The organism is Pseudomonas sp. HS6, from assembly GCF_023375815.1.
Classification (GTDB): Bacteria; Pseudomonadota; Gammaproteobacteria; order Pseudomonadales; family Pseudomonadaceae; genus Aquipseudomonas.
Genome location: NZ_CP067412.1, coordinates 1138146 through 1253488, shown reverse-complemented (window position 1 = coordinate 1253488; position 115343 = coordinate 1138146). Strand labels below are relative to the sequence as shown.

The 115343-nt window shown below is 58.5% G+C and carries 92 protein-coding genes and 1 pseudogene (2 of these 93 cut by a window edge); 40 read left to right on the top strand and 53 right to left on the bottom strand.

The genetic code is table 11. The features are described 5' to 3' along the window. Window positions 1–39, bottom strand: partial view of an OprD family porin gene (locus tag JJN09_RS05745; RefSeq protein WP_249486206.1) — the start only. Its footprint begins 1227 nt before the window's first position; only the first 39 of its 1266 coding nucleotides appear in the window; it begins with the start codon at window positions 37–39; its stop codon lies off the left edge, out of view. A 200-nt stretch (window positions 40–239) separates the two neighbouring features. On the opposite strand from JJN09_RS05745, the gene JJN09_RS05740 reads away from it, so the two are divergent. After that, entirely contained in the window at window positions 240–3743 is a 3504-nt protein-coding gene (locus tag JJN09_RS05740; RefSeq protein ID WP_249486205.1) for an AAA domain-containing protein, read from the top strand. 20 nt (window positions 3744–3763) lie between these two features. Here the strand turns inward: JJN09_RS05740 and JJN09_RS05735 are convergent, their stop codons facing one another. Continuing rightward, window positions 3764–5098 (bottom strand): ATP-binding protein, encoded by a 1335-nt coding sequence (locus JJN09_RS05735; RefSeq protein ID WP_249486204.1) that lies wholly within the window; start codon window positions 5096–5098, stop codon window positions 3764–3766. Beyond that, entirely contained in the window at window positions 5095–5820 is a 726-nt protein-coding gene (locus tag JJN09_RS05730) for a response regulator (protein WP_249486201.1), read from the bottom strand. Before JJN09_RS05730 ends, JJN09_RS05735 begins: the two co-directional genes overlap by 4 nt. A gap of 146 nt (window positions 5821–5966) precedes the next feature. Here JJN09_RS05730 and JJN09_RS05725 point away from each other — a divergent pair, with 146 nt between their 5' ends. Together JJN09_RS05725 and JJN09_RS05720 are read left to right on the top strand one after the other, a co-directional pair. Continuing rightward, window positions 5967–6293, top strand: a complete 327-nt coding sequence (locus JJN09_RS05725; RefSeq protein ID WP_249486199.1) for a hypothetical protein — start codon at window positions 5967–5969, stop codon at window positions 6291–6293. After that, window positions 6293–6973: a DUF3313 domain-containing protein gene (locus JJN09_RS05720; protein ID WP_249486197.1), complete on the top strand. Its 681-nt coding sequence runs from the start codon at window positions 6293–6295 to the stop codon at window positions 6971–6973. The genes JJN09_RS05725 and JJN09_RS05720 overlap by 1 nt, the downstream gene beginning before the upstream one ends. 11 nt (window positions 6974–6984) lie before the next feature. Here the strand turns inward: JJN09_RS05720 and JJN09_RS05715 are convergent, their stop codons facing one another. Further along, window positions 6985–8283 (bottom strand): carbohydrate porin, encoded by a 1299-nt coding sequence (locus tag JJN09_RS05715; RefSeq protein WP_249486195.1) that lies wholly within the window; start codon window positions 8281–8283, stop codon window positions 6985–6987. An 84-nt stretch (window positions 8284–8367) separates the two neighbouring features. Then, window positions 8368–10773 carry a glucose/quinate/shikimate family membrane-bound PQQ-dependent dehydrogenase gene (locus tag JJN09_RS05710; protein WP_249486193.1) on the bottom strand — a complete coding sequence of 802 codons (2406 nt, stop codon included), beginning with the start codon at window positions 10771–10773 and terminating at the stop codon, window positions 8368–8370. Window positions 10774–11147: 374 nt separating this feature from the next. Between JJN09_RS05710 and JJN09_RS05705 the strand changes: the two genes are divergently transcribed. Then, complete coding sequence (locus tag JJN09_RS05705; protein WP_249486191.1) at window positions 11148–12119, top strand: 5'-nucleotidase; 972 nt, start codon at window positions 11148–11150, stop codon at window positions 12117–12119. On the opposite strand, the gene JJN09_RS05700 is transcribed toward JJN09_RS05705, so the two are convergent. Beyond that, window positions 12116–13249, bottom strand: coding sequence for an aminotransferase class V-fold PLP-dependent enzyme (locus JJN09_RS05700; protein WP_249486189.1), 1134 nt, complete (start codon window positions 13247–13249; stop codon window positions 12116–12118). The genes JJN09_RS05705 and JJN09_RS05700 overlap by 4 nt on opposite strands. A gap of 149 nt (window positions 13250–13398) precedes the next feature. On the opposite strand from JJN09_RS05700, the gene JJN09_RS05695 reads away from it, so the two are divergent. Beyond that, on the top strand, window positions 13399–14010 hold the full coding sequence (locus JJN09_RS05695; protein WP_249486187.1) for a dTMP kinase: 612 nt from the start codon (window positions 13399–13401) through the stop codon (window positions 14008–14010). A gap of 215 nt (window positions 14011–14225) precedes the next feature. Here the strand turns inward: JJN09_RS05695 and JJN09_RS05690 are convergent, their stop codons facing one another. Further along, window positions 14226–15077: a hypothetical protein gene (locus JJN09_RS05690; protein WP_126570270.1), complete on the bottom strand. Its 852-nt coding sequence runs from the start codon at window positions 15075–15077 to the stop codon at window positions 14226–14228. An 852-nt stretch (window positions 15078–15929) separates the two neighbouring features. Here JJN09_RS05690 and JJN09_RS05685 point away from each other — a divergent pair. Then, window positions 15930–16085 carry a hypothetical protein gene (locus JJN09_RS05685; protein WP_158628947.1) on the top strand — a complete coding sequence of 52 codons (156 nt, stop codon included), beginning with the start codon at window positions 15930–15932 and terminating at the stop codon, window positions 16083–16085. 37 nt (window positions 16086–16122) lie between these two features. After that, entirely contained in the window at window positions 16123–21180 is a 5058-nt protein-coding gene (locus JJN09_RS05680) for an ATP-binding protein (RefSeq protein WP_249486185.1), read from the top strand. A gap of 461 nt (window positions 21181–21641) precedes the next feature. Here JJN09_RS05680 and JJN09_RS05675 read toward each other — a convergent pair whose 3' ends face one another. Next, entirely contained in the window at window positions 21642–22343 is a 702-nt protein-coding gene (locus JJN09_RS05675; protein WP_126570272.1) for a hypothetical protein, read from the bottom strand. A 278-nt stretch (window positions 22344–22621) separates the two neighbouring features. Between JJN09_RS05675 and JJN09_RS05670 the strand changes: the two genes are divergently transcribed. From JJN09_RS05670 to JJN09_RS05645, 6 genes are all read left to right on the top strand, one after another. Then, a complete protein-coding gene (locus JJN09_RS05670; RefSeq protein WP_126570273.1) occupies window positions 22622–23605 on the top strand; it encodes a hypothetical protein in 984 nt (327 codons plus the stop codon). Then, the gene (locus JJN09_RS05665; RefSeq protein ID WP_249486183.1) at window positions 23602–24702 is read left to right on the top strand and encodes a hypothetical protein; all 1101 of its coding nucleotides are present in this window, start codon (window positions 23602–23604) and stop codon (window positions 24700–24702) included. Before JJN09_RS05670 ends, JJN09_RS05665 begins: the two co-directional genes overlap by 4 nt. 333 nt (window positions 24703–25035) lie before the next feature. Continuing rightward, on the top strand, window positions 25036–27348 hold the full coding sequence (locus JJN09_RS05660) for an AAA family ATPase (RefSeq protein WP_249486181.1): 2313 nt from the start codon (window positions 25036–25038) through the stop codon (window positions 27346–27348). 490 nt (window positions 27349–27838) lie between these two features. Next, window positions 27839–32233: an ATP-binding protein gene (locus JJN09_RS05655; RefSeq protein WP_249486180.1), complete on the top strand. Its 4395-nt coding sequence runs from the start codon at window positions 27839–27841 to the stop codon at window positions 32231–32233. Continuing rightward, window positions 32230–33678, top strand: coding sequence for a hypothetical protein (locus tag JJN09_RS05650; RefSeq protein ID WP_249486178.1), 1449 nt, complete (start codon window positions 32230–32232; stop codon window positions 33676–33678). The genes JJN09_RS05655 and JJN09_RS05650 overlap by 4 nt, the downstream gene beginning before the upstream one ends. A 429-nt stretch (window positions 33679–34107) precedes the next feature. Next, window positions 34108–36243, top strand: a complete 2136-nt coding sequence (locus JJN09_RS05645; RefSeq protein ID WP_126570278.1) for a hypothetical protein — start codon at window positions 34108–34110, stop codon at window positions 36241–36243. 168 nt (window positions 36244–36411) lie between these two features. On the opposite strand, the gene JJN09_RS05640 is transcribed toward JJN09_RS05645, so the two are convergent. Both JJN09_RS05640 and JJN09_RS05635 read right to left on the bottom strand, forming a co-directional pair. Continuing rightward, window positions 36412–36612 (bottom strand): hypothetical protein, encoded by a 201-nt coding sequence (locus JJN09_RS05640; RefSeq protein ID WP_126570279.1) that lies wholly within the window; start codon window positions 36610–36612, stop codon window positions 36412–36414. A gap of 106 nt (window positions 36613–36718) precedes the next feature. After that, complete coding sequence (locus tag JJN09_RS05635) at window positions 36719–37000, bottom strand: helix-turn-helix domain-containing protein (RefSeq protein WP_249486177.1); 282 nt, start codon at window positions 36998–37000, stop codon at window positions 36719–36721. A gap of 85 nt (window positions 37001–37085) precedes the next feature. Here JJN09_RS05635 and JJN09_RS05630 point away from each other — a divergent pair, with 85 nt between their 5' ends. After that, window positions 37086–37529 (top strand): hypothetical protein, encoded by a 444-nt coding sequence (locus JJN09_RS05630; protein WP_249486175.1) that lies wholly within the window; start codon window positions 37086–37088, stop codon window positions 37527–37529. Between the two features lie 110 nt (window positions 37530–37639). Here the strand turns inward: JJN09_RS05630 and JJN09_RS05625 are convergent, their stop codons facing one another. The 22 genes and pseudogenes from JJN09_RS05625 to JJN09_RS05520 all read right to left on the bottom strand — a co-directional run bounded on the left by JJN09_RS05625 (window position 37640) and on the right by JJN09_RS05520 (window position 59632). Then, on the bottom strand, window positions 37640–38035 hold the full coding sequence (locus JJN09_RS05625; protein WP_126570281.1) for a hypothetical protein: 396 nt from the start codon (window positions 38033–38035) through the stop codon (window positions 37640–37642). Window positions 38036–38043: 8 nt separating this feature from the next. Next, window positions 38044–39336: a hypothetical protein gene (locus JJN09_RS05620; RefSeq protein ID WP_249486174.1), complete on the bottom strand. Its 1293-nt coding sequence runs from the start codon at window positions 39334–39336 to the stop codon at window positions 38044–38046. Window positions 39337–39347: 11 nt separating this feature from the next. Beyond that, window positions 39348–40545 (bottom strand): annotated as a pseudogene (locus tag JJN09_RS05615) (tyrosine-type recombinase/integrase). 269 nt (window positions 40546–40814) lie between these two features. Next, the gene (locus JJN09_RS05610; protein ID WP_249486170.1) at window positions 40815–41330 is read right to left on the bottom strand and encodes a cupin domain-containing protein; all 516 of its coding nucleotides are present in this window, start codon (window positions 41328–41330) and stop codon (window positions 40815–40817) included. A gap of 131 nt (window positions 41331–41461) precedes the next feature. Next, the gene (locus JJN09_RS05605; RefSeq protein ID WP_249486169.1) at window positions 41462–43072 is read right to left on the bottom strand and encodes a gamma-glutamyltransferase family protein; all 1611 of its coding nucleotides are present in this window, start codon (window positions 43070–43072) and stop codon (window positions 41462–41464) included. A gap of 53 nt (window positions 43073–43125) precedes the next feature. Continuing rightward, window positions 43126–43905: an amino acid ABC transporter ATP-binding protein gene (locus JJN09_RS05600; RefSeq protein ID WP_114883095.1), complete on the bottom strand. Its 780-nt coding sequence runs from the start codon at window positions 43903–43905 to the stop codon at window positions 43126–43128. A gap of 2 nt (window positions 43906–43907) precedes the next feature. Beyond that, window positions 43908–44684, bottom strand: coding sequence for an amino acid ABC transporter permease (locus tag JJN09_RS05595; protein ID WP_102620000.1), 777 nt, complete (start codon window positions 44682–44684; stop codon window positions 43908–43910). Between the two features lie 11 nt (window positions 44685–44695). Beyond that, window positions 44696–45502: an ABC transporter substrate-binding protein gene (locus JJN09_RS05590; protein WP_249486168.1), complete on the bottom strand. Its 807-nt coding sequence runs from the start codon at window positions 45500–45502 to the stop codon at window positions 44696–44698. A 79-nt stretch (window positions 45503–45581) separates the two neighbouring features. After that, on the bottom strand, window positions 45582–46250 hold the full coding sequence (locus JJN09_RS05585) for a GntR family transcriptional regulator (protein WP_249486166.1): 669 nt from the start codon (window positions 46248–46250) through the stop codon (window positions 45582–45584). A gap of 259 nt (window positions 46251–46509) precedes the next feature. Next, window positions 46510–47115 carry a hypothetical protein gene (locus JJN09_RS05580; protein WP_249486164.1) on the bottom strand — a complete coding sequence of 202 codons (606 nt, stop codon included), beginning with the start codon at window positions 47113–47115 and terminating at the stop codon, window positions 46510–46512. Next, window positions 47105–47980 (bottom strand): SDR family oxidoreductase, encoded by an 876-nt coding sequence (locus JJN09_RS05575; RefSeq protein WP_249486163.1) that lies wholly within the window; start codon window positions 47978–47980, stop codon window positions 47105–47107. The genes JJN09_RS05580 and JJN09_RS05575 overlap by 11 nt, the downstream gene beginning before the upstream one ends. A 25-nt stretch (window positions 47981–48005) precedes the next feature. Next, entirely contained in the window at window positions 48006–49154 is a 1149-nt protein-coding gene (locus tag JJN09_RS05570; RefSeq protein ID WP_249486161.1) for an acetyl-CoA C-acetyltransferase, read from the bottom strand. A gap of 141 nt (window positions 49155–49295) precedes the next feature. Next, window positions 49296–50351: an acyl-CoA dehydrogenase family protein gene (locus JJN09_RS05565; RefSeq protein ID WP_249486160.1), complete on the bottom strand. Its 1056-nt coding sequence runs from the start codon at window positions 50349–50351 to the stop codon at window positions 49296–49298. A 10-nt stretch (window positions 50352–50361) separates the two neighbouring features. Next, entirely contained in the window at window positions 50362–51528 is a 1167-nt protein-coding gene (locus JJN09_RS05560; protein WP_249486158.1) for an acyl-CoA dehydrogenase family protein, read from the bottom strand. Between the two features lie 10 nt (window positions 51529–51538). Next, on the bottom strand, window positions 51539–52294 hold the full coding sequence (locus JJN09_RS05555; RefSeq protein WP_249486157.1) for an enoyl-CoA hydratase family protein: 756 nt from the start codon (window positions 52292–52294) through the stop codon (window positions 51539–51541). Window positions 52295–52305: 11 nt separating this feature from the next. Next, complete coding sequence (locus JJN09_RS05550) at window positions 52306–53373, bottom strand: nitronate monooxygenase family protein (protein ID WP_249486155.1); 1068 nt, start codon at window positions 53371–53373, stop codon at window positions 52306–52308. Window positions 53374–53375: 2 nt separating this feature from the next. After that, window positions 53376–54248 carry an enoyl-CoA hydratase gene (locus JJN09_RS05545; RefSeq protein WP_249486153.1) on the bottom strand — a complete coding sequence of 291 codons (873 nt, stop codon included), beginning with the start codon at window positions 54246–54248 and terminating at the stop codon, window positions 53376–53378. A 24-nt stretch (window positions 54249–54272) separates the two neighbouring features. Then, entirely contained in the window at window positions 54273–55067 is a 795-nt protein-coding gene (locus JJN09_RS05540; RefSeq protein WP_249486151.1) for a CoA-transferase subunit beta, read from the bottom strand. Between the two features lie 12 nt (window positions 55068–55079). Further along, on the bottom strand, window positions 55080–55961 hold the full coding sequence (locus JJN09_RS05535; protein ID WP_249486149.1) for a CoA transferase subunit A: 882 nt from the start codon (window positions 55959–55961) through the stop codon (window positions 55080–55082). A gap of 11 nt (window positions 55962–55972) precedes the next feature. Further along, window positions 55973–56869: a VOC family protein gene (locus JJN09_RS05530; RefSeq protein ID WP_249486148.1), complete on the bottom strand. Its 897-nt coding sequence runs from the start codon at window positions 56867–56869 to the stop codon at window positions 55973–55975. Between the two features lie 332 nt (window positions 56870–57201). Further along, entirely contained in the window at window positions 57202–58323 is a 1122-nt protein-coding gene (locus JJN09_RS05525) for an LLM class flavin-dependent oxidoreductase (protein WP_249486146.1), read from the bottom strand. A 124-nt stretch (window positions 58324–58447) separates the two neighbouring features. After that, window positions 58448–59632: an acyl-CoA dehydrogenase family protein gene (locus JJN09_RS05520; protein ID WP_249486144.1), complete on the bottom strand. Its 1185-nt coding sequence runs from the start codon at window positions 59630–59632 to the stop codon at window positions 58448–58450. Between the two features lie 257 nt (window positions 59633–59889). Between JJN09_RS05520 and JJN09_RS05515 the strand changes: the two genes are divergently transcribed. From JJN09_RS05515 to JJN09_RS05490, 6 genes are all read left to right on the top strand, one after another. Beyond that, window positions 59890–60405 carry a flavin reductase family protein gene (locus tag JJN09_RS05515; protein ID WP_249486143.1) on the top strand — a complete coding sequence of 172 codons (516 nt, stop codon included), beginning with the start codon at window positions 59890–59892 and terminating at the stop codon, window positions 60403–60405. A gap of 9 nt (window positions 60406–60414) precedes the next feature. Further along, on the top strand, window positions 60415–62094 hold the full coding sequence (locus JJN09_RS05510; protein ID WP_249486141.1) for an FAD-binding protein: 1680 nt from the start codon (window positions 60415–60417) through the stop codon (window positions 62092–62094). Beyond that, on the top strand, window positions 62082–62837 hold the full coding sequence (locus JJN09_RS05505; protein ID WP_249486139.1) for a glucose 1-dehydrogenase: 756 nt from the start codon (window positions 62082–62084) through the stop codon (window positions 62835–62837). Before JJN09_RS05510 ends, JJN09_RS05505 begins: the two co-directional genes overlap by 13 nt. Before the next feature lie 13 nt (window positions 62838–62850). After that, window positions 62851–63936: a ferredoxin--NADP reductase gene (locus tag JJN09_RS05500; RefSeq protein ID WP_249486137.1), complete on the top strand. Its 1086-nt coding sequence runs from the start codon at window positions 62851–62853 to the stop codon at window positions 63934–63936. Window positions 63937–64036: 100 nt separating this feature from the next. Next, the gene (locus JJN09_RS05495) at window positions 64037–64783 is read left to right on the top strand and encodes an SDR family NAD(P)-dependent oxidoreductase (RefSeq protein WP_249486135.1); all 747 of its coding nucleotides are present in this window, start codon (window positions 64037–64039) and stop codon (window positions 64781–64783) included. Between the two features lie 69 nt (window positions 64784–64852). Further along, a complete protein-coding gene (locus JJN09_RS05490) occupies window positions 64853–66424 on the top strand; it encodes a FadD3 family acyl-CoA ligase (protein WP_249486133.1) in 1572 nt (523 codons plus the stop codon). Window positions 66425–66463: 39 nt separating this feature from the next. On the opposite strand, the gene JJN09_RS05485 is transcribed toward JJN09_RS05490, so the two are convergent. Together JJN09_RS05485 and JJN09_RS05480 are read right to left on the bottom strand one after the other, a co-directional pair. Next, a complete protein-coding gene (locus JJN09_RS05485) occupies window positions 66464–67333 on the bottom strand; it encodes an SDR family NAD(P)-dependent oxidoreductase (protein ID WP_249486131.1) in 870 nt (289 codons plus the stop codon). Further along, window positions 67330–69075 carry an FAD-dependent oxidoreductase gene (locus JJN09_RS05480; protein ID WP_249486129.1) on the bottom strand — a complete coding sequence of 582 codons (1746 nt, stop codon included), beginning with the start codon at window positions 69073–69075 and terminating at the stop codon, window positions 67330–67332. Before JJN09_RS05480 ends, JJN09_RS05485 begins: the two co-directional genes overlap by 4 nt. A gap of 261 nt (window positions 69076–69336) precedes the next feature. On the opposite strand from JJN09_RS05480, the gene JJN09_RS05475 reads away from it, so the two are divergent. The 3 genes from JJN09_RS05475 (at window position 69337) to surE (ending at window position 73344) form a co-directional block, all read left to right on the top strand. Next, window positions 69337–70914 (top strand): DUF1302 domain-containing protein, encoded by a 1578-nt coding sequence (locus JJN09_RS05475; protein ID WP_249486127.1) that lies wholly within the window; start codon window positions 69337–69339, stop codon window positions 70912–70914. Between the two features lie 23 nt (window positions 70915–70937). Further along, window positions 70938–72317, top strand: coding sequence for a DUF1329 domain-containing protein (locus JJN09_RS05470; RefSeq protein WP_249486125.1), 1380 nt, complete (start codon window positions 70938–70940; stop codon window positions 72315–72317). A gap of 76 nt (window positions 72318–72393) precedes the next feature. Further along, complete coding sequence (gene surE, locus JJN09_RS05465; protein ID WP_249486123.1) at window positions 72394–73344, top strand: 5'/3'-nucleotidase SurE; 951 nt, start codon at window positions 72394–72396, stop codon at window positions 73342–73344. 44 nt (window positions 73345–73388) lie between these two features. Here the strand turns inward: surE and JJN09_RS05460 are convergent, their stop codons facing one another. After that, window positions 73389–74315 (bottom strand): alpha/beta hydrolase, encoded by a 927-nt coding sequence (locus JJN09_RS05460; RefSeq protein ID WP_249486121.1) that lies wholly within the window; start codon window positions 74313–74315, stop codon window positions 73389–73391. Then, window positions 74302–75141, bottom strand: coding sequence for an SDR family NAD(P)-dependent oxidoreductase (locus JJN09_RS05455; protein ID WP_249486119.1), 840 nt, complete (start codon window positions 75139–75141; stop codon window positions 74302–74304). Before JJN09_RS05455 ends, JJN09_RS05460 begins: the two co-directional genes overlap by 14 nt. A 143-nt stretch (window positions 75142–75284) precedes the next feature. Here JJN09_RS05455 and JJN09_RS05450 point away from each other — a divergent pair, with 143 nt between their 5' ends. The 3 genes from JJN09_RS05450 (at window position 75285) to JJN09_RS05440 (ending at window position 77888) form a co-directional block, all read left to right on the top strand. Next, a complete protein-coding gene (locus JJN09_RS05450) occupies window positions 75285–76328 on the top strand; it encodes a Rieske 2Fe-2S domain-containing protein (RefSeq protein WP_249486118.1) in 1044 nt (347 codons plus the stop codon). Between the two features lie 132 nt (window positions 76329–76460). After that, a complete protein-coding gene (locus JJN09_RS05445) occupies window positions 76461–77591 on the top strand; it encodes a helix-turn-helix transcriptional regulator (protein ID WP_007951349.1) in 1131 nt (376 codons plus the stop codon). Between the two features lie 129 nt (window positions 77592–77720). Then, window positions 77721–77888 (top strand): hypothetical protein, encoded by a 168-nt coding sequence (locus JJN09_RS05440; protein ID WP_167443775.1) that lies wholly within the window; start codon window positions 77721–77723, stop codon window positions 77886–77888. A 66-nt stretch (window positions 77889–77954) separates the two neighbouring features. Here JJN09_RS05440 and dmpG read toward each other — a convergent pair whose 3' ends face one another. Genes dmpG through JJN09_RS05420 form a run of 4 tightly spaced genes read right to left on the bottom strand, consistent with a single transcriptional unit; the run spans window position 77955 to window position 81560 of the window. Then, a complete protein-coding gene (dmpG, locus tag JJN09_RS05435) occupies window positions 77955–78989 on the bottom strand; it encodes a 4-hydroxy-2-oxovalerate aldolase (protein ID WP_249486116.1) in 1035 nt (344 codons plus the stop codon). Window positions 78990–79002: 13 nt separating this feature from the next. Further along, the gene (locus JJN09_RS05430; protein ID WP_007951345.1) at window positions 79003–79911 is read right to left on the bottom strand and encodes an acetaldehyde dehydrogenase (acetylating); all 909 of its coding nucleotides are present in this window, start codon (window positions 79909–79911) and stop codon (window positions 79003–79005) included. An 18-nt stretch (window positions 79912–79929) separates the two neighbouring features. Then, window positions 79930–80721: a fumarylacetoacetate hydrolase family protein gene (locus JJN09_RS05425; protein WP_249486114.1), complete on the bottom strand. Its 792-nt coding sequence runs from the start codon at window positions 80719–80721 to the stop codon at window positions 79930–79932. Further along, entirely contained in the window at window positions 80718–81560 is an 843-nt protein-coding gene (locus JJN09_RS05420; protein WP_249486112.1) for an alpha/beta fold hydrolase, read from the bottom strand. Before JJN09_RS05420 ends, JJN09_RS05425 begins: the two co-directional genes overlap by 4 nt. Window positions 81561–81722: 162 nt before the next feature. Between JJN09_RS05420 and JJN09_RS05415 the strand changes: the two genes are divergently transcribed. Further along, a complete protein-coding gene (locus JJN09_RS05415; protein ID WP_249486110.1) occupies window positions 81723–82496 on the top strand; it encodes an SDR family oxidoreductase in 774 nt (257 codons plus the stop codon). A gap of 24 nt (window positions 82497–82520) precedes the next feature. Next, window positions 82521–82976: an SRPBCC family protein gene (locus tag JJN09_RS05410; protein ID WP_249486108.1), complete on the top strand. Its 456-nt coding sequence runs from the start codon at window positions 82521–82523 to the stop codon at window positions 82974–82976. A gap of 42 nt (window positions 82977–83018) precedes the next feature. Here the strand turns inward: JJN09_RS05410 and JJN09_RS05405 are convergent, their stop codons facing one another. From JJN09_RS05405 to JJN09_RS05355, 11 genes are all read right to left on the bottom strand, one after another. Beyond that, window positions 83019–83402, bottom strand: a complete 384-nt coding sequence (locus tag JJN09_RS05405; RefSeq protein ID WP_249486107.1) for a steroid Delta-isomerase — start codon at window positions 83400–83402, stop codon at window positions 83019–83021. Beyond that, window positions 83403–84605, bottom strand: coding sequence for an acetyl-CoA C-acyltransferase (locus JJN09_RS05400; RefSeq protein WP_192558033.1), 1203 nt, complete (start codon window positions 84603–84605; stop codon window positions 83403–83405). Further along, window positions 84602–85090, bottom strand: coding sequence for a MaoC family dehydratase (locus tag JJN09_RS05395; RefSeq protein WP_249486106.1), 489 nt, complete (start codon window positions 85088–85090; stop codon window positions 84602–84604). The genes JJN09_RS05400 and JJN09_RS05395 overlap by 4 nt, the downstream gene beginning before the upstream one ends. A 1-nt stretch (window position 85091) precedes the next feature. Next, complete coding sequence (locus JJN09_RS05390; protein ID WP_192558035.1) at window positions 85092–85874, bottom strand: SDR family oxidoreductase; 783 nt, start codon at window positions 85872–85874, stop codon at window positions 85092–85094. A gap of 14 nt (window positions 85875–85888) precedes the next feature. Beyond that, window positions 85889–87082, bottom strand: coding sequence for an acyl-CoA dehydrogenase family protein (locus tag JJN09_RS05385; protein WP_249486104.1), 1194 nt, complete (start codon window positions 87080–87082; stop codon window positions 85889–85891). Further along, complete coding sequence (locus tag JJN09_RS05380) at window positions 87079–88251, bottom strand: acyl-CoA dehydrogenase family protein (protein ID WP_249486102.1); 1173 nt, start codon at window positions 88249–88251, stop codon at window positions 87079–87081. Before JJN09_RS05380 ends, JJN09_RS05385 begins: the two co-directional genes overlap by 4 nt. Before the next feature lie 213 nt (window positions 88252–88464). Next, window positions 88465–90417, bottom strand: a complete 1953-nt coding sequence (locus JJN09_RS05375; protein ID WP_249486100.1) for a patatin-like phospholipase family protein — start codon at window positions 90415–90417, stop codon at window positions 88465–88467. A gap of 15 nt (window positions 90418–90432) precedes the next feature. After that, complete coding sequence (locus JJN09_RS05370) at window positions 90433–92415, bottom strand: DNA/RNA non-specific endonuclease (protein WP_249486098.1); 1983 nt, start codon at window positions 92413–92415, stop codon at window positions 90433–90435. A gap of 16 nt (window positions 92416–92431) precedes the next feature. Then, window positions 92432–95500, bottom strand: a complete 3069-nt coding sequence (locus JJN09_RS05365; protein ID WP_249486096.1) for an ATP-binding protein — start codon at window positions 95498–95500, stop codon at window positions 92432–92434. Then, a complete protein-coding gene (locus tag JJN09_RS05360) occupies window positions 95497–97326 on the bottom strand; it encodes a trypsin-like peptidase domain-containing protein (RefSeq protein ID WP_249486094.1) in 1830 nt (609 codons plus the stop codon). The genes JJN09_RS05365 and JJN09_RS05360 overlap by 4 nt, the downstream gene beginning before the upstream one ends. A 232-nt stretch (window positions 97327–97558) precedes the next feature. Beyond that, window positions 97559–98488, bottom strand: a complete 930-nt coding sequence (locus JJN09_RS05355; RefSeq protein ID WP_249486092.1) for a hypothetical protein — start codon at window positions 98486–98488, stop codon at window positions 97559–97561. 556 nt (window positions 98489–99044) lie between these two features. Between JJN09_RS05355 and JJN09_RS05350 the strand changes: the two genes are divergently transcribed. From JJN09_RS05350 to JJN09_RS05295, 12 genes are all read left to right on the top strand, one after another. After that, window positions 99045–100919, top strand: coding sequence for a 3-dehydroquinate synthase (locus JJN09_RS05350; RefSeq protein ID WP_249486090.1), 1875 nt, complete (start codon window positions 99045–99047; stop codon window positions 100917–100919). Further along, complete coding sequence (locus tag JJN09_RS05345) at window positions 100916–101806, top strand: UbiA family prenyltransferase (RefSeq protein WP_249486088.1); 891 nt, start codon at window positions 100916–100918, stop codon at window positions 101804–101806. The genes JJN09_RS05350 and JJN09_RS05345 overlap by 4 nt, the downstream gene beginning before the upstream one ends. Next, window positions 101803–102558, top strand: coding sequence for an EboA domain-containing protein (locus JJN09_RS05340; RefSeq protein WP_249486086.1), 756 nt, complete (start codon window positions 101803–101805; stop codon window positions 102556–102558). The genes JJN09_RS05345 and JJN09_RS05340 overlap by 4 nt, the downstream gene beginning before the upstream one ends. A 36-nt stretch (window positions 102559–102594) precedes the next feature. After that, window positions 102595–103479, top strand: coding sequence for a TatD family hydrolase (locus tag JJN09_RS05335; protein ID WP_096821431.1), 885 nt, complete (start codon window positions 102595–102597; stop codon window positions 103477–103479). Next, window positions 103476–104708, top strand: coding sequence for a metabolite traffic protein EboE (eboE, locus tag JJN09_RS05330; protein ID WP_249486085.1), 1233 nt, complete (start codon window positions 103476–103478; stop codon window positions 104706–104708). Before JJN09_RS05335 ends, eboE begins: the two co-directional genes overlap by 4 nt. Beyond that, window positions 104698–106143 (top strand): alkaline phosphatase family protein, encoded by a 1446-nt coding sequence (locus JJN09_RS05325; RefSeq protein ID WP_249486083.1) that lies wholly within the window; start codon window positions 104698–104700, stop codon window positions 106141–106143. The genes eboE and JJN09_RS05325 overlap by 11 nt, the downstream gene beginning before the upstream one ends. Next, window positions 106122–107264, top strand: coding sequence for a hypothetical protein (locus tag JJN09_RS05320; protein WP_249486082.1), 1143 nt, complete (start codon window positions 106122–106124; stop codon window positions 107262–107264). Before JJN09_RS05325 ends, JJN09_RS05320 begins: the two co-directional genes overlap by 22 nt. 10 nt (window positions 107265–107274) lie before the next feature. Further along, window positions 107275–109644, top strand: a complete 2370-nt coding sequence (locus tag JJN09_RS05315; RefSeq protein ID WP_249486081.1) for a hypothetical protein — start codon at window positions 107275–107277, stop codon at window positions 109642–109644. Window positions 109645–109721: 77 nt separating this feature from the next. Continuing rightward, entirely contained in the window at window positions 109722–110642 is a 921-nt protein-coding gene (locus JJN09_RS05310; RefSeq protein WP_249486080.1) for a hypothetical protein, read from the top strand. A gap of 19 nt (window positions 110643–110661) precedes the next feature. Then, a complete protein-coding gene (locus JJN09_RS05305) occupies window positions 110662–111954 on the top strand; it encodes a hypothetical protein (RefSeq protein ID WP_249486079.1) in 1293 nt (430 codons plus the stop codon). A 3-nt stretch (window positions 111955–111957) separates the two neighbouring features. Continuing rightward, a complete protein-coding gene (locus JJN09_RS05300; protein ID WP_249486078.1) occupies window positions 111958–113766 on the top strand; it encodes a hypothetical protein in 1809 nt (602 codons plus the stop codon). 29 nt (window positions 113767–113795) lie between these two features. After that, complete coding sequence (locus JJN09_RS05295; protein WP_249486077.1) at window positions 113796–114845, top strand: hypothetical protein; 1050 nt, start codon at window positions 113796–113798, stop codon at window positions 114843–114845. 47 nt (window positions 114846–114892) lie between these two features. On the opposite strand, the gene JJN09_RS05290 is transcribed toward JJN09_RS05295, so the two are convergent. Together JJN09_RS05290 and JJN09_RS05285 are read right to left on the bottom strand one after the other, a co-directional pair. Continuing rightward, window positions 114893–115201 carry a cupredoxin family copper-binding protein gene (locus tag JJN09_RS05290; RefSeq protein ID WP_249486076.1) on the bottom strand — a complete coding sequence of 103 codons (309 nt, stop codon included), beginning with the start codon at window positions 115199–115201 and terminating at the stop codon, window positions 114893–114895. A 14-nt stretch (window positions 115202–115215) separates the two neighbouring features. Next, a protein-coding gene (locus JJN09_RS05285; protein ID WP_249486075.1) for a metallophosphoesterase crosses the window boundary here: on the bottom strand, window positions 115216–115343 show its 3' end. The gene runs 844 nt beyond the window's last position; the window shows 128 of its 972 coding nt (coding positions 845–972); its start codon lies off the right edge, out of view; its stop codon occupies window positions 115216–115218.

Here is a 115343-nt window from a genome sequence, read left to right as displayed (position 1 = left end):
AAGCGCGTTTTCTGTCAGTGCGCAAAGCACTAACGGCATGATTATCGCCTTCATGTTTCCGGGACCCCAGACGGTGTAAGGGGGGGATGATCTGGCGGGGGTGGTTTAATTGATTGAGCGAATGTGCTCAGTTGTAGAAAGGCGTTGATTGGCGTTCGCTCGCCAACACGCTAATCTCGCGCTCCATTCCCCATCCATAAGACGTCACAGTGAGTGACGGTGCGCAGTGAATCAGGACGATGAACGACTACTCCCTCAGACTCGCCAACTACTGGCGTAACTCCCTCGCAGATGCCGAAAACGGCAATGGCACTCTCTCTGCGCTTCAAGCCGACAAACTGACAGTCGTGGCCTTTGAAACCTTACTTGCAGGCTGTGTGCCGGCAGAGCAGACCAGTCTGCTGTTTGCTGACGAGCCCGCGAGGCTGTCATGTGTGGAAGTGACTTTGCGTCCCTTCGTTTACAAGTCGAGGCTGGAGCATCGCAAGGCCCGCAACGGTCTGCCGGTGTTCGTGACCCCGGTGGTTTGTCGCGTGCTCGTCACCCGTGATGGTCGTATTTATCCCACAGCGAACACGCTGATTCCTCGCGACATTCTCGAGCCGCTGGATCGCGACAATTTTGCTATCGGGGCACAGGCGGACCTGGACAGTTTCCTGTCCCGAGAGAAAGTCCCGCATATCGATCCACCTGCGCAAGGGGAGGAACTCGCCGCAGCGCAGTATCTCGAACGTTGGAATACCTATCTGCAGTTTTGCGCAAGAATGCTGGATCAGATATGTAATGGTTGGGATGGGGCGGAAGATGGCTTTGATCAGGCCAGTTTCGGCTACTTGTTCAAGGAAACCAAAGCAGACGGTTTCAGCCGTCATATCGTCGCGCTTTACGATCATCTGCGTGACAGCAAACCTGCGTCTGCGTTGTTTGAACGTTTCGCTCAGCGCGAGCCAAGTCAGGACCAGGCCTGTCTTCCCTCCAATGGTCAATTTGCCGGGCGACTGGGGCACGCAGGTGACCAATATGCCTTGGCGCCTGCTCAACGCGATGGCCTGGCGCATCTGCTGGTTGCCGAGCAAGGTGATGTATTGGCAATCAACGGACCGCCGGGGACGGGTAAAACCACACTGCTTCTGTCAGTCGTCGCTTCGCTCTGGGCCAAGGCAGCCATGGAAGGTGGTGAGCCGCCAGTCATCGTCGCAAGCTCCACCAACAACCAGGCTGTGACGAACATCATCAATGCATTCGGCAAAGACTTTGCCCACGGCAGTGGTCCCTTGGCAGGGCGTTGGCTTCCAGACATCAAAAGCTTCGGCGCCTATTTTCCCAAGGTTTCGGCCGAAGCAGAAATGGCCCGCACCTACCAGACCAAAGGCTTCTATACCGAACTTGAGTCGCAGGATTATCTGCAAAAGGCCCGGCAAACCTACATGGCCAAGGCTGCGATTGCCTTTGCAGACGAGCAGGAGCCAGACCTGCAACGCATCGTTGATCGGCTTCAGGATGAGATCCGGATACGCCAGCAACATCTCATCGACGTCGAGCAAGCATGGGCCAGACTGGTCGGTGTTCGTTTGGCAGTGCGGGAACAGCTCGGTGATGATCCCCAGGCGGCTGTCGATCGGACACAGGCACAGCAACTGGAGCAGGCTCAACAGACCGCAACTGCACAAGCCTGGCTGAAAACGTTCAGACGGTACCTGGCTCATGAACCGCTGATCTACACGCTGTTTGGCTGGTTCGGGCCGATCGCCAGCAAACGTCTGCGACTGGCGAAATTACAGCTCGAGGATGCCGGCATCGAAGTGGACAGTGTGCGCACTGTCAGCGAAATCGAAACACGCCTGGCGAGCGCTGTGGCTGAAGCCAACCAGGCCAACGCTGCGATCGTGGCGCGGTTGCATGAGATGCAGCTCTTGTTGGCGAGCGAGCAACGCGAGGTTATGAACTGGCAATCCGTAATCAGTGTTCTGCGGGTGCCGAATGACAAACCTGCTGGCGAAGTGACTCTGGACGATTGCGATAATTGGGCGGACACCTCGCTACGCTTCGAAATCTTTTTGCTGACGACCCACTATTGGGAGGGTCGGTGGCTGTTGGAAGTGACGCAAACATTGCCGGACATTCTGAAAAACCGCGCAAAAAAAGGGCGCAAGACGCTCGAGAAAAACTGGCGCCGATGGATGAAGCTCACGCCCTGTGTCGTGGCCACTTTCTACAGGCTACCCAGAGAAATGCATTGCTCGCGACATGATGGCAATGGGTTCGTTGACGATTACGCACTCAATTTCATTGATCTGTTGATCGTAGATGAAGCCGGGCAGGTACTGCCTGAAGTCGCTGCACCCTCATTTGCGCTGGCCAAGCGAGCCCTGGTGATTGGCGACACCCGGCAGATTGAACCTATCTGGTCGATTCCGGCAGCCGTCGATATCGGCAACCTGCTAAGTGCCGGCTTGCTTGCCCGAGATCAAGTCGATGACGACTATTCAGACTTCTGCGACGGTGGTCGCAGTGCGGCCAATGGCAGTGTCATGGCTATCGCCCAGTCGACCAGCCGCTATCACTATGATCGAGAACTTGACCGGGGCATCTACCTCTACGAACACCGACGCTGCTACGACTCGATCATCGAGTACTGCAACGCCCTTTGTTACAAGGGCAAGCTGCAACCACGACGAGGACCAAAACCGCACGGTGGCTTGCCGGCGCTGGGTTATCTGCATATTGACGGTTTGTGTCAGCAGCATCAGGGTGGCAGTCGTCGCAACCTGCTGGAGGCGCAGACGATCGCGAAATGGATTCAGGCCAACGCTGTTGAACTGACAACCCGCTACAACAAACCGTTGTGGGAAATACTCGGTGTGATCACACCTTTCGGAGCACAGACCCAGGCGATCATTCAGGCTTGCGCCGCGCTAGGCATCAAAACCGGTAAAGGCGAGGGCGAACTGACTGTAGGCACGGTGCACTCGTTTCAAGGCGCAGAGCGTGCAGTAGTCATTTTCTCGGCAGTTTATTCAAAACATGCCGATGGCGAGTTTATCGACCGAAGGGACAGCATGCTCAACGTTGCGGTTTCCCGTGCCAAAGACAGCTTTCTGGTCTTTGGCGACATGGACCTGTTCAGCCAGGTGCCGATCGGAAAACCGCGTGGTCGCCTGGCCCGGTTTCTGTTGGCGGATCCAGCGAATGAGCTCACGTTCATATACCAGCCCCGTGAAGATCTTCAGACCATGCGGACAGGTTTGAGCCACCTGCATGAAGTGGATGAGCACGACCGGTTTCTGATGCAGACACTGGAAACGGCCCGCCAGCAGGTGCAGATTGTGACGCCATGGGTAAGGTTGCGCTGGATGCAGGAAAGCGGAGCGCTGGATTTGATGGGCAGCGCTGTGGGGCGTGGCGTTCAGGTCGTGGTTTACACCGACCTGCGATTCAATACCGAAATCAGAAAAGCCACGCATCCAGGCGACCCGAACAAGATTGCGCAATTCAAAGAGGCGATCAGCGCGCTGCAAACCCAGGATGTTCAGGTGCGGGTAGTGAACAAGGTACACAGCAAGATCGTGATGGCTGACGAGGAGCTGCTTTGTGTCGGCTCGTTCAACTGGTTGAGCGCACAGCGCTATGGCGACTATGTTCATCATGAAACATCGATGGTCTATCGCGGCCCGGACGTAGGTGGTGAACTGACAATCAATCGTGCGAGTCTGGCGCGGCGAACGACTTCCGTCGAGCTGTAGATTCTGGGCCGTCAGCAGTCTCAATCGACCACGGGCAACACGACCCTCGCCACCAGCCCCAAGCCTTTGCGATTGCTCAACGTCAGTTCTCCGCCCTGTTCGCGAACGATTGCCCGGGCTGCCGAGAGGCCGAGCCCGACGCCGCCGGTTTCACGGTTGCGCGAGGTCTCAAGGCGAAAGAACGGATCGAACACCCGTTGCAGTGACTCCTCGGGGATGCCAGGCCCTTCGTCGCAGACGTCGATGCAGATCGAGCGAGCGTTGCGGCTCAGTGCGATGCGCGGGCGCTCGCCGTATTTCACGGCGTTTTCCAGCAGGTTGACGATCACTCGCTTGAGGCTCAGCGGCCGGCCGTCATAGACCAGGTGGGCCGGGCCGCTGAAGTCGATGAGTAGGTTCTGGTCGCGGTAATCGTCGAGGATGGTTTGCAGCAACTCCGATAGATCGAACGTAGTGGATTGCTCAAGCTGTGTGCCTTCACGGAAAAACGCCAGGGCGGCGTTGATCATCGATTGCATTTCTTCGATGTCGCGAATGAGTTTCTGCTGATGGTCGAGGTCTTCCATGAACTCGCTGCGCAGGCGCATCCGGGTCAGCGGCGCGCGCAAGTCATGGGAAATGGAGGCGAGCATGTGCGTGCGTTCGCCAATGAAATGCTGGATCTGCGCCTGCATGGTGTTGAAAGCGATGATGGCCTGGCGGATCTCGTGGGGGCCTTCGATAGCGATGGGTGGGGCGTTCAAATCACCGCCGAAACGCCTGGCGGCGCCGGCAAAACGCTGCAACGGATTGGCCAGTTGGCGGGTGGCGATCCACGCGACCAGCAGCGTGGCAATCAGTCCCAAAGCGATGATCACTGCGATTCGCGCATCCAGACTAAGTCCCCAGCTTCGTTCCGGTGGCGTGAAGGTCAGCCAGCTGCCATCGGCCAGCGGTACGAGGGCGACGTAGTGCGCCTGCGCACTGCCTGGCGGCCAGTTGTAGGGGTTGAATACTTCGATTTCCCGCTCATCGCCGAGCAATTGCCGCAACGCAGGAACCTTGCCGGTCTCGACCGGTTCGCCGTCCCCGGGCAGATTGAACTGGCTGCGCTGCGCATTCCACGACACTTCAAGCGTCGAACTGCTGGCCGCACTTGCCAGTTGCGGGCGCAATTGGGCGGGCGCTGCTTCGATCACGCGGGTACTCGCCGCGATTCGTTCCAGCAATCCGGTGCGCTCGATGGGCGGGCGGGCCCAGATGCCTGCAACCTGCACGAACAGGGCATTGAAAGCCAGCGAGGCGAGCATGGCCGCAACGATAGTCAGGGCAATCCGGCGACTGAGGGTGTCGCGCGGCAAGAGTCGGCCGATCATGAGCGGCTGACCTTGGCCGTGAACATGTAGCCGCCGTTGCGCACGGTGCGGATCAGGTCCGGGCGTTTGCTGTCCGGTTCGATCTTGCGCCGCAAGCGGCTGACCTGCACATCGATGCTGCGATCAAAGGCGTCGTGGCCCTGGCCGTGGGTCAGGTCGATCAGTTGCTCGCGGGTCAGGATGCGCTGGGGATGTTCGAGAAAGACCAGCAACAGATCAAATTCCCCGCCGGACATCGGGATCATCACGCCTTCGGGTGAGCGCAGCTCGCGGCAGGTAATGTCCAGGTGCCAACCGGCGAACGTCATGACCGGTCGCGTCGCTTCGCTGGTGCGCTGGCCTTGCTCGCTGGCGCGCCGTTGCAAGGCGCGCACACGGGCCAGCAACTCCTGGGGTGCGAAGGGTTTGGTCAGGTAATCGTCGGCCCCCAGTTCCAGGCCGACAATCCGGTCACTCAGTTCGGCCATGGCCGTGAGCATGATGATCGGGATCCCCATCTGCGCGCGGATTTTCTGGCACAGGCTCAAACCACCTTCACCCGGCAGCATCAGGTCGAGAATGATCGTGTCCGGCCGCGCCTGTTCGATGGCGGCCCACATGGCCTGGCCATCCGGTGCCACATCGACCTCGTAGGCGTGCTGAACGAAGAATTTCTTCAGCAGGGACAGAATTTCCACGTCGTCATCGACGATCAGCAGTCTGCTCACGTTTGCAGGATCCATGAATCAAAAGAGGGCATCTAAAACCATTTCGATCGCGGGGTCATTTATTTCAATCGAGCAACATTCCGTCATGGCGGACATCAGCCGGACATCCTCGGGCAAAAAACCTCGGGCACTCTGCCGGCATTCCATCCAAGGGGGTTCATATGAAGGATATGAAAAGCGCTTATTCCACTCAGGGGCATGGCGCGGTGCGCCCACTGATCCTGACCCAGCGCACCACAAGCAGCGTTCTCAATGCGCCGATCTTTTTCCAGGAAACCTGCCTGGGGATTGCTCAGGACCAGAGCCAACTCGTCATGCGCCGCTACTTCGAGCGCTTCAGCCCGGCCGACAGCCATTGGGTGGAATACATCCACTCCATTCCCACCGCCGAATTCATTCACTGGATCATGACCCACGGGCAGTTGCGCATCGAGTGCTCTGAAAACACCCCGTTCGGCCAGATTCAGACGGCAGGGGAGGCGCATTGATGAAAAACAGTCATTCGCTGGCGTTGGTTTTTGCCGCCAGCCTGAGCCTCACGGCTTGCAGTAACAAGAAGGTTGCGCCTGACATGTATTCCGGGTTTCTCAACGACTACAGCACGTTGAAGGAGCAGCAGACGCCTTCGGGGCAGACAATTTTGAGTTGGACCAGCCCCGCGTTGGCGACTAGCCGTTACACCCAGGTCTATCTGACGCCAAGCCAGTTCTATCCGCAGGTTCAGCCCACGGGGCGAATTCCGCAGAGCACATTGTCAGGTGTGACCCGCTACTACGATGCGGCCCTCAGGCAGGAACTGGGCAAAACGCTGCCGCTGGCATCCGGGCCCGGCCCGAACACACTGGTTGTGCGACCTGCCATTACGCAAGTCGCCACCAGCACCCAAGGCTTGCGGTACTACGAATGGCTGCCGATCACGCTGGTCGCGGCCGGCGTGAGCACCGCTGCGGGCATTCGTGATCAGGACAGTGAAGTCGCCACTGAAGTGTCCCTTGAGGATGGCTCGACCGGAGAGGTCGTGGCAAAGGTCGTCCGCAAGGGCACAGGTGTGCCGCTGGAAAACGACAAGCAGGTGATGACGGCCGATAACGTCAAGGGTGTGCTCGATGGTTGGGCCACGGACTTGAGTCAGTCTTATGTCGTGGCCCGCAAAGCATCGCTGCGCTGACAGCGGCGAGGTCAGAGGCTTGCTTTCACCTGGAGTCCAAACACCAGTGCATTGTCGATGTCCTGCCCGGAAAACGCGCCCGGCTCGATGATGTACTGCATGTTCGGGCGCAGGGTCAGCCATGGGGTGGCCTGGTAACCGTAACCGAGTTCGATCAGTTGCTCGGCACCGTCCAGATTCGACAGCGGCGTACCGTTGGCCAGCGCGGCATCCTGCTGCACGTCGCGGCTGCGCGGGTTCTGCACGGCACGGCCGTAACCCAGAGCGACGGTGTCACGCGGGCGGCCTTCAAACGGCTTGTACAAGACTACCCCGGTGCCGTACCACTTGCTGAACGGAGAAGCCGCTTCACTGGCCGCCGAGTATTGGCCGAAGGCGTGCAGGCTGCGGCCTTCTGACGATTGCGAACTCCACACGGCCTGATCGATCAGCAGGTAATGGCCGCCGCGACCGGACACTTCTTTATCGCTGCCGATGCGTTTCACGTCGGAGCTGTCGTAGTAATAACCGAGCTTGTACTCACCGGGCAGCGAGCCCGCGTGTTTGTAGACCAGTTCGACAGGCACCACGGTGCCGGTGGTGTGTTTCGGCCCCAGGTGCCAGGCACGGCTTGAGTTGCCGTTGCTTTCAGGGTCGACGTTGAACGCGGCGACGCGCAGTTGCCATTGCGGCGACAGGTCGTATTTCACCCGCACACCCAAGTGGGCGTTGGGGTAGTTGGTCCAGCCGCTGCCGCCGGACATGTTGAGCGGATGCCCGCAGAAACCGGCGTTCATGAAGTTGCAGAGGATGCCGCTGTCGAGGCCGCCGAGGTCGTTGCCCATGGCCATGTAGCCGAGTTTGACGTTCAGCGCCGGGGTGAGCAGGGTGCGCTCGTAACTCAGTTCGGTCAGGCGGGTGTAGAGGCCGCCGTAGTTTTCCTGGATCGGCAAGCGGTTGCCGACCAGATCTTCCGAGGCGCTGTTGCCGCGACGGTCGTTGATGGTCAGCTGGATCTTGCCAGCGTTGTCCACGCCATAGATTTTGCTCAGATCAAATTGCGCGCCGAGCTTGATGTTCTGCGAGTAACGGGCGGAACGGTGCAGGCCGCCGTCGGCGTTGTAGGCTGTTTCGCCGGTGTAATCACCGGTGAACTTGACGCCGTCTTCGTCGAGCTGGTGACGCAGGCCGCCCCAGTCGCCGGTCAGGGTGTTGCGGGTGAACACGTTCGAATCGGTATCGGCGAAAGCGGGCAGGGCAGTGCTGCAGGTGAGACCGAGCAGCACGCCGGTGAATACGCCAGAGTGGGAAAAGCGAACAGCGAATGACATTGCTGAAATCCAGAGCGAAGGACATGAAACAACGCGACACCCGAAGGTGTCGCGCACAAGTAAAGTGAAGGAGGGCGCAGCGGTTTACGGCAGGGCGTAAGCCATCACGTAGTCGCCGCGTTCGGTCGACTGACGGGCACCGCCAGCGGTGATGACCACGTATTGCTTGCCGGTTTTCGGCGACACGTAGGTCATCGGACCGCCCTGGCTGCCGACTGGCAGACGTGCTTTCCAGATTTCTTCACCGTTGTTGCTGTTGAACGCGCGCAGGTAGAAGTCCTGAGTGCCGGCGATGAAGATCAAACCACCTTGAGTCGACAGGGTGCCGCCCAGGGTTGGCAGACCGATCTTGATCGGCAGGTGCATACGAATGCCCAGCGGACCGGTGTCTTCAACGGTGCCGACCGGAACCTGCCACGCGACTTTCTGGGTCTTCATATCGATCGCGGTCAGGGTGCCGAACGGCGGCGCCTGGCAAGGGATGCCGGCCACCGACAGGAAGCGGTTCTTGTTGACCGCGTACGGCGTGCCTTTAAGCGGAACAGCGCCCATGCCGGTGTTCAGCGCTTCACCACCGGAGGTTGCCTTACCGGTGTTCTGCGACGGGATCATCTGAATCCACAGACCCAGGCGCATGTCGTTGACGAAGATGAAACCGTGCACCGGGTCAGTCGAGATGCTGCCCCAGTTCATGCCGCCCAGCGAGCCCGGGAAGCTCAGCGATTTGTCAGTGCCTGGCGCGGTGTAGAGACCGTCGTAACGCATCGACTTGAAATCGATCCGGCACAGCAGTTGGTCGTACGGCGTGGCGCCCCACATGTCCGACTCGGTCAGGTGCTGAGCACCGATCTGCGGCATGCCCACGGATTTCGGCTGGGTAGGCGAGTAGGGTTCGTTCGGAATGTTCGACGCCTTGACCGGTACTTCTTTAACGTCGGTCAGCGGTTTGCCGGTGGCGCGGTCGAGTACGTAGATCTGCCCGGCCTTGGTACCGATCACCAGCGCCGGCACGGTTTTGCCGTCCTTGGTGAAGTCGATCAGGCTTGGCTGCATCGGCAGGTCGAAGTCCCAGAGGTCGTTGTGCACGGTCTGGTACACCCACTTTTCTTCGCCGCTGTTGGCGTCCAGCGCCAGGATCGAAGCGCCGTAGGTGTGGTCGAGTTTGTTGCGTTCAACACCGTAGATGTCGGTGGACGAACTGCCCATCGGCAGGAAAACGGTGTTGGTTGCCGGGTCGTAGGACATTGGCGCCCAGCTGTTCGGCGTGCTGCGAACATAGGTTTTGCCATCGGCCGGGGCTTTTTTATCCTGCGGGTTGCCCGGGTCGAATGCCCAGCGCATGGCGCCAGTCATCACGTCGAAGCCTCGGATCACGCCGCCCGGCATGTCGGTCTGGACGTTGTCGGCCACGCGACCGCCAACGACGACGGTGGTGCCGGCCATCAGCGGCGCGGAGGAGAGTTGGTAATAGCTGTCCGGGACATCACCCAGACCGGCCTTCAGATCAACCTGGCCGTTGTTGCCGAAACCCTGACAGAACTCGCCGGTGTCGGCATCGACTGCGATCAGGCGCGCGTCGATGGTGTTGGTCAGCAGACGGCGTGTGCAGTTGGCAGCCGGGGCGGCTGGGGTCTCGGTTACCGGCGAACTGGCTGGTTTGGCGACCGCAGCGCTGGCGTCGAAGTAGGCCATGCCACGGCAGCGCTGCCAGACTTTTGACTGGGCGTTGATCGCGTTTTTCCAGAGTTCTTTACCGGTGTCGGCATCCAGCGCAATCAGGTTGTTGTGCGGGGTGCAGATGAACACCTTGTTGCCGATCTGCAGCGGGGTCAGCTGATCTTCAGCGCCATTGCCGTCGCTCTCGGCGATGTCGCCGGTGTGGTAGGTCCACGCGACTTTCAACTTGTCGACGTTGGTGCGGTTGATCTGGTCCAGCGCGGCGAAGCGGCTGCCGCCCTCGGTATTGCCGTAGTGGGCCCAATCTTTCTGCGCCTTTTCCGGTTCGACCGGGGTGAGGCCCGGGCCGGTGCCGGTTGGGGCGACAGTCGGGTGCGCAACGAACATGTTGCCGGCCGCCACGGCCAGGCCGACCGCCAGAACAGCGGCAACACCGTACGCGCCACGTCCCGCAACGCCGCCATTTGCGCGCTTGAGCATTGGATAAACCAGCGCAACCGCCAGGCCTACGGCGCTGAACATGAACAGGCGCGAGAACACCGGCCAGAACACCAGGCCGGAATCGCTCACGGCCCAGATCGCCGTCCCCACCAGAAACGCGGCGAACAGCCACGCACCGGCAGGCTTGCGACGGGCGATCAGCAGACCGGAAATGGTCATGACCAGACCACCCACCAGGAAGTACCAGGAGCCTCCCAGGCTGACCAATTTCACACCGCCAGCGGCCAGTGCCAGGCCGAGCAGGGCGATGATCACGCCCAACCCGACCAGAATGAATGTTGATATGCCCGAGAGGCGTTGACTCTGCTTCACGTTGAATGTCCCGTTGAAATGAGGCGGGCATTATATAGTTAGGTAACTACCTAGTTAAATCACTAATTCAGAATGAAAGGGGTTTTGGCGCTCAATGGTGCGACGGATCGACGCTGGCCTTGTCCTCGCGGATCCTCAGGGACTAATGGAACGGTGGAAAAGTCGGTTTTTTGTCAGCGGATATGGAATTTATGACAGGCTGATCACGACTTGGTGGTTCCCGCCGAACAGGATCGGCGGGAATGGATCGGAAGAGTTTCAGCTTGGCGTCGAAGAAACATACATCTCGACGCCTTCTTGAGTGGCGTTACGCAATCGTCGGAAATTCCGTATAAACGCGTAATTGGTGTCCAAAGGTATGGAGAGAGGTTCCAATGCCCTACGAGTTAGAAAATCGCCTGGTGATTGGAGTGGCTTCCAGTGCTGTGTTTGACCTGGTGGCATCGGACGCGGTGTTTCAGAGTCAGGGAGAGGAGGAGTACCGCAAGTTTCAGCAAGAAAACCTCCACGTCCCGTTACCCAAAGGGATCGCGTTCCCCTTCATAAAACGTCTGTTGTCAGTGAATGACCTTAGTGCCGATCCTGCGGATCCGCTGGTGGAAGTGATCCTTCTATCGCGAAATGACCCGGATACAGGGCTACGCGTATTGAAGACAATCGAGCACTACGGACTTGGGATGACCCGAGCGATTTTCATGCAGGGAAAATCCCCGTATGAGTACATCCCGGCACTGAACATCGCGCTGTTCTTATCGGGTGAAAAAAAGGACGTAGAAGGTGCGATCAAGGCGGGGTATCCAGCCGGACAGGTGCTCGACTCAAAATTCGAAGACGACGAAACTGACCAAACCCTGCGCATCGCATTCGACTTTGATGGCGTACTCGCCGGCGACGAATCTGAATCGATCATGCAATCGTCTGGGTTGACGGAGTTTCATGCCCATGAAGTGAAGAATGTCATGCAGCCTCATAACCCAGGACCGCTGAAGGAATTCATGGTGCGGATATCCAAAATTCAAACCGTTGAGGAGAAACACAAGAAACTCAATCCCGAGTACGAAAATCGGATTCGTGTTTCGATCGTCACAGCGCGTAATGCTCCATCTCATGAGCGCGCAATGAATACGCTCAAGAGTTGGGGCGTCATGGCCAACGACGCTTTCTTCCTGGGCGGCATCGATAAAGGCAAAATTTTGGGCGTATTGAAGCCGCATATCTTTTTCGATGACCAATCCGGGCTTCTCAAGTCGACCAGCGCAGTTGCTCCGTCAGTGCACATTCCTTTCGGCATCACCAATAATGTTGCAACGGACACGTCATCCGCTGCGGGCGAGATGAGGGTTTAGCTAACCATCACCTCATCCAGTGCCTGCTCGAGGGTGCTGACCGTACGCTCGATGTTGTGCAGTTTCTCGAGTCCGAACAGACCGATCCGGAAGGTCTGGAAGTCGGCCGGTTCGTCGCATTGCAATGGCACCCCAGCGGCGATCTGCAGGCCGTGGTTGGCAAATTTCTTACCGGTTTTGATATCGGCATCATCGGTGTAGCTGACCACGACGCCTGGGGCCTGAAAGCCGGCTGCGGCCACGCTTTTGAAGCCTTTAGCGGTCAACATTGCGCGCACCCGGTCGCCCAGAACCTGTTGTTCGCTGCGGACCTTTTCGAAACCGTAGGCTTGCGTCTCTTTCATTACGTCGTTGAACCGCGCGAGAGAATCACTGGGCATGGTTGCGTGGTAGGCATGTCCGCCCTGTTCGTAGGCCTGCATGATCTGCAGCCACTTTTTCAGGTCGCAGGCGAAGCTGCTGCTTTGCGTCTGCTCGATGCGCTCGAGGGCCAAAGAACTGAACATCACCAGGGCGCAGCAAGGGGAGGCGCTCCAGCCTTTCTGCGGTGCGCTGATCAGCAGATCGACGGCGCATTTGTGCATATCAACCCAAAGCGTGCCGGACGCGATGCAGTCCAGCACGAACAGGCCACCCACCGCATGCACGGCGTCGCCGACGGCCCGCAGGTACTCGTCGGGCAGGATAATCCCTGATGAGGTTTCAACGTGGGGAGCGAAGACAATCTTCGGCTTCTGCGCCGCAATGGCTGCCAGGACTTCGTCCAGAGGGGGCGGGGCGTAGGCGGCCTGGCGACCCGTTTCGACCGGTCGGGCTTTCAACACCGTCGTGGCCGCCGGGATGTTGCCCGTCTCAAGGATCTGGCTCCAGCGATAACTGAACCAGCCGTTGCGTATCACCAGACATTGCTGGCCGGTGGCGAACTGTCGCGCCACTGCTTCCATGCCAAAGGTGCCGCTGCCCGGAACCACCGCAACCGCCTCGGCGTTGTAGACCTCTTTCAGGGTCTGGGAAATGTTCCTCATAACGGCTTGAAAGGACCGCGACATGTGATTGAGCGAGCGGTCGGTGTAGACCACCGAGTACTCGACAAGCCCTTCAGGATCAATTCCGGGATATAGCTTTGACATGGGGTGACTCCTTATGTGATTCCCTGGCCAGTCAAAAGGTCTGGCGAACATCATTGGGAAGCAAGTCTAGGCAAAGGGCAGGGATGAGCTGATTGAATTGCAGAAATGAGGATAGAGTGCTCATCAATGTCTCAATTGTTGTGTGAAGAATGAATCGTCCGCTGTTTATTTCTCTGGATGGGCCAAAAGGAACCGGCAAAACCACATTATTGGAAGCCATTACGGCAGTTCTCAGGGCCGACAACAAGAAAGTCATCCGACTTTGCGAGAGAAAAAGCGATCCCTACCGAGGGGACACTATGGTCCTGGTTAACGAACTTGCCAGAAATCACTCCCGGGATCTGGAGTGGGCTGTATGTCAGCGCTTTGCTGATAGCCGTAGCTGGATCTCCCGGCACGTGCTGACTAAACAGCCGCTGGGCAGCATTATCCTGATCGATCGCTGGTATCCGTCTGACGCCGCGTTTCGCCATACCGTCCCGTTTGCAGAGATTCTCCGGTTGAATATCGAACGAAACGTGCGGGTGCCAGACCTGCATGTCGGCGTCGTCACCGCGCCGGATGTTTCATGGGCAAGGGCAACGGCACGATCCAGAGGACTGGGTGGCACTGTAATCCAGAAGCACGCTGAGCATGTCGCGTGTACGGAGATGTTCGAGCAAGCGGCTGCCGATCATGGTTGGGTGTTGTGCCGTAATGAAGGAACGATCGAGGATTCGACTATGCAGGTGGTTTCTGAGATCTATAAATTGCTTGGCTGATTGTCGAGGTTGATCAGCTGGGTTTAGGCAGGGGTTGGTAAAGTTCCGCCCATACACATCATTTAACAAGTGGGCGATGTTATTTGTTCATGACCGATCCTTACATCAATCACTACTGGGTTTAGCTACGATTTTTGGAGCCTAATGTTCACAGATTTATGTTCATGACGGGCCTCTGACTTGTCTGTTGAAGACTCCCAGTTTTGATTTTCAGATTAGAATTTTTTTCCCGCCAGACGAGTATGCTCGTGCAACAAGAATGTGATGAAGCTTCGTGACAGGTCGCAGAAAAGACGAGCCTCACCCACGGTTAGCTCCTCATGCTCGCTAAGTGAGGCCCCATGGCGGATCCCTCCACCATCTGGCGCGGACAAGTAACCATAAATGCTGTCCAGCCAGACGCTCACTCGATCTAAAGTTTTGCCCTTGTTGAGCCGACGTAAGTCGCCAATAATTTTTGAGAAGTACTTCCCCGTGACGTTGCCATCCGGAAACTCGGTTCCGCGAAAAGCGGTTGAAATCGTTTCGAGCAGCCAGAGTATTTCCTGCACTGCTGCCCGATTTTTCCCCGACGCCAACATATGTTCTGAGTCGCTGAGTGAGCGCTGGATTTTCTCGTTGGCCCTAGCGTCAAGCGACGGGACATTTTGCGGGACAGGAATTGGCTTGAATTCAGCCGTCGTTATCAGGTTTGGAGGGGCAATGGCAAACCCACAAGGGGCAAGGTACTTATTGACATAGAGCCACGGAGGAATAGCAGCGTTCACATCCATCGAGTCGATGTCCGCAAGCCCGTCATAAAGAGCCTCTGCGAACAGCGCTGCGTTCTGGCCTGCAGATTGAGCCATGAATGTTTCAAGATCTGATTCTGCCCAGCTTTCAGATGAGCTGGTGCCCGTTGTAGTGCCGATAGATTGAGCAAAGCGGCGTTTGAATGTTTCCAGTATATGCTTTCTGCTGCACGTGCCAGCCACCCGATTTATCACATGTTGGAGGATGTCGCTGACGACATTTGCACCCACGGTGCCAGGGGATTCAAACCGCCAATTTGGATCGAATTGCAGCATGGCTTTTTCCTTGGAGAAAATGGACGTCAGCGGGTTGTGGCATCCGAAGGCGCTGCTTCTTTAGTACTTGTGCAACGCCTTAATGGGCGATCGATCTACGCGGTGAAATCATACTCGAAACGAGTCAAAGCAGTGGAGCAGCAATAAAGTTGGTCAGTATTCTGAGGCAGGTATCGCGGATGAAATCCTACGCTCATGTAATTGACGACTTTTCGGGCTAGGGATACTAGATGACTGGGCTATGACATGGTGCTTGAGCATTTCACCCTTGTGCACTGAATTTTATTTATAGGATGCCCATCAGTAAGTTTAGGAGCTTTCCAACAGTGAAGTGGGCAAGAAGGCTAAAGATGCCTCTCCAGGCCTGAACGTCATCCTCTTTCACAAGGCCAGTGGCGTCGAGAAGACCGACGATCATGAAGCCCTTGAGCACGTGAATCTATGGGAGCCGGATGAGGATCAGCGGATCTTTTATCCGCAAATTTGGGAAGGCAGTCCATCGATGCAAGAACCAGCGACTCGCTATATGGGTTACGTACATGCGCCAGAGCCCAGTCTGAGGCTAAACCGGGGTGGCATCGCAATTCACAAAATTCAAGGCGTGAGTTTCACCTACAAATCCGATCCAGTTCGGCACGAGCTTTGGTCAGAAGGAGCCCGTCACTACGGGTTTCGATGACTACCAATGCTGTAGGCACTCCCGGGAACCGTAACGCACGCCGCCCGGGAGGGCAGGGTGGTAGCACACGGCGCAAGAGGGGATCGACAGGGCTAACACTTCGCCTATAGCATCGCGGGCAACTAGATTCGACTACAGACAAAACCGAATTTTTCGCCAAAGGAATGACGATCATGATCACTAGAATCCACATCCGTGGCTACCGCATTTACAAGGACTTCAACCTTCTCCCTAACGTGATGGCAGCACACAATCAGGCCGTCGCATCTATCGAGGCCCGAATAAACGGGTTGAAAACCGCGCGTGCCATGGCAGAAAGTGATTATTAACTCGAAAGATGCAATGGATTGGTAAGGGATTGAAACCATGGTGAGCAGTACAAAAGAGCAAAGTAATCCTTTTTCTACTGGTGGGGGTGGTGTTGTTTTTGAGAACAAAGTTCAAGCAATTTTCACTTTAGCGCTGCTTGCTGACGCTCCGATCCCAGGCTTGCCACATGCCGCAAGGGCTACATCTATCAAGCTTCAAGCAAAATACGAGGGTGTCAATACGGACGATTTCGTGATGGAGGCTGTTGACAGAGCAGGCTCTACTTGCAGGCTGTTCGGACAGGTTAAGCATGAGATTAAAATTGGAAGTTCGGAAGACTCTACATTCTCTGAGGTGATGACCAGCGCCTGGAAAGATTTCTCCGGAGGGAACTTCAATCCAAAAACGGATGCTATCGCTCTTGTCGTAGGCGTGCTGCCGAAAAATGATGTCAACAACACCTTGCCAGTGCTGGAATGGGCCAGGTATTCCAGCGACGCTGCAGAGTTTATTCGAAAAAGCCAAACGAAAGGCTTTACTAGTGATGCCAAGAAAAATCGCTTGCAGATGTTCAGGGATCAATTAAATTCCGCAAATGACGGGGTTACCCTGTCGGATCATGAACTGTGGAGTTTTCTCAAGGTTTTCTATGTGCTGTCTTATGATGTAGACGCCAAAGCCTCGGTTGTCAGCACTTTCGTCAATGCATTGATTTCTTGCTATACCGACCAGCCATCGCATGCCGTAATGGCTCGAATTGTCGAGCATGTGCAAAGCTTTAACCACAATGGTGGCACGATCACCCGAGAAAACTTGGGTGAGCTCGGTGAAATATTCAAGCCAGCAGTGTCCGCGAAGCTGGCTCAGGATATCCTCAAGCTGAGCGAACAGGGGGAGTATATTTACGAAGGTATCAGGGACAGCATTCAGAATGTGCACGTCAACCGTGACGTTGAAATGACCAACTTGGAGCAACTGTTTCTAGAAGATGGAATAATTCTGGTTTCTGGCGATCGTGGCGCTGGCAAATCAGCGCTGGTGAAACATTTCTTGAGTCAGCGATTGAAGGACTGTGTGCCTTTTTACCTTCGTGCTGAGGATCTAGACAAGCCGAGTCTCGGCCAGGTGTTTAGCTCGATAGGTCTGGAGAGTACAATTGGGCAAATTGCTGGTCACCTTGCGCTCATCAAAAATAAAGTATTAGTGATTGAGTCCATTGAGCGCATATTGGAGTTGAAGGATCCCACTGCGTTTCAACAGCTGCTGAGGTTTATTCAGAAGTCTGGTGGGTGGACGTTCATCGCGACCGGGCGAAGCTATGGCATGCAGCAGTTGAATTTCACGCATCTGCAGCCGGCCGATATAAAGTTCCAAACGGTTTCGATAGGTGGCTTCACGATTGAGCAGTTAGCGCACTTGTGCGTGGAACTGCCTGCCCTGGGACCGCTTATCAAAAACCCTTCACTCTCTGCGATCATGCGGGTGCCATTCTTTGTTGATTTGGCGGTTCGCGCATTGGCAAACAACCAAACGTTCACTGATACAGACACAGAATCTGAGTTTCGTAGCAGAATTTGGGAATCGGTGATTGCAAGGAGCGACAGGCGTGGAGACGGAATGCCTGATCGTAGGGAAAGAACTTTTGTAGAAATTTCGAAGAAACGTGCCAAGAGTATGGTGTTTGGTGTTCCAGCAAGGGATTTCGATGCTGGTGCTGTCGAGCAGCTTGAGGCTGACGATCTAATTCTCCGCGTCCAAAACTCATACGTTAGCCCGAGCCACGACGTTTTCGAAGATTGGGCGTTGGATAAGTTTATAGATCAGGAGTATGAGGATCACGCGGATTCTGCTTTTGAATTTTTGAATGCTATCGGCAGCGAACCTGCGATCAATCGTGGCTTTCGATTATGGTTGCTGCGCCGCCTTCGAGAAGATGCGACAGTAGTAGAGTTGGTGGAGCAGATACTTTCCAGTGAGTCAATTTCTGATTACTGGAAGGATGAGACGCTTGCGGCAGTGCTTCATAGTGACACCCCTAGGGAATTACTGAACTCCATCCAGTTGCTGATTGTTAAAAACGACTTCGCGTTATTTGAAAAGCTCCTGTTTATACTCAGAACAACTTGTCAGCGCCCGTGGGAAGGCCTAAAAGGGCTTCTCCCCAGCGAGGCGCTTGAACAGTTTCCGAACACTTTAATTCTGACCCCGTTTGGGCGAGGATGGAGTGCGTGCTTTGAGTTTGCCTATAACCACCGACAATCATTGCATGCCGAAATTCTCAGAAATGTTTTTGAGGCGTTGAGTGTTTGGGGGGATAGTTATCACTTAGACGGCTGGGCGGATGAAGCTCTCAGGGAGGCTGCATTATTAGCCTTGCATATTATTGATGTGAACAAAGACTCTTATTCGCGCGATGAGATGAGATCTAAGCTGATCTTAATTGTCCTGAGGCTAGCTTATGTGGTTAGAGAAGAGCTTGCTGCATTGTTTGAGCGTGATGTATTCATAGTCAAAAACGCGAATAGGCCGCGCTACGTCAGATCGCTCACCCAACTAGTGCTCAATCGAGAAAGTGCTGGTGTACTGTGTCAGCATATGCCAGATACTGTCATACGCCTAGCGCGTCACGAGTGGTTTAAGGTGGAAGACGACCATTATTACGCATATAGGAGAAATGATTCGTTCGGGCTTGAAAATGTCGACTTGTCTCCCGGCTCAAGTGGCCTAAAAGGGCCCTTCCATGCGCTATTGACCTATCATTCTGATAAAGCTATCAGCTTCATTCTCGAACTCTGTAATTGGTGTACGGATGCCTTGGTTGAAGCAGAGTCACCTCATCCCAAGGCTGCGCCGGAGTGGTCAGATCTATACGATGAATCGAAGCTTGCCCAAGTCACTCTAAGGCTGAACAATGGGTCGGACATCGTGCAGTGGGTGTCCCCACAGCTTTGGAAAGCATATCGCGGGCTATCTGTAGTACCTGGGATGCTGCACTGCGCACTCATGGCACTGGAAAACTGGTTTATCCGACAAGCCCAATCAGAAGGCAACGATGCCGAATTCAAAAGAGTTTTCACCTACCTTCTTGAGAATAGCGGTTCAGGATTGATTACAGGTTTGCTGGCTTCAATTGCAGTCGCGTTTCCAAAAAAGGTGGGGAGCGAAGCACTTCCAATTATTAGGTGTGAGCATTTCTACGGCCTTGAAATCAACAGGATTGTCAAAGAACGTACTCCAATGGGGTATCCACGAGTTCCCTTCGGTCGAGAACTCCTCGTGGAAGCCTATATTGATGAGCGCAATAGGTCTAATGCGCGTCCTTGGAGAGCCCGTTCACTAGAGGATCTGCTATTACAAATTCAGCTTGATCCCGAGCTTCAGCCCCACGCACTTGCTATTCTCGATAAATTCAAAAACCTCTCACCCGAAGAATCTGAGAGTATCCAGTACATGTTGCATCGTACAGATACAAGAGATATGACGGTAGTGCCAACACAGGAGAAGAATATATTCGAGCTTAGAGTGGCGAAGCCGCTTCCAACCGAGCTGGAGCAAAAAAGAGCTGCACACCACGCTCAACAAAGTTTCGATTACCGCATTTTCCGCTTGCACAGATGGTCTGATTCAGTCTTCAACAAGAATGCACTTAGTTCAGAACCGTACGAAACTTATCATCAAGCATTACAAGAGGCCATCGGACTGCTAGATGACGTTTCTAAGGGGGTGGTTCAGACAAAGCTTGGATTGATGGCTCTGGGTGCAGTCGTAACGACGGCGGCAATAGGGCTACGCGATCACTTGGACACGCTGTCTGATGAGGATCTTCAGTGGATCATCTACCGAATAGTGGAGGTTGTAAGGTTTGGGGCTAATGATTTCAATGGCTTTGCATCTACCGGCACGGGCGACCTGGGTGGTGAATCGGCTTGTGCTGTCATGATCCCAAAACTGTTTGAGGTCGTTCAGGAGGAGGACTTTGAAGAAGTTAAACATTTAATTGCAACTTGTCTGACCCATCCGAATGATTACGTCCGGCTAGCTGCCGCGAAGGGCGTGCGTCATTATCTGTGGGACATCGACAGGGACTTTGCATTGGTCTGCAGCACTTGGCTGATGCGGCTTTCGGAGATCGAGCAAGCTTGTTACGCACTGATTAGGTCTGGAAGAGGAGGGGTGAAGGGGGAAGAAGCTGTAGCACTTATGGAGGGCTACAGGGCAGAACTGGTGTCTGCTGAATTTTCAGCTGACGCAACGTTTTTTTTTAATAGTCAGCATGCTGGGGCGCTGCACTTGATATTGCTCATGCAACCTTTGGCAAGTGACAATGATCATGTTAAAGCTATCTTGAGCGGGATTGTAAACTATATCTGTGACGGTAGCGAAGATGACAGGGATTCTTGGGCTGGCCTGGAGGCCCAGGAAGCAATGCAGAAGTGCTTAGCGGAGCATGTAGTGGCTTCGGTACCTGCTAATTTCGAGCCTGTTCGTGATTGGGTGCTGCAAGGCTGCCGTAATGATCCACATTTCATGTATATGGTTAAGCTTTGCGCTGAAATCGAACTAGAGAAATCCATGTCTCTGGATGCTATCTGGGGCCTCTGGAGGCTGTTCGAACCAGAGATGCAGTACGCTGCAACTGCTGACCTTGGCCTATTACCGCACTCCAAGCGGGAGAGCGTCTTAAAGTTCCTAAGGGGAATGCTATTTCTTGATTATCCTATCAGGGGCAAGCCTAATGAGGCAGAGCGTGCACGCATGACGCATGGGGCTCGTTACCTGATCGATTTCACGAAACAGTTTGTCATGAATTCGATTGTTTTTGAGTCACTCACTACACATATGTATTACTATCCTGATCATTTCCTACGTCAGGGCATTCATACAGTGGCTGAAGCTCTACGCCGGGATCCAGATCTGGCCTCCAAAGAAGTTGGTGCATATTATTACCTGGAGATGGCTATTGCGCGGTTTTTAAACGTGGATGAGCGCGGTGAGTTAAGTAGGGCGCAGCACAAAGATTGCCTCACCATTTTGGATTGCACCGTGAAAAAAGGTTCTGCCCGGGCCTATTTCCTACGGGAAAATTTGGTCAGCTCGCGACGCATCTCCAAATAAACTAGGTGTGACGACCCTGGGCTGTTCGGCCCAGGGCTTGTCATCCTGAATTGAAGGATCGTTGTTTGAATGGCTCAACCCTGGCTCCTTACACACCCGTCGCCGGAGGTTAACCGGAGCAGCCGGTAAGACTATCTCCCTTGAGCAATACTTCGATCCACGCTCTTCAGCTTCGAGTTTCACGACCAATCACCATGATCCGGCGCTTTTCTTGCTGGTATGCCTACGATGTTCCCAGAAGGAACAACCCTGAAAGCTTGGCGTACTCAGGATCCTGTTCGCGGCTACGGTCGAACCAATGGAGGGAGAGGTGAGAAAGAATGTCACTGTAGATGAGAGTTAATGTCTGTTGTGCGGTATTCATCGCAAGCCATTGCTTAACAATACTTCCCACAAAATGGCCAAAAGTAGCCGTGCATTTGAGTTTTGCCTCTACGGGGGGGGTGTTAGTAGCCGAAAATCTAGACCTCGATCTCCGTTCGCAAATTCTTGATTAAGTCTTCGTCTGTTACGTCTGAATAGGCGAAATCACCAGCGAGAAAGAATTTGAGAAGCGGAATATATTCTATGTCTGTGCGTTTTATTAACTGTCGCAGTGACGCTTCTCCTTCAATTTCACCTTTAATCTCAATCCCCTCAGCATCACCAATCATTTCGAAAACCAAATAGTTGGGCCCCCAGTTGATCCATGGTGTTATTTGCGGCGTTGGATCATATATCGCGCATTGGAGCACCGTCTGCCGAAACACTCGGTGCGTTAGTTCGACAAAGAGGAGAGTTGTATCGACTGCTAACTCAGCCTGTTCTCGTGTCGGATTGACAAAGTCATGCTCAATCGTATTTCGCAGTTTGTTGATTTTTTCTAAAATACGCGGAGCCACCAGACCGATCGTTCGGATTGCAGCTAACCTAGACGGGAAGGTGTTGCCACCGCGAAGCCCAAGCGTCTCGATGACCGCTTCAATTTGGCAGTCAATTGCTCTCTTTGCATTTGCAACTGCCTCACGGTAACCGCCGGAGGTCAACCTCGATAATGATGCCTCTGCTTCGCTCAAATAGTTGTGAGGGGTTACTTCGTAGGGAAATACGAAGTCGCGAAACGCACTGCGCTCATACTCCGTCAGCAAAGGGTGGAATTCATTCAGGAAGCGTTGCAAATCCATGGTGTGCTACCTAAAGCTAGTTAATTTGCGCCTATGCGATGCACAGACGTATTGCGAATTTCAGTGCTCCCGCCTACGCGAAATGGGCTCTTGCCTAGCCCTTTGGCTCTTTGAGTTGGCACTTCAAAAAGCTGCGCTGTGCCCTGGTGAGCAAACCGTATGAAACCGGGGGATCCTTTCATAGTAATGCATGATGGCTCATGGCTATATCGCGCGGGCGAGATTTTCGCTAACGTCAGTCCGATACGAAGGTGGGCACTATCAGAGGGAGTACGACCGTGGAGCTGAGCAAGCTGGAACTCAAGGAATTGGTGCATCGGGTCGTCGTCGCCCAAGGAAATTCTTTCATCAAAGAGCTGCTACGCAACAGCGGCACCAAGATCGGAGTCACGAAGGAAGATTTCGCGAGCAACCTTGATTCTGCCATTGATGAAGAAGTTATCACCCAGGGGACGCTGGAAGCCTGGCTTGCAGAGGTAGAAGGCTGGGGCGATCAGCACCTCTACTTATTCCAACCTCCAGAGATCGATGCTGCCGCGCTTGCCAATGGCATAGCCGCCAGTCCGCATGCTGGCGTTCTGGGCTCTAGCGCTAGCCTTGATTTTCCCGATGGGCTTGAGCTCAAGCATATCGGTCTCGGAGATGTCGGATTATCGATGGAGTGGCACCAGAGCAAAGAAGGATGGAATCGCTGGAAGCCGAAGGATTTTATCGTGGAGGAGGAGCTCGAGCGGTTTCGGTTTGATGCCTATCGTCAACGCTTCGATCGTAGTGTTGTTCGATACGAATGGCGTTTCGGTGATGGTTATTGCGCGATCTTGATTCACCGAAACCCAGAGATTGACCACTATGCAGTTCTCGCCGATATCCATGCTGCATTAGTGGCCATCGGTTGCCCCAATGTTCCTTTCGCAAAGATAACGCTCAGCCAAGCGGTGAAGGTGGCCGCCAGGGATGATAGGGGCGTGCATTCGACCCGGTTCGAGCTCGACAGCGGCTATGTGGAGATGGCGTCAACTCTGGCTGAAGGAGGAATTGAATCCGTGGAAGCAGTTCGGGGCGTACTCCGTGCAGTGGATGCCAGCCAATTCGATAGAGCACAGGGCATGCTTCATTTTGTGGCTGAGGAACACGGGACGAGTCGTCGCATTGCAGTCCAAGTTTATGGTAGTGAAGGGAGACTCAGGATTTGGGCACAATGCAAGCGGGAGGATGTATTCAAAATTGTTGAGCTTCTCTGGGGGTACAACAACGAAGCATGAACACTTCAGAATCGCAGGCGAGTCGCTGGAGAGCGGAAATTAGTCGGCGCCTAGAGCTAGGTGACGGCCTGGAATTCACACTCGCGCATTTCGCGCAGGCGGTCGGTGTGCAGGCGAGCGACCAAGCACTACATGCCTTTATCGAAGAACTGGTGGCATCAGCTGCAGCACGAAGAATCGAGACCTATCGATGCCCGCTTTGCCCTTACGTGTTTGCGCCCGGCACAGCTAAAACGATCACGATGTGCCCGAATTGCCACGCTGATTATCAGTTGGAAGGCGAGGAGGTCATCGTTGAGTATTTCTATCGCCTCGTGGGTGAAACCAGCCGCGATATAAGGTGGGTCATTGTCATCCATGGCATGAACAGTCGCGCTCCCTGGCAGGAAGAGTTCAGTTGGCAGATCGCCAATCGACTTCGCTACTCAGCCCCAGTGCTCATTTATAAATATGGCTGGGCGACAGTAGACGTCCTGATAAAGCCACTCCATCGAAGGCTAGCAAGGCAGCTAGGTGAGAGAATCAGGATTGCGATCAATCAGGCGATGGATAGCCAACGCCCCTCAAGCCCCGACATCATTGCGCATAGCTTCGGCACCCGTCTCTTCTCGCTCATCCTGGAGGATCCTAAATTCATCGATCTTAAGTTCGGGCGCGTCATTACTGCCGGCAGCATCGTACGTCCCGATTTTGATTGGGAGCGCCCTATCGCAGAAGGTCGGGTGGAAGCCGTCTTAAATCACGTCGGAGCGAAGGACACGGCCGTACCGTTTTCGCAATACACCATTCCGGGGGCGGGCCCCGGCGGAACAGTAGGCTATGCCTCGAGGAGTGCTCTCAATGTTCGTAACAAGAATTTCGGCCACTCGGATTTCTTTGTGCCTGAAAATTTACGCGGACTGATTTCAAATGATGGTTTGTGGCATAGCTTCCTAACTCATCCGCTGGCTCATTTCAGGCCTGAAGGGGTCTTTGAACTCAATGTTAAATGGAAGCCTGCATGGTGGCCGGTGCGAGCATTTATGCGAACACTGCTCTATATCGTCTTCTGCATTTTTGGGCCATTGTCGTGGCTGCGTCGCAAGATCGACCCATAAATCAAATGTAGTTTCGTCACGCGTTTCAGGCTTTTTGAGTCGCACCGGGGTTCGTAGACACCTCCCTGCCATAGATGGACTGCCCCAGCGCAGTAGACATCTCCAGCTAATACAGGCTCGCCACCGACGGGCATGCGCGAAGGTACCGATACCGAGTTGGCCCGGTGTTACTTCGCACTGCTGCTCATCGGTCTTTGGATTAGCAAATGTCGTGTACATAAGCTCAAAGCGTCCGGCGGTTAGTTTACATTGCTCAGGCCGGCATTATGCCACTGATGCTTTAGCCATCGTGGAACGCTGAAAATAGGGACAGTCGTAGGGGATCGGATTCGCATGCTCGAGAAAATCGTCTGTATCGATAACATCGGTGTCATCAAAAAGGGGATCACAAAGCCTATAGATCTGGAAAAAGTCAGCCTTATTTACGCTGATAACGCCCGTGGAAAGTCGACACTGTCATCGATCCTGCTGGCGTGTTCTACCTTCGACGCTCAGGATCTGATCGACCGCAAAACAATTGGCGCACTGACCTCACAGAAAGTCCATTTCCGATTCCGTCCCGGGGCCGGATCACCTCCCTTCAGCACTGAATTCGATGGTGCCTCCTGGAAGGGGCAGCAACCGAACCTTCACGTGTTCAACCAGGCTTTCGTAGATCGCAATGTATACGCAACTGCTGGTGTTCTTCCCGAGCAACGGGAGGCGCTACTCAATCTGGCCCTTGGCGACGCGGCTGTAGCCCAACGGACGAAATTCGACACCGAGTCCGCGACAGTGCGGGACTGTACCGCGAAGGTCGCCGCCGCCGAGGGGGCATTGCAGGGGTATAGAGGTAATTTGTCGGTCAGCCAATTTACCAAGCTCAAGCCAATTAAAGATGTCGACACCCAGATTGTTGAGACCGACAGGCAACTGAACGAAGCTCGGGCATCCCAACAGATAATGAGCCGTCCAGCTTTCAAGATGGTGGATATACCAGCGTTTAATTTCGAAGGTCTGCCCAGCCTTCTGGAAGGCTCCTTCGAGAGTATTTCAGTCAACGCAGAACAAACAGCAAAAGCCCATTTTGCCAAACACAAAGGGCCAGCAACCGAGCGATGGGTTGCCGAGGGGCTCCAGCACCTTCCAGAAGATGAATGTCCGTTTTGCGGCCAGGAAACGAATGAGCTGAGTTTGCTCAAGGCTTACAAATTGTACTTCGACGGCTCCTACTCCGAATACCAGCGCCGCATTACCGCGCTTCGTCAGACTGTGCTGCAGAGGCTGGGTGATAAGAAGCTTGGAGGGTGGAGTGCTGCCAACGAATATAATCAGGGCCTTCGAAGCGTGTGGGCCGAAAGCCTGGGAGTCGCCGATATTCCTGTTCTCGACAATGTGGCTGCTTGGCAAGTGCTCGGCCAGGTTGAGGCAGACTTGCTTGCAATAGTCAGTCAAAAGGAAGGCGATCCGCTAACTGCACTCGATTCCGCGCCGTTCCTGAAAGTGGTAGAGCGGTTGAATGAACTTGCCCAGATTGCAACTGACTTCAACCAGCAAATCGTCAAGCTCAATGATGTGATTGCTGAATACAAGGCGAAGCTGGCTAAACCCGATATTTCGGGACTTGAGGCATCTCGATCCTCGCTCATGCTCGGCAAGACAAGGTTTGATGCTCCGGTTGTAGCTCTCGTTGCAGAGCTGGCCACTGCAAAGACGAAGCTGAAATCCGCAGAGGCCGCAAGAGATACTGCTCGTACTGAGCTAGACAGGTTGATGGGGCAAACGCTGAAGGATTTTCAAATATCCATTAACAATTGGCTCCGTAAATTCGCGGCCCCTTTCGAGATCCAGGCCTTGGCCCCCACCTATAGAGGTGGGGGCTTGCGCTCTGAATATGCGCTGAAGGTGAGAGGCGCCACTGTCATCGTTGGCCCCGGCGTAGGAGGGGACTTGTCATTCCATTCGGCTTTGAGCGAAGGGGACAAAAGGACGTTGGCGTTTGCTTTCTTCCTTGCCCGACTGTTCGCCGACGCCAATCGATCCGATGCTACGGTAGTACTTGACGACGTTTTCACCAGCTTGGATAAGCATCGCCGTCATAACACGGTTGAGGCAGTGCTACAGATGGTCTACCAATGCTCACAGGTCATCGCTTTGGGCCACGATGCCCACTTTCTACGTGAGGTCAAACGGCGTGTAGCGCGTAAAAAGCTTGGAAAGATAGGAGAGCTTTCCCTTCATCGGGATGCGGATGATTACAGTCGACTGGATGATTTCGATCTAGATGACTATTGCTCCTCGGAATACTACAAGCATTACCAACTCGTTGAGCGATTCATCGATGGAGATACTACCGTCAGCTTGCTCGAAGTGGCCAAAGCCTTGCGTTTACTGGTTGAGGGGCACCTGCATCGATGTTTTCCAAAAAAATTCACTGAAGGGCAGACGGTGGGCGACATGCTGGGCCAGGTCAAAGGGGCGGTCGCCCCAAATCCCCTGGCACTATTGCATCCGCTTCATGCTGAGCTGGTCAGCTTCAACGAGTTCGCTGCGGCATTTCATCATGACACCTCCGGGGGATACACCAGGGTAGAAATCAACGCTGCGGAGCTGCTGCCATTTGCCAAAGGCGCGCTGGGATTCATCCAGATGAGAAAATTCAGCTAATTGGAGTTTCTAAAGTTCTCTTCAGCGGCGAGCCCGAGAATTTGTTTCTTACTTGGCCACCGTAATGGTGTTTCCTAATACCAGGACAACCATTGAGTCCGGCTTTGCTAAAATCTACGATCCTAGCAATCACCCTCGATGCCGTTGGTGCATAAACCCATCCGAACGGGCAATTGCTTGCCACCATGGGGCGCGGGGGGAGGGTTGCACCAGGGTGGGCAACAGAGGGCCAAAACAAGCTCGGCGCCAAGCGAGGGGACAGTGGAAGCTGTGGAGTCGGTTGCCTACATATTCACTCTGACCACCTAGTGCCCCCCGGAACACGAAGCAATTTGCCAAGGTGATTGGATGCATATGAAGGGCCCCGTGCTACTGCTGTCGCGCGGCAGGCCGCCCTTTGGCGTACTATCCCCAGCACTTAGGGTTTGCCGGACACTGTAAGACAAGCGTCAAATTCCGCAGGAGCCATGGATAGGATGAGCTTTTCGACATGAGCGTGGGCATTAAACGTAGCGCTATACCCGCCAGCGGGTACATGTACCAGACACTGGTGGGGATCAAGCTACTGTGTGACTGGCTTGATACACCTTCACTTTATGACTGGGTCAAATTCGAGGCAGATGACGAGAAAGATGCTCAAGGTCTAGATGACATCGTGGCTCAACGAATCGACGGCAGGGTAGACCTAATCCAGGTTAAATTCACTGTTGATGTCTTTGACCCCAGCAATGCGCTGTCATGGAGCTGGCTGACCACCCGCAAAGGGCAGCGCGGTAGGTCATTGCTGGAGAAGTGGTCGAGTGCGTTCTTTCGCGTTGGCTTGGCGCGGTTGGGAGCGGTCCGCCTGATCACGAATAGGCGACCGGACGCGGCATTTACGCTTCATCTGGCCGACGTAAAAGTACGTTGGGAATCGTTACCCGAGGGGCTTCGTCAAGAACTCGAACCTCATTTGGGGGGCGCCGAGAGCGCCGCACTGTTCTTTGAGAACTTCGAGTTCTCCCATAGCTTCGCCGGCTATGAATCGCTGGGCGGTACGGTGTCATCGGCATTAGAAGGAAATCACACGGACCATCTCGGCTGGCTGACCCTCTTACGCCGCGCCACTGAGTGGAGTATTCACAAAAATGCTCCCGCCCCTGACGGGCGCATCACCTTAGAAGTGTTGCGCAGTACTATCTCCGAGCGGCAACCTCGACCGTTGGACCAGGAGTTCCGGGTACCGGCAGGCTATCTGCCGCCTGACCCCCAGTTTGCAAAGGAATTTATCGACGAGATTCAGTCTGGCGACTGGAATGAACGGGTGCTATGGGGCTCTCCAGGGCAGGGCAAAAGCACCTTTTTAAGCTACATCTGCGAACAGCTTCGTGCCTTGGGCATGCAAGTCGTCCGCCATCACTACTTTCTCGATCTGCAAGATTCCTCTGATCGTTTTAGCTTGAAGAGTGTTGCCCGCTCGATGATGAGCCAGCTGTTGAGCGACTTCCCTGCAGACGTCGCTCATTTGGAGGATAAGCCCGAGCAGTTACGCAACTGGATAGAGGCGTGCGGTCGGGCTTGCTTAGAGCAAGGACGGCGGTTGGTCGTGGTGGTTGATGGGCTCGATCACGTTTGGCGCGAGAATGACGAAGAAATCCGGCCGCTGAATGAACTCTTCAAGCAGTTACTCCCCGCGCCACAGGGAATCACACTCATCCTAGGCACTCAGCGCGTGAGTGAGGACCAGTTGCCTCGGCGGATGCATAGTGGTCTTGATCCGCACGCGTGGGTAGAGCTGCCTCGCATGCAAATGACCTCGATCATTGCATGGCTCCGGGGGCAGCATGAGGCCGGCGTCTTTCAATTACCGCCCGGTGATCCGACAGAGCGACAGCTGGCACTTTTGTCCGAAGCGTTCATGGCACTAAGCGAAGGTCATCCGCTAGTGCTCACTTATATGTTCATGAAAGTGGCCCATGACCGACGCGTCGTCTCATTGGCAACATTACAACAAGTGGACTTTGCTCCGCAGGGCGATGCACGAGTTTACTACCAGACGCTGTGGCAACGGTTGTCTTGGTCTGTGCGCGACGCCCTACACCTACTAGCAGAGGATCGCTTCATCTGGCCTACCGGAGCACTTGAGCATTGTCTTGAGTTAAGGGACGTCAACCTGGAGGCGGAAATCGGCCATCTCTTGGCTACGGTCGACGCCGGTTTGCAGGCGTTTCATGGCAGTTTATACGTGTTCATTGCGCAACAGCCTGATCACCAGCGCCGTTTGGAGATGCTGCGGCCAAAAGTGGAGGCATGGCTTGACAAGCTTGCACCCGAGTATTTGCGTTGGGCTTGGTTGTGGTTGTACGAGTCTCGTCGGGGCGATCAACACAACCTGTTGAGCGGTACGACCAGGGGGTGGGTGCTGGATGCTCTCAGGCGTGCCTGTGAAGTCGGGCAGATCGTTCGTATCCTGAAAGCCGCGGAGCTGGTGGCTTTCGATGCGGGTTATTTCGAAATCGCGATCCGCAAGAGAGCTCTCAAACACCGGGTTGAAAACGGACTTGCTTATCAGTTGGAGGACGCTGACGCCTTGCGCGAATGCGCGCTGCAACTGACTCCAGATCCCTACCCAGCACTGCTCTTAGCCTCACAAGTCAATCAGTCCAAACTGCTTGCCCTGCAGCAGTTGGCCACCCTGTACCTGTCATTAGATCAGGTCGAGCGGGCTAGTGAAGTGCAGGAGCGGATGCGCAGCAAAATCAATGATCGGCTTCGTGCCAAAACTCTCAAAGCGCGAGACTACGAAGAGGCTATCAGTCGCTACCTGCAAGTAGCGGCAGGCACCGGGCGATATGAGCCGGACAGCGTCCTGAAGCTACTGCGACGGCATCGAAATTCGGTAGAGCTTTTTGAGCGGTTCCTGACCAACGCAAGCAGGGCTGAAGACCTGGAAGGCATCATGGTTTTCGCCAATCTTCCGATGCCTGCGCGCTTACGGCGGGTGTTCGAAGTCCAAGCGGTGCGGGTCGCCGGTTGGGCCGGAGCCAAATTGCAAGATTGGCAACAATTTCTGGGTTTTAGGAAGCATCCGCTTTCGGCATGTTGGTCCCTGTTGTACCAGCCCAAGCAAGCTCGGCGCATCCCTCAAGTAAGCGCTCATGACGCTTTAGCCATTGGCTCCACGAGCAACGATGAGGATGACTTCGCCCGCTATTTGCATTTCTTGTTCTTCGCAGCCGTGGCCCAGGGCCTAGCGCAAAAAGGAGCGCCGACCCCGTCCTGGCTAGGCGTCCAGACAGAAAAGAAATGGCTTTCTGCAATCCTGCTAAGTCTGGGCAACGCGGCCAATGCCACAGCAGCGATATTAGCCCGTGGTGAAATCCCACCCGCTTCGGTGGCATACCGACTCGTTGTCAGCGAGCGGCCGGCTCACAGCGATCATGAAGCTTGGAGCGACCTACGAGCTGTCCGTAGAGCGCTGGTTCTGATCACCGCAGACATTTTTTTGCTTACGCGAACACGGTCTGGAGCACCCCATCTACCGGCAACAGAATGGGGCGCTTGCAAGGCTTCTGGATTCTTCGCGCTAGAGCATTGGCGAAGTGATTTCCTCATGTGCAACTACCGCTTGCTCGATGCTGTAACTGCGCATGCCTACATCGCTGAGCAGGTCCAAGCGGCCAGACATACCGTTGGCCCCTTCAATGAAAAAGCTACGGCGCTCGCGGACTTGTGTAGTTGGGCTACCGCGTATGGACTGAGGGAGCTAGCTCATGAGTTGCTTGAGCGGACGTACGAGTATGCGATCGGCTATGGTTGGCGCAAGGACCCCGGCTTGGCGGTGGTACTGGAAGTGGTGGGTGACATTGCGAAGAGAGACCCTGCAGCAGCCGTTCAAGCAGTCAGCCGGCTAGCGCCCATTTACGACCAGATCGATGTCATGACGGAAGATTCTGGATCAAGGCCTTGTGATCTTGCCGCCTTGCTCTGGCAGTTGCTGCCTGAGGTTTACGTACGCTGCTACCGACACTTTCTGTCGCAGGGCGAATGGTATTACGCCGACCATACCTTTGCGGTTTTTGCCGAACGCGTCGACCTGAGCGCGCCGGAGAGCGCTGTTGCGCTCAGTGTTGCCTTGGGGGAGCAAACGGTTCAGGCGCTCCAGACTCGCTCGCGAACGACTGAAGGGGCGGTGATACCATCACAGGTCCGCTTATGGGATCGTGATCTTACTACTAGTTTGAAAGCTGGGGAGACATTGAACGAGCAGGCGCAGACTCATGCATCCCTCGGTGGTGCCCCAGATCTCGTTCAGCCAGATGCGCCCAATTTTGAACATTTCCCTCCCGCTCGACTCGGGGATTTTCTAGCAGAGGTTGGCAAGAAGGTAGATTACCAGCTGCGTTCAACGCTGATCCAAAATTGGCTCATGCACTGGGATGGGAAGGGTAATGGTGCCGAGATTCTTCGCGCACTTGAGCAACTGCTACAGGACGGGGGCTCAACCTCACGCGGAACCGAGCTACTTGATCCGGCTTTTCATCTGGCTTTACGTCTGCAAGGCCCGAAGCCGGCGTTTGTCTGGCTAGTCCGAGCACACCAGTACCGCTACGGTTGGTCGGAGCGGCACTACGGCTACTCAGAGTCGATCAGGCGCCTGGAATTGGTTGGTAAGCACTACCCCAAGCGCTGGAAGGAATTTTTGGCGCGATCATCGCTGCCTGCTCCAAATTCTTATGTTCAGGAACGGGCCATTCCTGATGCGGGCATTGTGCGCCTGTTATTGGAGGTAAACGATTTAGAGCGAGCGAAGAGTGTTTTCGAAACCATGATTGACATTGTTGTTGAAGAGTTCAGTGCCCAGCCTCTAGAGCAGCCAGAATGGTGGCAGGAGCCAGGCGCATGAATGCTAAACAGATTGCCGACATCGCGGTTGCGCGCCTAGGACTTCCCGTTCCAACGGGTAAACTGGTCATCATTCATTCCCTCGCGCAAGCGCTGCTGAATCCGCAAACTCAAGCAGTGTTCGGAGACGCTATAGTGAGGTGGTTGGCATCCTGTGAACTGGAGTCGGAATGTTTAGAGGCACTCGCCATATTTGTACTCGCTCCGCCGCAACCTGAATTCATGGTCCAAATTCAACACGCAATCTTGAAACCGTCCATAGCGTCGGATGCGCTGATATCGATAGCAACAGGCAACCCAACCGCCCCCCGGTCTTGGGCAGAATGTCATTCAGGGGCGATGCCTGTACGTTGCAATTTAACCAAGGCTGAAGAAGCACTGGCTAGCGGTACTTTCATACCGCCTTTCTTTGTCCACCAGTTGGAGGAGCTTCAAGCATCATCTGGACATCCTTTCCTCAAGCAATGGGCATTTGAGTTCAGCTCCCTCGGCGATCGTGTTAGCAGCAACAACGATGGGCATTTCAGCTACTTCGTCGGAGGTGAGCGCGACAACGTCGGGCAATTTGTTGCTCGGCAGGGACATTTGGCCAGGTCTGCTTATCTACGAGTTCTCGCGTTCGCTGTGGAGCACTGGTCTATGCCCCCCGAGCTTGCTGCAGATTATGCGCAGGTAGCATTCCCCGCTGAGCCCCTGTTTCTGAAACTGCTACCTGGAAAGGCCCCACCATGGGTGAGTAGAGTGCACCGTACTATCTATTCCGCCGCTGAACTGCCCGAGTCGTTAGTTCGCGAGTGCGTGGAGCGGGTAGAAAAATCCACCGACAGCCGCGTGATGCATTTATCAATGACTGTCATCGATACGGCCCTGCGTCATGTAGAGCTAGAAGCCTTTGCCGTGTTTGGGACGGAGCCTGTCAGAGCACAGCGTGTGCTTCGGGTTTATACAGGGATGCTCGGTGACATCACGCTGGCCCGTGATGGGCTCCGGGCGTTCGTTTCCCCGGAGCTATCGGCGGGGGCAGCAAAGAATCTAGGCTTCGTTCCGGCGTTACTACCGCTGATTGGTCCATTGGTTGGGTACTTGCAGACGGACTTTGTCGGCCGTATCCCCTATGTTCCGTTCTCGTCCGAATCACTACCCCAGATTGAACTAGCGCCAGGGGAGGGTGGGGCGCAATTGAGGTCACGAGGCGATGTGGTGGGCAAATTTGCCTTTTGGTATTGGCATTGGCAGGCGTCCCACAAAAGAAATTGGCCCAGCCCCACCGGCTGTTGTACCTACCTCACCCGGGAAGCCGCTGAACGCCTCGACTCAGACTATGCTGGTCAACCTCATTACGCATGGAAACTAACCACATGGGGGCGGACATCGGATTACGAGGAATGGGAGGAATCTGTACAGGTGGGGACAATCCCATGTCACCTGGATACGACTCAGCGTTGAGCGATTTTTCCAGCCTGGCGAAGCAACACTGCTTGAATGCAACGAAGGCCTGAACATAGCGTTTCCCAGCATCGCGGGTGGACTGTCGCTGAACGAGACGCCTCAAAATGAGACAGCCCGCGAGTGTTCATCGATTTTTGTTTATGACATCCGTTTTGATAGCCACCGATGGAAGTCTCGCTGCAGGTGACCGGCGTGGATCAGTACGACGGCCGAATGCGCTTTCACTCCATCGTACTCAACCACTAGATCACCCTAAGTCAAGTGACAGTAGTTATAGTGCTTTCACTTGAATTCGCGTCGGCTACATGTCGATTATTAGTTTTGTGATGATCTAACGTACGCCCGTTGATCAATGGAAGCGTTTTGTTCCATCATATTTAGATACTAGCCAAGAGTTTGGCGGACAAAGGCATTCGGGAAAGTATTTTGGATTTTTTAAGTCAGGGTCACTCGTACAAATTGCCGGGTAGTTCTCAAGACCATGAGGAACTGCCGCAAGAGTGGCCAGATCACCTTCACCCCGAGGCAAAGGTCAAACCAGTCGAACGTGTGTTTCATCGAGGCGAGTTTCTGCTCGACTTCGCCAGGATGCCAGCGGCTTCTTTCGAACAGTTCTGTTGGTCGCTGCTGACCAAGGAGCAATCGCTGCATGGCTGTCAAAGGCTCGGTAAAAATGGAGCCGAGCAGGGCGGTATTGATCTTTTTGCTTATGATGAACGCTTTACCGACAAGCTTAATGTCTACGAGTGCAAGGCTTGGAAGAAATTCGATTCCACACGACTAACCGAGGCAATTGAGCGATTTCTTCAAGGTCGGTGGAAGAAAGATGCTCGCTCATTTACGCTTATTTTGGCACAAGAGGACCTGGGCGAGCCTCTGGCAAGACGTTGGGACATCGAAAAAAAACGCTTAAAGCGGTCTGGAATTGAAGGTGAACTTTGGACGGCTCACCATCTGACACAGAAAACCCAGTCTTATCCGGATCTGCTATCAAAGTTTTTTCCAGGGGCGCACGTCGAGACATTTGGCAATTTGTGGATGGAGCGTAGCGGGTTTCTCGATGCAGTCTCAAAAGCAGTCTTCGATCCCAGGGAGCGAGTCGCACAGAAGGCCAGAGAGTTCATTGAAAAATCGGGCAGGCTACTCGACAGCATTTCGGGTGGCAGTAACTTACCGGCTGGATCGACATTAGCCTCAGGCCATCAAATGACAGAGGCGCTGTCTTTTTCCATAGACGCGTTCCGGAAAGTCAGTCATAGCGGCCGGCATTGGTTTTATAGTGGGCCATGGTTCTCAGTTAGTGTGTTCCTGCCCGACCAAATATCTTCAAAAGCATCCGCCGCTTTTGACTTCCACCAGGAAGATTTAAAGGGAGTTACGATTACGGTGAGCCACGATTGGCTCCTGAAGTGCTTTCTCTTTGCAGCAGGGGCGCTCCTGTCGAGCAAAGCTCGCACATTCATCGTTGGAAAGATGCCAGGCGAGCCCAACCAGTACCTGATTGACCTACCTAATTGCCGGCTGACTCTCCAAGAAGAGATCGTCCAAGAATTAGCCGATGTATCTGATCTGTTAACCATGGTTATGCGCGATGCGCTAAAGGCCATCGAAAGTAATTGGTCAGCTGTAGATTTTCCATTTTTTGACTGGGGTGGGTCGCATAGAGTTGTCATTGCTTCCATACGTGAAGATGTTTGGAGAGAGATCGGACGGTTCACCGAGGAGCACGATTATACGAATGGCTCTACACCTTGGCACATATTCGACGGCCATGCGGAGTTTCTTAAGCCGTGCCATCAGGCTGCTACCGCAGAATTCGACGCAGGCTATCACTGTTTAATTAGCGCTTTAAAAGAGGAGGGGGCAACGTCCGGTAACAGGGTTAAGCTGCTATGGGCGCCAGATGATCTCACGTACAGATCCCCTTCGTCGAAAGGATGGTGGCCTTGTGAATTCGCTTTGCGCTGGTTGAATGAAACATTGCTTCCCGAGATAAAGCGGCGGGTATTTAGGCGTGAATTTGGCTCGTGGTGGAAGCGATTTCTGCATTCCAAACAAGCAGAGGAGTTCTCGAGGCACCTAGATAATATCTTCGTCGCACGGGATGCTCGGGAGCCATCACTTCTAGATCATGGTCGTTGGAACACTGATATTCTGCGTGGGGTAGAAGCCTTACAGTATTTCTTTACATCTGCTTCGATCGGGGCTGCAGGGCTCGAGATTTGCCAGCAAGATGTGGAAAACCTATACAGGGCCATCGCCATCGTCGCGGTTCGAAAGCGTGGCTTTCCAGGATATGTGGCTTCGTCCTTAAGCTTAGACGGTCGACCGGACGATCATGCTCAGCTCATTGGAATGATTCATCATCATATCGATTCTGGGCGTGTTGTTTCTAACTGCCATGTCGTCGATTATGCATTTCGCGCGATGCTCGAATTGCTCGATGAATCCGACTCCTGTGGTAGTACTTATGATCAAGAAACAATCATGAACTGGCTGCTCCCGTTCGCACGCTTGCGGGACGATGGCCTACTGGTCAGCCGTCACACTAAACGGACATGAACCCGCGCCGACCAAGAGGGAGCGTGAGCCCGTCAGTTGGCACGCGGGCTATTGGCACCAACTGCGGTAGATATGGTCATCAACGTTGGCAATCCACTCTACGGGACGGACACCGACGATCGATACGGTAGCGCTGTTGTTCAAAGAGGGCAGAAATCGCACTTTCGCCTATCGCGCGAACTCTGGTGGGGGAATGCGTTGACGGCGCGATCCAGCAGGTTTTTTCATCACCTCTTTCAAACGCTGAGCAGGTGCTTCTAACTCAGACGGCGACGCAAGGCTAATAGCAAGCATTAACGCATCACGACGTTTCTGTTTACCTTCCAAAATTTCAGAGAGGCTACTTTCCGGCTGAACTGGGTGTTTCATCGCTGCTGATCTCGATGTTCGGATCAAATTGGATACTAGCACAAGCCTTACAACCCACAGCCTTCCGTTGATCCCCTTTGCTTATGAAACGTGATCCATAAGATGTTCATTGCATCTCGCTTGGCAGTTCCGTTCGAATTCGGGAAAACAGTTCGTCGAGGGTGATCGGATTGTCCTGAAGCAGATAACAGCCTACGAGGATGGTCAGCGGATGAACGTCCATTACAGATGCTAGCTCGTCTACCTTCTCGATCGTAGGGCTCTTCAGACCGCGCTCTAGGGTGCTGAGATAGGTACGACTACTGACGTTGGAGAAATCTTCCTGGGAAAGCTTCCTCTCCGATCTCAGCTTTTTCAGGGCCGTGCCAAAAGCCTGTTTCAGTTCCATATTGCCGACCTCGCAAAAGGAACGATGAAGCCTTCGCGAGCTCTATAGGGCTACAATCTATAGTGTTCACTTTTGGGATGGCGCTATGTTCATCACTCACAAACCAGCAGAGATTTTCCTCGGCGCATACCTGGGTGATGACTCTACCCAGTACTGGCAGTACGTTGAGCAGACCACCCATTGTCCCTGGTTTTACCTCAGAGTAGGTCGTCAACACGGCAGTGAAGTGTTGACTAGCATGGTTATGCTTCCCAGCATTTCAGCGCTTGAGCAGTTACTTAATGAACAAGGAGCAGACATCTGGCTGCTCGATGTCCAGTTGGTTTCACCGGCTTATCTGAACCGAAGTGATGGGTGGAAGATGGAGAGGGTGTTAGAGGTGCGCGAGACGGTGGATGACATCAGTGAGGAGGCGGCCTATGTGTATAGCTTGGAGGGAGGGCATATCTACACTGAAGCCTTGGGGTCCTGCAGATCCGATTTGCAAAGTCCTCGCATCATTTTTTCGGCCACACAGGCAACTCGGTGAGCGTGAGCCCAACATGCTTGAACGATTAACGGCATCTTTGATGCGCTAGCGGTTAGGAAATCTTGCCTGTCCGCGGCTTCAGTCAGCGGCGTTGGCAGCCTTTCTGCCACTTACCGCCCTCGCAATGGAGTCAGTATGTTTTCGACATCCAATCCTTTCAGCAGACAGTTTTGCGCAATTGCCGACAGTGCTTCATAGAGCTGGTCTCGCTGCTTTATCAAGTCAGCATTCTCTGCCTGCAGATGAGCAATTCGTTCTTCGAGGCTTCTTCGGCGGCGGGCACCGTCTGGATCTCTCCCACTCTCTTTGAGTTGTGCAATACGGGCGGACTCAATTCGCCTCCCACGATCACCTACTAGGGTAGCGCGGCTCGTCAGGCCCAATCGACGCTGCACTTCGGGGCGTGAAATAGGCGCGAGCTCCAGTCCTAAGCTAATCATTTGAGCGAGGAGGGCGTCGATAGCCTCGTCCAAGGTGCCGCCCCTCAAGATTTGTCGTTGCGCCATGGTTGCCTCTAATCATCCGAAACTGAACTGTGCCGTTTGTCCGAGTCCGCAACCGTCATTGGATGCCCGTTGGGAAACACGCGTTGCACACCTACACTGGTATCGCGTGCGAGGACGGAATTTAAATTGTTGAGCTTGTCTGCCTGGTCCGCCAGCCATACGTCGCTGCCTGCCTCTCCGGCGCCGGCATCGCGCATGATGGTGATTGCCGTCGTCAAATTCTCGGCTTGTTTCTCAAGGTTGGCCCGCTCCGACGGAGTGCCCATCAGATGGAGATGCGAGCAGCCATTCCAGCACTGAAGATGCTTAGGGCAGGGCGCTTGGGAGAAATCGTGAATGCAACCTCCGAAGGGTGTTACGTGTAGCGCCGTGGCGTGTACGGTGAGGAATGCTTCCGCAGTTGTCGTGCCTTTATCTGACAGCAACGCATGGTAACTGTCGGTTAACGCGCCCTGAATGCGTTTATCTCTTATGCCTGTATGCAGAAAATCGATGCGCTCGTGATGGCTATTGAACGCCAAGAACTCGTGATGCGCAGCAGTGTTTTCCTCAATGCTTGTGTGTTGGTAGTAGACATTCTGGTCGAGGCGTTTTCGCCCTAAGGCCAATGCTTGCTGAACATCACTCATGCCGGTCAGATGATAAATAGTGTTTCGCCAGTGTCGGGGTTGGTGGCTTGTTAGCCTAATCGGAGTGCCATCGGATTCGGTTAGTAAACGACGCGAAAAAATGGACGCATATTTTTCATCATCACCTAACGCGTGATTGATATCCACGATGCTGACCCGACGCGGGACCGCACGAAACACATTTGCCTCACGTCCACCGAAACGAAATTGCCCGTCGAAAGCGATGGCAAGCGTTTCGCTGGTTCTAAGTACGATACGAGCCTCTCCCCCGACATTTTCTGTTAGTACCGCGTGCCCACGGAGCTTCGGGACGATCAGTCTTTCAATCTCCCCCGCGACGTAGCAAGGAAGTCCGGTCGCGAGATTTGTACTAGATAAAAAGCGTAGGGTATCTGCGAACATTGCCGCGGTTCGAGGAGCATATTTCTCAAGTGCATAGGCCATAAAACCTTTGCCTATTTCTATTAGCTCCGAATTCAATTGGAGTGCAGCCCAATCGATTTTCATCGCGAGTCCACCGTCGTACCACGTCCACACCGGCAGCCGGGTATCGACGTATCGTGGCTGGTCAGTGGTGCGAGTTCGAATCGCAACCTGAGCCGGGCCCTCGAACGCGTAGGTCGGAAAAGAGGAGGAGGGTGAAGCGTGTTCTTGATCGGCTGATTTGGTCACGGCGAACCTCCTTAACTGTCAAGTCGGCTCCAGGCTGCCGAAGCACGCTGGGCGTTGTGGAGGTTAGCCGACTCGGCTAGATAACGACTTGCATAACGGCGTGGCATCGTCGAAGTGTCGGACCAACCGCAGACTCGCCGGAGTTCGTCCGTGGCCCGCTCGAGGTCATACCCACGCTTCTCGACAAGGTAAGCCAAAAACCGATCGGCAAAGGTGTGGCGAAAGTCATGCGCGGAAAGTGTAGGCAACAACCCCGGATGAGCCAGTTCAATGGTCAGAAACAGCCGATCAAGGACGTTAGACAACGCGCGGATCGACAGCGGGCGACCTCGGTCAGAGATGAACAAATAGCGGTACAGCAATTTCATTATACAACTGCGCGGAGATACCTACTGTCCGTCCGTGTGTTTTCAGCGCAGGCTCTTCAGCGCGCGGGTCGCCGGGATCATGCTCGCGGTCATTGATGCTGACATAGGCATGCTGAGAACCCTCATTGACATCGGTGGTGTAGAGCTTGAGAAGCTCCCCTCGGCGCATACCGGTCTCCAGTAGTAATTCAATCATTAGCCAATTGCGCAGCTGCAGCCTTTCCGGGAACGGATTCTCCGTAGCGCCGGGGCGAATCAATGTGCGAATGATCTGGAGTTGCGTATCCGTCAGGCTGCGGTAACGAGCGCGGTCCTGCCGAACGTTGATGATATGGCTCTCAAAGCGCCGCTCAATGACGTCGGCGACATCTGCAAATACAACCTCGATGTTAGCCAGGGTGGTTGAATTTTGACGAGCGCGCGGGATGTATCGGGTGACACACCAGGACAGGTATAGCTTCAGCAAACGCAGGTACTGGTCACGAGTACGCGGATCGATATACGGAAAAGGTGCCGTTTCAGCTTTGCCGATTCGGGCGACCAGGTTGTCGGCTTGACGGCCGCTTTGGAGCCAGATGGCGTAGCCGTCCAGTAACGCCAGAATCGACTCGAATTGGCAGGCCAAGATGGCGTCATCAATATTGAGGTCACGGCTTTTAGCATAGATATAGAAAGCCTGGATCGCGCGCAGATGTGCCGCCGCCGTATTGTAAGCCCGGTGCCTGAGTCTGAGTTGGACGTAGATGAACGGAACGAGTATGGGCAACGGCTCCGCGTTACCAGCGTGCACGAGCAGCGGAACACGCTGACCTGAAGAGAAACGGCACTGAATCAGCTTCATCAGCAGCCACCACATTGAATGACTCGCCATGAACACGAAGGACATGGCCCGTTGAAAGAGTGGACGTCAGAAACGGATTTGTCGAATCAGTGGCTTAGACAGCTCATGAACATCTATGACATGACCTGTCGTTTAACATAATATACATTACACGTAACAAGATGTTACTGGATTAGCCCGGTTGCACACTCGATTTCAATCTCCACCATGGCCCCCCAAAGCGCCTTGTCTTTGATGCCCGGTGATCGCTCTATTTGAATGCACCGCTATCAATCCTCGTCACGCGTCAGCTTTTCAATCAGCGCTCGATGCTGCGGATACTGCGCTGTGAGTTTCCGCCGATTCCCCATTTCCATATCTACGAAATCAAACCCTGGTGAAACCGCTTCGCTGATCAAGCCAAATCCATTCTCGCCATTCAACAGTCTGGAGGCTTTCCAGATTCCGCCCGGTACGTGCAATTGCAAATGTTGTCCTGCCAGAACGTCGCTGCCCATCACCAACGTCTGCAGCGAGCCGTCCGAATGAATCAGGCTGTACTCAATGGCGTCGCCCAGATGGAAATAATGCAGGATGTCCGACTGATTGAAATGGAACTGACCCACTGGCGATTCCTCGATCAGCAGGTAGTAAATCGATGTCATCAGATAACGCGGCCCGCCGGTGGTTTCGAGCATGCCCCGGTGGTCGGCCTGGTAGGTTCGGCGAAAGAATCCGCCTTCGACGTGAGGTTCAAGGTCTAGTGTTGTAATCAGGTTCGATGCAGTAATCGGGCGTGGATTCATGACTTGCTCCATCGTATTTTCAATACGACCTGTAATAACTCGACTAAACGGTCATTTAGTGTAGTTAACGTAAAATATCTACACATTCGAAGATTTTAGCCTCACTTAAGGCAGTGTTCGTTAACGTCCATTTACCAAACCGCAATATGCGAATCCGCCCTCGGCTCAGTCCCGCCACACAGAACGCCACTAACCGGGTCACGAAGAATAATCTGCCCCCTACCGTAATCCGTCAGATCACATGCAATCTGCACCTCATGCCCCCGTCGCGCCAGCGCATTGGCCAAATCCCTCGAAGCCCCCTGCTCGATCCCTACCTTCATCCCCCCCAGCCATTGCCAGCGAGGAGCATCCAGCGCCGATTGCGGGTTGAGACCAAAATCCACCAGGTTCATGACCATCTGCACGTGCCCCTGAGGCTGCATGTAGCCGCCCATCACGCCGAACGGCCCAAGCGCGTGGCCATCTTTCGTCAGGAAGCCGGGAATAATCGTATGAAACGTCTTCTTGCCCGGCGCCAGGCAGTTGGCGTGTTCCGGATCAAGGCTGAATTCCTGCCCTCTGTTCTGCAACGCAATGCCGCTGTCTGGCAGCACCACACCCGAACCAAAGCCGTGGTAATTGCTCTGGATGAACGAAACCATGTTGCCTTGCCCGTCGGCCGTCGCCAGATACACGGTACCGCTGGCCTGAGGATCCCCAGGTTTTGGTGGCTGAGCCGCCTCACCAATCTGCCCACGGCGCCGGGCGCTGTAGTCATCACTCAACAGATCGGCCACCGCCACACGCATGTGCTGTGGATCGGTGATGTAGTGCAAGCCATCGCTGTACGCCAGTTTCATGGCCTCCAGCTGACGATGCCAGGTCTGCTGGCTGTCACGGTGATCGAAATCGAACCCCTCGAGAATCTTCAGCGCCATTAGCGCGACCAAACCCTGGCCGCTCGGCGGAATTTCCCAGACATCCACACCGCGATAATTGACGTGGATCGGCTCGACCCACTGCGCACGGTAATGTTCCAGATCCGTGGCGCGCAGGTATCCACCAGTCGCGCGCGAATGCGCGTCCAGCCGCTGGGCCAAGGCCCCGCGATACAAACTCTCGCAGCGGCTCTGAGCCAACTCTTCCAGCGTCCGCGCTTGCGCTGGGTTGCGAAACAACTCCCCAGCCCTCGGTGCGCGACCCTCAATCAGGAAAGTATCGAACCAGGCGTCCAGCACCTCGTCGCGATAGGGACTGAACTCATCCAGAGCAACCTGCCACTGATGGGCAACCACTGGCGACAATGGAAAACCATCCCGCGCCAGGCTGATCGCCGGTTGCAGCAAATCAGCGAACGGCAATACCCCAAAGCGTTGCGAAAGCTCAGCCCAGGCCGACGGGCAGCCGGGCACCGTCACTGGCGTCCAGCCATAGAGCGGCATTTGCTCATGGCCTGCAGCCTTGACCGCCTCGATGCTCAAGCCTGCAGGCGCATGCCCATTGGCGTTGAGGCCATGCAACTGATCCTTGAACCAGACCAGAGCAAAGGCATCGCCGCCAAGACCACAACCCGTAGGCTCGACCACGGTCAGCGCTGCCGCAGTGGCAATGGCGGCATCAATCGCATTGCCACCCTTTTGCATCATCTCGATACCGGCCTGAGCGGCCAGAGGCTGAGACGCCGCCACCATGCCACGACGAGCAAAAACACTTTGGCGTTGCGACGGATACGGATACTCGTGAGCAGAAAATTTCAGCATGGCAAAGGCTCTTCAAAACAGGAATTCATTGGCCGGAATTGATCCGGTGAGTCTCATAGCACGCGGCTGAGAAAGGCCTGGGTACGGGGATGAGTGGGGTGACTGAAAATCTGTTCCGGCGGTCCCTGCTCGATCAGTTCTCCCTGATCGAGCACTACCACACGGTCCGCAACCTCGCGGGCAAAGCCCATTTCATGGGTGACCACCACCATCGTCATGCCCTCCTCCGCCAGTTCCTTCATCACCTGCAGGACCTCACCGACGGTCTCTGGATCAAGCGCACTGGTGGGTTCGTCGAACAGCATCGCCTGGGGTTTCATGGCAAGCGCCCGGGCAATCGCCACCCGTTGCTGTTGGCCACCGGAAAGCATCGACGGGTAATGGTTGGCCTTCTCGGCCAATCCGACACGTTTGAGCAGTGCCCGCGCCTGTTCTTCCGCCGCTTTGCGCGGCACACCCAACACCTGAATCGGTGCTTCGATGATGTTTTCCAGCGCGGTCATGTGCGGGAAAAGATTGAAGCGCTGGAACACCATGCCGATGTCCCGCCGCTGACGGGCAATGTTGCGCTCCGAATCCCGCACGAGGCTGCCATCGGCCTTCGTGCGATAGCCCATGGACTGACCGTTTACGCGGATCTGCCCGGACTGAATGTCTTCCAGCAAATTGATGCAGCGGATAAACGTGGTTTTGCCCGACCCCGAGGCGCCGATCAGCACCACCACTTCACCGCGTCGCACTTGCAGGGAAATCCCTTTGAGAATCTCGAGGTTGCCGAACGACTTGTGAATGTTCAGCGCTTCGATGATCAGTTCGTCACTCTGGTGCGCCATGATTAACGTCCTCTCAGCAGTTTCAGCGTGCTGCGACCAAACATCCGGCTGGATGCCGGCGGCGGCGACGAAGGTCGATCCGACTGACCGAAACGCGTCTCCAGCCAGCGCTGGAAGAAACCCCACAGCGTGGTGAGCAACAGGAAATAGATCGCCACCACCAGGTACAACTCGAATACCCGAAAGGTCGCCGAAGTGACCATCTGCGTGCTGAGCAACAGCTCTTGAACACCGATCACACTGACCAGCGTGGTGTTTTTAAGCATCACGTTGAACTCGTTGCCCAGTGGCGGCACGATGACCCGAAACGCCTGCGGCAAAACGATACGCCGCATCAACTTGGCGAAGGTCATGCCCAGGGAACGCCCTGCCTCGTATTGCCCCTTGTCGACAGCACCGATACCGGCGCGAATGATCTCGGCCATGTACGCGCCTTCGTTAAGGCCCAACGCAATGATCGCGGCCTGGATGTTGCCCGGAACCACCAAGCCAAACAGATCAATGTCTTCGAAGCGGAAAATCCCGCCCGCCGCCAGAGCCGTGTAGAGAAAGACGATCTGCACCAGCAATGGCGTCCCGCGCATCAGCCACACATAAAAGCGCACGGGCAGATGCAGCAAAGGGTTCTTCGACAATCGCAGCAGCGCCGCCGCCAACCCCAGGACACAGCCCAGCAACATGGCCAGCACACTGATCAGGCAAGTCAGCCAGAGCCCGGTGAGGTAAACCCCGCTGGGCTGCAACAGGTACTGCCAGAACACATCCCAATTGAAGTTCATCAACGCCTACCTCAATCAAGAGTGTCGCTGGAGACGTGCCACTTACTCAGGAGCTGGCTGTAGCTGCCGTCGCTGCGCATGTCGGTGATCACCTGCTGCACCGCGGCATTCAGTTGCGGATCATCCTTGCGAATCCCCAGGCCGGTGAGGATCCGGCTGAAGGCCGGCACACCTTCTTCGAACAGATCCGGGGCCATGGCGGCGTAGTAACCGGCGGTTTCCACCGTGGTGCCGTAAGCATCGACCTGACTGATCCGCAGGGCCTGGAATGCATCGGTGTCGGTGTTGTAGACGACCAGTTTCATCGGCGGCTTGCCGGCCTTGGCCAGGCTTTCATTCTCGGTATCGAGCAAGGTCTTGATGGTCGAACCGTTGAGCACTGCGATCTTGTGCCCGCTGAGATCGGGCAGCGTCTTGAGCCCCTTCGGATTGCCCTTGGGCACCACCACCGCCTGACTGGAATACATGTAGTTGACGATGTCGATCACCTCGCGGCGCTCGGGCTTGTCGAACAACTGGTCGACGATCATGTCGCACTGCTTGGCCAGTAAGGCCGGCAGCAATCCGGAAAACGGGATCACCCGCCACTCGACCTTCTTGTCCCCCAGGCGCTTGGCGACTTCCAGGCCCAGGTCGACGGTCAGGCCCTTTGGCTTTTGCGCTTCATCGAAGGACACCAAGGGCGGCGAATCCATGCCCGAGCAATAGGTGAGTTTGTCGACCTTGAGCAAACGCTCCGGCACAGTCGGTGCGGCGACCGCCCACTGCGTACAGAGCCCCAGGGAAATTGCAGCCAACAGCAGGCGAGACGTATGCATGACCAGACACTCCAGTTCGGTTAGTAACGGGGCAGTACTCAAAGTCAAAACATCGGCGGGTTCGGTGCCCGCTCTGTGGTTATCGTTCCGATTGCAGAAATTTGATCAGCTCAGGGACCGTGCCTTCGATGTGCTCGCGCACCACCGCTTCTGCCTTGGCGGCATCACCGGCGCGAATCGCGTCGAGGATCACCACATGCTCCTCGCGCGCACTCAGCGGCTTCTCCCCGTGTTGTAGCCAAAGGCGCATGGGGGCCTCGATCAGCGAGTAAAGCGCGCTGATCTGTTTCACCAGACGAGGTCGTCCGCTGAGGCTGCACAGGTACTCATGGAACTTGCGGTGACGACTGACCCACGCCGCACTCTCGTCGCGGTAGTCATCCATTTCATCGAGCAGCCGTTCCAGTGCAGTCAACTGACGCTCACCGATTTTCGGTACAGCGACTCGAATCGCCAGCCCCTCCAAGGCGCTGCGCATCTCGAAGACTTCGTGCATTTCCTCGACATCCAGACCGCTGACAATCGCGCCGCGATTGGGCCTGAGCGTCACCAGGCCCTGAGCATCCAGACGTCGGAAGGCTTCGCGCACGGGCATCCGGCTCATGCCGATTTCACTGGCGATGTCTTCGGCGATCAGCCGGTCACCTTTGCGATAACGACCGCCGCAGATGCCTTCCAGAAGAAAGTTGTAAGCCTCCTCCTCGGCGGTCATCGGTTGGCGCTGGTCGTAGGCGGGAGCGAATTGCATGGCGGCACCTTTTGTCTTTTTGTATCCAATTATCCACGGATACATAAAAGCAGAATGCATGCCAAAACCTGCCCCATCCGCGAAGTGATTGATTCAAATGAATTAAGGGAAAACTGTACCGCGCTCAGTCATCAGATTAGTCGGCGCGAAAATTGGGATTTGCTACCTAATCGCTCATTGCGAGGTCCGAAAAGGTGCAGAACGGTAGCTGAGTAACACCTATTGAAAACAGATGCCGCGAACAACCGTCCTAGTGTTTTTACTTCAGTTTTCTTCCAGCGTAATGAAAGATCGCCACGGAGAAATCCTTGAGTGCCAATGTCCACACGCCCAAAAGCGCGCTGAGCACCAGAAAAGTGAAGTACTGATGAAAATCGGTATACGGCGCTTTTTTGGTGGTCAGTCCTACCAATCCCGCCGTCACTACGGCCATCGCAAAATAGCCGATGCAACTGAAAAATAGATACCAAACGTCTTTGGTTCTTACCGTGGGCGTCCAACTGTCGGAAGATTCGGAAAAGAAAGCCGCCCAGACCAGATCGAACAAGCTCGCGTAGATAAAGCACACACCCAGGCGCCCCCACAAATCGGCGCCCAGGTTGATCGAGGCCCAGGAATAGAAGCGATCGAACGAAACACCCACCCCATGCAAAACATCGAGGTAGGGATACAGCGCAAGCCCTCCTGCGAGATACAAAACCAGATAGGCGATAGTCCGCATGCCAATTCCTTTCTGCTGGGCCTCCATTGAACAACCGGCGGCATCAAGAACCTCGCAGGGATACGCCCCTGCTGCATGCACAACGATAGCAGCTGAAAAGAGCCCCACACTCAGCCTTCCTGCCGCCCGAATCTCAGCTGCCATAAACCTTCGCAGCCGGCACCGCCCGATCCATTAACTGCACAACCGCCTCCCCAACCTCTCCCACGGCCCAACGACCTTGCCTGTCCAGCTCCGGCCCCCGACGCCAGCCATCGGCAATCGACAACTTGCCGCCTTCCACTTCAAACATCTGCCCATTCACCGCCGCGGATTCCTGCGAACCCAACCACACCACCAATGGCGCTACGTTCTCCGGCGCAAAGTAGTCGAACCCCTCCTCCGGTTTTTTCATGACGTCGGCAAACACCCCTTCGGTCATTCCCGTGCGCGCGGCCGGGGCCAGAGCGTTGACGGTAATTCCATAACGCCCCAGTTCCGCCGCTTGCACCAGCGTCAGCGCGGCGATCCCGGCCTTGGCTGCCGCGTAGTTGGACTGGCCGATAGAACCCTGTAACCCGGCGCCGGAACTGGTATTGATGATCCGCGCACTCACTGGCTGGCCAGCCTTTACCTGCTCACGCCAGTAACGCGCTGCATGACTGGAAATGCAGAAATGCCCTTTGAGGTGCACGGCCATCACCGTATCCCAATCGGATTCGCTCAGGCTGGTGAACATGCGATCACGGCAAATGCCGGCATTGTTGACCACCACGTCCAGCCCACCAAAAGTCTCAATCGCCTGGCGCACGATCAACGCCGCATCGTCATAACGGGTGATGTCGTTGCTGTTGGCCACCGCCATGCCGCCCTGCGACTCGATGGCATCCACCACCGCCAGTGCGGCCTCGCGATTGATGTCGTTGACCAGCACTTTCGCGCCCTCGGCGGCGAATGCCAGCGCATACGCCCTCCCCAGCCCTCCCCCGGCACCGGTGATGATCACGACGCGGTTTTTACAGATCTGCATGGTCTTGCTCCCGTCAAAACTTCATTCACAAACGTTCGATGATCGTCACATTGGCCTGCCCGCCGCCTTCGCACATGGTCTGCAAACCAAATCGGCCACCACTGCGCTCCAGCTCATGCAGCAAGCTGCACATCAAGCGCGTGCCGGTGGCGCCCAACGGGTGACCGAGGGCAATCGCGCCGCCGTTGACGTTGGTCTGTTCGTGGGGATAGCCGGTCTCTTTCAGCCAGGCCATGGCGACGGAGGCAAAGGCTTCGTTGATCTCGACCCGATCAATGTCTTCCAGCTTCATACCCGCTCGCTTCAACGCATAAGCAGTGGCCGGAATCGGCGCAGTGAGCATCCAGATTGGATCTTCAGCACGTACGCTGAGGTGATGGATTCGCGCGCGCGGTGTCAGCCCGTAGCGCTTGAGCGCCGCTTCGGAAACGATCAGCATCGCGCTCGCCGCATCGCAGGTCTGACTGGACACCGCCGCCGTCACTCGGTCACAGCCGAACAGAAACTCCAGCTCGGCCATTTTCTCGAGACTGGTATGGCGCGGCGTTTCATCGTGAACAACGTCAGCCAACGGCACGATTTCCCGCAGGAACCTTCCCTCCTCGATTGCGCGCAATGCCCGCTGATGGGACTCCAGCGAATAGGCTTCCAGCTGCTCGCGGGACAATCCCCACTTTTCTGCAATCATCTGCGCCGAACGAAATTGCGTCGGCGGTTGCGCACCGTAGCGCCGTACCCAGCCTTCGGAGCCGCTGAACGGGTCACTGAAGCCTAAAGGCTCAGCGGCGATCATGGCGGAGGAAATCGGGATCTGCGTCATGGTCTGCACGCCGCCGGCGACGACCACGTCCTGGGTGCCGCTCATCACCGCTTGCGCGGCAAAGTGCACCGCTTGCTGCGACGAACCGCACTGGCGATCAATCGTGGTGCCGGGGACGGACTGCGACAACCCGGCCGCCAGCCAACTGGTGCGCGCGATGTCCCCGGCCAGCGGGCCGATCGTATCGACGCAGCCAAAGATCACGTCGTCGTAATCCTCATCGGGGATGCCGTTGCGTTCGACCAGCGCACGCAAGACATGGGCGCCCAGATCGGCCGCATGAATATGGCTCAAACCACCCTTGCGCCGCCCGGTAGGCGTACGCAGGGCGTCGACAATATAAGCTTCAGGCATGGTCTACCTCAGTGCAAAATTTGAAGTCGGGACGAGTACCTGTGGGAGCGGGCTTGCCCGCGAAGGCGTCAGCACATGAACCCTTGATGCTGACTGTTCCACCGCTTTCGCGAGCAAGCTCGCTCCCACATTGGCATCGGTCTAGAAAGTGCTTCCAGCGCCCTGCGCGCATTGGCCACCGAACAAGGCTATGCAGATCCGTTCCTTGTGAGCGCCGCGATCGCCCCAGACCTTGTCCAGCGCCCAGGCGCGTTTCATGAACAGATGCAGATCGACTTCCCACGTGTAGCCCATGGCACCGTGGGCCTGAATGGTGTTTTTCGCCGCCAGCATGGCCGCTTCCGAGGTGGCCAGTTTGGCGTGGGAAACCAGCACCGAGCGGTTCGGCTGCTGCTCGGCGACCGCGTAGGCGGCGCGGTACAACGGCCCTTTGGCAAACTCGATCTGCACCGCGACATTGGCCATCAAGTGTTTGACGGCCTGGAACGAACCCACCGGTTTGCCGAACTGTTTGCGCTCGAAGGTGTAGTCCACCGCAAGATCAACCATGCGTTTGGCCAGCCCCAACATCTGCGCAGCACTGCCCAGCGCGCCGCGATCAACCGCCTCCGCCCACAGTCGTTGTCCCTGTTCTCCGGAGGCCACGCAGGTGGCGGGCGTCGGTGTCCACGAAACCTGAAACAACTGCCGAGCCGGATCGACCGACACATTGCGGGTCAACTGCACCGCGCCCGGTTCGACCGCATGCACCTCATCGCCATGGGCCAGCAACAGCAGATCGGCGACATGGGCATCGCTGACCAGCGGATTGCCCGGTTCGGCCACGGCCAATCGTGCGCTGCCTGCCGCAATACGTCCGAGCCAGTCCTGCTTGAGTGCCGCGTGGCGTTCATCCAAAGCCGCGAGCAACGGCACACCGATCAGCATCGTTTCCACCAACGGCTCGGGCAGTCCGGCGTACCCGCATTCCTGAGCGAGCAGCACAAAATCCAGCTCGTTCATGCCCATCCCGCCATACGTTTCGGGAACGGTCAGCGCGGTCAGCCCCAACTCGACCAATTGCGCCCACAGCTCATCGCTGCGCCCGCTCTCGGTCTGCCAGAGTTCGCGAATGCGCTCCGGCGTCACTTCGTTGATCAGAAAATGCCTGACGTTGTCCTGGAACAGCTGTTGGTCGCGGCTGAAATTAAAGTCCATGGTCTCTTCCTCAAGCACGCGGCATGCCGAGCATGCGTTCGGCAATGATGTTGCGCTGGATCTCGTTGGTGCCGGCGTAGATCGGTCCGGCCTGGGCAAACAGAAAACCTTCCAGCCAGTGGCCGACATCGCCCGCCGCCGGGGCTTCGGGCAGCAGCTCGCCGCGCAAGCCGAGGATGTTCATGGCGGTGTCGTGCATGCGCTGATCGAGTTCCGACCAGAAGATTTTGTTGGTCGAGGATTCCGGCCCGATCTTGCCGCCCTGCACCAGTTGCGACGCGGTGCGGTAGGTGTTGAGGGTGTAGGCCTCGGCGTCCAGCCAGGCGCGCATCACCGCCTCGCCAATCGCCGGGTCGCGGTCGGCCTGCTCCCGATGGGCCTGATACAACTGCACCAGACGCCGGGCGGTTTCCTGAAAGCGTGCGGGCGAGCGCAGCAGCAAGCCGCGCTCGAAACCGGCGGTGGACATCGCCACATGCCAGCCCATGCCCTCGCCGCCCAGTGCGTTTTCCACCGGCACCTTGACGTCGTCGAAGAATATTTCGGCGAACCCGGGCAAGCCGTTGAGCTGAGGAATCGGCCGCACCGTGATTCCCGGCGTGTCCAGCGGCAGCAGAATGAACGTCAGGCCCTGATGGCGTTGCGAGTTCGGGTCGGTGCGAAAGATGCCGAACACCCAGTCGGCCCACACGGCGCGGGTCGACCAGGTCTTCTGGCCGTTGATGACGTAGTGATCGCCAACCCGTTCGGCCCGCGAACGAATCGCCGCCATGTCGGAGCCTGCCCCCGGCTCGGACCAGGCCTGCGCCCAGATATCCTCACCGGTGGCCATGCGCGGCAGAAAACGTGCTTTCTGGGCTTCGCTGCCGTACTCCATCAGCGTCGGGCCGAGCAGGAAGATACCGTTCTGGTTGACCCGTGCCGGGGCTTCGGCGCGGTAATACTCCTCTTCGAAAATCAGCCACTCGATCAAGTCGCAACCGCGCCCTCCCAGCTCGACCGGCCAGGTGACCATGCCCCAGCGACCGTCGTTGAGGCGGTTTTCCCAGGCCCTGTGTTGAGCAAAACCTTGTTCGGTGTCGAATGATTGCAGCGGCTCGCGAGGCACGTTGGCCGTCAGCCACGCCCGCGCTTCGGCGCGAAAGGCCTGTTGGGCCGGGGTATAGGTCAGATCCATGAGAGAGCCTTCAGCCGTTGAAGTGAGCATCACGTTTCTCGATGAACGAGTCGCGTGCTTCCTGTGAATCCAGTGAGCGATAGGCCTCAAGCGTGAAGCCCTGCTCCCAGCGATATTTGTCTTCCAGATTGCCGTCCTCGATGCCGTTCAGCGCTTCTTTGGCGAGGCTGATCATGGCCGGGCTCTTGGCGGCGATGGTGCGGGCGATCTGCAACGCGGCTTCGCGCAAGTCTTCGCGCTTGACCACACGCTCCACCGCCCCGAGGCGCCAGGCTTCCGCCGCGTTGATGGCTTCGCCGGTGAAATACATGTGCCGGACCTTCTGCACCGGGAACAGACGCTGCAAATGCGCGCCACCGCCCATGGCGCCGCGATCGACTTCGGGCACGCCGAACGTGGCGCACTCTGAGGCCACGACAATGTCGGCGGCGCCGCACAGACCGATGCCACCGCCGAGCACGAAACCGTGCACCGCTACGATCACCGGTTTCGGGTTGCGGTGAATGGCCTTGAAGCTGTCGTAGTTGCCCTTGTTGACCGCCACGATCAGGTTGCCGTCGGCGGCCAGTTCCTTGATGTCGACCCCGGCGCAGAAGCCGCGCCCTTCGGCGCGAATCACGATGACCCGCACGCGGCTGTCGGTTCCCAGGCCTTCGATTTCACGGGCGATATCGGCCCAGGTCCGGCAATTGAAGGCGTTGACCGGTGGCTGGTTGAACACCAGTTCGGCAATGCCGCTATCGATACTGACGCTGAATGGCTGCATGTTTTTTCCTTTCACGACACGCGACGACAGAGTTCGTCCAGACGCAGTTCCGCGTCACGAACGATCTGCTCGATCAATTGGGCACAGCTGGGCAGGCTGTCGATGGAGGCCGCGACCTGACCTGAAGGCAACACGCCTTCGGCCGGCAGCCCATCGACCATGGCTTTCTGAATGACCATCGGCGCGTTGGCGGCCATGATGCTTTGTGCGGCGGTCAGGTCTCCGCTGCTGCGCATCTTCAATGCACTGGAAAGCAACTGACTCAAGCTCATGCCGCTATGGCGGCGGTAAGCCAGACCGCTGCGCACCGCCAGCCACCAGCGTTTGAACACGCCGCTGGTTTCCAGTCGGTCGAGCAATTCGTTGCGGATCATCCGTTGCGGCATGCCGTCGATGGCGCGGCTGACGATGATCGCCGCCGGGTCTTTGATCGCCAGGTAACGCGCCAGGGTCTGCGCCGGCACCGGGCTTTCGGCACACATCAAAAACCGCGTGCCCATGGCAATGCCTTCGGCGCCGTAGGCCAGGGCCGACACCAGCCCCCTGCCGTCCTTGAAACCACCGGCCGCCACCACCGGAACCGACACCGCGTTGACCACTTGATCAAGCAGCAACGACGTCGGCACCGAACCGGTATGCCCACCGCCCTCGCCGCCCTGTACGGTCACGGCATCGGCGCCCATTTCCACGGCTTTCTGCGCATGCTTCAGCGCGCCAACCGTGGGAATGCACACGACGCCGGCATTCTTCAGGCGCTGGATCATCTGTTTGCCGGGAGAACGGCTGTAACTGACCGCCCGCACCTTATGGCGCAGCACCAACTCGACGATGTCGTCGGCATTGGGCTGGTACATATGGAAGTTGACCCCAAATGGCTGATCCGTCAGGCGCCGGGTTTCGAGAATCGCGGCCTCCATGTACTGCGGTTCGATGGTGGCGCCGGCGAGAAAACCGAAAGCGCCGGCATTGCTCGTGGCGGCGACCAGTTTCGGGTCAGCCACCCAGCCCATAGCGGTCTGAATGATCGGATAACGGCAGCCGAGCAACTCGGTCAGCCGGGTATTCAATGAGATCGCCATGTTCACGCCCCACCCGTCGAGCGTTGCGAACTGGCCATGGCCTTGGCGTCGTAGCCGCCGAGCCGGTCGCCGGACACCAGTTCATTGTGGGCATGGGCGAAATGGTGCAGGCCGAAGACCATGTCCATCGTCGCGCGTTTGCCCATCAGGTCTTCGGCGTTGTTGACCGCCTGCTTGCTCAACTGCAGGCCCAGGCGCGGCATCTGGGCGATGCGCCCGGCGATATCGAGGGTTTCCTGCTCCAGTGATTCGCGAGCCACCACCCGATTGAGCATGCCCATCTGATAGGCGCGCGCCGCCGGCATGCGTTCGCCGAGGAACAGAAACTCCTTGGCGATGCGCGGGTTGAGTTCATGCGCGTGGGCGAAATACTCGACCCCGGGAATGCCCATGCGCACCACCGGATCGGCAAAGTACGCATCCTCGCTGGCGACAATCAGGTCGCAGACCCAGGCCAGCATCAGCCCGCCGGCAATGCACGCGCCCTGCACCATGGCGATGGTCGGCTTGGGCATCTCGCGCCAGCGCCGGCACATGCCCAGATAGACCTCCTGCTCCCGGGCGTAGAGAAACTCGCCACCGGGCTTGTTGGTGTGGTCGTACCAAAGGCTCGCGCGGTCGAAGGTTTTATCGACATCCCGCCCCGGCGTGCCGATGTCATGCCCGGCGGAGAAGTGCTTGCCGGCCCCGCGCAGCACGATGACTTTCACCTCGTCGTCATCGCAGGCACGGCGAAACGCCGCGTCCAGCGCGTAGGTCATCTGCGAGTTCTGGGCATTGTGATACTCGGGGCGATTCATGGTGACCAGCGCCACCGCCCCGCGCACTTCGTAGTGCACCACGTCGGCGGCATTATTATCGTTATGTTCTGCCATCACTATTCTCCGAAACGGTGCGACTCAGCGCTGGCCCGGCGGGTTGTCTTTGAGCTGACTGGCGCGCAGGTTGTGCGGGTCCAGACGCTCGATCAGTTGCAACTGCACGGCGGTGGGCGGCGTGGTCGTCGAGCAAACCTGTGGCACATGCAGCTCGAACCCGGTGTTGTCCTGTACCTGCTCCACGGTCACGCCGGGGTGCAGCGAACGAATCCGCACCTGCCGTTGCGGGCCGAGAAAATCCAGCACGCACAGATCAGTCACTATCAGGCGGATATCGATCTCGTCCAGCGACCAGCCCCGGGCCAGGCGCGCCGGGTTGTAGCCGACCGAGGCGACCATATCGACCTCGCCTTCGACGAACACTCGACGGTTGTGACTGGGCACGCAGAAGGAGTTGGCATGGCTGATCGAGTTGCCGGGAAAGCCCCGTACACCGAGCATTTGCGCCTTGGGTTTGGCGTAGTCGCCGATGCAGGAAATGTTCGCCTGACCGAAGCGGTCGATCTGCGTCGGGCCCACCAACGCATGGCGCTTGCCGCTCCAGACGTTGTCGAAAATCCGCGAAAAGCCCATCCAGCTGTCGCGCTTTGGCTCGTATCCGTTACGTGCACCCAACGGCACCGGCTCGGCGACCATATAGGCCTCGGAGTCGGTCATCAGCAGCTGCGGATTGCTGGTCAGCATGCTCAATGAAGCCGCCAGTCGCGGAATCACCCCGATCCCGGTGGCGAGCACCTCACCGTCGTCGCGCCAGGCCTCGGATGCGGCGCAGATCATCAGCTCGGCGAGGCTGTAAGTCGTTGCAGAAGTCGTCATATCAAGGCTCGCTTAGTAGACCGGCAGAGGGAGCTGGCGGATGGCGTCCAGGCCACCGACCTTGTCCAGGTACTGTTCGTGGGTGCAGTCGACATAGTCGCGGACGTAGTTCTGCCAGCCCTCGCCAGCCTGGGCCGACGCGTTGTAGGCCTTGAAATGCGCGACATCGAAGCCGTACAGCGGCGCGCAGGAAGACGGGTGCGCACCGCCCGGCACGTGCGCCACGGCGGTGGTCAGGTTGCGTTCCCAGAACACCTGGTGTGCCCGCGCCGGATCAGCATGGAAGTAGTCGCTGTCGACCAGCTCGTCGCAGGTCACGTAGCTGTGGGTCGCCGCACGCACGAGCAAGTCGTCCATGTAGTGATCGGGGCCGCTGATCTGGCAGACACCGCGCACGTCGGCGCGGTCGACGTGAATCAGCGCCGCATCGAGCTGGAGCGCCGGCATGGCGACCCATTGCTTGTTGTCGGCATAGGGCGAGTCGATCAACTTGATCTGCGGGTTGTGCCGCAGTACATCGGTGCCCAGCCCCACGGCCGTGGGAATGAACGGCACCTTCATCGCAGCGGCACGCAGGCCGAGCAAGAGCATGCCTTCGTCGATTTCCATCACTTGCAGTGCCGCGTCCTGACGCGCCTTGCGGAAGTACGGTTCCAGCGGGATGAAATCCAGCGACACGAAGGCAAACACCAGTTTGCGGATCTTGCCGGCCGCGCAAAGCATGCCGACGTCCGCGCCGCCATAGGCGACCACGGTCAGGTCCTTGAGGTCAGAACGCAGAATCTCGCGCACCAGCGCCATGGGCTTGCGTCGCGGGCCCCAGCCACCGATGCCGATGGTCATGCCGTCACGCAGTTGGCCGACCATTTCGGCCGTGGTCATTCGCTTGTCCATCGTCGTATTCCTCATTGGCGACCGACACTGAAGTCATGGCCCCAGTGGCTGACCACGGTGCTTTCGAACGGCGTGTGCCGATCCCAATCGACCACCAGGCCATCGCAGCCGTACTCCAGGTCAAACCCGGACGGGGTCTTGATGTAGAACGAGATCATCTGGTCGTTGGTGTGCTGGCCGAGGGTGGCGGACATCTTCACGCCGTTGGCCTGCACCCGGTCGAGGGCCCGGCCGACTTCATCCAGCGCGTTGACCTCGACCATCATGTGCACGCAGCCGTGGGGCATCGGGCACTCGAAAATCGCCAGCGAATGGTGGCGGCCGTTATTGCAATGCAGGAAATGAATGCGTTTTTGCGGTTCGGCCGGGTCCGGTGTGAAGCGGACTTTCATCAGGTCCGACAGACCGAAACCGAGCACCTGTTCGTAGAAATCCTGGCAACGTTCGAAGCTCGGCGCCGGCAGCACCACGTGGCCCATGCCCAGTTCATTGGTGACGAAACCTTTCACGCCGACCGGCGACACGAAGCGCGCGAAGTCCTGCAACGGGCCCCAAAACAATTCGTGACGGTTGCCGTCCGGATCGCTGAAGTGCACCAGTTCCTGGACTTTACGGTCCCTGGCCTGAGCCTCCGTGCCACGGGTGACTTGCACGTCGGCGTGTTCCAGCTCGCTGACAGCCTGCTCGAGCGCCGCTTTGCCCGACACTTCCCAACCGCAGGCGCCGAAGCCGTTTTCGGTGCTTTTCTCCACCAGAATCCGGTGGTGGCGCTCGTCCATTTTCAGGTACAGGCGCTCATCGTCATCGCTGCCGGCAACCATCATGCCGAGCACCTGACTTGCGTACTGCCGCCACTGCACAAGATCACTGGATAACAGGGTGACGTAACCCAGACCACGGATATCCATGGATGCACTCCTCGTTGTTCTCAGGCCGAGCCGCCCGACGGCGATTGCCGGGGAGACTGTATTGAGGCCTATTCAAACGGGTTCGCCGGGGGGAAACATCGTCCAATGGGACTAGCGCACGCCTGGAACGCAGGCATAAAAAAACGGGCCTTGGGGACCCGTTGGAAATGGGGACTGGATTCCGTTCCAGCCCTTGATGAAGCGAGGAAGAGCAACACAAATACCTGTGGGAGCGGGCTTGCCCGCGATGGCGGTATATCTGACAACAGAGATGCTGGATGTAATTACCTCATCGCGGGCAAGCCCGCTCCCACAGGTTACGAGGCGCTTGATCAGGATTTGCGGAAATGCGGAATCACCTTCTCCCCAATATTCTTCAACGTCTCCAGCTGCGCCCACTGCGGCACCGTGCCCATCTGGCAGATAAACAGAATCTCGTCGGCCCCGGCATCAATCAGCCGCTGCACATAGCCAATGCAATCCTCAACGGTGCCGTACGCATGGTTGGGGTTCATCATGGCCATGGTCGGGTCGGAGAAATCGACGCTGACCTCTTCCGAAGCAAACCGCGACTTGATCACGCTCTGCCCGTTGCCATCGACGAAGGTGTCGTCCTTCCACTTTTCCGGATCCGGACGCTCGCCGCCGCCGTACCAGTAACCCAGCGACTCCATGAAATAACGCTGACCACGGATACCGATGCGCCGCGCTTCATCGTTGTCTTCCAGCACAATCGCCGGGCACAGCGCCGCGATGTGGCGGTTGGGACGGAAGCCCACCTGATGTTTCACGTCACGGTTGTCCCAAGCCTGGTGATAGACCTCGACCTTCTTGGCGATCTCTTCCGGGCCGCCAAAGCCCAGTACCAGCGCGCCCATGCCACGGCTGCCGGCCTTTTTCAGCGAGTCGGTGTTAGTGCAGGCCAGGTACATCGGCGGGTGCGGATCCTGATAAGGCTTGGGATGGATCGGCCGTTTCGGGATTTGCACAAAATCGCCCTGATGCTCAATTTCGTCGAACACGAACATTTTCGGGATCAGGTACATCATCTCGTCGATCTGCGGCTGCAACGTCGTCAGGTCGTAGCCGAAAGTGCCGGCCTCCTGCTGGGTGCCGCCCTTGCCGACGCCGAAATGCACGCGGCCCTTGGACAGCAGGTCGAGGGTAGCGATGCGCTCGGCGACCTTCACCGGGTGGTTCATCGCCGGTGGCAGGCAGACCACGCCGTGGCCGATGCCGATCCGCTCGGTTTTACCGGCGACGAACGCCAGCATGGTTTCCGGGGCGGACATGTGCGAATAGTTGCTGAGCGCCGTGTGCTCCACGCACCAGAACGTATCGAAGCCCAGTTTGTCGGCCAGCACGGCCTGTTCGACGGTGTCTTCGAAAATCTTGCGATCGCCTTCACGGCTGGAATCCACCGTCTGGGCTTCGTAAATCAGGGAAAATTTCATGGTTGATCCTTGTACTTGTTGGATGCGCAGCCGGCGCCGGAGAACCACGCCTTCGCGCTAATGCTCGGGCATCGCCACGGCGCTCGAATCCTGCAAACGGACTAGCCGATTCAGCGCAGTGCGGTCAGAGGAAAAAGTCGTTGCTGTCCTGCCCCATGCTCACGGCGCCGAGGTTCCAGGCGTACTTCGCCGGGCTGTTGGCGACGTGGGCGCGACCGGTGTGAATGTCGCGGAACGCACGGTTGATCGGGTGGCTGCGGAAAATCGTCGAGGCGCCGCTGTTGAACATCAGCTCGCCCACCGCTTTCGCGCATTTGTCGGCGACCCGTGCCGAGTCGTAACGCATCTTCACCCGCTCGGGCATGCTCAGCGGCTCGGCTTTTTGCGCCCGTTCCAGCATCAAGGCGAAGTTGCGATAGAGCACGGTCTTGCACTCGTCGACGCAGACCATGGCGTTGGCCAGCGCCGATTGCGCGGCCGGATCCTGGACCATCTTGCGTCCGTCATTGACCCCGATCCGCGCGCGGTTGTGTTCGACAAACTGATCCACCGCGCCTTGCAGCGCACCGATGGCCGCCGACGACACTGCCCGCACGAAAATCTGCCCGAACGGCAGGCGGAACAGCGGCGCGGTGTTCACCGCATTTCCGGGGCTGTTCTGCATGAAACCGTCGAACGCCCGATGGGTGCGGTACTCGGGGACGAAGGCGTTTTCGACCAGGATGTCGTGAGAACCTGTGGCTTCCAGGCCCATGACGTTCCAGTTATCGAGGATTTGGTAGTCACTGCGCGGCACCAGGAACGTCCGGTAGTCCGGCGCACCACCGGCCTCTTCCGCCGGCACCAGCGCCCCGAGAAACGCCCACTCGCAATGCTTGCTGCCGGACGAAAAGCCCCAGCGCCCGCTGAGCCTGAAACCGCCCTCCACCCGTTCGACCTTGCCCACCGGCATATAGGAAGAAGAGATCAGCACGCTGGAGTCATTGCCCCACACATCCTGCGCCGCACGGTCATCGAACAGCGCCATCTGCCAGTTATGAATCGCCACAACACCAAGCACCCAAGCCGACGACATACAGCCCTCAGCGAGGGTCATCTGCACTTCGAAAAAGTCCTTGGGCTCCAGCTCGTAGCCTTCCCAGCGTGACGGTTGCAGGATGCGAAAGAACCCCGCGTCCTGAAAATCCTTCAGGGTTTCTTCCGGCAACTGGCCGGTCTGCGCGGCGTCGAGGGCGCGCTCACGCAGAATCGGTACCAGCTCGCGGGCACGCTGGCTCAGACGCTGGCGAATCAGGTCTTGGTTGAGCATTTTTATTGTTCTCCATTGTTCACCCCGTCCGCCGGGGCGCGCGTGCAGCGAGGCACGTGCCGCACTTGCGGTGCCTGCCTCCTGTGCGGCATTCAAACAATGTGAAAAGCGCCGGACATCCCTCAAACGGACCATGTCGACAATGATCCGAAGCACGTACGCAGACCACCCAAAGGCCTAGTCCCCTCGGACGATGCTGCGCAGGGACGCCAGCGCAAAAATCCATCGCACTCCAGTACAACCACAGGACGAGTGCGATGAACGACATCAATCTGAAAGCCGACATGCTCCAGGCCATGCGCCGTCTGGCCAAGTCAGTCACCATCATCAGTACCAGCAATGGCTCCGAGCGTTTCGCCATGGCCGCCACGGCGGTCGACTCCCTCAGCACCGAGCCGCCGTCGCTGCTGATCTGCGTGAACAAGACCGCCTCTTCCCACGCGGCACTGGCCACCGGCGCGGATTTCTGCGTGAACATTCTCGGCGTCGAACAGCAAGGTCTGGCCCATCGTTGCAGCGGTTCGATCAAAGGCGAGGCGCGCTTCGATCAGGGCAACTGGGTGACCAGCCCCGGCGGCATTCCGTATCTGAGTGACGCCCAGTCGGCGATCCTCTGCCGTCAGGACGGCCATTTCAGCTATGGCACCCACACCGTGTTCATCGGACGCATCCTGCAAATCCACACCAGCGACACCATCACTCCGCTGGTCTACCTCGACGGCAGCTACACCACCACCGCCAACCCGGCATCTGCCTTTGCTGCTGCGGGCTGAGGTCGGGCCATGGACGCTCAACAACAGTTGCCACCCTTGCGCGTGAACAGCGCCGACCAGTTGGACTGGGACGATTGCTGCGATTTGCTGGTGGTCGGCTTCGGCGGTGCCGGGGCCTGCGCGGCGATTGAGGCGGTCAGTCGCGGCTTGTCGGTGCTGGCACTGGACCGCTTCGCCGGCGGCGGTGCAACGGCCATTAGCGGTGGCGTGGTGTATGCCGGGGGCGGCACGCCGTATCAGCGTCAGGCCGGATACGAAGACAGCCGCGACGCGATGTTCAACTACCTGCGCCAGGAAGTCGGCGAGGCCGTGAGCCCGCAGACCCTGCGAAACTTCTGCGAAGGCAGTTGCGAGCAATTGGCCTGGCTCGAACGCCAGGGCGTGGCATTCGAATCCAGCGTGCCGCCGCACAAGACGTCCTACCCGAGCGACCAGTTTTACCTTTATTACTCCGGCAACGAAGCCGTCCCGGCCTACGCCGCGATCGCCAAACCGGCACCGCGCGGCCACCGCACCAAAGGCCCCGGCCTGTCGGGCGCGAGCCTGTTCGCCGCGCTGAAAGCCAGCGCCTTGCGCCTTGGGGCACGCCTGCGCAGCCAGTGCGAAGTCCGGCGTCTGGTGATTGATGCCAATGACCGGGTGGTGGGCGTCGAAGCCTGGCACCTGCCAACCGACAGTCGCGCAGCCCGGCAACATGCCCGGCTGTCACGCTGGGCCACCGCGATTCACATGTACGCGCCTGCAGTGGCCGATCAGTTACGCGCTCGCTTGCGGCGCATTGAACTCGCCAGTGCCGAACGGCAGCTGATTCGCGCCGACCACGCCGTGCTGCTGAGCAGTGGCGGTTTCATCTTCAACCGCGAATGGGTCCGTCAGCATGCGCCGCGTTATCTGCCCGGTTTGCCGCTGGGCACCACCGGTTGCAACGGCAGCGGCATCGCTCTGGGCCAGAGTGCCGGCGGCCGCGTGGCGCGGATGGACAAAGTCAGCGCCTGGCGTTTCATCAACCCGCCGCTGGCCTGGGCCCGGGGCCTGATCGTCAATGCGCGGGGCGAGCGTTACGCCAACGAAGAAATCTACGGCGCGACCCTCGGCCAGGCAATGGTGGAAGAACACGACGGCCGCGCCATCCTGATTCTCGACCGGGCGCTCGTGCGGGAGGCGCTGCGCCAGATCGGCCCCGGTAAAGTCTGGTCCTTCCAGCGATTGCCGGTGCTGCTCAATCTGCTGTTCAACGCCAAACGCAGCCGCCACCTAGCGGACCTGGCCAAGCGCTGCGGATTGCCGCCCGATAACCTGCAACGCACCGTGAACACCTACAGCCGCGCCGCTCGCGCAGAAATTATCGATCCGTTCGGCAAGTCGCCAGCCATGCTCGCCGACATGGTTCAAGGCCCGTGGTACGCCCTCGACCTGTCCTTCGCCAGCCGCCTCTTCCCCTGCCCCGTCATCACCCTTGGCGGATTGAAAGTCTGCGAAAGCAGCGGTCAGGTGCTGAACCACGCCGACCAGCCGATTGCCGGCCTGTACAGCGCCGGGCGCAACGCGGTCGGGGTCGCTTCAAATCTTTATGTCTCGGGCCTGTCCCTGGCCGATTGCATTTATTCCGGCCGCCGCGCCGCCGCCCACGTGGCCGAACAATTTGCTGCTCAAACCACACGCTCAGGAGAACAACAATGCAACGTGTAGAAGGCAAAGTCTGCATCATCACCGGCGCCGCCAGCGGCATCGGTCGCGAAGACGCCCTGCTGCTGGCCCGCGAAGGCGCCAAGGTGGTGCTGACCGATCTCAACGACACCGCCGGCCGTGAAGTGGCCGCGCAAATCGGCAGCAATGCACTGTTCATCCGTCACGACATCGCCAGCGAAAGCGACTGGCAGAACGTGATCAAAACCACCCTGGAACACTTCGGCCGCCTCGACGTGCTGGTCAACAACGCTGCGATTCTGGCGTTGGGCAGCATCGAAGACACCACGCTGGAGCTGTGGCAGAAGGTGCAGAAAATCAACGGCGACGGCTACTTCCTCGGCTGCAAATACGCCATTCAGGCGATGAAGGAAACCGGCGGCGGTTCGATCATCAACATGTCGTCGGTGGCCGCGCTGGGCGCGATGCCGATGTTCTGCGCCTATTCGGCGTCCAAAGGCGCGGTGGCGGCGATGACCCGTTCGATTGCCCTGCATTGCAAGCAACAGGGCTACCGCATTCGCTGCAACAGCGTGCACCCGGACGGCGTCAACACGCCGATGACCCAGGCCCTCACCGGCGGTGTGGCGATCAATCAGCAAGACCTCGACCAAGACCCGATGAACCGCATGTGCGCGCCGGCCGACATTGCCAACGTGGTGCTGTTCCTCGCCACCGATGAGTCGCGTTTCGTCAACGGTGCCGAGATCCGCGTCGACAACGCCCAATTGATCAGCGGGCTCTGAGGCCGAGGTGAACATGGGCACGCAACAACAGAACCTGACACCGGCCCAGGCCACAGCGGCCAGCTATTCCTTGCAAGTGTGCGCGGTGATCGACGAAACCGCCGATGCACGCTCGCTGGTGCTGGACGTCCCGCCAGACCTGCGTGAGCGCTTTGGCTACAAACCGGGGCAGTTCCTGACGTTTCGCGTGCCTTGCGCGGGCAAGTTGCTGACCCGCTGCTACTCCATGGCCAGTTCGCCGCTGACCGATGAGCGACCCAAGGTCACCGTGAAACGGGTCGAGGGCGGCCGGGTGTCGAACCGGATGAACGAGGTACAGGTCGGTGACTGGCTGGAAGTCTTGCCGCCGGCCGGACATTTCTGCCTCGATGAACATCAACCGGATGACGACAAACCCTTGGTGCTGTTCGGCGGCGGATCGGGCATCACCCCGGTGTTTTCCATTCTCAAATCGACGTTGCAGCGCAGCCGGCGGCCGATCAAGTTGATCTACGCCAATCGCGATGAAGCATCGGTAATTTTCAAGGATGAGCTGCGGCAACTGGCCCGGGCCCATCCGGAACAACTGCAAGTGGTGCACGTACTCGATTCGGTTCAAGGCTTCCTGACCGCAGCCCAGGTGCGCCACTTGCTAAAAGGCTCTGCCGGCGGCGATTACTTCATCTGCGGCCCCGGCCCGTTCATGGACACCGTCGAACGGACCTTGCTGGAACTCGGCGAAGCCGCTGAACGCATCCACGTCGAACGCTTCGTTTCGCCGCCCGATCCTGACGAACTGCTGGCTGAAGAAGCCGCCGCCCGGCAAGCCTCCCTCGGCTCACGCTGCGAATCGCTGGTGGTCGTGCTCGACGGTCAACCCTACGAAATTGCCTGTCAGCCCGGCGACACCCTGCTGCAAAGCTGCAAGGCTGCCGGCCTCGACGTGCCCTCCTCTTGCGAAGAAGGTTTTTGCGGCGCCTGCATGTGCGTCGTCGAAGAAGGCGAAACCCGGATGGCCCGCAACGACGTGCTCAGCCCCCGAGAACTGGCCGAAGGCTGGACCCTGGCCTGCCAAAGCCGCCCGAGCGGTGCGCGGGTGCGCTTGAAGTTTCCGGATTGAGCGGCGGTCGAGAATAGTCTCAACGGACGATCTCCCAGACGCGATCTGCAGTTAGACTCGGCCAGCCCATTGGCCCAAAAACAATAAAAGAGGTGCAGTTATGGCTCGTTTGCAAAACAAGGTCGCGGTGGTTACCGGCGGCGCATCGGGGATCGGCCTGGCCTGCGTGCGGCGCTTTGCCGCCGAAGGTGCGCAGGTTGTCGGCCTGGACATCGGCAGTGCACCGGCGGATTTTCCGGGCCTGTTCATGACACTGGATGTGCGCGATGAAGCGCAGGTGCAACAGGTCATGCAGGAAGTCGTCAACCATTTCGGTCACATCGACGTGCTGGTTAACGCGGCGGGCGTCGCCGATCAGGGCAGCGTCACCCAGACCAGCACCGCCAACTGGCAACGGGTGCTGGACATCAACCTGACCGGCAGCATGCTCACCAGCAAGTACGCGCTGGCATCGATGGAGCCCCGGCGCAGCGGTTCGATCATCAACATCGGCTCGATCTTCGGCCTGCAGGGTTGCGACGGCAACGTCGCGTACAACGTCTCCAAGGGCGGCATCAACCAACTGACGCGCTCGATGGCGATCGACTTCGGTTACGCCAATATTCGCGTCAACGGCTTGTGCCCCGGCCTGATCGAAACGCCGATGACCAGCATGGTCCGCGAACACGAAGCCTTCCACGCGTTCTTCGCCTCGCAACACATGCTCAATCGCTCCGGGCAGCCGGAAGAAGTGGCCAACGTCGCCCTGTTCCTGGCCTCAGACGAAGCGTCCTTTGTCAGCGGCCAGATGATCGCCGTGGACGGCGGTTTCTCCGCCGGCCGCCGCTTCGCCCCGCCCGCCGCCTGATTTGCTTTGCCGGGCGCCTGCCCGGCACACCCCTTTCTTCCGCACCTGTCCTCTGGCCGAGGAGGCCCCATGCTGCCTGTCGAAAACGCACTGACCATCGTCCAACTGTTCGCCAACGCTGCCCGAATTTATGGCGACCGCCCGGCCATCGAGGATGACGGACGCTTGATCAGCTACCGGCAACTCGATCAACTTCGCGCTCAGGCAGCCCGGGCGTTACTGGCGTTGAACGTCCAGCCCGGTGACCGCGTGGCGATCTGGGCGCCGAATATCTGGGAATGGATTGTCGCCGCCGGTGCGCTGCACAGCGTCGGCGCCGCGCTGGTGCCGCTCAATACGCGCATGAAAGGCAGCGAAGCCGGCTTCGTTTTGCGCCAGAGCGGCGCCTGCGTGCTGTTTGCCATCGGCGAGTTCCTCGGCGCCGACTATCCGCGCATGCTCGCCACCGAAGACCTACCGGCGCTGCGCCACATCGTCACTTTGCGCAGCGATGACTCAAGCGCGCTGAGTTGGGAGGCGTTCCTGGCCTTGGCCAGCGATGTGTCACCAGAAACCCTGCAAACACGCGAGCAGGCGCTCGGCCCGCAAGACCTCTCCGACCTGCTGTTCACCTCGGGCACCACCGGCAAGCCCAAAGGCGTGATGAGCAGTCACGGGCAAACCCTGCGGGTGGTGCGCGACTGGAGTGAAGTGGTCGGTTTGCGCGAGGGCGATCGTTACCTGATCGTCAATCCGTTCTTCCATTCGTTCGGTTACAAGGCCGGCTGGCTGGCGGCGCTGATGCGCGGCTGCATCATCGTGCCGCAACAGGTCTTCGACGTGCAGGCCGTGCTCGAATGCGTGCAGCGCGAGCGAATTACCGTGCTGCCCGGCCCACCGACCCTTTATCAATCCCTGCTCGCCCACCCGCAGCGCGATGCTTTCGACCTGACGTCCTTGCGCATTGCGGTCACCGGCGCCGCGACGATTCCGGTGGAGATGATCCGCCGTATGCGCGATGAGCTGAGTTTCGCCACCATCGTCACGGCGTACGGCCTCACCGAAACCTGTGGTTTTGCAACGATCTGTCGGCCGGGGGACTCACTGGAACTGCTCGCGTCCACCAGCGGCCGGGCCATGCCGGGGGTGGAAATCCGCTGCATTGGCGCCAACGGTCGCAGCCAGCCGGTGAACGTCCCCGGCGAAATCCAGGTGCGCGGCTACAACCTGATGCAGGGGTATCTCAACGATCCGCAGGCCAGTCAGGAAGTCCTCGATGCCGACGGCTGGCTGCACACCGGCGACATCGGCGTGCTCGACGAGCAAGGTTATCTGCGCATTACCGATCGCCTCAAGGACATGTTCATCACCGGCGGTTTCAACGTCTACCCGGCGGAAATCGAACACTGTCTGCTGGGCTATCCCGGCGTGGCGCAGGTGGCGGTGATCGGCATTCCGGATGAGCGACTGGGCGAAGTGGCCATGGCCTTTCTGTTGCCGGCGCCGGGTGTCGAGATCGAACAAGCCCGATTCCTCGCCTGGTGCCGTGAGCAGATGGCCAACTATAAGGTGCCGCGCCGGGTGCAGGTGCTGGAGAGCATGCCGTTGAACGCAGCGGGGAAAGTGACCAAGAATGTGTTGCGGGAGTGGGCGTTAAGCTGACTTCTGTCCCCCAGTGGAAGTCCACTGGGGGAATGACCTTCAAATCACCCGGGCCGGATGCTGTTGACGCGGATCACCCAGCAGGGTGCGATGGGACGGTGGCTGACGGCCGCCGTCTTCGCTGATGCCGTAACCGGCAGCGATTTCGGCAGTGATCAGCGTCTGCCCCGAGAGCGCCATCAACTGCGGATCATTGAGCAACGCGTGAATCACCCGGCCATTGAATTGCGGGGTTTCGGCGTGCGCCAGAAAAGCCTTGTACTGCTCGCCATGCTGTTCGCCGGCAATCCGCGTGCGCTCGGTCAGTTGCGGCCCGAGCCACAGCGATAACGCCGCCACGCCACGGCCCTCGAAATCGATGGCCATGTCCGCCGCCAGTTTGTCGCAACCGGCCTTTTGCGCACCGTACGCCGGCCCGTGCATGTAGCAGCCGCCGCCAAAGGACGAGGTAAAGCAGATCAGCCCTTGTGCGCTGTTCAACAACAGCGGCGCGGCGTAGTAACTGGCGATGTAGGCCGAGCGCAGACCGACGTCGAGGATGCGCACCAGGTCCAGCGGTTTTTCCCAGAACGGCCCCGGTTCGATCAATTGGTCATGAATGAACGCGGCATTATTCACCAGCAGATCCAGCCGCCCGCATTCACGCTCGACCTGGCAAAACAGCGCAGCAACCTGCGCATCGTCGGCATGATCACAGATCACTGCGACGCCCTCTCCGCCCGCCGCTGTAATTGCGGCAGCCGTGTCGTCCAGCGAGCTATTCAAGGCCTGTCCATATAGATGCGCGCCTGCCGATGCCGGCGCACGCCCGGTGACGTACACCCGCATGCCCGCCGCACCGAGTGCCAGGGCAATACCTTGACCGACGCCGCGACTGGCGCCGGTCACCACTGCAACTTGCCGATTCATTTGACGCTCCCGAACTGACTGATCACCGAGCCGCTTTTCTGGCTCTGACGATGGATGTGATTGGCCGCCAGGTAACCGAAGGTCATCGCCGGACCGATGGTGGAACCGGCCCCCGGATAGGTACGGCCCATCATCGACGCCGCGCTGTTGCCGATGGCGTAGAGGCCCTTGATCGGTTTGCCGTCCTCGTGCAATACCCGCGCGTGAACGTCAGTGAGCAAACCGCCCTTGGTGCCGATGTCGCCGGCATCGATGCGCACGGCGTAGAACGGCCCTTTGAACAACGGCGCCAGGCACGGATTGGGCTGCACGTTCGGGTCACCGTAGTAGCGGTCGAACAGCGATTCGCCCTTGTGGAAGTCTTCGTCATAGCCGCGCACGGCCATGCCGTTGAAACGCTGCACGGTGCGCAGCAACCCGCCCGCATCGACGCCGATGTTCGTAGCCAGGGTTAGCAGATCCGGCGCCTTGAAACAGTAATCACGCAGGTGCTCGGGCAGTTGCCAGTCGCGCTGGGCGTACCCCGGCAACAGTGCGCCGCAGGGGTATTTGCGGCGGAATTCGGCGTCGAACACCATCCAGCACGGCACGCTGACAGCGCCTTCGCGGTTGTTGGCGTACATCGCGTACACGATGTCGGTGTACGGCGCGGCTTCGTTGACGAAGCGCTCGCCCGCCGAATTGACCAGCACGCAACTGGGCAACGTCCGCTCGACGAACATCGCCCGTTGTTTTTCCTCTCCGCGAACGTGGGTGGTTGGCGCCCACCAGCTGTGTTCCATCAGTGCCGTGCGGGCGCCGATGGCTTGCCCTGCGCGAATGCCGTCGCCGGTATTGTGTGGCGGCGTGGCGCTCCAGGTGGTCAGCGAGGGTTGCGGCAGATACTGCGTGCGCATCGCCTGATTACGTTCGAAACCACCGGCGGCGATGATCACGCCGTAGCGTGCCTTGACGTTCAGGCGCTGCCCTTCGCGACAGACCCGCGCACCGCCGACCCGGTCGCCGACAATCAGCAGTTCCTCCAGCCCACAGTTGAGCCACAGCGATTTGCCGCGATCCTGCAACGAACAACGCAAGGCGCCGATCAAGGCATTACCCAGGGTCAGGTAACGGTCGCGCTTCGACAACCGCCGGCCCTCGCGGTCGCGCCAGTAACGCCACATGACCTTCAGCGTCAGGCGCAACCAGCCAGGGCCACGACACAACAGCACCTGCGCCTCTTTCATGGTCATCGCCATGCGTCCCATCATCAACGTGCCGGGGGATGGCGCACGCATGCGCAGAAACTCTTCACCCAGCTCGGCAGCGTCGAACGGTTGCGGGTCCATCGAGCGATAACCGGGTTTGCCGCCTTCGACTTCCGGGTAGTAATCGGCGTAGCGCGTTTGCGCCTCGAAGCGCACGCGGGTCTTGAGTTCGAGGTATTCGACCATCGCCTTGCCGTGCTCGACATAGGCTTCGATGCGCCCGTCGTCGATCTCGCCGTGGGTCACCGCGCGAATATAGGCAATCGCTTCGGCGGCGCTGTCGCTGCCGCCCAGGGCTTCGATCCGGTGGTTGTCGGGGATCCAGATGCCGCCGCCGGACACCGCCGAGGTGCCGCCGTACTCGTTGCTCTTTTCGATCAGCAACACGTTCAGTCCCAGGTCGTGAGCGCGCAGCGCCGCGGTCATCCCGCCCGCTCCGGAACCCACCACCAGCACATCGCAGCACTCATCCCATTTGATCTCGGCAGCTTTCATGCGATCACCCTTGCTCAGCGCCTTCAAGGCAAAAACCGCCGGCCGGATCTTCGTCCGGCGCAGTCGGTCTCGGGATTGTTGGGTGCGTGTGTCGGGTGGTCATCGTCCGATGGGACTAAGGCCTGTGCCCTCCGTCCCCGTGCAAATCGCTTAGTCCGCTTGGACGATGTTGCGCCCGGTGCGTGACCGCATAGTCGCCCACGGCACCACTCCCCCCCTGAAATGCAGGTCGGGCAGGTCTGACCTGGGCATGAGGACGACATGATAAAAACAATAATCGCCCCACAATCGCTACACCCTCGCGTACAGCTGGCCGTGTTGTTGCTGGCCGGTGGACTGGGCAGCCAGGCCAGCGCGATGACCTTCCAGCCGAGCGAAGATCTGAGCGTCGACTGGGACACCACGCTGACCTACAGCCTCGCCTGGCGGACCGAGGCACGCGATCACAAACTGACGGCCAACGCCGACGCCAACGACGGCGACAATGCGTTTGCCAAGGGCAGCCTGATCAACAACCGCGCCGGTTTCCTCACCGAAGCCAACATCAAATGGCAGGACGATTACGGCGTGTTCGTGCGGGCCACGGGCTTCTACGACAACGTCTACGATCAGGACAACGATAACAACACCGGCACCTCGAACTGCTTTGCCGGCGGCCATTGCAACCGGCCGGACCGTTTCTCCCAGGACACCATCGATCAGCACCGCAACGAACTGCGCATGCTCGATTACTACGCCTACGGCACCTGGGATCTGGGCGGGCACAACCTCAACGCGCGTCTGGGTAATCAGGTGGTGAGCTGGGGTGAAAGCCTGTTCTACCCCGGCATCTCGGCGGCGCAGAGCCCGGTGGACGCGACCAAATCGACCACGCCCGGTGTCGAGGTCAAGGAAATCCTCCTGCCGGTCGGGCAACTGTTCACCCAGTTCAGCCTGACCGACAGCCTCGATATCCAGGCCTACTACCAATACAAGTGGGAAAAGACCCAGTTGTTCGGGGTCGGCAGCTACTTCTCCACCACCGACTACATCGACGAAGGCGGCTATAACGACGCCAGCGGTTTCGTCACGCGTCTGGCCAACGACAAACCGAGCAATCAGGGCCAGTACGGTGTGGCCTTCACCTACGCCGCCGAGTCACTGAACAACACCGAGTTCGGTATCTACTACTCGCGCTATCACGACAAGACGCCGTCGCTGGACTTCCAGTCCGAACTGGGTCGCTACCGTGCGGTGTACTTCGACAACATCAACCTGTTCGGCGCCAGTTTCTCGACGGTGATCGGGGATGTCAGCTGGGCCGGTGAAGTCAGTTACCGCGACGGCGCGCCGGTGATGGTCAACAACGGCTTCTCCAGCGCCGTACGCGGCAAAACCATGCAAGCGCAGTCCTCGATGATCTACGTGCTCGGCCCGACCTCCTTTGCCGACAACACCACCCTGACTGGCGAGGTCGTCTACAACACCGTCATCAGCAACGACAAGTCGCAGCCCGTGACACTGGCGCCGGGCTTCACGTTGCCGGGCACCGACAGTCTGGTCTACGACCGCGAAGCCTGGGGTTACACCGCGCAAGTCAGCTTCGATTACAACGATGTGTTCAGCGGTTGGGACATGTCCGTGCCGATCACCTACAGCACCGCCGCCCACGGCGACAGCTCGATTGTCGGCTCGATCAACCAGGGCGAAGGCGACGACCGCGCCAGTATCGGCAGTTCGTGGCGCTACCTCGGCAACTTCACCGTCGAAGCCCGTTACAACGCCTACCTGGGCAACGCCAACAACAGCCCGTTGGCCGACCGCGACAACGTCGCCCTCAACTTCAAATACCGGTTCTGATTCCCCTGTCGGAGGAGCACAGCATGTCTCGATTCACCCAAACGTTATTGAGCACGGCGCTGACCGTCGGCCTGCTCGGCAGTGGCCTGACCTACGCCAAGGTCAGCCCCGAAGAGGCCGCGCGACTGGGCCAGGACCTGACCCCGATGGGCGCCGAAAAGGCCGGCAACGCCGACGGCAGCATTCCGGCCTGGAGCGGCAAGTGGCGTGGTCTGCCACCGGGTCTGAAGTTTGCCGGCCCCGGCACGCCGTACCCGGACCCGTACGCGGCGGAAAAACCGCTGTTCGTGATCGATTCGAAGAACATGGACAAGTACGCCGAGAACCTTTCCGACGGTGAGAAAGCGCTGCTCAAACGCTACCCGGACACCTTCAAGATCCCGGTGTACCCGAGCCATCGCGACTTCCGCGCCGATCAGCGCCTGGAAGAGCTGATCAAGAAAAACGCGGTGACCGCCGAACTCGACAACGACAACAACGACACCAAGAACGCCTGGGGCGCCTCGCCGTTTCCGATTCCGAAGAACGGCAGCGAGCTGATGTTCAACCACACTCTGCAAGGGCGCGCCAACACCGAAGAGGCCAACTATGGCCAGGCGGTGGTGTACGCCAACAAGGAAAAAGTGCTTGAGGAGGTCAACTACAAGATCTTCTCGATCTGGTCCAGCCCGGACAAGAACCTCGACAGCGCCAACGGCATTCTGACCAATTTCCTGATCACCACCCTGGAACCGGTGCGCAAGAAAGGCGAGATCGTGGTCGGTCACGAGTTCATCAACCCGACGGCCTCGCCGCGTCAAGCCTGGCAGTACAGCCCCGGCCAGCGCCGAGTACGCCGCGCACCCACCGTCGGCTATGACTCGCCGACCGGCGCCGGCGGCTTCCGCGTGTACGACGAAGATCGTTTGTTCAACGGTGCACCGGATCGCTACAACTGGACCATCGTCGGTAAAAAAGAACTCTACATTCCGTACCACAACTACAAGATCGACGACCCGAGCGTGACGGCGGATCAGATCCTGTCGACCACCGGCCACGTCGATCCGCAGTACATGCGCTACGAGAAACACCGGGGCTGGGTGTTGCAAGCAACGCTCAAGGAAGGCGCCCGCCACGTCTACGCCAAACGCGTGCTGTACCTCGACGAAGACACCTGGTCCGCGACCATGGCCGATAACTACGATGCCCGTGGCCAGTTGTGGCGCACCAACATGCAGACCTCGGTCTACGCCTACGACATCGAGCGCTACCACGCACGCCTCGGCATCTACCATGACCTGATCGCCGGCTCTTATCTGGTTGACCGTCTGCTGGTCGATCAGAAACCCGCCAAGCTCAATGCCACCGCCTTCTCCGAAGACGAATTCACCCCTGGCAACCTGCGCAAACTCGGCACCCGCTGAACCCGCGACGCCCCGACCGATTCATTCGGTCGGGGCGTCGTGCTTTTTTCAATCTGCACTTTTACGGAAACTGCCCATGAACAGATTACTCACTGCGGCCCTCGCCGTGGCAGGCCTCGGTTTGTCGATGCAGGCCAGCGCCCTGAACATTCTGCTGACCAACGACGACGGCTGCCGCGCCCCCGGCATCGACGCGATGTATCGCGCACTGACCGCCGCCGGGCACACCGTGACCCTGGTCGGCCCGTTGAACGACAGCAGCGGCATCAGCGCCGCCAGCGTCGTGGTGCCCGGCCAGGCCCTGGCGGTGACCGAGCTGGCGCCCGGCAGATTCTGCGTCGGCCCACCCGAGGGCTACACACCGCCGACCGGCAAGACTTCGGCCATTGGCACGCCAGTGGATGCGGTCAACGTCGGGCTGGATGTGTTGCTCAAGGACACGCCGCCGGATCTGGTGGTATCCGGCATCAACTTCGGTGAAAACGTCGGCCCGCTGACGCAGATGTCCGGGACGTTGAATGCGGCGGTTCGGGCAATGTTCAAAGGCGTTCCGGCCGTGGCGGTGTCGACGGCCATCGACATGGACCTGATCATACGAGACCAACAGGCCGGTTATCGCAAGACCCTGGGCGCCATGGATGACACCGCGAAGTTTGCGGTGAAGGTCATCGAACAGGCCCATCGGAACTGCGCCAAACACAGCTGCAAACTGAATGTGCTCGGGCTGCCGGGCACCAACGGGCTGAACCTCAACTACCCGGCGCTGCCGGCCAATCAAGTCAAAGGCGTGAGCTTTGCGCCGATCGGCAATTGGGACCGGGTGAACTTCACCTCACAACGCGGTGCCGACGGTACGGTTCACGTCAACCTGGTTGCACCGCCGACACCCACGGCCACTCAGCAGCAGGCCGATGCGTATCAGCTGTGGCAGGGGCATGCAGTGATTACGGTGATCGCCGGCAATATGAGTGCGCCGCCAGCGGTGCAGGATCAGGCGAAGAAGAGGTTGAAAAACATCAAACCCTGAGGCAAAAAACTGGGGGAGCGAGCCTGCTCGCTCCCCCAAGGACATCATTTCAGTGCTTCACGCAGATCGGCGGCCGCTTCGGACAACACCTGGGCGGCGCCTTCGACAAACGGCGCCATGCTGATGAAACCGTGAATCATCCCTTCACAGCGCTGCACCCGCACCGGCACTTCGGCTTGACGCAGGCGTTCGGCGAACGCCTCGCCTTCGTCGCGCAGCGGATCGAATTCGGCGGTGATCAGGGTCGTCGGCGGCAACTGCGCCACGCTCCCGGCGCGCAATGGCGAAGCCAGCGGATCATCGCCCTGCCCGTCTTCCTGCAAATACTGCTGCCAGAACCAGCTCATCATGGCGCCGGTGAGGAAGAAGCCATCGGCAAATTCCTGGTAGGAATGGCTGTCGCAACGGGGGTCGGTGACGGGATAGAACAGGCATTGATAACGAATCTTCGGCCCCTGCCGTTGCTCCGCCAACTGACTGACCGCCAGCGCCAGATTGCCCCCGGCGCTGTCCCCCGCTACCGCGAGCCGGCAGCCATCGACGCCCAGTTGCGCCGCGTGCTCCACCAGCCAGCAAGTCGCCCGGTAACAGTCCAGCGGCGCCGCCGGGAACGGGTGTTCCGGTGCCAGGCGATAAGCCACCGACACCACCACGGCCTCGGTCAGGTGGGCCAGCGAACGGCACAGATTGTCGTGGGTGTCGAGGTTGCCGACGACAAAACCGCCGCCATGGAAATACACCAGCAACGGCAGATTGCTCTCTTCCGATGGCCGATACAGACGCGCGTCCAGTTCGCCCACCGCCCCCTCGACCCGCAGGTTGCGCACTTCGATCATCGGCACGCCCGGAATCGCCGGCTGCATGTTGTCGCAGAACTGCCGATAGTGCGCCGCATCGAGCTGACTGTAATCGGGTGCCGGCAGGTCGCTGAATTGCTGGAGTATCAACGCGATCTGTTTATCGAGCGGCATGGGCATCTTCCTCTACATCGGACATTTTGAATTGTGGGTTGGACTCTTCCAGGATGCTCTGCACCCGTTGTTGCAGCGCCACTTTGAAGCCTTTGTGGGGAAAGACCCAGAAGCGTTTTTCGGCGATGGCGGCGAACACCTGTTCTGCCAGTTCGGACGGCGTCATGCCCTGGCGAATGCTGCTGTCGAGCAATTGGCTGAAGGACGAACCGGCGCCGTCGACCACCTGGTTGGAGGCCATGATGTCACTGGCCACCGGCCCCGGGCACACGACCGAAACCGAGACCGGAGCCCCCAGCAGGGTCAATTCGTAGTGCAGGGTTTCCGACAGCGCGACCACGGCCTGCTTGGTCACGTTGTAAGGCGCCATCAACGGGCTGCTGAGTAGACCGGCCAGCGACGCGGTGTTGATCACATGGGCCGCACGCCCCTGACGCAGGAACAACGGCACGAAACAGCGAATGCCGTTGATGACCCCGCAGAGGTTGACGTCAAGCATGCGTTGCCACTGCTGTGCGGTGATTTCCCAGCTGTAGCCGGTCTGCATCACGCCGGCATTGTTGAACAGCAGATCGACCCCGCCAAAGTGATCGAGGGCGACATCGCGCAAACGCTCGACCTGTTGCAGATTGCCGACATCGGTGACGCAGGCGACTGCCTGCGTTCCGCCGCTTCGCAGTTCTTCGCAAAGCTTTTCCAGCCGCAACCCATCGAGATCGGCCAATACCAGGCGCATCCCCAATTTAGCCGCATGCTCGGCCAGCCCCCGGCCGATGCCGCTGGCGGCACCGGTAATGACCGCGACCGGTCCTGATTGCTCATTCATTGCCTGCTCCTGACAAACGTCCGATGGCGTCAGTAGAGCGGGCGCCGGTCGGCCGGCCATCGTCCATTCAGACGATGCCTGCTTCTACAGGGGCGGCAGAATCTCCAGCAAGCTCAAACCCGTGAACCTGGGAGAATAACAAGATGAGTACCCTGCACCGTATCGAAGCCAAACTGCTGGAAGACCGCTACGCACGCGGCTGGCACTGCCTGGGCCTGGCCGCCCGTTACCGCGACGGCAAGGCCCACCGACTGGACGTGTTCGGCACCCGGCTGGTGGCGTTTCAGGGCGAGGACGGCGAACTGCACATTCTCGACGGTTACTGCCCGCACATGGGCGCCGACCTCAGCACCGGTTGCGTCGAAGGCAATTCGATTCGCTGCCCTTTCCATGCCTGGCGCTGGCGCGCGGACGGCGTGTGCGATGACATTCCCTATGCCAAGCGCATTCCGCCACGGGCCAAACTCAAGAGCTGGCCGCTGATGGAAGAAAACCATCTGTTGTTCGTGTGGAACGACCCCGAAGGCAACCCGCCGCTGCCCGAGCAACGCATCCCGCGCATCGACGCCTGCTTCAGCGATGAATGGGCCGAGTGGGAAGTCGCCGAATTGCAGATCGATACCAACTGCCGCGAACTGATCGACAACGTCGCCGACATGGCGCACTTCGGCACGGTGCACGGCGCACCGGTCGAAGCCTTCAGCAACGTGTTCGAAGGCCACCTCGCCACGCAGATCATGCACGCCCGCAGCGAGCGGCTGTCTGGCGACAGCGCGTTGAGCACCGTGGCCACCTATTACGGGCCGGCCTACCAGATCACCGAAATGACCGGTGCCATGAACGGCCAGCCGATCCACTCGATCCTGCTCAACTGCCATGTGCCGATCGACCTCGACAGCTTCACCCTGCGCTACGGCGTGCTGGTGAAAAAGATTTCGGGGCTCAGCGAAGAACAGAACCAGGCGATGGCCAAGGCCTACGTGCAACAGGCCCAGGCAGCCTTTTACGAAGACGTTTCGATCTGGCACAGCAAGACCCGCGTCGATAATCCGTTGCTCTGCGATGGCGATGGCCCGGTCTATCAACTGCGTCGCTGGTACGAGCAGTTCTACACCGACGTCGGGCTGCTTTCAGCGGATGTGCGGGAGCAGAAAGAGTTCATCGTGCGCGCCCGTGAACAGGCCTGATCACGGGGCTGTCGCGATTTTGCGCCTGACCGGCCGCCGCCGGTCAGGCCTCGTGCCCGGGCGTTGCAAGTGGTCGATACAGGCGCTTATTCTCGGGCACCGCAAACCACTAATAATAAGAACGGGTTTCCCATGCAGCAGAGCCTCAGCCTCGACACGTTCAGCGATCTCATCGGCAACCTGTATCAGGGGCCGCTGGAAACCATTCCCTGGGCGACCTTCCTCAATCAGCTCAACGTTTACCTGAAAAGCAAATACGTGACCTTCATCCTGCGGCCTCCCAGCACCCATGTGGACGGACTGATGGTCAACACCACCGGCACCTCGACCGAGGCGGTCGCTTCGTACAACACCCATTTTTTCACCCTCGACCCCTTCGTCGGCCTGCCCAATCGCCAGGTGGTGACCCTCGCCGAATTCGTCTCCAGTGATGACTGGCAGAAATCCGAGTTCTACAAGAACTTCCTCGAAGCGGTGGACGTGTTCCATATCCTCGGCGCCGACATCAACACCTGCGACGGCGCCCAGTGCCGGATCCGCATCAGTCGCGGCCGGGACGACAAGCCTTTCGGCGATGAAGAGAAAACCCTGCTGGCGCATTTCATTCCGCACCTCGAGCGCTCGATCAAGGTTCATATGCAGCTCAACCGCATCGAGGTCGAACGCAACCTCTACGCCGGTGCGGTGAATCAGATGGCGGTCGGCACGATCATCCTCGACGAAGCCGGCAAAGTGCTGCAGACCAACCAGGTCGCCGACCGGCTGATCCAGGAAAAGGACGGCATCAAACTGGTCAACGACGGCCTGCAGGTCGGTACGGACCGCGACACTCAAGAGTTTCGCCGGCTGGTCAAACAGTCGCTGCTCTCGCAAAAAAGCAGCAACCCGTCGATGGTCGAAGCGCTGCGCGTGCAACGGCCGTCGGGGCGTGCCGACCTGGGCATCATCGTGCGTTCGGTGCCGCTGTCGGAATGGAGCGAAGGCAAACAGTGTCCGACGGTGGTGATCTTCATCAGCGACCCGGAGCAACAGTCCACCGCGCCCCAGGAGATCGTCCGCGCCCTGTTCGACTTCACTCCCGCCGAAACCCAGCTCGCCATGTTGCTGGCCAACGGGCTGACCCTCGACGAAGCCTCGGAAGAACTGGGCATCAGCCGCAACACCGCGCGCGCCCACCTGCGTTCGACCTTCTCCAAGACCGGCGTGACCCGCCAGACCATGCTCGTGCGCCTGATCCTGCGCAGCGTGGCCACCCTCGGCTGACACCCGTCCCGCGCCATCGTCCGCTTGGGCGATGGCTTTTTTGCCTCACTAGTCCATTCAGACGACGCCGAATATCTCGCGCCGCCCTACCTTGCCTCTACAACAATAAAAAACCGTGTGAGGCCCACCATGCGAAATTCCACCTGCGCCCTGCTCCTGATCGTTTGCGTCGGCAGTTCCGTCAGCCTGTGTCAGTTGTTCAGAAACGAAGCCTATCGACCGAGTGCCGCGCTCCTCGGTTGCTCAAGCACGGCGGTCAACTGCTACCCGCCGCTGGTGCGCAATCTGCTTCCATAAACCTGCTCCCAATAAAAAAGCACCGGCCTGCAAGCAGCGCCGGTGCTTTTTGTTAACTCCCGAGGATCAGGTCGGCAGGAAGCCGCGCGCCCGTGACAGGGTCAGCGCCAAGTCTTCGATCATGTCTTCCTGACCGCCAACGGTGCCACGCCGCCCCAGCTCCACCAGCAGCTCGCGGGCGGCCACCAGGTACTTCTTCTCGGCACGTTTGGCAAACAGCAGGAACGAGCTGTACACCCCAGCATATCCCAGCGTCAGGGCATCGCGATCGAGGCGGATCGGCTGGTCCATCATCGGCACGATCAGGTCTTCGGCGACGTCCATGATCCCGTACAGATTGACGCCGCTTTCAACACCCATCCGCTCCAGCACCGCAACGAACACTTCCAGCGGCGTGTTGCCCGCGCCGGCGCCCAGCCCGGCCGCCGAACCGTCGATACGCGCCGCGCCCGCCTCGATCGCGGCCAGGGAGTTGGCAATCGACATGCCCAGGTTGTGGTGGCCGTGAAAGCCCACTTCGGTAGCGGCGTTCAAGCCAGCGCGCAGTACGCCGACTTTCTCGCTGACCTCGTCCGGAAGCATGTAGCCCGCCGAGTCGGTGCAGTAAATGCAGTTGGCGCCATAACTCTCCATCAACCGCGCCTGCTCCAGCAGTTTTTCCGCGCTGACCATGTGGGCCATCATCAGGAAACCGACCGTATCGAGGCCCATTTTCGCGGCCATGCCGATGTGCTGGCCGGATACGTCGGCCTCGGTGCAGAGGGTGGCGACACGAATGGTCGACACCCCGTGTTCATGGGCCATGCGCAAGTGATCGAGGGTGCCGATGCCGGGCAACAGCAGCGCCGAGACTTTCGCCTGGCGCAACCGTGGAATCACCGCCGAGAAGTATTCCTCGTCGCTGTGGGCCGGCATGCCGTAGTTCAACGACGCGCCGCCGAGGCCATCGCCATGGGTGATTTCGATCAGCGGCACGCCGGCCGCATCGAGGCCGGTGGCCACGGCGATCATCTGGTCCAGGCTGATCTGATGCTGTTTGGCGTGCATGCCGTCGCGCAGGCTCATGTCGTGCAGACGAACGCGTTTACCTTGCAGATTCATGGTCATTCTCCAGTTAACGGGCGGGCAGTTGCAGGGCGCCCTTGTGGGCTTCTTCGGCAAACATTTCGGCGGTGCGCAGGCCGGCGGCGGTCATGATGTCGAGGTTGCCTGCCGACTTGGGCAGGAAATCCCCGAGGCCTTCCACCTCGATGAAAATCGAGACCTTGCGGCCATCGAACACCGGGCCGTTGATCAGCTTGTAACCGGGCACATAGCGCTGCACTTCCTCGACCATCTGCAACACCGAGGCGCGAATCTTCTGCTGATCCGGCTCGTCGTCCGTCAGGCAATGGATGGTGTCGCGCATCATCAGCGGCGGCTCGGCCGGGTTGATCACGATAATTGCCTTGCCGCGACGAGCGCCGCCGATCTTCTCGACCGCGCCGGCCGTGGTGCGGGTGAACTCGTCGATGTTCTGCCGGGTGCCCGGGCCGACCGAGCCGGACGACACGGTGGCGACAATCTCGCCGTAACTCACCGATTGCACCCGCGATACCGCCGCCACCATCGGGATGGTCGCCTGGCCGCCGCAGGTGACCATATTGACGTTCATCGCCAGCGACGCCGCGTGTTCCTTGAGGTTGACCGGCGGCACACAGAACGGGCCGATGGCCGCCGGCGTCAGGTCGATCATGATCACCCCCAGCTCGTTGAGCTTGCGGCTGTTCTGCTCGTGGACGTAGGCCGAGGTTGCATCGAAGGCGATGCGAATGTCATCGTCGAGCACATGGGGCAGCAGCCCATCGACGCCACCGGCGGTGGTTTTCACTCCCAGTTCACGGGCACGCTTGAGGCCCTCGGACTCGGGGTCGACGCCGACCATCCACACCGGTTCGATCCATTCTGATCGGTGCATTTTCATCAGCAGGTCAGTGCCAATGTTTCCCGGGCCGATAATGGCCGCTCTGAGTTTCTTGTTCATCCGGTTAAACCCCACGGGTCAGGCGCAGAAAGACACCCGGGCAGAGCCCAGGCCATCGATGGTCAGAGAAAAGCGGTCGCCCGCACGGGCAGGCTCAAGCGGAACCAGAGAGCCCGAGAGAATCAGTTCCCCGGCCTTGAATGGAATGCCGAAGGCACCCAGGGTGTTGGCCAGCCAGGCGACGGCGGTCAACGGGTTGCCCTGCACGGCCGAGCCCAGACCTTCGCTCAGCGGTTCGTCGTTCTTGAATACGCGCATGTGCAGGTTCGGCAGGTCCAGCGCTCGCGGATCGGCTTGCACATCGCCCAGCACAAACACACCGCAAGAGGCGTTATCGGCGACGGTGTCCTGGATGCGGATGCGCCAGTCGTGGATCCGCGAATCGACGATCTCGAAGCACGGCGTCACGTATTCGGTCGCCGCCAGCACGTCGGCTTCGGTCACGCCGGGGCCGATCAGGTCGTGCTTGAGCCTGAAGGCGATTTCGCCCTCGGCACGGGGCTGGATCAGCCGGTTCGCCGACAGGGAAATGTTCGCGTCATTGGCAAACGACATCTGCCGGGTGATGAAGCCGAAATCCGGCTGATGCACGTTGAGCATTCGCTGGACCGCCGCCGACGTCACGCCGATCTTCTTGCCGACGATGCGGTCACCGGCCGCCACCCGACGCTCGATGCAATAGAGCGAAACGTGGTAGGCGTCTTCGATGCTGATCGACGGCCAGCGCTCGGTCAAAGGGGCCACTGTCCTCCCCTCAACCAGTGCCCAATACAACTCCTCGCCGAACTGGCGACGCAATGCCGCGCTCATCGCTGGCCTTCCTGAAAGAAAAACAGGCATTCGCGATTGAACAACTCGCGGTACTCGACCATCACCCAATGCCCGCATTCGCTGAGCAGCACAAAACGAATGTTCTGGCAGTGCTGCATCATTGTTTGCGCACCTGACACCGGGCAGAACTTGTCATCCATGCCCCAGAACCCGAGGATCGGGCACTGCAATTCCTTCAGGCGCTCGGTCATGTTCGGCACTTGCATGGTCGACAGCACGCAGACCGGCTGCTCGCGCACCACCGCGACGCGTTCATTGACCGTTTCGGCGCTGATCAACGACTCGTCGAACAATTGCAGGGTCAGCAAGCGGCGCATGCCGTCCGCGTCGTGCAATTCACCTCGGGCAAACGCCGCGCCCATTTTCTGGATGCCTTCCATTTGCAAGTAATACTGTTCCTTTTCCATCAGCCCGCCCGGCGCCATCAGCACCAGCCGGCTGACCCGCTGTGGTTGGTCGAGGGCCAGTTTGATGGCGATGGCACCGCCCAGGGAGTTGCCCACCAGCACGCAGCGCTGGATATCCAGAGCATCGAGCAGACTGCTCAGGGCGGTGACGAAAAATTCCAGGGTGTAGAGGGTGTCCGGCTTGTCGGACGCTCCATAACCCGGCAGGTCAGGCACGATCACGCGATAACCGGCGGTGACGAACAGCGGGTAGTTCTGTTTGAAGTTGCTGTGACCGCTGGCCCCGGGCCCGCTGCCGTGAATGAACACCACCGTCTCGCCGCTGCCGGCGCCCTGCCCGCCGATGTCCAAGTAATGCAGCCGCAACCCCTGCGGCAGCGTAACGAAGTGCCCTTGCGCCATTGCGCTCATAAGGTGTGCTCCCGGCTATTGTTGTGCCCGGATTATTTGCGCAGGCCGGGCCAGCAACATCGTCCGACAGGACTAGCCGCCCTAGTCTTTTCGGACGTTGGCCACAAGCGCCTGCACACCTAGCATCGAGGGCATTGATCTGTGACTGAACGAGGCTTTTCCATGCTGGATGCGCTGGATTTTCGCGGCAAAGTGGTGCTGGTCACCGGGGGCGGCAAAGGGGCTGGCCGGGGCATCAGCCAGCGTTTTCTCGATGGCGGTGCCGAAGTGGTGATCTGCGGTCGCGAGGCCCCCGCGTCACTGCCGACCAGCGCAGGACGCGAGGCAGTTTTCCTGCCGTGCGATCTGCGTGACGTCGAGCAGTCCGGCCGGTTGATCGACGCCATCGTCGAGCGTTTTGGCCGGCTCGACGTGCTGGTCAACAATGCCGGGGGCTCGCCGAATGCCGACGCCGCCAGCGCCTCGCCGCGTTTCAGCGAAGCGATCATTCGCCTGAACCTGCTGGCGCCGCTGAATCTGTGTCAGCAGGCCAATCAGGTGATGCAGGCGCAGGACGGCGGCGGTGCAATCATCAATATCTGCAGCGTCAGCGCGGTTCGTCCTTCACCGGGTACGGCAGCTTATGGCGCGGCCAAGGCTGGATTGTTGAACCTGACCCGTTCGCTGGCCGTGGAATGGGCACCGAAAGTGCGGGTCAACGCGGTCACGGCCGGGCTTATTCTTACCGAACAGGCAGCGCTTCATTACGGCGATCAGGCGGGACTTGCCCGTGTGGCGGCGACCATTCCGCTGCAACGCCTGGCGGCGCCGGAAGACATCGGCGATACCTGCCTGTACCTCGCCTCCTCTCTGGCGCGTTATGTCAGCGGCGCGGACATCACCGTACACGGCGGTGGCGAGCGCCCGGCGTTTCTCGACGCTGCCCAATCTCATTGAACCCGACAAAAAAGGAAACCCAGCATGCCGGCGATTGCCTGCCACAGCGTCCTGCTCGAACTGCCCCCGCCCGCCGCCTGGGCCAAACTGCGGGATCTGCGCCTTGCGCCCTACTATGTGCCGGGACTCACCGGCTGCCAGCTCCACCCTGGGCCAATCGAAGGGCTTGGCGCCAGTCGCCGGGTGTTTCGCAAGGGCGGTCAGTGGCTGGATGAAAGCGTGGTGCAGTGGCAGGACGGCGTCGGTTTTGTCTTGGTGCTGCACAAGGCGAGCGCCGGCGCGCCCTTCCCGTTTCGCGAGGCCAGTTTCAGTTATGCCTTGCAACGCGAGGGCGAATTCAGTCGCATGACCACCCAAATGCACTACAGCCTGCGCGGTGGCAGGCTGATGGAAAAAGTGCTGGGCAAGGCGTTCGACAAGGTCGTGCGACAGATTGCGGAAAATTTGAAGGTCTATTACGAGAACGGCGTCACGCAATGAATCGGGTTGCAGGCTGCGATATTGCGCAGCCTGCAACCGGCATCAGGACTGCGGGCCGATGTTGGCTTCGCTCCAATAGGCTTTCATCGAGCGGATCTTGCCGTCGTCATCGAATTTCATCACGTCGATCACATGCAGCGAGCAAGGTTGCCCCGCCCACTGCATGTCGACCCGAAACGGCATCGCCCCGCAACCGTTCAACGTCGCGCGAACCGGGCCGGTCAACGTGGCCGACACCTTGCTCGCGCCCAGGCCCTGGCGGTAGAAGCGCTCGATGTCCGCGCGACCCTGTATGGGTGGCTGACCGACCGGGTCTTCGACCGTCGCATCCTCGCCGTACAGCGCAAGAATCCCGTCGATGTCGCCGGCGTCCACCAACTCTACGTAGCGGGCCATGGTGGTTTGAATCTGCTGTGCGCTGATCATTCAGACCACCTCGAACAGGGCCGCAGCGCCCATGCCGCCGCCGATGCACATGCTCACCACGACGTAACGCAAACCACGGCGCTGACCTTCGATCAAGGCGTGGCCGACCATCCGCGCACCGGACATGCCGAACGGATGCCCCAGCGCAATCGCCCCGCCGTTGACGTTCAATCGCTCCTGGGGAATGCCCAGCGTGTCGCGGCAATACAGCACCTGACAGGCAAACGCTTCGTTCAGCTCCCACAGACCGATGTGGTCCATGGTCAGACCCTGACGCTTGAGCAGCTTCGGAATGGCGTAGATCGGGCCGATGCCCATTTCGTCGGAATTGCAGCCTGCGACAGCCATGCCGCGATAAATCCCCAGGGGCTCCAGCCCCCGCTTCTCGGCCAGTTTTGCGCTCATCAACACCGAGGCCGACGCACCGTCGGACAGCTGCGAGGCGTTGCCTGCGGTAATGAAACGACCCTTTTCGGTCCATTCACCGCCGGCCCAGACCGGCTCCAGTGCCGCGAGATTTTCGCGGGTGGTGTCGACGCGGTTGCACTCGTCGCGTTGCAGGCTGAGGGTTTCGAAACGTGTTTCGCCGGTAGCCTTGTCGAAAATCGCCTTGCGACTGGTCATCGGCGCCAGTTCCCGGTCGAACAGCCCGGCACTCTGGGCCAGGGCGGTACGCACCTGGCTCTGGTAGCTGTATTCGTCCTGTTCCTCGCGGCTGATGCCGTAGCGGGCGGCAACGATCTCGGCGGTTTCGATCATCGGAATGTAAGCGTGCGGATCGCGTTCGAGCACCGCCCCGGACTGGTTGCGATAGAGGTTTTTGTGCTTGTTCTGCACCAGCGAAATCGATTCCAGGCCACCGGCCACCGCAATGTCGATTTCATCACACATGATGCTTTTGGCGGCCATGGCGATGCTCATCAACCCCGACGAGCATTGGCGTTCGACGGCCATGCCCGACACGGAAAACGGCAAACCTGCAGCAATCGCACACTGGCGGCCCAAGTTATAAGACTGCGTGCCCTGCTGCGCCGCCGCGCCGATGATCACGTCGTCCACTTCGCCGGGCTCGATGCCGGCCCGGCGCACGGCTTCGCGCACTACATGGCCGCCAAGCAGCGGTGCTTCGGTGTCGTTGAATGCACCGCGAAAGGCTTTGCCGATCGGGGTACGGGCGGTCGAAACGATGACGGCTTCTTTCATGCGGGATTCCTCGAAGGTGCTGCTGAATCTTGCGGGTAGTAGCGGCTGATGGTGTCGACCACACAGCCGGGGCGTTCTTCGCCGTCGATCTCGACGCTGACGCGGATCGTTGCCTGGACGCCGCCCTTGACCTCGTCGACGGCCATCAACTGCGCACGACCGCGCACGCGGGAACCCACCGGCACCACCGTGGGGAAGCGCACGCGCTCGCAGCCATAGTTGACGCCCATGGCGATGCCGCGCACTTCAACGATCTGCGGCAGAAACAGGTTGACCAGCGAAAGGCTCAGGTAGCCGTGGGCAATGCAGCCGCCAAAGGGGCCGCTGGCAGCCTTGAGAGGATCAACGTGAATCCACTGATGATCACCGGTGGCATCGGCAAACTGATTGATGCGGTCCTGGGCCAGCAGCAACCAGTCGCTGACGCCCAGCTCTTCCCCTACCGCGTCGCGCAGGGCGAAAGGCGTGTCGAAAATACGCGGCATGTCACGCCCTCTGGCTGGAGACCGACAACACTTCGCCGGTCATGTAGGAGCTGTAGTCGCTGGCCAGGAACATCATCACGTTGGCCACTTCCCAGACTTCGGCGGCACGGCCGAAGGCTTCGTTGGCCGCCAGTTGGTCGAGCACCGCCTGCGGCGCGGATTTGCGCAGGAAGTCGTGCAAGGCAATGCTCGGGCTCACCGCGTTGATGCGGATTCCGTAGTCGGCCGCTTCGACCGCCGCGCAGCGGGTCAACGCCATGACCCCGGCCTTGGCAGCGGCGTAATGCGCCTGTTCTTTCTGAGCCCGCCAGCCGAGTACCGACGCGTTGTTGACGATGACCCCGGCGCGGCGCTCCATCATTTTCGGCAGCATGGCGCGGGTCATGCGCATGGTGCCAGTCAGCGTCACATCGAGGACTCGGCTCCACTGCTCATCGGTCATCTCCACCAGCAACGCCGAACCGCCGAGACCAGCGTTATTGATCAGCACATCGACGCCTTCAAGGTCGCGCTCGGCGCAGGCAATCAGCTGCTGCACCTGGGCTTCGTCGGCGACGTTGCAGACCTGCCCGAAAACCTGCTGCAGACCGCTGGCTTCGCGGATTTTCAGCACCGCTTCGGCCAACCGGCCTTCATGGATATCGCTGATCATCAAGGCGCGACAGCCTTCCTCGGCAGCTCGCAGCGCGGCGGAAAAACCAATACCGGCCCCGGCCGCCGCCGTGATCAGCACCGACTTGCCACGCAACAGACCGTGACCGGCGACATAGTGAGGAACAGACATGGAAAACTCCTTGATCACACAGGAAGGCGTGGCTCTTTGGGCATGCCCAAAGCACGCTCGGCGATGATGTTGCGCTGGATCTCGTTGCTGCCGCCGTAGAGGGTGTCGGCCCGGCTGAACAGGTAAAGCGATTGCAGGCGCGTGAGCTGATAAGGCGCGGCCTCGAGCAATTCGGCGTCGGCGCCGAGGACGTCCATTGCCAGCTTGCCGAGACTGGCGTGCCACGTGGACCAGAACAGCTTGTAGATGGTCGCTTCCTTGCGCAGCGAACCGTCCTGCGCACCCGACAGCATGCGCAGCGAGTTGTAGCGCATGATCCGCAGGCCGATCCAGGCCTGGGCCAGACGCTGGCGCAGAACCGGATCGCGCGCGGCGCCGTTGGCCCGGGCGATGCCGATGATCTCGTTCAGCTCATTGTGAAACTGCATCTGCTGACCGAGCGTCGACACCCCGCGCTCGAAACCGAGCAGCGCCATGGCGATCTTCCAGCCCTCGCCCGGCAGACCAACGATGTTCGCGGCATCGGTGCGAGCGTCGTCGAAGAACACTTCGTTGAATTCCGAGGTGCCGGTCAGCTGTTCGATTGGCCGCACGGTGATTTCGGCCTGCGCCATCGGTACCAGCAGGAACGACAGACCGCGATGGCCGACACTGCCAGGCTCGGTGCGGGCCAGCACAAAACACCAGTCCGACTCATGGGCCAGCGAGGTCCAGACCTTCTGCCCGTTGATCATCCAGCTGCCGCCGTCCTGATCCAGCGTGGCTCGGGTCTTGACGTTGGCGAGGTCCGACCCTGCGCCCGGTTCCGAATAGCCCTGGCACCAGAACGCCGTGCCGTTGACGATGCCCGGCAAAAACCGCTGTTGCTGTTCGGCGCTGCCGAAGGCGGCGATGGTCGGGCCGGCCAGGCCTTCGCCGATATGGCCCATGCGTCCCGGGCCGCCGGCGCGGGCGTATTCTTCGTGGAAAATCACTTGCTGGCTGATCGACAGACCACGGCCACCGTGCTCCGGGGCCCAGCCCACGCAGGTCCAGCCGCCCTCGGCGAGTTTGCGCTCCCAGGCTTTGCGTTCCTCGGGGAACATATGTTCATCGCCGGGGCCACCGCGAAAACGCAGGGCTGCGAATTCACCGCTGAGGTTGACGCGCAACCAGTCGGCCACTTCCTGACGGAAGCGTTCATCGTGTTCGCTGAAACTGATCTTCATGGCTGCTCCCCCAGAATCGCCTCGGCGATGCGCTCCAGATGCCAGGCCGGCAGCCCGAGAAAACTCTCGCTGGCGCGGGCGCGTTTGAAATAGAGGTGCACGTCGTATTCCCAGGTGAACCCGACCCCGCCGTGCAGCTGAATCGCCTCCGAGGCGCAGTGAAAGAAGGTGTCCGAGCACTGGGCCTTGGCCAGCGCCGCGGCTGTCGACAACTCGCCGGCCACTTGCGGATCACCCTCGGGATCGAGCACTTCCTGGGCAACGCACGCCGCGTAATAACTGGCCGAACGCGCGCATTCCACTTGCAGCATCATGTCGGCAGCGCGGTGTTTGAGGGCTTGAAAACTGGCGATCGGTCGGCCGAACTGCTGACGTTCATGCATGTAGGCAACGCTCAGATCCAGCACCTGTTGCGCGCCGCCGGTCTGTTCGCAGGCCAGGGCGATGCAGGCCAGTTGCAGCACGCGCTCAAGGTTCGGCCAGCCAGCGCCGAACTCGCCGAGCAGGCATCGCGCGTCGAGGTACACACCGTTGAGCCGAACTCGTGCCTGACGACGGGTCTGGTCCATCGTCGGCAACATCTGACGCTCGATTCCGGGGTGATCGGCCTCTACGGCGAACAGGCTGATGCCGGCCTCGCCTACCGAACCGGGTAGTCGTGCCGCGATGATCAACAGGTCCGCACCGTGCCCGTCGAGCACATGATTGAGGGTGCCGTTCAGAACAAAACCGTCGCCCTCCTTCACCACCGTGGCCTGCACGTCTTCGGCGGCCCGGCCGTTGGCACTGCTGAACGCCAACGCTGCGGTGACGCTGCCGTCGGCAATCAACGGCAGCCAGCGTTGTTTCTGTTGATCGTCGGCGGCCAGCAACAGCGCCGGCGTGGCCATGCAGGCCGTGGCGAAGAAGGGAGAACACAGCAAACGCCGGCCCATCTGTTCCAGCAGGATTCCCAGTTCGACAAACCCGAGCCCCAAACCGCCATAGGCTTCGGGGATGTGAATCGCGGGCCAGTACATCTCGCTGCACAGGCGCTGCCACAGCGCCTCGTCGAAGCCCCGTTCACTGACCATCGCCGCGCGCACCGCGGCAGAACCCGAGACATCCGCCAGAAAACCTTCGGCCGATTCACGGATCATTTCCTGTTCGTCGCTGAATGCAAACTCCATCGCGGCGCCTTCTACTCGTCTGGCGGAGCACCCGTGAAGTGGTGCTCCTTTGAGTAGAAAGTCTGGTCTGGATGACGCACGACAGAATCGTCAGGCTTGCCTAGTCCGAATGGGGGATGCCGAGGCGATACGTATTCGGGGTGCTACGGGCATGAGATTCGAACCGAAATCACCTGCCGGGATGGTTATGTCTCAAGACACCAGGCAGCCTTTTCAGACGCGAGGACGCAACTTCAACTCAGGAAGCGGCTTGGGCGCACTTTTATCAAGGCGAGTGCCGGGAGCTGATTTTTGACAACCCTCAATCATGCCGGACACTGACAGAAGTTGATCCAGCGTCCAGTTAGCCAATCCCGCCTGGCTGGCGTAGAGCCCTGTCGCAGCGTCCGGCAATAACTTGCCAAGTCCAGTAAAACGATAGGACTGCGGGCCGACAGGGTGGCTGAAAAATCTCGCATAGTCGCTTGTCGTTCCAGCCGTAGCGCTCATACCCTGCCTCAGGTGTTGAAATTGCTCGTCAAGTGATGCAAGCAACAACCGCAACCTGACCAGTTGATGGTTCTCCCAGTTCATTGTGGTCTCGGAGCCCGGCGCGCCAAAGCGTGCGACAAACTCGCGACCGGCCTCTGCGCCATATTCGCTCAATTGCAAAATCCGGCTTTGTGGCATGGCGAGATTCAGCCCACCTTCCTCTTTGGTCAGTCGTATAAGACCGATGCGATCGCGAAAGCCAGGCAAGTGTGAAAGCGTTTCATGGTTCCAATCCTTGGCAACGTTCACCACGGTAGATAAAAAGCCGACAATCGATCCCGCCCCTCCGCCTTGCGTGAAACGACGCCAGTACGTGAGACGCGCATCTCCATTATCTTTCGCAAAGACGACACGTTGATCAACTGCAGAGTCGGCCAGTCCGAGGTCAAGCCCGAAGGTAGGCCTGGTCGGCAATGGCAAGTCGAAGAAGTGAATGGGAAAATTGGAACCCACACCGCCATCCGTAAACCAGCAACGCTCTGGATTAACTTTTTTCTGTCCACTTTTCTTGCGGTAATCGATCGCATACAGCGGAATCGCGCTAAGTAACAACGGGAAGCTGAGACTCATACGCGCTGCAAGAATCACTGGCAAATCTCCCGGCGCTGGCAGATTGAACAGATCGTCGGCATTTGCTTCGTCAACCGCGATGTGATTCTGGTCCAGGTTTTTCGGCCTCGCCTTGGCCACCATCCAGTCGACGACATTCGCCGGGAACAGTGTTGTAAATTCGGAACGTCTGAACATGAACTGCTTATTGTCGCGTACGTTCTCGACGTCATCGAAAGGTAACCGGAAGGGTCTGCCCAGGGTCAGGCAGGTGGTCATCATTTGCAGGTCGATGTTGTGAGCGTCGAGATCGGCAAAGGTCAGTGGTTTCTGTTGGTCTGGAAATGCCTGTGCCTGTCCTGCCAGATCATCGATATAGCTACTCAGCCACAAGGTCAGTGCTTCATCTCGAGCAGGCTCGTTTTTGCCGGGCATACCGGAGCAAAGCCCGAATCCATTGCCCGGCAACTCCCTGATAATCAGCTTTAAAGACCGCCAGACCAACGTTGCAACCAGCATAAAGACGGAGAAAACCACCAACCAGATTGTCGCTGCCCATCCCGACTCGCTGAACCACAGGGGAAGCGTGCCTGCGACGAATACCAGCCCCCCGGCAAACCAGTGACGCCCGATCAGAACTACAAACACGGTCCAAGCGCGGGCAATCGGATGTTTATCCGAAACACAGGCCATCAATACATCGAAAGTCGACCTGAGAGTGGGCAAGGGTTTGAACAGCGCCGAAAGTTTCGTACCTCGCCCGTCTTTAGACGGCGCGCCGAAGTGATCGGGCAATTTGGCTAATTTGGCAAAGCCTTGTGGATCGTCAGTTATCTGCCCGGTATTCAGGCGCTGGCGTCCGAGTTCCGCCGCTGCGGCAGCCGCTGCAGCGATAGCGCCCGCACTAGTGCCACCAATTGAGCGCAATCGGAATGCACTGGACAACTCTTTGATCGCCAATGGGTAGACGATTCCACTGGTGATGCCTCCCTTCATCACCAGGTCGCACTCGGTTGCAAATGGCAAAGGTTGCCTGTCTTTCGGGGCGACTGCATCGCCGGCAACAACATCGTTGGTATCAAGCATCGCACTGCCTCGGGCTTAAAGAATGATTTCACTCAGTGCCGCTATTGGTATGAACACTGGCTCGCCATCGGCAACAGCCTCCTTTCCGTATTGCGTACGGGTCAACGGGTCGCTTGCAGAATAGGCGCTGAAGTCATATCCCGTCGCCGCTGCCAAATCGACAATCGCAATCTGGAACGTACGATAGGGCCCCAGCTCAAAGCCTTCCACTGCCTCATGCTTTGAACGCTTTTCCAGCAGCTCGCGCAACAGCTGGCCTTGGCTGAGCACGTAGGCAGTGGCATGCAACATCTTGCCTCCGGCGTCCAGCGTCGCGACCAGCTTCCAGAACTCGAGAGGTGCAAGGGCGCCGTCAATCCACAGTTCTTCGTCATCGCTATCTGGATTGCGCAGGATCGGACCGGTAAATACGCATGCCTTGAAACCATGAGTACGTGCACTTTCAAGAATGTAGTTTTCCAGGCCCTGCCAGAGTGCCTTGCCTTGGTTAAGCCGCGAGTGCTGCGCGGCAGCGTTGACGTAATGAAAGGTATCGAAGTTGGCTTGCTCGGCCTCCTGTGGGCTACCCCAATTCGGATCTTCACGTCGGACCATGTGCCCGCGATCGATCTCCTTGTCTTTAAAGTTTTGCGCATTCAGTTGAACGTTGCGGGGAATGCGTTCGTCGGCAAACCACTTGTCAGCACCGCGCTTGATTCGAACGGCAGCCGCCCCGTTGATGTTGACGGCGGTAATCAACGGCAGCTTATGGGTGGCTGAATACTTGACGCCGAAATGGGTGTAGCGCAGTTCATTCGGTTGTGAAGGTGAATCGGTTGGCACGGCAAGACAAGGCACCAGATCCGCTCGTAACCCAGGCCAGGGGGTTCGAACGACCTGCGTCGTCTCTGCGGTTTCCAGGAATCCGGGGTTGAAACCCTCGCGTTGACTGAACCAGGCTGCGGCGTGGCTGCCGTCCGGAGCCTCGTCCTGCTCGGTGTGCAACTGCACCGAGACGGGACGCCAACCTTTTATCAGCTTGCTTATCGTCGCTGCAGGCACCGCACTGTTCGCGCCCAGATAAACCCCGCTGAAATGCAACCCTACAACCTTGCCATCGCTCAACCGTTGAACAGGAGAGCCGGAGCATCCCCCCAGACTTGTACAGTCGTATGTCAAAACCTGATTGTTTCCCGAAGGCTGCATGATCAGGCCCGGCGCAAAACGTTTGACCTCGTAGAGACCGCTGAAGTATTTCGCTTGTGCGTCAGCATTATTGCGTGAGTCGTAAGCAGGATAGCCAACCAGCGCTACCAGTTCGCCCACGGTGACTTTCTCGTTGTCATCGATCAGTTTCATGGGTGTGGGGAGTGTAAAGTTCGCGGCCTCGATCAAAAGCAATGCCACATCGGCGGCAGAATCGTCGGCCAGGTATTGAATCTTTGTCAGTTCGGCGGTGCGACTGTTGTTGCCGATTTCGCTGTGAACCTCCTCACGAAAGTCGATTGCGGCACCGTAGCGCGCCCCCGACGGGGATCGAATGTAAACCGCAGTTCCATCGGCCTTATGGCTGGCGACCAGTTTAGCTACATGACGATTGGTCACCACCAACGCACCTTGACCTGAATGCTCCACCACCCAGCCGGTCCCACCCCAGGCCATTTGATAATTGCGAAATTCGATACGACCCACTGAGGGAATCCACTTCTCCACTCCGTGTATCAGTCCAGCGGTTTGCGGAGGTAGTCCCGGAAGTGGCTCCATCTCCACGAGGTCATTGCTGATCAGGAGCGAGGGACGTCCGACCAACTTTATGATCGCCTCGAAATTGCCGAGATTTCCTGCTCCCAACATTGAACCGATGCTGGCACCACCCTTGATCGATTCAAGGCTGGCACTGGAGACCCCCCGCAGCAGCGCAGCCGGTAGCCGGTCGCTCTTCAAGGCACTTTGTATTGCCGCCTCCATTTCTGGTGAAAGTCGCGTTCTCAAGTTGCTTATGCGTTCTTTGTCAGTCATACCAACCTCCCCTGTTTCACCGTTCACCGTGCAGGATCAACACTGCCAGTGCCGGCGCGAATACTGCGGGTATTCCACGTGCCAGCAGCCGACGGGTAATAACTTGAAGTAATTCGAAACGTGATAACTGAGCACCAGATTCAATCTGTAATCTGCCCGTTCGTTTGCGCAAAAATGGCAGCAGCGTATTGGCGGGCATGCTGTCCTCCCAGACTTGAATGCGCCACCGCGCCTGCTTCACACCATTTGGTGATTCGAGCAGAAAATGCAGACGTGCCTCAGTGCTATGGTCAAGTGATGGACGCGAGCGCCAGGGTCCAAAAGGGCGCCCGATTGACCATTTGCCGGCCATGGTTCGCCGCCAGCGCTCTGCGGCGCGGCCAATCAGCAAGAGATTTTCGTTGCGTACAATCAATGCGCTGGCCTGAGCCCAGTCCGCAAAAAGACCTATGTCGGTGAGTGATCCCAATGGATCACTGATGTTCATCCGAACAGGTACTGAAGGCCACTGCTCCAATAGCCCGCCCGCATTGCCAACTTCGCCGGCAAAACGCTCGACGGACTCGGCCAGGCCATTGTTCTGCGGCATGACCAACAAATTTTTGGCGAAAGCAACGTATGGCGTAAGCGTTGCAAGCACCCTTCCCGTCTCAACTGCGTTCTGCCGGTGATTTTCCGGGATGACACGAGTAAGTCGCTGGCGACCATAGCCAATGATCTCGGCCGCGCCATCACTGCGTTTCTCCAGCCAGATTTTCCGGGGTGCACCGGCAAAGTTGCCATGTCGTTTTCGCATGGCTGCAAACTCGTAAGGGTCGGGCAAATTAGCCATCAACAATGCCAGCGCTCCTTGCCGCGCGTTGTCGTCGCTTGCTGTTTCAGCTGCCGGAGCGAGCCGATCCACCTCAGGGCGCCATTTCAACCAGCGTTGACGAAGGCGATCCGGGCTGAATTCCGCACGCATCTCCAGCCGGACCAAAGCCAACTCTTCAGGTAAGTCATACAAGTCATCGTCGACCTCGGTAAAACGGTCTCGCTCCACCAGCCAACGTTTCGCCTGTGCCCATTGCCCCGAACGCCACAAGAGCATGCGTACAGCATCTGCCGCACGTGAGCGAACATCCAGCCCGCCCTCACTGGTAATACTGCGGACCAGGTACGCACCTTCCGCCCAATCCTGACGCTTGAGTATCGCGATGCTTTCGCTCACGATCGCCGCCTCGTGATCAGCTGCGCCTGTCGCCCAGTCTCCGCGCAACTCGCTGGTGCGTTCTCCGCGCTTACTGCGCAGCCAGTCGGCCACCTGACGAGGTAATTCTTCGAGTGTCTGATCGTCGAACTGCGCGGCGATCTGACTGGACACACTCGGAAGCGCATTCCCCGTGCGGGTCAATTGCAGTTGGTGATATACCGCCTCAACCTGAGCCCAAGGGCGATCCAGCTTGGCAAACCAACGCAGGGCCGCGGCGTCCACGCGTGCTGATCGGCTGGCAGAGCTGCTGTAAAGCAGTGGTAACAGCAGAGAGCGCATGTCGCTGCGATGCTTGAGAAAGTCCGGTGCCCCAGGGTCGACCTCAACCAGCCAATGATGAGTTGCCAGTTGCCCCCAAAGTTTATCTGCCTGTTCGATCGTCAATTTGCCAAGTCCCAGTGCCGGAGCCAGGACTTCGCGAATAACCTGCGCATTGATTCGTCTGACAATCAGGCCCGGGTGCGCAAGCCGCTTCAGTAACGGGTCGTCAATACGCGACAGCAACAATCTGTAGAGGAAAGCCGAACTGACTTCTTCACCCCGCTTACGCCGTGGCAAGCGTTTGTCGCCGGTACGCTTGGCGATTTCCGCGCCCAGGCGAAGCTTGAGCGGATTGCCCTGAGCGAGTTCAAGGAGTTCGCGCCAGTAGCGCTGCGGAGCACCAAGCCTGAACAGAAACTCTCCGGCGGCGTGATCCTCCAGACCGAGAAGTTCGAAGTGTTCAATGTATCTGGGCGGTACGTTTGGGAGGTTGCTGGATGCTCGTTGCAAACTGTCGAGCGCATCTCCTCGGCCAGCAGCCAGTACCTGCATGGGTTTCACCCCATAATCCAGCAAGCTGTCGAGCCATTCGAAGAGTCTGACAGGTTGAGTTTCCCCACGGCTGCGCAGCACTTCCAATGTATCGAGCACCACCAGTATCGTTCGCCCCGAGGACGACACTGCCTCTCCCAGCCTGCGGGCAAGCGCTGTCGGTAGTGCACGGCGAAAGGCAGACTTGCTCTTTGCAGACTCGTCGGTAATTATCCCGGCCGCGACCCGGGCCTCCAGCAATGACTCGATTCCAGTATCCAACTGATCCGCAAGCTGCCGAGCGGCTTCCATGGTCAGGCCGAGCAGGTCCAGAACGTCAAGCCCCGCTCGATCAAAATCCAGTCGCAATATCAGTGGACGTTTTTGCTCATAAAAGCGGCGGACGGATTCGGCCAGTAAAGTGGACTTGCCAATACCCGGCGCACCGGTCAGAAAAAGACAGGTCGCAGGAGGCCCTTCAGCAGGGAACGCCAACCACGCGGCAATCCGTGCGTACTCCATTTCACGACCGAAGAACCCACGTTCGGCTACCTGATCCATTTTCTGTTTCTGATCGAACCTTGCCAGCGTCGCACGTGCCAGTGGCAGCAGGTCTTTGCTGGGCGCACGCTTCCCTGCTCGATCCAGCGCAAGAATGATCCGCTCGATTTGTTCCCGCTCGTGCGCAGTTTCGAGGGTTTGAAGAATCTGTGCGTGAGACAGCGGCGACTGGTCAAGCAATACCGCCAACAGGTCCTGAGTCTCTTCGTCCGGGCCAAGCTGGAACCGCTTCGCGACCTCCTCGACCAGTGCCGAATCGCTCAAAGCTTCGAGCAGCGCGTGGCGAGTCGGGGTGCGGATCAGCCATAGACCGTCAGCCCCGGTGGGCCGGGTGTCACAAGCATCGGCAAGACGGGTTGCCGCCATGGCAAGATCCCCCGGCCTGTTCGCGGTTTTCAGCGGTAACAGTGCATCGCTTGGCTTGAACGGACCCGACAATGCAGCAAACAACAAGGCATCTTTTACCTTGATCGCTTTCATGGCCGAGGTCCTTTTTTACATAGTTGTTGCAACCGCTTTTGCAGCCGAGAGGCGACAATGGTGCGCAGATTACTGTCATATTTTCCATTGACAGAATTCAGGCCCTCTAACGCCTCCTCCACCCACTCTTCGGCGAATTCCTTGCTAATGGGACGTTTCAGGTCCTCAGTGGCCGTGTCGATAACACTATGCAGATCTTCAGACTTGATATTGGTCAGGTATTCGATCATCAGCCCGGGAGGGCCTTCGCCGATGGCGTCGCCTGGAAACTCGTACTGGGCTCCGGGCATCTGGACGAGTTCGAAACCAGCCAAGGCAATCCGCAGGTTTTCCATTCGCATAGCCTGATCGACAAAGGCAGTCAACGCCCAACGGGGCTCATCGCCAAACACCACCGAAGGATGGTCGAAGAAAACCCAGAGGCGAATCCCTTGTTCGTGAGCGCGCTCATCAAGCAACTGGGCGACACGTCGGGCACGATCGGCGACCATCGCTTCAGGTTCGGTCTGGTCGACACCTGCGCCCGCCTGCGGGTTGGGTGGCTGTACGGCCAAGCCAGCATCAATTGCTCTTCGCGCGATTTCATTTGGCAGGTCATGGACGATCGAATCGAAGCTGATCCGGATAAGGCGCGTATTCGGGCTGCGCGCAACGAGGCTTTCGAGGATCTGGAAGGAAAACGGCAAACCGGACTGGTCGTTCACCATATTCACCCGTCGAATCCATAAGCCTCTGGCACGCGGCGCTCCACGCATTGCGGATTGGTAGCCGATGAAAAAATAATCACGACCGACGATCACATTGCTCTGCGGTGTACCATCAAGTGACCAGAGCATTGGAGGCAGCTCGTCATTGGCAATTGCCTCCTTCACTTGCCCATGGAAACGAATCAGCGGGATCAACCGGCCGAGGCCTTGAGCACGCCCCTGATGTATCCCCGCCAAAGCGAATTGATTGTCAAAGCAGCCGCCGCCCGATGAGCCCCCTCGATTGCCTTTTACGTCGTAGCCCCAACGCGCGGTCAGGTTGCGCAAACGCTGCAGCTTGGCAAACTCCACTCCGCGCCATTCACCTTGCGGGCAAGAGACCAAAACCACGGCAGCCGGGCTTTTGAAAGCATAGGGTGGAGCAGCCAGCGGTGCGTACGTTAGATGGATGCCTGCCGGCGTTTTCAAACGTAATAATGCGATGTCATGTGTGTCCTCAACCTCGCTGTCGTTTTCCGGGGCGCGTCCTCCCGTTGGGGGCCACTCCACCTCACCACAAGGTGATGAAGCAGATAGCAGAGCGACGGCAATCTTGCGGCCGTCGGCAAGTACGACATCGATTTTCGACACCGCCTCCTGCACAGGTTTCGGATTATCTTTGGCAATCACATGCCAGGCAGTGAGAACCGAGCTGGGCCCCACCAGAATCCCTGAGCCCTTGACGTCGCCATGAACCCGGATTGTGCAGCGAAAAGAATCCATTCGGGCAAGAAAGTCCCGCAGCCTTTCAGGATTGAACATCGTTGCATAATCGTCGGTATCTTCTGTTGGGGCAGACGTGTCGAAAGGCAGAATACCGCGCGCCCTTAACGCAACCACGAACGTGGGAAGACACTTTTTGAGCCGGAGTACTTCGATCCAGAAAGGGGCTCGATCCATGGCTAATCCATCGGCACTGGCATTCAAGCCATCAGCACTCGGGATTTCTCCTTCACGCCCCACCCGCATTTGCGTCAACACCTCTGCAGCTTGCGCATAGGTAACCGGGTCGCGAAGGACATGGGCTACATCTTCGTCGTTGAAAGTCAGCTGATTGGGAAGATCATCGGGAACAGGCATTTCAAGGCAAGCCTCCGGCACGCAGAGCGGTAATCAATTCCAGAGGAACTCGGTACTTCGACGAGGTCCTGGTCCAGTATTTCTCGGTTCCTTCCCTGCTGCGGCGACAAAAAAATGCGTACACGCCTTGGCTGTGGGCACTGCGGATGAGGCTTTTAGGTAATAGCACAATGCAACTGCGCGCGCCAAAAACGCTTCCGCCTATCCAACAGGATCGACGCCACTCGCCTTCTCAGTTAGCTGATTCTTTGTCCAGTTTCTTTTTCCAGGCGTCTAACGCCACCGGCCCCATCGCATCGGTCCACGCCTTGAGCTCAGATTTGGCTTTAGTATTTAACCCTGCCATCGAACCGCTCTCGACGACTGCGAACTTGAAATAGATGCTCGACGTGTTGTCCTTTGAAAAATACTGCAAAGGGTCTGAATACTGATCGTCACCGACTGACTTAACATTCAGCGGAGCATTCTCTCCCGGTGAAGAAACGCTAATACCGCTGACACTGAACGGATCCGTAGCCTTGACTGTGAACTCACCATCCTTGAAGGACTTCGCGGCGACTGACACTGACAGGCCTATAACACCCTCGGTGCCTTCTCTTTTGGTGAGCGCCAGACTGGTCCGCGACGCAACCAGCAAGGGAGCCCACTGTAACGCTGGAGCATCTGCCTTGCCGGAATCTGCAACTTTTGTCATGAACAGAATAGCCATCTGCGTTTTCGGCTCTTTATCGCCACTGAGCCTGACCACTGCAAAACATTGAGCCTTCTTGAGGCTGTCACTGTTTCCTGACCACGTCGCCGCCCATGACTTGACGGATCGTTCCTGAATTTCATCAATCTTGGAATTCGCCGCATCAACGGCCAGATTCCAAACAACACCTCCTGCCGCTGTTAATAATGCAGCGAGAACTTGGGGCGCCTCTTCGGTTTTAACTTTAAGCGGCACATTGCATTTCTTCGCCCATTGGCCGTTATCGGCGACACCAAATAGCTGTTCCCATTGCGAATGAGCTCCTTCGAAGGTTTTTTCGTCAATAGGAACAACCCGCGTCTTTTCTCCATCACCTGATGCAGGCTCAAGGGTACTTGTCGTGAGGATTTTTATTGACTGGCAACCCCCTAGTGCCAACAAAGAAATAACGATTAACAGTTGATTTCGCATATCGACGCTCCTTATTTGTAACCAGACCCGTTATGGCATTGCGCCATGCAACTTGGATGTATAGCCGATTCATTAAACTGCTGCTGTATTTTGAATCTGATTCCCGACGTGAGGAGACCCGCTCGACCAACCTTCTTAAGCACTTATAACAAACAGAAATAACTCAAATAACAAAAAATAATGCCACATAGCCACTATCTAAGTAGCTTGCTAATCAAACCAGTTGAAACGATTTCTCATTTCGCCGATTAAACAGCATTTAAAACACTTCAACAAAATCGCTCATCATGTTGAAAACACGAAACAAATCCACGACCGAAAATCAGCACCTTGCGACGTTCCCACACCCACTAAACACTCTCCGAAAAACGCGCTCACCCAATCGACTTGCAAAAACACAAACACCGTCTAGGTTCATGAATATCTTCACGACTACCATCAGCCGAACAATAAAAACAGCCTTCAAGGCGGGAGCATTCATTCCCCTGAAATAATTCAGACTCTGCTTTTAGTTACTGAACGGAACTCAGTCATAACCATTCAAGAGGGATGCTTGATGAAGCACAGCCGTTGGTATCGTGCGCTCTCGAAAAAGGCGCCAGCCGAACATTTTTGGCTGTCACTGTTTTGCTTTGCGGGTCTTGTGATCGCCAGCTTCGTGTTGTTCGAACAGCAGATCCAGGACTTCCTCAACCATCTCGATCTGTACCTTCCGTCTTCCCCCACCCAGCAAATCAACCTGGCGCTTTTGCTGATCGCCTTGCTGGCGCTGGACGTTGTATTGCCCGTGCCTTCTAGCGTGGTCGCGCTACTGGCCGTGGCCATGCTGGGCAGTGTCGGCGGTTATCTGGTGATTTTCATTGGCCTGTGTCTGGGTGCCGGGTTGGGTTATGCGTTGGGCGCCGGTTACTTCCGGATGCTGTCCAGTCGTCTCGGATTGCATCAACGCAAGCCTGGGCAGATGGCTTATCGACTGAGCACGCTGTCGTTGATTTGTCTGCGCGGCGTGCCGGTATTGGCTGAAACCTCAGTGGTGGCGGCGGGCATGCAACGCTATCCGCTACGGGCGTTTCTACTGGTGACTACCTTGGCCAACGCCGGTCTGGCTCTGGCCTACAGCGCCATCGGTACGTTCCTCGTCGAAGAGAACGCGCTGCTGGTGACCATCCTCGCCAGCATGGTATTGCCGGGGTTGTTCATCGCCGGGTACAGCCTGTTCAAGGCACTGCGCAAAAACGGCGCCGAGCAAGTGCTGCACGGGCGTTTCGAGGTCAGTTACGACTACCCGGTGGTGTTCACCGATCACCTCTTCGATTCTTCCAACCCCTGCCTTCATCAACAACTCACCGCCCGGCAAAACGGCCGGGTGACGGTGATGGTGTTCGCCGATGAACAACTGCTGAAAAGCGCGCCGCACTTGCTGGAACAGATCGATGGCTACTTTGCCGCCCATGCAGCGGACCTGCATTTGCAGGCGCCGCCCATTGCCGTTCCGGCCGGGGAGCTGAGCAAGGATTCACAGGTGTTGCAGCAGCTCTACGCCGACATGCTGAAACACGGGCTGGACCGGCATTGTTATGTCCTGGCCCTTGGCGGCGGTGCGGTACTGGATTGCGTGGGCTACGCCTGCGCCACCTTCCATCGCGGTATCCGCCTGATCCGCGTGCCGAGCACCGTGCTGGCGCAGAACGACGCGGGCATCGGGGTGAAAAACGGCATCAACGCCTTCGGCCAGAAGAACCTGTTGGGGGCTTTCTACCCCGCTACGGCCGTGATCAATGACTTCCAATTGCTGACCAGCCTCACCCGCCGCGACCAGATCGCCGGGCTGGCCGAAGCGGTGAAAGTCGCGCTGATCAAGGACAGGGCGTTCTTCGAATGGATGGAACAACAGGCCGACGCCCTCGCCCGCTTCGATCACGCGGCCAGCCGCTATGCCATTCGCCGCTGCGCCGAACTGCACCTGGCGCACATCACCGGCGCCGGCGACCCCTTCGAACGCGGCAACGGGCGGCCACTGGATTACGGGCACTGGGCCGCGCACAAACTGGAAAACCTCAGCCACCACCGGTTGCGCCATGGCGAAGCGGTTGCGGTGGGCATGGCTCTCGACGGGCTCTACGCCAATGCCCTCGGGCTGTTGAGCGACGCCGACAGTGAACGGGTGATGAGCCTGTTGAGCAGACTCGGTTTCAACCTGTGCCCGCCGGAACTGACCCTCAAAGATGCGCAAGGTCGCTCACCGGTGTTGCTTGGGCTGGAGGAGTTCCGCCAACACCTCGGCGGACAACTCTCGATCCCGATGCTCAGCGGAATCGGCCAGTCGGTGGACCTGCATGAAATCGACGACGCGCAAATGGAACAGGCGCTGCTGAAGCTGTCCGCCCGTAACGCGCCGGCCCTCGACCTGAGCGAGGGCTTCGCGAAATGAGCCAGTCCCCGCAAAACCTCAAGACCTGGATGACCCTGGGCCGCGTCTCCAACCTGCCCACGGTGTGGACCAACACCCTGGCAGCAGCCCTGCTGGCCAGCAGCGCCGGTGCCCTGGCGCCGCCTTCGTCGCTGGTGTGGATTCTGCTGTTGTTCACCCTGTCGCTGCTGTATCTGGCCGGCATGTTGCTCAACGATCTGCTGGACGCCGACTGGGACCAACAACACCAGAATCCGCGGCCCATCACGCTGGGGCTGGTCAGCCGCCAGCAAGTGCGCCTCGCCACCGTGTTGTTGCTGACACTGGCGGCGGCTTCGGTGCTGGGCTTGAGCCAACTGATCGATCAGCCGCATTGGTTGCTGGCCAGCGTCACTCTGCTGGTGGGCTGCATCATCGGCTACAACGTGCTGCACAAGAAATACGCCCACAGCGTCTGGCTGATGGGCGCCTGCCGCTCGGCGCTGTACCTCACGGCGGCGGCCAGTCTGGCGGTGCCGCCGGAGCCGATCTGGCTCTGTGCAATATTGCTGGGCGTCTACATCAGCGGGCTGACCTATCTGGCGCGCAATGAGCACAACAACCAGTTGCTCAGCCGCCTGCCGTTGCTCCTGATGTTGAGCCCGCTCGCTTTGGCGATCTACTCCGACAACCTGTGGTTCTGGCCGGTGCTGCTGCTCTGGCTCGGCTGGCTGGGCTGGCATTACTGGCACCACCTCGCCCACCCGCAGCAGCGAAAGGTCCGCGCCTTTATCGGTGCAGGCCTTGCGGCGCTGCCCCTGTTCGATGCGTTGGTGATGGCCGTGGCCAACCAACCGTTGGGCAGCCTGCTGTGTGTCCTGGTGTTTTTCCTGCTCCCACACTTTCAGCGCTGGATCAAACCGACATGAACATGGACGTCACTGCGCCGCCGACGGCGGCCCTCGGCATGCGCCTCGATTGCCTCGCCGAACATCATCAGGCCTTGACCAGGCAACTCGATGAGACCGAACTGCACTGGTGGCGTCAGGCACAGGCGCAACTGGCCCGGCAGCCGGACGCCAATACTGCGGCGCTCTTGAGCGGCCAGTGCAAGCGCCATCTACGTGACCGTGCACTGCCCGACAGCCACTGGAGCCTGATCCAGTTGGCACGTGCGTTGTTGCTGGCGCAGGTCCTGGAACTGTCCTCTCGGGACGGACAATTGTCCCTGCTGCGCCAGCTTTTTCTCTGGGGCGACGATCAGGAAAAGATCGCCACCCTCAAAGCCTTCGACTGGCTCGATAGCCATGGGCAATGCGTCGAACTGGCGTTGCAGGCCGGACGTACCAGCAACAGCCGGGTGTTTGCCGCCCTCGCCCTCGACACCCTTTACCCGTCGCGTCATTACCCGGAGCGGGCCTTCCACCAACTGGTGCTGAAGGCGCTGGGCATGGGGCTCGACGTGCAGCGCCTGATCGGTCTGCCGCAGCGACGCAGCGTCACCCTCAATCAATTGGCCCTCGACCTGCTGGAAGAACAGCTCGCCGCTGACCGGACGGTATCCGCCGGATTGCCCCTGGCGATTGCCTTCGACCAGCTCAGCCCAGCGCAACGCCAACGATTGGCCGGCCTGAATCAACAGCAACGCTTGCCGCCGGAATGGCGCGGCCACCTGAACTGATGCCCGACGTCTCCTTTCCCTTGATGAGGATTCACCATGCCCAAGTACTTCGACCCGCACATTCATATGGTCAGCCGCACCACCGACGACTACCAGAACATGGCCGCCGCCGGCATCACCGGGGTGATCGAACCGGCCTTCTGGCAGGGTCAGGCCCGGACCAGCGTTGGCAGTTTCATCGATTACTTCGACACCCTGTTGGGCTGGGAGCGCTTTCGCGCCAGCATGTTCGGCATCCATCACTTCTGCACCATCGGCCTCAATCCCAAGGAAGCCAATGACTTGTCGGTGGCCAACGAAGTGTTGGAAATTCTGCCGCGCTATCTGGTGAAAGACGGCGTCGTCGCGGTCGGCGAAATCGGCTACGACGACATCACGCCCGAGGAAGATCGCTTTCTCGCCGCACAGCTGGAACTGGCCAGACAGTTCAACTTGCCGGTGCTGGTACACACGCCGCACCGCGACAAGATCGGCGGCACCAAACGCACTTTGGCAGTGATTCGCGAAGTGGGGATCAATGAGAACCTGGTGATCATCGATCACCTCAACGAGTTGACCCTGCCGCTGGTGCTGGACAGCGACTGCTGGCGCGGTCACTCGATCTACCCCAATACCAAAATGTCGGAACAGCGCATGGTCGCCCTGCTCCAGCAGTACGGCACCGAAAAAATGGTGGTCAACAGCGCCGCCGACTGGGGCATCAGCGACCCGCTCAAAGTGCCGAAAACCGGTCAGGCGATGCTGGCGGCCGGCTTCAGCGAGGCTCAGGTCGAGCAAGTGTTGTTCCACAACCCGGTGGATTTCTTCGCCCAGAGCGGTCAGCTGGACAAAACCCTGATCAGCACCCCGCTGCCCATCGATCAGCGCCGGCAGTGGCAGGAAAACTCCGCCCTGCGGGGCCAGGAACCGGTGATCAAATGAACGCCGGCATGGGCTGGACGCCCGGGCAGATCGGCTATTGCAGCAATGTGCACCCGACCCGCGACCTCGCCGGGCTGCAGTCTTCGATCGAGCAGCACTTTCAGGGCGTGCGAACCCTGCGCGGCCTGCAAGCGCAAGACAGCGGACTGTGGATCAGCGCCCTCGCCGAGTCCAAGCTGCAACAGAAATCGGCGCGTTCGGCGTTCCTCAGCCTGCTGCAACACAGCGGGCTACGGCTGACATCGCTGAACGGATTTCCCTACGGTCAATTTCATGACCGTGCGGTGAAAGCCGAGGTTTACCTGCCCAGTTGGGCCGAGCCGAAACGGCTGGCATACAGCCTGAATCTGGCGCAGATCCTCGCGCAGGCCTTGCCGCCGGACTGCCATCAGGGGGTGATTTCCAGCGTGCCGCTGGGGTACGCGGCCACCTGGAATCCGACACTACAGTTACGGGCCGAATATCAACTGCGCGAACTCACAGCATCACTGGCCCAACTGCATCGGGAAACCGGCAAGAAGATCGTGTTTTGTCTGGAGATGGAACCGGACTGCGTGCTGGAAACCACTGACCAGGCCATCGCCTTCTTCCGTCGCTGGCAAACCACGGATCCGAACCATGCCTATCTGGCGCTGTGTTTTGATGTCTGCCATCAGGCGGTGATGTTCGAAGACTGCTATCAGTCGCTGGAAAAGCTGCGTCAGGCACGGGTGCCCATCGGCAAGATCCAGCTGTCCAATGCCTTGATCTGTCGTCTGCCCTGCGATGACGACAAGCGCCGCGAGCAGGTCCTCAAGACCTTGAGCGACTTCTGCGAAACCACCTACCTGCATCAAGTGAAGGCGCGTGATGAACAGGGTCGGTTGGTGGCGTGGGCGGACCTGCCCGCCGCCCTCGTCGATTGCGCCAAGCACCCGCAGCGATACCCCGAGTTGAGGATTCATTTCCACATCCCGTTGTTCAGCGAACAGCTGTTGTTGCCCGAGCTGAGCGGTAGTCAGATCGCCCTGTCGCAGACCTTCGACTTTCTCGCCTGCCATGAGGATTTCAGGCCGGTGCTGGAAGTGGAAACCTACAGTTGGGGCGTCCTGCCCGCACAATTGCGGCCGACGAGCGAAGCCGCCCAGCTTCAGGGAATCGCCGCGGAACTGAAATGGGTCGAGGATCAGTTGCGCCAGCGGCAATTGCTGCAACCACAAGCGCAGGAGGCGTACGCCGATGCGCTCTGAAAAAAAACGTCAACCGCTGCTGCTGATCAACGTGGTCGGGCTGACGCCATCGCTGCTAGGAGACGCGACGCCGCACATCAATGCCCTGCTGAAAACCGCAAAAATGGCCAGCCTGCAACCGGTGTTTCCGGCCGTCACGTCGTCGGTTCAGGCTTCGATCCTCACCGGGCGTCCACCGTCCGAGCACGGCATCGTCGGCAATGGCTGGTACTTTCGCGATCAGGCCGAAGTACGCTTCTGGCTGCAGCCCAACGCGCTGATCCAGGGAGAAAAGGTCTGGGAAACGCTCAAGCGCGAGTTGCCCGGGTTTCGCTGCAGCCAGTTGTTCTGGTGGTACAACATGTACGCCGACGTGGATGCCGCCATCACCCCGCGCCCTCACTACCCGGCCGATGGCCGCAAGATGTTCGGTCTGTACTCGTCACCGGCTTCGTTGCACGAAACCATCGAACGACAGATTGGCGAGTTTCCTTTTCCGGGGTTCTGGGGGCCGGCGGCGGGTATTGCGTCTAGCCGCTGGATTGTCGATTGCGCCATTGCAGAATTCCAGCTCAATCGGCCCGACCTGCAATTGATCTACCTGCCGCACCTCGACTACAGCCTTCAGCGTGTGGGGCCCGAGCATCCGTCGATTGCCGACGAGGTTCGGGCCATCGATAAAGAAGTCGGCCGCCTGCTGGCCTTCGCCGAAGAACAGGGCGCGGCGGTGATGCTGCTGTCTGAATACGGGATCGAAGCCGTCACCCAATCGGTTTCGATCAACCGCGTGCTGCGCTCGGAGGGTTTGCTGGAAGTACGTCAATCGCTGACCTGGGAATTGCTCGACCCCGGCGCCAGCGCAGCGTTTGCCGTGGTCGATCATCAGATCGCACATGTCTACGTGAAACGGGCCCAGGACATTCCCCGCGTCAAAGCGCTGTTGCAGCGCCAGCCCGGCATCGAGCAGGTGCTGGATAAAGCCGAGCAACGAGCGTTTCAGCTGGATCACCCGCGCAGCGGCGAGCTGGTGGCCGTGGCCGCAGCGGGTTACTGGTTCGATTACTACTACTGGTTCGACGATCGCAAGGCACCCGACTTTGCCCGCACCGTGGACATCCACCGCAAGCCGGGCTACGACCCGCTGGAACTGTTCATCGACCCGGCCATTCGTTTCCCGAAACTGCGAGTCGCGCGGCGTCTGCTGCAAAAGAAACTCGGTTTTCGCTACTACATGGACCTGATTCCACTGGACACCGGACTGGTCCGTGGCAGTCACGGTCGCCTGCCCGAGCGCGAGGAAACCGGCCCGCTGCTTATCACCAATTGCGATCTGTCGTTGCCGCAAACCCTTGCGGCAACGGCAGTGAAACAACTGCTCCTTCAGCATTTTCTGGGGCACTCATACACCCACTCGGCCAATGCCAAGGAGCTTCCATGCGGCGAGCCATTTCTATAACTGTTCTCAGTGCACTGGCCGGTTTGGCTCAGGCACAGGACACCACCCCTTTCGATTGCAGCCAGTTCCTGAAGTTTGGGAATGACATCCCCACGACCAAAGCCGCGTTCGAAAACAACCCCGAGACCATGGCCTGGAACTGGTTCGTCTGTCTGAACCAGTTCAGCCCCACCCAGGCCAGTAACCGGGTGTGGGAAACGATGAAGCCTTCGGACCAGGTCTACTTGCCTGATGGTGCTGCGCCCGGCGCCTACGCCAGTCCCGTAGCGCCTCCAGCCGAGGTCATCACGCAAGCCAGAACACTGGGGATGGACCTGAACCGGACTTTCCACAATATCAATGCTACGCAACAGGTCGATGGCCTTGCGTTGCATATGGGTGGCGCCGTACCCGCGTCTCAGAGAGGCAACCCGGTGCGCTTTCAACTGCTGATGGGTGAGGATACGTTCGACTACATCGTGCAGCGTCAGGTCTACAACATGAACGGTCAGGCAGCCCTGGCCGGTGATCTGCGCTTCCCGGCCACCTCGTGGGAGTTGAAGGCGGCGTGGCTCTGGATCGGTTCGGACACGACCTACCGGCAAACCCTGGCCAACGACGGTTACTACATTGGCCAGGCCTATTTCCAGCAGGACGACGGCACCTATCAGGTCGGTTATGCAGCGTTGAGCGGGCTGCACGTGGTCAACAAACTGGATGACAGCTGGGTCTGGACCACCTTCGAAAACATCAACAACAGCAAGTACACCGTGACCAACGCGCCGACACCGACGCCGATGACCAACACCACCGGGCCGACCCCGGCCGCCAAACCGGTGAATGCCAGCTTCCAGACGGGCAACCCGACGCTGTCGAAGTACGAATTGATCGGGGTCGAGTACCAGCCGATCACTCAGGTGCTGGCCAACTCTCAGCTGGAGTCGGCGTTTCAGAACACCTCGTCCTGCCTGGCCTGCCATGGCACAGCCGCCTACTCGAACGACAAGGGCTACTTCAATTTCGCCATCAAACAGGATGGCGGGATCGTCTACCCGACGACCCCTCTGCCGCCGACAGCTTTCAACGGCTACAAAAAACTGGACTTTGTCTGGTCGCTGAAGCGCGCCCAGTGGCAACGCTAAGGAGCATGACATGAGCGTATTGAACTTCCCCCGGATCTACCTCAACGGCCATATGTTCTGGAACCCGCCAACGGCCAACAACAACGATGTGCTGCCGCTGTATGACGCGGTGAAGATGGATATCAACTGGCCGTTTACCAGCTACTACGACATCACCCAGGCGAACGCTCCCACCACCCTGATGCCCTGGATCATTTCACCCGTGCAGCAGAGTGATCTGCCGCCCTATGTGCAACAGGTTCCAGGCAATGGAAGCCCAAACACCTTCCCGTTCATACCCGCCGAATGGGACCTGTTTGGCGACAACGCCTGCGGGACGGTGAGTTACCAGAGTACCCGCTCGACCATTATTGGCGGCGAGTTGCAGGCCAACACCTACGTCACTCAGGACGCGCTGGTCGGCAGGGACTTCCAGCTGCTTGGCAATCCCTTTGGCAGCGATACCCCGACCGCCGCTCGATTTGTGGACATCAGCCCGTGGCAGAACACCTTCACGGCGCTGTACTTCGACAAGTTGCAGCTGGGCGATGCCACCTGCGGCCTGACCCTGAACCGTCAATACCGGATGCTCGACCGCTTCCTGACGTTCAATTGGGCCGGTGACTTTGGCGGTCTGGCGTATGTCACCACCACCTGGCAGACCTGCTTTCCCCGGGACAATCTGGAATGGGTCATTGGCGATTCCGTCCTGCTGAGCAATCTCCAGCAACAGATGGAGGCTCAAAACGCTCAGGGCCTGATGTTCAGGTTCGCCACCTACCTTACCTGTTACGACAGGAACGGTGTGTTCAACGACTTCCCGTACGTCGACACCCGCGACAATGTCACATCGGCGCAGGCCCGTTTGACGGCGATGTATCAAAAGGGGCTGGACAACGTTTCCGATATTTTCTTCAACCCCGCTTACAACCGTACCGTAGCGACTCTGGGTCTGTGGTTCGATCACGAATACCCCACGGCGCCCGCCGGCCCGCGTCTGGTCACCGACCAGAAGATCATGGTCACTCGCCCCGGTATGCCGGAGCCGACAAGCACCAATCTGGGTGTGACCTCGGCGCAGATCACCCACAACACGCTGTCGCTGGATCTGACCAACACGTTTCCGTTCTATCCGCTGGACAAGAAAGCCGATGTCCTGACTGCCGAGAAGTTCCAGGCCGGCGACTATAAGCTGGGCGTATCGCAGAACGGGAATTTCGTGCCGGTGGTCGACATCGGTTTCGAGCAGTACCGACAGTCAGCTTTCGACAAACGCTCGGGCTTGCTGGACATACCTCTCAGCGCAACGCAAACGGCCACCTTGCAATCCGGCCCGCTGGAACTGCAGCAACAGACCTCATCAGGCCCCGTGAAAGCCGCCACTCAGCAAGTCTGGACTGCCGAGGTGGTAGAAAGCGGCACCTTCGTCGACGTGAACGACCGCAAGACGCTGAACATCATGGTGCAGAAAAATGGTCAACCGGCCGCCAACACCACGCTCTGGGTGGTGGAATACGGCAACCCTTACAACGTGACCACCAGCGACTACTACCTGACGTTCCTGAATAACCCCGACTTCACGCTGTTCTACGACAACGCAGACCGCAACAAAAACACCGCCAACCTGCCACAGTTCAAGGGCACGGCGCCCGTAGCGAACTACCTGGCCACCGGCAGCGGTCGTCGGCTGGTCAATCTGGAAGCCAAAGACAAGCCGGTGGGCGTTGAGGTCAGTTATCAGTCATTCATGAATGGCTCAAGTAAACCGATCACGGTCCCCCTGACTCCTTGCCTGCAATTCGACGCCGGCGTCTACGTCAGCGGAACGCTGGATAACGATCAGACGGTGGATTACTCCTACGTCGCCACCACCACCGACGCCAATGGCATCGCCCAAGTGAGTTTCAAGGCGCTGGCCCCGGGTTTCCCTACGCTGCGCTTCATCGTCAAGGAAGACACCAGCGACCCGGACATCCCTTTCAGCTTCGCGCTCACGGACGCCCAGACCGACTTCCTCGCCCCGCTACGCGTCCTGCCACTGGACATGCAGCTGCAACAGGATTTCGTCAACTACTGGAACGACATCTACAAGGACAAGAATGCGCCCGAAGCGATCTGGGATGACTTCATCTACCCAAGAGTGCTCAAGACCTTCTACTACCTGTACCCGATCATGAACAAGTTCATGCCGCTCAACTCCCGGACACGGGTAGAAGGCGCGGTCGATCAGTTGATCCGGCTGATCAGCAAGGAATACCAGGAAGAAAGCACCCTCGCGATGCCCATCACCCGTGACCTGTCGCAAAGCCGTCGCGCGGTGCTGGAGTTGTGGGCGCAGAAACTGGTCAAGCGCAACTTCCCGCCCATGAAACTGAATATGAGTGATTACGACGACCTCTGATCCCACGCTGCTCAACCAGGAAAGATGAGCCACTGCGGGAGTTCGCTCCCTCAGTGCGCTTTGCCAAGGAGTGCCCCATGAAAGTCAGCCTCTTGAACCGGCTGTTGCTGCTGACCCTGCTGTTCAGCCCACTCGCTTATGCCCAGGACGGTGGTGACGTCTACTTCACCATGGGCGTGCACAACACCAAAGACTGCGATGAAAAGAACGGCAACTGCATCGCCACGCGTCTTCCCGGCGAGCCTTCCGATCCGTTCTTCCCGGCATTCTGGATCAGCAACTGGACCATGTACCGGGTGATGCACAACTACGAAAACAACCCGCCGCCCTACAGCAACCCGCCAACGACCCTGAAGCCTGCGGACTACACCGTCTCCCGCGGAACCAGTTACTACGACACCACCTACATCCCGCCGGATGGCGACGGTTTCGGTGCGATGATGGAGCACTACGAGAAATACTGTCTGCCGATCTTCCCGATCAAGAACAACAACTACACCTGCTCGTTCGTGTCCCTGGGCAACAAGGCGTACTTCCTGACCTATCCGCAGGATCGCCCGAAAGACATGCCGGCCTGCTGCATGTTTTCCCCGATGAATCATCCGCCACGGCAAGACTTCATCGAACACCTGCCCTACAGCGTCGAGCGCAGCAAAAACCTCAATGGCAGCGTGCAGGCCTACGCCCTGGATCTCGACTCGCCGCAAGGTCCGATCCTGTTCGGCTATGCCTTCTACAAAAAAATGTCGGGGCAACCGCCCTACCGGCCGCCGCAATCGTTCTTCTTTTCGGGCGATACCAGCGTCGCCAACGCGCCGATCGTCAGCCAGAACTACACCGACTTTCACATCGCTAAACCGGACCCGGCAAAGACCTGGGCACAGGTCGCCGCCATGTGCCCGTCGAACCCGCCGCCCTGCCAATTGTTCGAGCCACCAGAGTCGCAGAGCAATGGCCACAAGGCGCAGTGGAACAAGCTCATGCAGCGTAAACCGTGATCAACGACGAAGGATCGCCATGAAAACCACACTCCGTTATTCCGTAATGTTGCTGGGTCTGGCCAGCCTTCCGGCACTGGCCAGGGAACAAGCCATGCCGTCGGTGCAGGCCAGCCAGTTGAACTGCCAGCCGCCGAGCACCGCACCGGCCGCCACGGCCGGCCAGGATCAGTTCGATCAATACAGCTGGCAGATGTTCATCGCCCTGAGCTGGCCGGCAAAGAGCGGGCAGCGCGGCAATCCAGACTGCACCAAGCAGCCGGGCGATGCCGGTTACACCGTCTGGCAGTCCTACAAGACCATCAGCGAAATCTTTCTGCCGAACGCCGTCAATCCCGGGCCGTGGAACTCCCCACAAATCGCCAAGAGCCTGGGCATCATCAACATCGCTTCGCTGAAGAACAGCGCTCACGTGAACTCCATCGATCAGGCCGTTGGCGGCTGGCTGATCGATCAGGCTCAAAACCCGACCTACTACGACATCTCGGCCAACGAGACTTCCTACAACTACATCGTGGGCAACACCTTCTATAACGCCGACGTCGTCTCCAAAGCCAACAACATCAAATTTCCCTGGGGAGTCATCGAGATCAAATCGAGCTGGCGCATTCTCACGCCTCATGACAACGCCCGCCGTTACCTGACCATGATCGCGCGAGTGACCAGGTTCAATGACCAAGGCAAGAAGATCGGGGTCAGCGAGGCGTATCTGGGGTTGGTGGGCTTGCACATCATCACCAAGGCGAACGGCTATCCGCAGTGGATCTGGTCGACCTTCGAGCAGATCGACAACGTTCCGCCCAAGGTGCTGGTGAACGGTCAGTGGGTCGACCAGCCAGCGGCTGGCACGGCCTATTCCTATTTCAACGCCGCTGCGCCCGCCGCGACGCTCAACCAGTCGCCGTGCGACTGGCAGACTCAGGGCACACAGCAGGTCTGCGTGCCAAAACCCGGCACCACGTTCAAGACCCCGAACCCGCTGAACCGGGTCACTCCGATCGCCGACATCACGAACCAGATCAACGCCAGTTACCAGGCCGACCCGGGGCTGCAAAAAAGCGTGTTGAAGTACTACCAGCTCATCACCACCCAGCGCCCGCTGATGCCCGACAACCCAGGCAACCCGCTGGGCCAGCCGACGCCGGCACTCTCGGCCAACGTGACCATGGAAAGCTACATCCAGCCCAACAGCAGCTGCATGAACTGTCACTCCATGGCGACACCGGTCAAGAGCCCATTCAAGTCCGATTACTCCTACCTGTTCAAATTCGCCAATTCGCCTCTCGGCAAAACCATCAAGGACGGGAAATAAATCATGAGCATCCTCAATGGCCCGCGACTGAATTTCTGGGGTGGAATCCGCACGGATGTCAGCCTGCCGAACAATTCACCGACCATGTACTACAACGGCATCAAGAACTGGCCGATCTTTGACCTGACCACTTCGACCCTGGCATCGGGTGCCCAGTCTTACACCGACGATCAGTTGAACAGCATGATCAATGCGCCCACGGGCGACCACTACACCGCCGGCGGCTGGAATCATTACGGACAGCATGTCGTCGATATGAAAAACGCGCTGATCAGTTCTCAAGGCAGCCCGGGCAGCGTCAGTACCACTGGGGACATGGTGGGCCAGCCAGTCTATCTGCTCGGTTCGGTGGACCCGGTGACCGGACAAGGGCCGGTATCGGGCCCGATGATGGTGGACCTCGACCCCACCTCGACCACCACCACCCAGATATTTGTCGGTGGCCTGCAAATCGGTGGCAGTAACGATATCCAGTTGCTGATTCACGCCAATACGGTTTGCAGCAGTCAGGATCTCGGCTTGCGGGTGCTGCAACCAGAGACGGATTCACCCGGTTCTTGCCGTATCAGTGGCACATTCCAGCTGACCTTCCCGCTGAGCAGTATTGTCAGTTGGAACCAGAACAGCAGCGGCTTGCGATCGATCATCCAGGCGCCGGGTGCCACCGGTATCGTCCTGCGCTTCGTGATGTTCGAAATGTGCCCGACGATGACCACGCCCCAGTTGCAAGCCGATTATGCCGCCGGCACAGACACCCCGAACCCGAGCATTGGCCGGGTCATCGGCACACTCGCACCAGCCTTCGCCGACGAACCGTTGAACTGTCAACCAGGCCGGCAGCTGGTCAACCAGAACACCGGAGGCACCGGATATGCCGACCTGGGCAGCAACGGCATCCTGAGCATCGACATGGTCAACGTCATTCCGAAACAAAACTTCAGGGCCGTCAGAGATGACATCACCAGCCCTATCGGCCCAAATGCGAATTACGGACCCGTGACCGTTGCCGCGGGCGATACCGACCTGAGCACCCTCGATCCGACCAGCAGCCCTCTGTTCGATTACTACGTGTATGGCGGCATCGTTGACCTGCCCCTGAGTGCCAGCCAGCAGCAAGCGGTGCAGTCCTGCGCGCTGGCCATCGATGCACCTGACACGGTCCTCAATACCGAGCTTCACGCCACCGAATCGGAATACCGGGTCTATGCCGATCAGCGCAATGTCTATACCGAGGACTATCCTGCCGGGCTGTCGATCACCCTGCAGGTCCGGTATCTGGGCGGCCCTGTGTCGACAACTACGGAAATAGACCTCACCGCCGCGCCCCCGGGACCGTATTACACGCAACAGCGGTACTGCGACTTCCTTTATTTCCCCCCAGCCCTGACGGTGAGCCCCGGTCAATTGGCCGTCACTTTCTCCGTCAACGTAAAACCCTCCGCGGCTCCCTTCGCAGGTTTCGTCGCTTTGACCTACAGCGTCAACGGTCAGGACAGCGGCACGTATTTCACCAACTTCCGCAAATACGCCCAGACCGACTTCGGCATCCCTAAAGGCACCACCATCACCTGGGAACAGATGTACCCGAACGTCCTGCGCTTTCACTACCTGGCCTTCCCCGCCATGTCTCGCTACATCCCGCTGAACCAGCCCGACGCGATCATGGGCGCGAAGAACCCGATCCTCGCCCGAACCTCGGATGCCTACAAAGGCACCACGCTGTTCATGCCGGTGGTGCGCTCGATGTCGCCCTGTCAGCGGGCGTTGCTGCGGGCCTATCTCACGGGCGAGCCGTGGCAACCGCCGCAGTAATCGCGCCCCCTGCCCATGGAGAGAAAGCAATGACTGTTCATATTCCTGCGCACCCCCGCGAGACCCTGCGCCCGAGCACCATCATCGCTGAAGGCCTGCTGAACCCACGCGGTGCCTGCGTGCAGGCGGATGGCAGCCTGCTGCTGGTCGAAGCCGGTTCAGGCCTGCCGGATCAGACCTTCAGCGGCCGTATCAGCCGGCTGCGACCGGACCCGCTCAAGCCCGGCGCGTATCTTGCCCCTGAAACACTGGCGCAAGGTTTCCGCGCCATGAACATGCAGGCCCGCATGCTGCGCGATGAAATCATGGGCCTGTCGGACATCGCCTGCGGTGACGGGCGCTGTCTGGTCAGCCAGACCGATTATGTCGCGGGTTCGAAACTGCTGGACCTGCAATACTCCCCGCCCGAGCCGGTATTCCACAGCCGGGGCAATCTGAACGCGCTGTGTTATCACCCGACCCGCCGCAGTTGGCTGGCGGTCAAACCCGATACCAATCAACTGGTGGAGTTCAGCAACGGCGGTGACGAACAGGTACTGGTTCAGTTACCGGATCTGGACATGGGCCAGGAAGCTGTTCCCGTCACGCTGGTGCACGAACCGGCGACAGACGCCGTGCTGATCAGCCTGTTCTCCGGGGAGCTGCAAAGCGACCCGAGCCGCAAGGGCATCGACTTTGATGATCAGGCCGGCCAGGTCATTCGGGTCTGGCCCGACACCGGCCGGATCGAAGTGCTGATTCGCGGCCTGCAACTGCCCACCGGGTTGGCGTTGTGTCCGCAAGGAAACGTGTTGGTGCTGGAGCTCTGCAGCCGTCTGCAACAACCGTTGCCGCCCGACTGGAATGGCGAAACCCTGCATGGCGGCTTCACTCGATTCAGCGGACGACTGTTGAGCTGCAATCTGCAAACCAGCGAAGTGACCGTGCTCGCCCGGGACCTGGATACTCCGTCCAACCTGTGCCTGGTGCAGGATGCGGTCGTGGTGAGCGAAGGCATGGGTTTGACGGGGCGCCCGTTGCCCACGCCGGATAACAAGTTGGTTGCGTTGACCGGCAGGCTGCGTCGGGTACAACTCTGAAAACAGAAGGAAAAAAGGCGCGGCCCTGTGAGAGCCGCGCCTTCTGCTTATTGAGTGACTACAATCTTGCCGATCATCTGCGGATGCAGCGCGCAGAAGTACTCGAACTCGCCCGGCGTATCGAACACCCACGAGAAACTGTCATCGGTATCCAACGCCGCCGAGCGAAAAAGCTTGTGGGTTTCGGCCACCGTGTGCGGGATCTGATCGTCGTTCACCCACGTCACCTTGGTGCCCACGGCCACGGTCAGATCCTTGGGGCCGAACATGAATTCCTTGATGTCGATCTTCACTTCCTGTGCCCACGCCGGCATCGACAACATCAGGCACAGCACAGCCAACAGTCGCGTTTTCATCTGATTGCCCTCCCCTAGACCAGCGTCGAATCAATCAGCGCCAGCGGATGATCGCCCTGTGTCGCGCGCACATCGGTGATCCCCAGATAATTGCGCAGCTGATCGGCCGCCACGGTCATAGGCCCCGGCGATGGCGCCGCCC

Bases quoted from the DNA above. Each gene is read 5' to 3' on its own strand.
- JJN09_RS05685 (WP_158628947.1), top strand. From the start codon at position 15,930: ATGATCACTAGAATCCACATCCGTGGCTACCGCATTTACAAGGACTTC.
- JJN09_RS05380 (WP_249486102.1), bottom strand. From the start codon at position 88,251: ATGGAGTTTGCATTCAGCGACGAACAGGAAATGATCCGTGAATCGGCC.
- JJN09_RS05705 (WP_249486191.1), top strand. From the start codon at position 11,148: ATGCCCTACGAGTTAGAAAATCGCCTGGTGATTGGAGTGGCTTCCAGT.
- JJN09_RS05360 (WP_249486094.1), bottom strand. From the start codon at position 97,326: ATGCCTGTTCCCGATGATCTTCCCAATCAGCTGACTTTCAACGACGAA.
- JJN09_RS05470 (WP_249486125.1), top strand. From the start codon at position 70,938: ATGTCTCGATTCACCCAAACGTTATTGAGCACGGCGCTGACCGTCGGC.
- JJN09_RS05665 (WP_249486183.1), top strand. From the start codon at position 23,602: ATGAACACTTCAGAATCGCAGGCGAGTCGCTGGAGAGCGGAAATTAGT.
- JJN09_RS05500 (WP_249486137.1), top strand. From the start codon at position 62,851: ATGGGCACGCAACAACAGAACCTGACACCGGCCCAGGCCACAGCGGCC.
- JJN09_RS05720 (WP_249486197.1), top strand. From the start codon at position 6,293: ATGAAAAACAGTCATTCGCTGGCGTTGGTTTTTGCCGCCAGCCTGAGC.
- JJN09_RS05345 (WP_249486088.1), top strand. From the start codon at position 100,916: ATGAGCCAGTCCCCGCAAAACCTCAAGACCTGGATGACCCTGGGCCGC.
- JJN09_RS05445 (WP_007951349.1), top strand. From the start codon at position 76,461: ATGCAGCAGAGCCTCAGCCTCGACACGTTCAGCGATCTCATCGGCAAC.
- JJN09_RS05425 (WP_249486114.1), bottom strand. From the start codon at position 80,721: ATGAGCGCGGCATTGCGTCGCCAGTTCGGCGAGGAGTTGTATTGGGCA.
- surE (WP_249486123.1), top strand. From the start codon at position 72,394: ATGAACAGATTACTCACTGCGGCCCTCGCCGTGGCAGGCCTCGGTTTG.
- JJN09_RS05400 (WP_192558033.1), bottom strand. From the start codon at position 84,605: ATGAAAGAAGCCGTCATCGTTTCGACCGCCCGTACCCCGATCGGCAAA.
- JJN09_RS05355 (WP_249486092.1), bottom strand. From the start codon at position 98,488: ATGCGAAATCAACTGTTAATCGTTATTTCTTTGTTGGCACTAGGGGGT.
- JJN09_RS05490 (WP_249486133.1), top strand. From the start codon at position 64,853: ATGCTGCCTGTCGAAAACGCACTGACCATCGTCCAACTGTTCGCCAAC.
- JJN09_RS05535 (WP_249486149.1), bottom strand. From the start codon at position 55,961: ATGGACAAGCGAATGACCACGGCCGAAATGGTCGGCCAACTGCGTGAC.
- JJN09_RS05395 (WP_249486106.1), bottom strand. From the start codon at position 85,090: ATGCCGCGTATTTTCGACACGCCTTTCGCCCTGCGCGACGCGGTAGGG.
- eboE (WP_249486085.1), top strand. From the start codon at position 103,476: ATGAACGCCGGCATGGGCTGGACGCCCGGGCAGATCGGCTATTGCAGC.
- JJN09_RS05460 (WP_249486121.1), bottom strand. From the start codon at position 74,315: ATGCCGCTCGATAAACAGATCGCGTTGATACTCCAGCAATTCAGCGAC.
- JJN09_RS05700 (WP_249486189.1), bottom strand. From the start codon at position 13,249: ATGTCAAAGCTATATCCCGGAATTGATCCTGAAGGGCTTGTCGAGTAC.
- JJN09_RS05590 (WP_249486168.1), bottom strand. From the start codon at position 45,502: ATGCATACGTCTCGCCTGCTGTTGGCTGCAATTTCCCTGGGGCTCTGT.
- JJN09_RS05640 (WP_126570279.1), bottom strand. From the start codon at position 36,612: ATGAAACACCCAGTTCAGCCGGAAAGTAGCCTCTCTGAAATTTTGGAA.
- JJN09_RS05515 (WP_249486143.1), top strand. From the start codon at position 59,890: ATGAACGACATCAATCTGAAAGCCGACATGCTCCAGGCCATGCGCCGT.
- JJN09_RS05495 (WP_249486135.1), top strand. From the start codon at position 64,037: ATGGCTCGTTTGCAAAACAAGGTCGCGGTGGTTACCGGCGGCGCATCG.
- JJN09_RS05405 (WP_249486107.1), bottom strand. From the start codon at position 83,402: ATGATCAGCGCACAGCAGATTCAAACCACCATGGCCCGCTACGTAGAG.
- JJN09_RS05740 (WP_249486205.1), top strand. From the start codon at position 240: ATGAACGACTACTCCCTCAGACTCGCCAACTACTGGCGTAACTCCCTC.
- JJN09_RS05570 (WP_249486161.1), bottom strand. From the start codon at position 49,154: ATGCCTGAAGCTTATATTGTCGACGCCCTGCGTACGCCTACCGGGCGG.
- JJN09_RS05625 (WP_126570281.1), bottom strand. From the start codon at position 38,035: ATGGCGCAACGACAAATCTTGAGGGGCGGCACCTTGGACGAGGCTATC.
- JJN09_RS05630 (WP_249486175.1), top strand. From the start codon at position 37,086: ATGTTCATCACTCACAAACCAGCAGAGATTTTCCTCGGCGCATACCTG.
- JJN09_RS05690 (WP_126570270.1), bottom strand. From the start codon at position 15,077: ATGCTGCAATTCGATCCAAATTGGCGGTTTGAATCCCCTGGCACCGTG.
- JJN09_RS05480 (WP_249486129.1), bottom strand. From the start codon at position 69,075: ATGAAAGCTGCCGAGATCAAATGGGATGAGTGCTGCGATGTGCTGGTG.
- JJN09_RS05430 (WP_007951345.1), bottom strand. From the start codon at position 79,911: ATGAACAAGAAACTCAGAGCGGCCATTATCGGCCCGGGAAACATTGGC.
- JJN09_RS05580 (WP_249486164.1), bottom strand. From the start codon at position 47,115: ATGGCAGCTGAGATTCGGGCGGCAGGAAGGCTGAGTGTGGGGCTCTTT.
- JJN09_RS05555 (WP_249486157.1), bottom strand. From the start codon at position 52,294: ATGCAGCCATTCAGCGTCAGTATCGATAGCGGCATTGCCGAACTGGTG.
- JJN09_RS05485 (WP_249486131.1), bottom strand. From the start codon at position 67,333: ATGAATCGGCAAGTTGCAGTGGTGACCGGCGCCAGTCGCGGCGTCGGT.
- JJN09_RS05530 (WP_249486148.1), bottom strand. From the start codon at position 56,869: ATGGATATCCGTGGTCTGGGTTACGTCACCCTGTTATCCAGTGATCTT.
- JJN09_RS05325 (WP_249486083.1), top strand. From the start codon at position 104,698: ATGCGCTCTGAAAAAAAACGTCAACCGCTGCTGCTGATCAACGTGGTC.
- JJN09_RS05390 (WP_192558035.1), bottom strand. From the start codon at position 85,874: ATGTCTGTTCCTCACTATGTCGCCGGTCACGGTCTGTTGCGTGGCAAG.
- JJN09_RS05335 (WP_096821431.1), top strand. From the start codon at position 102,595: ATGCCCAAGTACTTCGACCCGCACATTCATATGGTCAGCCGCACCACC.
- JJN09_RS05545 (WP_249486153.1), bottom strand. From the start codon at position 54,248: ATGGCAGAACATAACGATAATAATGCCGCCGACGTGGTGCACTACGAA.
- JJN09_RS05715 (WP_249486195.1), bottom strand. From the start codon at position 8,283: ATGTCATTCGCTGTTCGCTTTTCCCACTCTGGCGTATTCACCGGCGTG.
- JJN09_RS05365 (WP_249486096.1), bottom strand. From the start codon at position 95,500: ATGAAAGCGATCAAGGTAAAAGATGCCTTGTTGTTTGCTGCATTGTCG.
- JJN09_RS05560 (WP_249486158.1), bottom strand. From the start codon at position 51,528: ATGGATCTGACCTATACCCCGGCCCAACAGGCCTTTCGCGCCGAAGCG.
- JJN09_RS05300 (WP_249486078.1), top strand. From the start codon at position 111,958: ATGAGCATCCTCAATGGCCCGCGACTGAATTTCTGGGGTGGAATCCGC.
- JJN09_RS05505 (WP_249486139.1), top strand. From the start codon at position 62,082: ATGCAACGTGTAGAAGGCAAAGTCTGCATCATCACCGGCGCCGCCAGC.
- JJN09_RS05680 (WP_249486185.1), top strand. From the start codon at position 16,123: ATGGTGAGCAGTACAAAAGAGCAAAGTAATCCTTTTTCTACTGGTGGG.
- JJN09_RS05525 (WP_249486146.1), bottom strand. From the start codon at position 58,323: ATGAAATTTTCCCTGATTTACGAAGCCCAGACGGTGGATTCCAGCCGT.
- JJN09_RS05695 (WP_249486187.1), top strand. From the start codon at position 13,399: ATGAATCGTCCGCTGTTTATTTCTCTGGATGGGCCAAAAGGAACCGGC.
- JJN09_RS05305 (WP_249486079.1), top strand. From the start codon at position 110,662: ATGAAAACCACACTCCGTTATTCCGTAATGTTGCTGGGTCTGGCCAGC.
- JJN09_RS05595 (WP_102620000.1), bottom strand. From the start codon at position 44,684: ATGAACTTCAATTGGGATGTGTTCTGGCAGTACCTGTTGCAGCCCAGC.
- JJN09_RS05375 (WP_249486100.1), bottom strand. From the start codon at position 90,417: ATGCTTGATACCAACGATGTTGTTGCCGGCGATGCAGTCGCCCCGAAA.
- JJN09_RS05320 (WP_249486082.1), top strand. From the start codon at position 106,122: ATGCGGCGAGCCATTTCTATAACTGTTCTCAGTGCACTGGCCGGTTTG.
- JJN09_RS05600 (WP_114883095.1), bottom strand. From the start codon at position 43,905: ATGGCGCACCAGAGTGACGAACTGATCATCGAAGCGCTGAACATTCAC.
- JJN09_RS05440 (WP_167443775.1), top strand. From the start codon at position 77,721: ATGCGAAATTCCACCTGCGCCCTGCTCCTGATCGTTTGCGTCGGCAGT.
- JJN09_RS05350 (WP_249486090.1), top strand. From the start codon at position 99,045: ATGAAGCACAGCCGTTGGTATCGTGCGCTCTCGAAAAAGGCGCCAGCC.
- JJN09_RS05650 (WP_249486178.1), top strand. From the start codon at position 32,230: ATGAATGCTAAACAGATTGCCGACATCGCGGTTGCGCGCCTAGGACTT.
- JJN09_RS05295 (WP_249486077.1), top strand. From the start codon at position 113,796: ATGACTGTTCATATTCCTGCGCACCCCCGCGAGACCCTGCGCCCGAGC.
- JJN09_RS05315 (WP_249486081.1), top strand. From the start codon at position 107,275: ATGAGCGTATTGAACTTCCCCCGGATCTACCTCAACGGCCATATGTTC.
- JJN09_RS05575 (WP_249486163.1), bottom strand. From the start codon at position 47,980: ATGCAGATCTGTAAAAACCGCGTCGTGATCATCACCGGTGCCGGGGGA.
- JJN09_RS05585 (WP_249486166.1), bottom strand. From the start codon at position 46,250: ATGCAATTCGCTCCCGCCTACGACCAGCGCCAACCGATGACCGCCGAG.
- JJN09_RS05565 (WP_249486160.1), bottom strand. From the start codon at position 50,351: ATGGACTTTAATTTCAGCCGCGACCAACAGCTGTTCCAGGACAACGTC.
- JJN09_RS05550 (WP_249486155.1), bottom strand. From the start codon at position 53,373: ATGGCGATCTCATTGAATACCCGGCTGACCGAGTTGCTCGGCTGCCGT.
- JJN09_RS05410 (WP_249486108.1), top strand. From the start codon at position 82,521: ATGCCGGCGATTGCCTGCCACAGCGTCCTGCTCGAACTGCCCCCGCCC.
- JJN09_RS05340 (WP_249486086.1), top strand. From the start codon at position 101,803: ATGAACATGGACGTCACTGCGCCGCCGACGGCGGCCCTCGGCATGCGC.
- JJN09_RS05660 (WP_249486181.1), top strand. From the start codon at position 25,036: ATGCTCGAGAAAATCGTCTGTATCGATAACATCGGTGTCATCAAAAAG.
- JJN09_RS05635 (WP_249486177.1), bottom strand. From the start codon at position 37,000: ATGGAACTGAAACAGGCTTTTGGCACGGCCCTGAAAAAGCTGAGATCG.
- JJN09_RS05450 (WP_249486118.1), top strand. From the start codon at position 75,285: ATGAGTACCCTGCACCGTATCGAAGCCAAACTGCTGGAAGACCGCTAC.
- JJN09_RS05415 (WP_249486110.1), top strand. From the start codon at position 81,723: ATGCTGGATGCGCTGGATTTTCGCGGCAAAGTGGTGCTGGTCACCGGG.
- JJN09_RS05475 (WP_249486127.1), top strand. From the start codon at position 69,337: ATGATAAAAACAATAATCGCCCCACAATCGCTACACCCTCGCGTACAG.
- JJN09_RS05420 (WP_249486112.1), bottom strand. From the start codon at position 81,560: ATGAGCGCAATGGCGCAAGGGCACTTCGTTACGCTGCCGCAGGGGTTG.
- dmpG (WP_249486116.1), bottom strand. From the start codon at position 78,989: ATGAATCTGCAAGGTAAACGCGTTCGTCTGCACGACATGAGCCTGCGC.
- JJN09_RS05655 (WP_249486180.1), top strand. From the start codon at position 27,839: ATGAGCGTGGGCATTAAACGTAGCGCTATACCCGCCAGCGGGTACATG.
- JJN09_RS05610 (WP_249486170.1), bottom strand. From the start codon at position 41,330: ATGAATCCACGCCCGATTACTGCATCGAACCTGATTACAACACTAGAC.
- JJN09_RS05455 (WP_249486119.1), bottom strand. From the start codon at position 75,141: ATGAATGAGCAATCAGGACCGGTCGCGGTCATTACCGGTGCCGCCAGC.
- JJN09_RS05605 (WP_249486169.1), bottom strand. From the start codon at position 43,072: ATGCTGAAATTTTCTGCTCACGAGTATCCGTATCCGTCGCAACGCCAA.
- JJN09_RS05385 (WP_249486104.1), bottom strand. From the start codon at position 87,082: ATGAAGATCAGTTTCAGCGAACACGATGAACGCTTCCGTCAGGAAGTG.
- JJN09_RS05540 (WP_249486151.1), bottom strand. From the start codon at position 55,067: ATGACGACTTCTGCAACGACTTACAGCCTCGCCGAGCTGATGATCTGC.
- JJN09_RS05730 (WP_249486201.1), bottom strand. From the start codon at position 5,820: ATGGATCCTGCAAACGTGAGCAGACTGCTGATCGTCGATGACGACGTG.
- JJN09_RS05370 (WP_249486098.1), bottom strand. From the start codon at position 92,415: ATGACTGACAAAGAACGCATAAGCAACTTGAGAACGCGACTTTCACCA.
- JJN09_RS05725 (WP_249486199.1), top strand. From the start codon at position 5,967: ATGAAGGATATGAAAAGCGCTTATTCCACTCAGGGGCATGGCGCGGTG.
- JJN09_RS05510 (WP_249486141.1), top strand. From the start codon at position 60,415: ATGGACGCTCAACAACAGTTGCCACCCTTGCGCGTGAACAGCGCCGAC.
- JJN09_RS05310 (WP_249486080.1), top strand. From the start codon at position 109,722: ATGAAAGTCAGCCTCTTGAACCGGCTGTTGCTGCTGACCCTGCTGTTC.
- JJN09_RS05735 (WP_249486204.1), bottom strand. From the start codon at position 5,098: ATGATCGGCCGACTCTTGCCGCGCGACACCCTCAGTCGCCGGATTGCC.
- JJN09_RS05290 (WP_249486076.1), bottom strand. From the start codon at position 115,201: ATGAAAACGCGACTGTTGGCTGTGCTGTGCCTGATGTTGTCGATGCCG.
- JJN09_RS05675 (WP_126570272.1), bottom strand. From the start codon at position 22,343: ATGGATTTGCAACGCTTCCTGAATGAATTCCACCCTTTGCTGACGGAG.
- JJN09_RS05520 (WP_249486144.1), bottom strand. From the start codon at position 59,632: ATGCTCAACCAAGACCTGATTCGCCAGCGTCTGAGCCAGCGTGCCCGC.